This is a genomic window from Undibacterium sp. WLHG33, from assembly GCF_049544815.1.
Taxonomy (GTDB): domain Bacteria; phylum Pseudomonadota; class Gammaproteobacteria; order Burkholderiales; family Burkholderiaceae_D; genus Undibacterium.
Map to the genome: position 1 here is coordinate 630,812 of NZ_CP186697.1, position 115,343 is coordinate 746,154.

The 115,343-nt window shown below is 49.9% G+C and carries 109 protein-coding genes, 1 tRNA gene and 1 pseudogene (2 of these 111 running past the window's edge); 55 read left to right on the forward strand and 56 right to left on the reverse strand.

Features of this window, described 5'->3' with window-relative positions; translation table 11 throughout:
* From ACOTSW_RS02880 to rfbB, 12 genes are all read right to left on the reverse strand, one after another.
* Positions 1–490 carry the 5' portion of a DMT family transporter gene (locus ACOTSW_RS02880; RefSeq protein ID WP_423680897.1) on the reverse strand. The gene continues 410 nt to the left of window position 1, outside the view, so only the first 490 of its 900 coding nucleotides appear in the window; its start codon is at positions 488–490; its stop codon lies off the left edge, out of view.
* 49 nt (positions 491–539) lie between these two features.
* Positions 540–1,529 carry a glycosyltransferase family 2 protein gene (locus ACOTSW_RS02885; RefSeq protein WP_423680899.1) on the reverse strand — a complete coding sequence of 330 codons (990 nt, stop codon included), beginning with the start codon at positions 1,527–1,529 and terminating at the stop codon, positions 540–542.
* A gap of 55 nt (positions 1,530–1,584) precedes the next feature.
* Positions 1,585–2,571 carry a lipopolysaccharide heptosyltransferase I gene (gene waaC / locus ACOTSW_RS02890; protein WP_423680900.1) on the reverse strand — a complete coding sequence of 329 codons (987 nt, stop codon included), beginning with the start codon at positions 2,569–2,571 and terminating at the stop codon, positions 1,585–1,587.
* A gap of 211 nt (positions 2,572–2,782) precedes the next feature.
* The gene (locus ACOTSW_RS02895; RefSeq protein WP_423680901.1) at positions 2,783–4,159 is read right to left on the reverse strand and encodes a phosphomannomutase/phosphoglucomutase; all 1,377 of its coding nucleotides are present in this window, start codon (positions 4,157–4,159) and stop codon (positions 2,783–2,785) included.
* A 97-nt stretch (positions 4,160–4,256) separates the two neighbouring features.
* On the reverse strand, positions 4,257–6,185 hold the full coding sequence (locus ACOTSW_RS02900) for a polysaccharide biosynthesis protein (protein WP_423682241.1): 1,929 nt from the start codon (positions 6,183–6,185) through the stop codon (positions 4,257–4,259).
* Between the two features lie 13 nt (positions 6,186–6,198).
* Positions 6,199–6,759 (reverse strand): sugar transferase, encoded by a 561-nt coding sequence (locus ACOTSW_RS02905; RefSeq protein ID WP_423682242.1) that lies wholly within the window; start codon positions 6,757–6,759, stop codon positions 6,199–6,201.
* A gap of 7 nt (positions 6,760–6,766) precedes the next feature.
* Positions 6,767–7,753: a UDP-glucose 4-epimerase family protein gene (locus tag ACOTSW_RS02910; RefSeq protein ID WP_423680902.1), complete on the reverse strand. Its 987-nt coding sequence runs from the start codon at positions 7,751–7,753 to the stop codon at positions 6,767–6,769.
* On the reverse strand, positions 7,719–8,504 hold the full coding sequence (locus ACOTSW_RS02915) for a hypothetical protein (protein ID WP_423680903.1): 786 nt from the start codon (positions 8,502–8,504) through the stop codon (positions 7,719–7,721). The genes ACOTSW_RS02910 and ACOTSW_RS02915 overlap by 35 nt, the downstream gene beginning before the upstream one ends.
* A 153-nt stretch (positions 8,505–8,657) precedes the next feature.
* Positions 8,658–9,563 (reverse strand): dTDP-4-dehydrorhamnose reductase, encoded by a 906-nt coding sequence (rfbD, locus tag ACOTSW_RS02920; RefSeq protein WP_423680905.1) that lies wholly within the window; start codon positions 9,561–9,563, stop codon positions 8,658–8,660.
* Complete coding sequence (gene rfbC / locus ACOTSW_RS02925) at positions 9,560–10,105, reverse strand: dTDP-4-dehydrorhamnose 3,5-epimerase (RefSeq protein ID WP_186884883.1); 546 nt, start codon at positions 10,103–10,105, stop codon at positions 9,560–9,562. Before rfbC ends, rfbD begins: the two co-directional genes overlap by 4 nt.
* A gap of 3 nt (positions 10,106–10,108) precedes the next feature.
* Positions 10,109–11,005, reverse strand: a complete 897-nt coding sequence (gene rfbA, locus ACOTSW_RS02930; RefSeq protein ID WP_423680906.1) for a glucose-1-phosphate thymidylyltransferase RfbA — start codon at positions 11,003–11,005, stop codon at positions 10,109–10,111.
* Positions 11,002–12,069 (reverse strand): dTDP-glucose 4,6-dehydratase, encoded by a 1,068-nt coding sequence (gene rfbB / locus ACOTSW_RS02935; RefSeq protein ID WP_423680907.1) that lies wholly within the window; start codon positions 12,067–12,069, stop codon positions 11,002–11,004. The genes rfbA and rfbB overlap by 4 nt, the downstream gene beginning before the upstream one ends.
* A gap of 338 nt (positions 12,070–12,407) precedes the next feature.
* Between rfbB and grpE the strand changes: the two genes are divergently transcribed.
* The 5 genes from grpE to can all read left to right on the forward strand — a co-directional run bounded on the left by grpE (position 12,408) and on the right by can (position 17,949).
* On the forward strand, positions 12,408–12,974 hold the full coding sequence (grpE, locus tag ACOTSW_RS02940) for a nucleotide exchange factor GrpE (RefSeq protein WP_423680908.1): 567 nt from the start codon (positions 12,408–12,410) through the stop codon (positions 12,972–12,974).
* A gap of 143 nt (positions 12,975–13,117) precedes the next feature.
* Entirely contained in the window at positions 13,118–15,052 is a 1,935-nt protein-coding gene (gene dnaK, locus ACOTSW_RS02945; protein WP_423680909.1) for a molecular chaperone DnaK, read from the forward strand.
* A gap of 97 nt (positions 15,053–15,149) precedes the next feature.
* Positions 15,150–16,268: a molecular chaperone DnaJ gene (dnaJ, locus tag ACOTSW_RS02950; protein WP_423680910.1), complete on the forward strand. Its 1,119-nt coding sequence runs from the start codon at positions 15,150–15,152 to the stop codon at positions 16,266–16,268.
* A gap of 287 nt (positions 16,269–16,555) precedes the next feature.
* Positions 16,556–17,164, forward strand: coding sequence for a chalcone isomerase family protein (locus tag ACOTSW_RS02955; protein WP_423680912.1), 609 nt, complete (start codon positions 16,556–16,558; stop codon positions 17,162–17,164).
* A 116-nt stretch (positions 17,165–17,280) separates the two neighbouring features.
* Positions 17,281–17,949 carry a carbonate dehydratase gene (gene can / locus ACOTSW_RS02960; protein ID WP_423680913.1) on the forward strand — a complete coding sequence of 223 codons (669 nt, stop codon included), beginning with the start codon at positions 17,281–17,283 and terminating at the stop codon, positions 17,947–17,949.
* A gap of 21 nt (positions 17,950–17,970) precedes the next feature.
* On the opposite strand, the gene ACOTSW_RS02965 is transcribed toward can, so the two are convergent.
* Positions 17,971–20,142 carry a virginiamycin B lyase family protein gene (locus ACOTSW_RS02965; protein WP_423682244.1) on the reverse strand — a complete coding sequence of 724 codons (2,172 nt, stop codon included), beginning with the start codon at positions 20,140–20,142 and terminating at the stop codon, positions 17,971–17,973.
* Between the two features lie 239 nt (positions 20,143–20,381).
* Between ACOTSW_RS02965 and ACOTSW_RS02970 the strand changes: the two genes are divergently transcribed.
* Entirely contained in the window at positions 20,382–20,624 is a 243-nt protein-coding gene (locus tag ACOTSW_RS02970) for a TIGR02450 family Trp-rich protein (RefSeq protein ID WP_423680914.1), read from the forward strand.
* Positions 20,603–21,352 (forward strand): SDR family NAD(P)-dependent oxidoreductase, encoded by a 750-nt coding sequence (locus ACOTSW_RS02975; RefSeq protein ID WP_423680915.1) that lies wholly within the window; start codon positions 20,603–20,605, stop codon positions 21,350–21,352. The genes ACOTSW_RS02970 and ACOTSW_RS02975 overlap by 22 nt, the downstream gene beginning before the upstream one ends.
* Before the next feature lie 20 nt (positions 21,353–21,372).
* On the opposite strand, the gene ACOTSW_RS02980 is transcribed toward ACOTSW_RS02975, so the two are convergent.
* The 9 genes from ACOTSW_RS02980 to ACOTSW_RS03020 all read right to left on the reverse strand — a co-directional run bounded on the left by ACOTSW_RS02980 (position 21,373) and on the right by ACOTSW_RS03020 (position 28,346).
* On the reverse strand, positions 21,373–22,032 hold the full coding sequence (locus ACOTSW_RS02980) for an ABC transporter ATP-binding protein (protein ID WP_423680916.1): 660 nt from the start codon (positions 22,030–22,032) through the stop codon (positions 21,373–21,375).
* Entirely contained in the window at positions 22,029–22,736 is a 708-nt protein-coding gene (locus tag ACOTSW_RS02985) for an ABC transporter permease (protein ID WP_423680917.1), read from the reverse strand. The genes ACOTSW_RS02980 and ACOTSW_RS02985 overlap by 4 nt, the downstream gene beginning before the upstream one ends.
* Positions 22,737–22,745: 9 nt before the next feature.
* A complete protein-coding gene (gene panB, locus ACOTSW_RS02990; RefSeq protein ID WP_423680918.1) occupies positions 22,746–23,558 on the reverse strand; it encodes a 3-methyl-2-oxobutanoate hydroxymethyltransferase in 813 nt (270 codons plus the stop codon).
* 63 nt (positions 23,559–23,621) lie between these two features.
* Positions 23,622–23,969: a DMT family protein gene (locus ACOTSW_RS02995; RefSeq protein WP_423680919.1), complete on the reverse strand. Its 348-nt coding sequence runs from the start codon at positions 23,967–23,969 to the stop codon at positions 23,622–23,624.
* An 82-nt stretch (positions 23,970–24,051) separates the two neighbouring features.
* Entirely contained in the window at positions 24,052–24,531 is a 480-nt protein-coding gene (gene folK, locus ACOTSW_RS03000) for a 2-amino-4-hydroxy-6-hydroxymethyldihydropteridine diphosphokinase (RefSeq protein ID WP_423680920.1), read from the reverse strand.
* Positions 24,531–25,898, reverse strand: coding sequence for a polynucleotide adenylyltransferase PcnB (pcnB, locus tag ACOTSW_RS03005; RefSeq protein ID WP_423680921.1), 1,368 nt, complete (start codon positions 25,896–25,898; stop codon positions 24,531–24,533). The genes folK and pcnB overlap by 1 nt, the downstream gene beginning before the upstream one ends.
* A complete protein-coding gene (locus ACOTSW_RS03010; RefSeq protein WP_423680922.1) occupies positions 25,895–26,572 on the reverse strand; it encodes an HAD family hydrolase in 678 nt (225 codons plus the stop codon). Before ACOTSW_RS03010 ends, pcnB begins: the two co-directional genes overlap by 4 nt.
* 17 nt (positions 26,573–26,589) lie before the next feature.
* Positions 26,590–27,264, reverse strand: a complete 675-nt coding sequence (hda, locus tag ACOTSW_RS03015) for a DnaA regulatory inactivator Hda (RefSeq protein WP_423680923.1) — start codon at positions 27,262–27,264, stop codon at positions 26,590–26,592.
* Positions 27,261–28,346 (reverse strand): AI-2E family transporter, encoded by a 1,086-nt coding sequence (locus tag ACOTSW_RS03020; protein WP_423682246.1) that lies wholly within the window; start codon positions 28,344–28,346, stop codon positions 27,261–27,263. Before ACOTSW_RS03020 ends, hda begins: the two co-directional genes overlap by 4 nt.
* Before the next feature lie 154 nt (positions 28,347–28,500).
* On the opposite strand from ACOTSW_RS03020, the gene purM reads away from it, so the two are divergent.
* The 4 genes from purM (at position 28,501) to ACOTSW_RS03040 (ending at position 32,255) form a co-directional block, all read left to right on the forward strand.
* Complete coding sequence (gene purM / locus ACOTSW_RS03025; protein WP_423680924.1) at positions 28,501–29,544, forward strand: phosphoribosylformylglycinamidine cyclo-ligase; 1,044 nt, start codon at positions 28,501–28,503, stop codon at positions 29,542–29,544.
* 259 nt (positions 29,545–29,803) lie between these two features.
* Positions 29,804–31,234, forward strand: a complete 1,431-nt coding sequence (locus ACOTSW_RS03030) for a S41 family peptidase (RefSeq protein WP_423680925.1) — start codon at positions 29,804–29,806, stop codon at positions 31,232–31,234.
* Positions 31,234–31,605 (forward strand): hypothetical protein, encoded by a 372-nt coding sequence (locus ACOTSW_RS03035; RefSeq protein WP_423680926.1) that lies wholly within the window; start codon positions 31,234–31,236, stop codon positions 31,603–31,605. The genes ACOTSW_RS03030 and ACOTSW_RS03035 overlap by 1 nt, the downstream gene beginning before the upstream one ends.
* Before the next feature lie 92 nt (positions 31,606–31,697).
* On the forward strand, positions 31,698–32,255 hold the full coding sequence (locus ACOTSW_RS03040; protein ID WP_423680927.1) for a DNA-3-methyladenine glycosylase I: 558 nt from the start codon (positions 31,698–31,700) through the stop codon (positions 32,253–32,255).
* A 30-nt stretch (positions 32,256–32,285) separates the two neighbouring features.
* Here ACOTSW_RS03040 and ACOTSW_RS03045 read toward each other — a convergent pair whose 3' ends face one another.
* The 9 genes from ACOTSW_RS03045 to ACOTSW_RS03085 form a co-directional block, all read right to left on the reverse strand.
* Positions 32,286–33,176 carry a peptidase gene (locus tag ACOTSW_RS03045; RefSeq protein WP_423680928.1) on the reverse strand — a complete coding sequence of 297 codons (891 nt, stop codon included), beginning with the start codon at positions 33,174–33,176 and terminating at the stop codon, positions 32,286–32,288.
* 72 nt (positions 33,177–33,248) lie between these two features.
* A complete protein-coding gene (locus tag ACOTSW_RS03050) occupies positions 33,249–34,055 on the reverse strand; it encodes a transglutaminase family protein (protein ID WP_423680929.1) in 807 nt (268 codons plus the stop codon).
* A 17-nt stretch (positions 34,056–34,072) separates the two neighbouring features.
* Entirely contained in the window at positions 34,073–35,023 is a 951-nt protein-coding gene (locus ACOTSW_RS03055) for an alpha-E domain-containing protein (RefSeq protein ID WP_186896491.1), read from the reverse strand.
* Between the two features lies 1 nt (position 35,024).
* A complete protein-coding gene (locus tag ACOTSW_RS03060) occupies positions 35,025–36,449 on the reverse strand; it encodes a circularly permuted type 2 ATP-grasp protein (protein ID WP_423680930.1) in 1,425 nt (474 codons plus the stop codon).
* 71 nt (positions 36,450–36,520) lie between these two features.
* Complete coding sequence (locus ACOTSW_RS03065) at positions 36,521–38,560, reverse strand: sodium:solute symporter family protein (RefSeq protein WP_423680931.1); 2,040 nt, start codon at positions 38,558–38,560, stop codon at positions 36,521–36,523.
* A gap of 4 nt (positions 38,561–38,564) precedes the next feature.
* The gene (locus tag ACOTSW_RS03070) at positions 38,565–38,873 is read right to left on the reverse strand and encodes a DUF4212 domain-containing protein (protein ID WP_423680932.1); all 309 of its coding nucleotides are present in this window, start codon (positions 38,871–38,873) and stop codon (positions 38,565–38,567) included.
* Positions 38,851–40,389: a sensor histidine kinase N-terminal domain-containing protein gene (locus ACOTSW_RS03075; protein ID WP_423680933.1), complete on the reverse strand. Its 1,539-nt coding sequence runs from the start codon at positions 40,387–40,389 to the stop codon at positions 38,851–38,853. The genes ACOTSW_RS03070 and ACOTSW_RS03075 overlap by 23 nt, the downstream gene beginning before the upstream one ends.
* Positions 40,389–41,099, reverse strand: a complete 711-nt coding sequence (locus tag ACOTSW_RS03080) for a response regulator (protein WP_423680934.1) — start codon at positions 41,097–41,099, stop codon at positions 40,389–40,391. The genes ACOTSW_RS03075 and ACOTSW_RS03080 overlap by 1 nt, the downstream gene beginning before the upstream one ends.
* 304 nt (positions 41,100–41,403) lie before the next feature.
* Positions 41,404–42,369 (reverse strand): sodium-dependent bicarbonate transport family permease, encoded by a 966-nt coding sequence (locus ACOTSW_RS03085; RefSeq protein ID WP_423680935.1) that lies wholly within the window; start codon positions 42,367–42,369, stop codon positions 41,404–41,406.
* A 91-nt stretch (positions 42,370–42,460) separates the two neighbouring features.
* On the opposite strand from ACOTSW_RS03085, the gene ACOTSW_RS03090 reads away from it, so the two are divergent.
* The 13 genes from ACOTSW_RS03090 to ACOTSW_RS03150 all read left to right on the forward strand — a co-directional run bounded on the left by ACOTSW_RS03090 (position 42,461) and on the right by ACOTSW_RS03150 (position 54,537).
* Positions 42,461–43,351 carry a LysR family transcriptional regulator gene (locus ACOTSW_RS03090; protein WP_423680936.1) on the forward strand — a complete coding sequence of 297 codons (891 nt, stop codon included), beginning with the start codon at positions 42,461–42,463 and terminating at the stop codon, positions 43,349–43,351.
* Between the two features lie 170 nt (positions 43,352–43,521).
* The gene (locus ACOTSW_RS03095; RefSeq protein WP_423680937.1) at positions 43,522–43,962 is read left to right on the forward strand and encodes a ProQ/FINO family protein; all 441 of its coding nucleotides are present in this window, start codon (positions 43,522–43,524) and stop codon (positions 43,960–43,962) included.
* Between the two features lie 502 nt (positions 43,963–44,464).
* Positions 44,465–45,508 carry a recombinase RecA gene (gene recA / locus ACOTSW_RS03100; RefSeq protein ID WP_423680938.1) on the forward strand — a complete coding sequence of 348 codons (1,044 nt, stop codon included), beginning with the start codon at positions 44,465–44,467 and terminating at the stop codon, positions 45,506–45,508.
* A gap of 85 nt (positions 45,509–45,593) precedes the next feature.
* Positions 45,594–46,046, forward strand: coding sequence for a recombination regulator RecX (recX, locus tag ACOTSW_RS03105; RefSeq protein WP_423680939.1), 453 nt, complete (start codon positions 45,594–45,596; stop codon positions 46,044–46,046).
* A 176-nt stretch (positions 46,047–46,222) separates the two neighbouring features.
* Positions 46,223–46,807: a DUF2889 domain-containing protein gene (locus ACOTSW_RS03110; RefSeq protein ID WP_423680940.1), complete on the forward strand. Its 585-nt coding sequence runs from the start codon at positions 46,223–46,225 to the stop codon at positions 46,805–46,807.
* A gap of 45 nt (positions 46,808–46,852) precedes the next feature.
* Positions 46,853–48,022, forward strand: coding sequence for an ADP-forming succinate--CoA ligase subunit beta (gene sucC, locus ACOTSW_RS03115; protein ID WP_423680941.1), 1,170 nt, complete (start codon positions 46,853–46,855; stop codon positions 48,020–48,022).
* An 18-nt stretch (positions 48,023–48,040) separates the two neighbouring features.
* A complete protein-coding gene (sucD, locus tag ACOTSW_RS03120) occupies positions 48,041–48,922 on the forward strand; it encodes a succinate--CoA ligase subunit alpha (RefSeq protein WP_423680942.1) in 882 nt (293 codons plus the stop codon).
* Between the two features lie 190 nt (positions 48,923–49,112).
* Positions 49,113–49,934, forward strand: coding sequence for a Stp1/IreP family PP2C-type Ser/Thr phosphatase (locus ACOTSW_RS03125; protein WP_423682247.1), 822 nt, complete (start codon positions 49,113–49,115; stop codon positions 49,932–49,934).
* A gap of 16 nt (positions 49,935–49,950) precedes the next feature.
* A complete protein-coding gene (locus tag ACOTSW_RS03130) occupies positions 49,951–50,541 on the forward strand; it encodes an FHA domain-containing protein (RefSeq protein ID WP_423680943.1) in 591 nt (196 codons plus the stop codon).
* A gap of 205 nt (positions 50,542–50,746) precedes the next feature.
* Positions 50,747–51,211, forward strand: a complete 465-nt coding sequence (locus tag ACOTSW_RS03135; protein ID WP_423680945.1) for a pilin — start codon at positions 50,747–50,749, stop codon at positions 51,209–51,211.
* Positions 51,212–51,288: 77 nt separating this feature from the next.
* Complete coding sequence (locus ACOTSW_RS03140) at positions 51,289–51,735, forward strand: pilin (RefSeq protein WP_423680946.1); 447 nt, start codon at positions 51,289–51,291, stop codon at positions 51,733–51,735.
* A gap of 206 nt (positions 51,736–51,941) precedes the next feature.
* The gene (gene tfpZ, locus ACOTSW_RS03145) at positions 51,942–52,703 is read left to right on the forward strand and encodes a TfpX/TfpZ family type IV pilin accessory protein (protein ID WP_423680947.1); all 762 of its coding nucleotides are present in this window, start codon (positions 51,942–51,944) and stop codon (positions 52,701–52,703) included.
* Between the two features lie 124 nt (positions 52,704–52,827).
* On the forward strand, positions 52,828–54,537 hold the full coding sequence (locus tag ACOTSW_RS03150) for a Wzy polymerase domain-containing protein (RefSeq protein WP_423680948.1): 1,710 nt from the start codon (positions 52,828–52,830) through the stop codon (positions 54,535–54,537).
* Between the two features lie 12 nt (positions 54,538–54,549).
* Here ACOTSW_RS03150 and moaC read toward each other — a convergent pair whose 3' ends face one another.
* Entirely contained in the window at positions 54,550–55,059 is a 510-nt protein-coding gene (moaC, locus tag ACOTSW_RS03155; RefSeq protein WP_423680949.1) for a cyclic pyranopterin monophosphate synthase MoaC, read from the reverse strand.
* An 81-nt stretch (positions 55,060–55,140) separates the two neighbouring features.
* Here moaC and ACOTSW_RS03160 point away from each other — a divergent pair, with 81 nt between their 5' ends.
* On the forward strand, positions 55,141–56,661 hold the full coding sequence (locus ACOTSW_RS03160; RefSeq protein WP_423680950.1) for a M48 family metalloprotease: 1,521 nt from the start codon (positions 55,141–55,143) through the stop codon (positions 56,659–56,661).
* Positions 56,662–56,674: 13 nt separating this feature from the next.
* On the opposite strand, the gene ACOTSW_RS03165 is transcribed toward ACOTSW_RS03160, so the two are convergent.
* Genes ACOTSW_RS03165 through ACOTSW_RS03180 form a run of 4 tightly spaced genes read right to left on the reverse strand, consistent with a single transcriptional unit; the run spans position 56,675 to position 58,918 of the window.
* Positions 56,675–57,298, reverse strand: coding sequence for a DUF2946 family protein (locus ACOTSW_RS03165; protein WP_423680951.1), 624 nt, complete (start codon positions 57,296–57,298; stop codon positions 56,675–56,677).
* The gene (locus ACOTSW_RS03170) at positions 57,291–58,253 is read right to left on the reverse strand and encodes a YheT family hydrolase (protein WP_423680952.1); all 963 of its coding nucleotides are present in this window, start codon (positions 58,251–58,253) and stop codon (positions 57,291–57,293) included. Before ACOTSW_RS03170 ends, ACOTSW_RS03165 begins: the two co-directional genes overlap by 8 nt.
* A gap of 19 nt (positions 58,254–58,272) precedes the next feature.
* Positions 58,273–58,704: a YybH family protein gene (locus ACOTSW_RS03175; RefSeq protein WP_423680953.1), complete on the reverse strand. Its 432-nt coding sequence runs from the start codon at positions 58,702–58,704 to the stop codon at positions 58,273–58,275.
* A gap of 13 nt (positions 58,705–58,717) precedes the next feature.
* On the reverse strand, positions 58,718–58,918 hold the full coding sequence (locus tag ACOTSW_RS03180; protein ID WP_423680954.1) for a zinc-finger domain-containing protein: 201 nt from the start codon (positions 58,916–58,918) through the stop codon (positions 58,718–58,720).
* A 126-nt stretch (positions 58,919–59,044) separates the two neighbouring features.
* Between ACOTSW_RS03180 and ACOTSW_RS03185 the strand changes: the two genes are divergently transcribed.
* The 9 genes from ACOTSW_RS03185 (at position 59,045) to ACOTSW_RS03225 (ending at position 68,174) form a co-directional block, all read left to right on the forward strand.
* A complete protein-coding gene (locus ACOTSW_RS03185; protein WP_423680955.1) occupies positions 59,045–59,773 on the forward strand; it encodes an AzlC family ABC transporter permease in 729 nt (242 codons plus the stop codon).
* Positions 59,770–60,093 (forward strand): AzlD domain-containing protein, encoded by a 324-nt coding sequence (locus tag ACOTSW_RS03190; protein WP_423680957.1) that lies wholly within the window; start codon positions 59,770–59,772, stop codon positions 60,091–60,093. Before ACOTSW_RS03185 ends, ACOTSW_RS03190 begins: the two co-directional genes overlap by 4 nt.
* A 192-nt stretch (positions 60,094–60,285) precedes the next feature.
* Positions 60,286–61,479, forward strand: coding sequence for a phosphoglycerate kinase (locus tag ACOTSW_RS03195; protein WP_423680958.1), 1,194 nt, complete (start codon positions 60,286–60,288; stop codon positions 61,477–61,479).
* Between the two features lie 72 nt (positions 61,480–61,551).
* A complete protein-coding gene (gene pyk, locus ACOTSW_RS03200; protein ID WP_423680959.1) occupies positions 61,552–62,985 on the forward strand; it encodes a pyruvate kinase in 1,434 nt (477 codons plus the stop codon).
* A gap of 43 nt (positions 62,986–63,028) precedes the next feature.
* Entirely contained in the window at positions 63,029–64,093 is a 1,065-nt protein-coding gene (fba, locus tag ACOTSW_RS03205; RefSeq protein ID WP_423680960.1) for a class II fructose-bisphosphate aldolase, read from the forward strand.
* Positions 64,094–64,181: 88 nt separating this feature from the next.
* A complete protein-coding gene (locus ACOTSW_RS03210; RefSeq protein ID WP_423680961.1) occupies positions 64,182–65,078 on the forward strand; it encodes a phosphoribosylaminoimidazolesuccinocarboxamide synthase in 897 nt (298 codons plus the stop codon).
* A 1-nt stretch (position 65,079) separates the two neighbouring features.
* Positions 65,080–65,577, forward strand: a complete 498-nt coding sequence (gene purE / locus ACOTSW_RS03215; protein ID WP_186896536.1) for a 5-(carboxyamino)imidazole ribonucleotide mutase — start codon at positions 65,080–65,082, stop codon at positions 65,575–65,577.
* Positions 65,578–65,922: 345 nt separating this feature from the next.
* Entirely contained in the window at positions 65,923–67,140 is a 1,218-nt protein-coding gene (locus ACOTSW_RS03220) for a 5-(carboxyamino)imidazole ribonucleotide synthase (protein ID WP_423680962.1), read from the forward strand.
* Positions 67,137–68,174, forward strand: a complete 1,038-nt coding sequence (locus ACOTSW_RS03225) for an L-threonylcarbamoyladenylate synthase (protein WP_423680964.1) — start codon at positions 67,137–67,139, stop codon at positions 68,172–68,174. The genes ACOTSW_RS03220 and ACOTSW_RS03225 overlap by 4 nt, the downstream gene beginning before the upstream one ends.
* 54 nt (positions 68,175–68,228) lie before the next feature.
* Here ACOTSW_RS03225 and ACOTSW_RS03230 read toward each other — a convergent pair whose 3' ends face one another.
* Positions 68,229–68,489: a SemiSWEET transporter gene (locus tag ACOTSW_RS03230; RefSeq protein ID WP_423680966.1), complete on the reverse strand. Its 261-nt coding sequence runs from the start codon at positions 68,487–68,489 to the stop codon at positions 68,229–68,231.
* 6 nt (positions 68,490–68,495) lie between these two features.
* A complete protein-coding gene (locus ACOTSW_RS03235; RefSeq protein ID WP_423680968.1) occupies positions 68,496–69,005 on the reverse strand; it encodes a flavin reductase family protein in 510 nt (169 codons plus the stop codon).
* A 290-nt stretch (positions 69,006–69,295) separates the two neighbouring features.
* Between ACOTSW_RS03235 and ACOTSW_RS03240 the strand changes: the two genes are divergently transcribed.
* From ACOTSW_RS03240 to lnt, 7 genes are all read left to right on the forward strand, one after another.
* Positions 69,296–69,679 (forward strand): hypothetical protein, encoded by a 384-nt coding sequence (locus tag ACOTSW_RS03240; RefSeq protein ID WP_423680969.1) that lies wholly within the window; start codon positions 69,296–69,298, stop codon positions 69,677–69,679.
* Between the two features lie 179 nt (positions 69,680–69,858).
* Positions 69,859–71,199, forward strand: coding sequence for a tRNA (N6-isopentenyl adenosine(37)-C2)-methylthiotransferase MiaB (gene miaB / locus ACOTSW_RS03245; protein WP_423680970.1), 1,341 nt, complete (start codon positions 69,859–69,861; stop codon positions 71,197–71,199).
* Positions 71,196–72,278, forward strand: coding sequence for a PhoH family protein (locus tag ACOTSW_RS03250; protein WP_423680972.1), 1,083 nt, complete (start codon positions 71,196–71,198; stop codon positions 72,276–72,278). Before miaB ends, ACOTSW_RS03250 begins: the two co-directional genes overlap by 4 nt.
* Positions 72,262–72,729, forward strand: a complete 468-nt coding sequence (ybeY, locus tag ACOTSW_RS03255) for an rRNA maturation RNase YbeY (RefSeq protein WP_423680973.1) — start codon at positions 72,262–72,264, stop codon at positions 72,727–72,729. The genes ACOTSW_RS03250 and ybeY overlap by 17 nt, the downstream gene beginning before the upstream one ends.
* An 8-nt stretch (positions 72,730–72,737) precedes the next feature.
* Positions 72,738–73,628, forward strand: coding sequence for an ion channel (locus tag ACOTSW_RS03260; protein ID WP_423680975.1), 891 nt, complete (start codon positions 72,738–72,740; stop codon positions 73,626–73,628).
* 173 nt (positions 73,629–73,801) lie between these two features.
* Complete coding sequence (locus ACOTSW_RS03265) at positions 73,802–74,680, forward strand: HlyC/CorC family transporter (RefSeq protein ID WP_423680977.1); 879 nt, start codon at positions 73,802–73,804, stop codon at positions 74,678–74,680.
* 7 nt (positions 74,681–74,687) lie between these two features.
* Complete coding sequence (gene lnt, locus ACOTSW_RS03270) at positions 74,688–76,283, forward strand: apolipoprotein N-acyltransferase (protein ID WP_423680978.1); 1,596 nt, start codon at positions 74,688–74,690, stop codon at positions 76,281–76,283.
* A 128-nt stretch (positions 76,284–76,411) separates the two neighbouring features.
* Here lnt and ACOTSW_RS03275 read toward each other — a convergent pair whose 3' ends face one another.
* Positions 76,412–76,783, reverse strand: coding sequence for a hypothetical protein (locus ACOTSW_RS03275; protein WP_423680980.1), 372 nt, complete (start codon positions 76,781–76,783; stop codon positions 76,412–76,414).
* A gap of 510 nt (positions 76,784–77,293) precedes the next feature.
* On the opposite strand from ACOTSW_RS03275, the gene ACOTSW_RS03280 reads away from it, so the two are divergent.
* From ACOTSW_RS03280 to ACOTSW_RS03310, 7 genes are all read left to right on the forward strand, one after another.
* Entirely contained in the window at positions 77,294–79,957 is a 2,664-nt protein-coding gene (locus ACOTSW_RS03280; protein WP_423680981.1) for a TonB-dependent receptor, read from the forward strand.
* A gap of 180 nt (positions 79,958–80,137) precedes the next feature.
* Positions 80,138–81,457 carry an MFS transporter gene (locus ACOTSW_RS03285; protein ID WP_423680982.1) on the forward strand — a complete coding sequence of 440 codons (1,320 nt, stop codon included), beginning with the start codon at positions 80,138–80,140 and terminating at the stop codon, positions 81,455–81,457.
* A gap of 119 nt (positions 81,458–81,576) precedes the next feature.
* On the forward strand, positions 81,577–83,337 hold the full coding sequence (locus ACOTSW_RS03290) for an alpha-amylase family glycosyl hydrolase (protein WP_423680983.1): 1,761 nt from the start codon (positions 81,577–81,579) through the stop codon (positions 83,335–83,337).
* The gene (locus ACOTSW_RS03295) at positions 83,334–85,775 is read left to right on the forward strand and encodes a TIM-barrel domain-containing protein (protein ID WP_423680984.1); all 2,442 of its coding nucleotides are present in this window, start codon (positions 83,334–83,336) and stop codon (positions 85,773–85,775) included. Before ACOTSW_RS03290 ends, ACOTSW_RS03295 begins: the two co-directional genes overlap by 4 nt.
* A 124-nt stretch (positions 85,776–85,899) precedes the next feature.
* Positions 85,900–87,783 (forward strand): glucokinase, encoded by a 1,884-nt coding sequence (locus ACOTSW_RS03300; protein ID WP_423680985.1) that lies wholly within the window; start codon positions 85,900–85,902, stop codon positions 87,781–87,783.
* A gap of 173 nt (positions 87,784–87,956) precedes the next feature.
* Complete coding sequence (locus ACOTSW_RS03305) at positions 87,957–88,847, forward strand: DUF6348 family protein (protein ID WP_423680986.1); 891 nt, start codon at positions 87,957–87,959, stop codon at positions 88,845–88,847.
* A 42-nt stretch (positions 88,848–88,889) separates the two neighbouring features.
* A complete protein-coding gene (locus tag ACOTSW_RS03310; RefSeq protein WP_423680987.1) occupies positions 88,890–89,246 on the forward strand; it encodes a hypothetical protein in 357 nt (118 codons plus the stop codon).
* Positions 89,247–89,478: 232 nt separating this feature from the next.
* Here ACOTSW_RS03310 and ACOTSW_RS03315 read toward each other — a convergent pair.
* The 5 genes and pseudogenes from ACOTSW_RS03315 to ACOTSW_RS03335 form a co-directional block, all read right to left on the reverse strand.
* Positions 89,479–89,592, reverse strand: a pseudogene (locus tag ACOTSW_RS03315) (biopolymer transporter ExbD); the annotation flags it as partial.
* Between the two features lie 100 nt (positions 89,593–89,692).
* On the reverse strand, positions 89,693–91,183 hold the full coding sequence (locus ACOTSW_RS03320) for a DNA primase family protein (protein ID WP_423680988.1): 1,491 nt from the start codon (positions 91,181–91,183) through the stop codon (positions 89,693–89,695).
* Positions 91,184–91,336: 153 nt separating this feature from the next.
* Positions 91,337–91,663: a hypothetical protein gene (locus tag ACOTSW_RS03325; protein WP_423680989.1), complete on the reverse strand. Its 327-nt coding sequence runs from the start codon at positions 91,661–91,663 to the stop codon at positions 91,337–91,339.
* 204 nt (positions 91,664–91,867) lie between these two features.
* Complete coding sequence (locus ACOTSW_RS03330) at positions 91,868–92,158, reverse strand: hypothetical protein (protein ID WP_423680990.1); 291 nt, start codon at positions 92,156–92,158, stop codon at positions 91,868–91,870.
* A 96-nt stretch (positions 92,159–92,254) separates the two neighbouring features.
* Positions 92,255–92,701: a hypothetical protein gene (locus ACOTSW_RS03335; RefSeq protein ID WP_423680991.1), complete on the reverse strand. Its 447-nt coding sequence runs from the start codon at positions 92,699–92,701 to the stop codon at positions 92,255–92,257.
* A 317-nt stretch (positions 92,702–93,018) separates the two neighbouring features.
* Here ACOTSW_RS03335 and ACOTSW_RS03340 point away from each other — a divergent pair, with 317 nt between their 5' ends.
* Positions 93,019–93,714, forward strand: coding sequence for a hypothetical protein (locus tag ACOTSW_RS03340; protein ID WP_423680992.1), 696 nt, complete (start codon positions 93,019–93,021; stop codon positions 93,712–93,714).
* A gap of 209 nt (positions 93,715–93,923) precedes the next feature.
* Here ACOTSW_RS03340 and ACOTSW_RS03345 read toward each other — a convergent pair whose 3' ends face one another.
* Both ACOTSW_RS03345 and ACOTSW_RS03350 read right to left on the reverse strand, forming a co-directional pair.
* Positions 93,924–95,096 (reverse strand): hypothetical protein, encoded by a 1,173-nt coding sequence (locus tag ACOTSW_RS03345; RefSeq protein WP_423680993.1) that lies wholly within the window; start codon positions 95,094–95,096, stop codon positions 93,924–93,926.
* Positions 95,097–95,281: 185 nt separating this feature from the next.
* Positions 95,282–95,770: a hypothetical protein gene (locus ACOTSW_RS03350; protein ID WP_423680994.1), complete on the reverse strand. Its 489-nt coding sequence runs from the start codon at positions 95,768–95,770 to the stop codon at positions 95,282–95,284.
* A gap of 49 nt (positions 95,771–95,819) precedes the next feature.
* Here ACOTSW_RS03350 and ACOTSW_RS03355 point away from each other — a divergent pair.
* The 3 genes from ACOTSW_RS03355 (at position 95,820) to ACOTSW_RS03365 (ending at position 98,959) form a co-directional block, all read left to right on the forward strand.
* Positions 95,820–95,894: transfer RNA gene (locus ACOTSW_RS03355), tRNA-Arg, on the forward strand.
* A 445-nt stretch (positions 95,895–96,339) separates the two neighbouring features.
* Entirely contained in the window at positions 96,340–98,256 is a 1,917-nt protein-coding gene (locus ACOTSW_RS03360; protein WP_423680995.1) for an ATP-binding cassette domain-containing protein, read from the forward strand.
* A 70-nt stretch (positions 98,257–98,326) separates the two neighbouring features.
* Positions 98,327–98,959 carry a hypothetical protein gene (locus ACOTSW_RS03365; protein WP_423680996.1) on the forward strand — a complete coding sequence of 211 codons (633 nt, stop codon included), beginning with the start codon at positions 98,327–98,329 and terminating at the stop codon, positions 98,957–98,959.
* A gap of 251 nt (positions 98,960–99,210) precedes the next feature.
* Here the strand turns inward: ACOTSW_RS03365 and murB are convergent, their stop codons facing one another.
* Entirely contained in the window at positions 99,211–100,239 is a 1,029-nt protein-coding gene (gene murB / locus ACOTSW_RS03370; RefSeq protein ID WP_423680997.1) for a UDP-N-acetylmuramate dehydrogenase, read from the reverse strand.
* Positions 100,240–100,326: 87 nt separating this feature from the next.
* On the opposite strand from murB, the gene ACOTSW_RS03375 reads away from it, so the two are divergent.
* Positions 100,327–100,818, forward strand: a complete 492-nt coding sequence (locus ACOTSW_RS03375) for a YajQ family cyclic di-GMP-binding protein (RefSeq protein ID WP_423680999.1) — start codon at positions 100,327–100,329, stop codon at positions 100,816–100,818.
* Positions 100,819–100,902: 84 nt separating this feature from the next.
* On the forward strand, positions 100,903–101,532 hold the full coding sequence (locus tag ACOTSW_RS03380; protein WP_423681000.1) for a retropepsin-like aspartic protease family protein: 630 nt from the start codon (positions 100,903–100,905) through the stop codon (positions 101,530–101,532).
* Positions 101,533–101,581: 49 nt separating this feature from the next.
* Here ACOTSW_RS03380 and aroG read toward each other — a convergent pair whose 3' ends face one another.
* Entirely contained in the window at positions 101,582–102,649 is a 1,068-nt protein-coding gene (gene aroG / locus ACOTSW_RS03385) for a 3-deoxy-7-phosphoheptulonate synthase AroG (RefSeq protein ID WP_423681001.1), read from the reverse strand.
* A gap of 68 nt (positions 102,650–102,717) precedes the next feature.
* Between aroG and ACOTSW_RS03390 the strand changes: the two genes are divergently transcribed.
* The gene (locus ACOTSW_RS03390; RefSeq protein ID WP_423681002.1) at positions 102,718–102,873 is read left to right on the forward strand and encodes a hypothetical protein; all 156 of its coding nucleotides are present in this window, start codon (positions 102,718–102,720) and stop codon (positions 102,871–102,873) included.
* 82 nt (positions 102,874–102,955) lie between these two features.
* Here ACOTSW_RS03390 and ACOTSW_RS03395 read toward each other — a convergent pair whose 3' ends face one another.
* The 8 genes from ACOTSW_RS03395 to bcsQ (ACOTSW_RS03430) all read right to left on the reverse strand — a co-directional run.
* Positions 102,956–103,375, reverse strand: a complete 420-nt coding sequence (locus ACOTSW_RS03395; protein WP_423681003.1) for a tetratricopeptide repeat protein — start codon at positions 103,373–103,375, stop codon at positions 102,956–102,958.
* A gap of 3 nt (positions 103,376–103,378) precedes the next feature.
* A complete protein-coding gene (locus tag ACOTSW_RS03400) occupies positions 103,379–107,791 on the reverse strand; it encodes a cellulose synthase subunit BcsC-related outer membrane protein (RefSeq protein WP_423681005.1) in 4,413 nt (1,470 codons plus the stop codon).
* Positions 107,792–107,949: 158 nt separating this feature from the next.
* Complete coding sequence (gene bcsB / locus ACOTSW_RS03405) at positions 107,950–110,325, reverse strand: cellulose biosynthesis cyclic di-GMP-binding regulatory protein BcsB (protein WP_423681007.1); 2,376 nt, start codon at positions 110,323–110,325, stop codon at positions 107,950–107,952.
* Between the two features lie 3 nt (positions 110,326–110,328).
* Positions 110,329–112,431, reverse strand: coding sequence for a UDP-forming cellulose synthase catalytic subunit (gene bcsA, locus ACOTSW_RS03410; protein WP_423681009.1), 2,103 nt, complete (start codon positions 112,429–112,431; stop codon positions 110,329–110,331).
* Between the two features lie 59 nt (positions 112,432–112,490).
* Positions 112,491–113,258 (reverse strand): cellulose biosynthesis protein BcsQ, encoded by a 768-nt coding sequence (bcsQ, locus tag ACOTSW_RS03415; RefSeq protein ID WP_423681011.1) that lies wholly within the window; start codon positions 113,256–113,258, stop codon positions 112,491–112,493.
* Complete coding sequence (bcsP, locus tag ACOTSW_RS03420) at positions 113,255–113,875, reverse strand: cellulose biosynthesis protein BcsP (protein WP_423681012.1); 621 nt, start codon at positions 113,873–113,875, stop codon at positions 113,255–113,257. Before bcsP ends, bcsQ (ACOTSW_RS03415) begins: the two co-directional genes overlap by 4 nt.
* A 47-nt stretch (positions 113,876–113,922) precedes the next feature.
* Positions 113,923–114,414: a cellulose biosynthesis protein BcsD gene (gene bcsD, locus ACOTSW_RS03425; protein WP_423681013.1), complete on the reverse strand. Its 492-nt coding sequence runs from the start codon at positions 114,412–114,414 to the stop codon at positions 113,923–113,925.
* Between the two features lie 478 nt (positions 114,415–114,892).
* On the reverse strand, positions 114,893–115,343 hold the 3' portion of the coding sequence (gene bcsQ, locus ACOTSW_RS03430; RefSeq protein ID WP_423681014.1) for a cellulose biosynthesis protein BcsQ. 317 nt of this gene lie beyond the right edge of the window; 451 of the gene's 768 nt are visible here — the last part of the coding sequence; its start codon lies off the right edge, out of view; it ends in the stop codon at positions 114,893–114,895.

Here is a 115,343-nt window from a genome sequence, read left to right on the forward strand (position 1 = left end):
CGAAACTGTCACCGATCAGCATGTCATGCATGGCGCGCGGGTTATTGCCAAACGCGCCGGAAAACGCAATGGCGACGCCACCAAAGGCCATCAATATGCCCAGCCATTGCCGCGCCTGCAGACGTTCTGCCGGAATCAGCCAGTGCAGGGCGAGCACCGTGAAGATGGGCGCGGTGTATAAGAACACCGACATATGTGAAGCCGTGGTGAAATTGAGTCCATACGAGACCGCCAGAAATTCGCCTGCGAACAGCAGACCCGCCAGCAAACCCGGGCGCAGATGCGGCCCCGTCAGCGCGAATGGAATTTTTCTGAGCGAAATTAAAGCGAGTACTAACACGGCGGCAATGCCTGAGCGCAAGCCGAGTTGTAGTGTGGAACTGATGGCATGCGCAGCCATTTTGACCGCCACTTGTTGTAAACCCCAGCACAGGCAGAGCAGTAACATCAGGCCGATGGCGTTGCCGTCGAGGCTCTTGCGGATAGTCATGTGGTAAAAAAGAAAATAATGCAGAAATCTGAAGAAGCAGGACTATACCCTAAGTCGCACGGCGGCTGAGTTTCTTGTTCAGCAAGCGCCAGATATGGCTGATACTGGCGACCCGCTGCGACTGTATTGCGCGGCGTTTGCGCCAGGTATCCGGCAAGCCGTACAAGGCGTCACGCTTGGCGCGAAGAATGACCTTGCCCTGACCAGCACCAACGAAATAGATGATCGTCAGCAGATTCAGTACCAGATGCAAAGGCAGGCAAAGCCAGAACAGGATGCCGGGCATGTTTTTCACGAAAGTCCAGACCAGATTGCGGTGGCCGTAATACACAGAGAAATCGCTGCGTTTACCTGTCAACGCCGAGCCGACATGATTGGCAACCGACTCCGGCACATACAAACAGCGATGACCGAGCAACTGGTAGCGAAAGCCGAGATCGATATCCTCGACATAGCAAAAATAATCTTCATCGAAACCACCAATCGCATCGAACACATCGCGTCGGTACAATCCGGCTGCCGCGCAGGTTGAGAAAATTTCCCGGCGTTCTAAAAATGATGGCTGCAATGGCTGCCCGTGCGCCTCACGCCAGACCAGCCCGCTGACGTGATACGCGTCACCGACGCCGTCGAGCAGGGTGCCTGTGTTGGCATCCATCAGGCGGCTGCCGAAGATCGCAAATTCCGGCTGCGCAACGGCTGCATCCACCAGGGCTTTGAGCCAGTCCGGTTCAGGAAACGCATCCGGATTCAGCAAAGCGATCCATTCGCTGTCGGGCGCTGCCAGTTTGACGGCGAGATTGTTACCCGCCGCAAACCCGAGATTGCTGCCTGCATGTATCACTTTGACCTGCGGAAACGCCTGTTCGATTGCATGACCGGAGCCATCGCTGCTGGCATTATCGACCACGATGATTTCATGCGGCTGATAGCTTTGCGCGCACAGATCGGTGACGCAGCGTTGCAGCAAAGCACCGCCATTCCAGTTGACGATGACGACGCTGACTTTGGGAGTAGGCGATGAGGGAGCGGCTTGCATGCGGTGATATTCTTTTCAGTTGAAATTGCCGGAGGTGCTGACAGCGGCTGCGTTGTTATAGTAACTGCTGTATTGCCTGTTCGACTTCAGCGACGGCGGGCGGTACGCCATTATCACCGAGGTTGATGATCTTCGGTGACCAGTTTCCTTCGGTTTTCCATTTTGGTGAAGCGCAGTAAATTTCTATGGTCGGCGTCTCGTAAGCGGCTGCGATATGCGTCAGGCCGGTATCGACACCGATCGCGAGTGCGGCGGATTGCGCCAGGATGGTGGCGTCTTGCATGGAGAGCGCCGGTAACACCGTCGCATTCGGCATTGCTGCCGCCATCGCTTCGGCTTCGGCTTTTTCGGCCGGGCTACCCCACGGCAGCAGGATCGGTAACTCGTATTGTCGCAAAAAGGTGGCAATTGCTATCCAGTTGTTCCGCGCCCATTTTTTTGCCGCACCGGCAGTGCCGTGGAAAAAGACCACGTAAGGTGTCGCCGGTTTCCAGCTGGTGTCGCCGGTTGGCACACGCAAACCGAAACTGGCTGGCGTGTCGACAACATAGCCAGCCGCAGCGGCCGCCACCAGGCGACCGCGCAAAACGGCATGCGTGCGCTTGTCAACCGGTACGCTGAGATCATGAAATAGGCGCGAAATACCTTCGTAGCCTGAGCCCTCAGTGCCATTCGCCAGACCGGCTTTTTTCCCGTTTGGCGTTTTGCGTGCCATGCCCATGATGAGGCCGGTTTTCAGCAATCCTTGTGTGTCGAGAATCAGATCGTAGGCATCCTGTCGCAACTGTCGGTAAAACCCAGCGATTTCTGCGCGGGTCGCGGCCGAGCGCAGACTCTTGCGCCAGCGCCGTAAGGCGAAAGGAATGATATGCCGCACACCGGGATGCAGACGCACCAGATTCACATAGGCTTCTTCCACTACCCAGTCGATTTGCGCACCGGGAAAATGGCGCAGCAGATCATCAACAACCGGCATGTTATGCAGCACATCGCCAAGGGAAGAAACACGGACCAGCAGAATTTTCACGGAATTGTCAGTCACAAAAACAGGGGCAGATTAAACAAAGAACAGCGTTGCCAGGTCTTGGAATTTGGCGCCTTTTTCATATACTCCCCCCCATTTTTAGCATTTCTACCTTGATGTCCTTATCAACATTGGGCTGTAGAAAATACTGAGGGGAGTATATTTGAGGCATGTTGGCGGTCTTTTTTCCCTTCACTGCTCATGCTCAGAGCAGTGAAGCGCAAGTGCTTTAAAACGGCAGCGCGGCGTCAGGTTTGACTGCGAGCACCGCCTGCTTCATCGCCGCCTGTATGCGCGCCAGCGCGGCTGGTGTTTCCGCTTCAAAACGCATCACGATCACCGGTGTCGTATTCGAAGAGCGTGCCAGACCGAAACCATCCGGATATTCAACCCGCAGACCATCAATCGTGATGATTTCATTGGAACCCGGGAAACTGGCATTCGCCTGCATTGCTGCGATGAGTGTGAAATTCTCGCCTTCCGCTAATTTCAGTTGCAGCTCTGGCGTTGACGCTGATTGTGGCAAATCATTCAGGGTTGCGGTCATGTCCTTAACGCGGCTCAGAATTTCCAGTAAACGCGCGCCTGCATACATGCCATCATCAAAACCATACCAGCGGTCTTTGAAGAAAATATGTCCGCTCATTTCGCCGCCGAGCGGTGAGCCGGTTTCACGCAATTTTGCTTTCACCAGCGAGTGCCCGGTTTTCCACATCAGCGGTACACCGCCGCGTGCTTTGACCCACGGTGCGATATGGCGCGTGCATTTCACGTCGTACAGAATCTGCGCGCCGGGATTGCGGGTCAGCACATCTTCGGCAAACAGCATCAGCTGGCGATCAGGGTAAATGATCTGACCGTCTTTCGTCACAACGCCGAGGCGGTCACCATCGCCATCAAAGGCCAGGCCGATTTCTGCATCGGTCGTTTGCAGGCAATGAATTAAATCCTGCAGATTTTCAGCGTGCGCAGGATCAGGATGATGATTCGGGAATGTGCCATCGACTTCGCAGAATAATTCGATCACTTCGCAACCCATGCCGCGATACAGATCGGCCGCAAACGCACCGGCTACACCATTGCCGCAATCAACCGCGATTTTGATCGGACGTGCCAGTTTAACGTCGCCGATAATGCGCTCAAGATAGGCCGCTCTGATATCGTGGGTACGGTAGCTGCCGCTGCCCTGAGCAAATTCTTTTTTCAGTATGGTCTGATACAGAGCCAGAATCGCATCGCCATAAATCGCTTCACCGGCGAGCACCATTTTGAAGCCGTTGTAATCCGGTGGATTATGGCTGCCGGTCACCATGATGCCAGATGTCGCACCCAGCACATTGGTGCCGAAATACACCATCGGTGTGACGACCACGCCGAGATCGATCACATCGACACCAGTGGATTGCAAACCTTTAGCGAGCGCGGTGATCAGATCGGGGCCGGACAGACGGCCATCGCGACCAATCACAACCGTTTTTTCACCCTTGGCAACGGCGGCACTACCGAAGGCCTGACCAATCAGGTAAGCAACATCGGCATCAAGCGTTTTACCAATAATGCCGCGGATATCGTACGCCTTGAAAATACTGGGAGAGAGTAGGGACATAACAACCTTGCTGATCAAAATGAGGTGATGATGGAATGATAAATACGGATTAAATAGAGATTAAATACCGAACCTGATACAGAAAATAAAGCATAACTTAATGCAGACCGTTGACACTGCTCACGTTGTCTGCGGCGGCATGAGATGCCTGCCAGATCAGATCTTCGATGCCGCATTGCGGCTGGTATTCTGCCACTGTTTTTAATAACAGGGCACGTATTTGTTCATAGTCAAATACGGTGCAGGCTTGCTCAAGCGCGGTCAGCGCCAGGCTTAATTGCTCCCAGGGAATTTCATTTTCCTGCGCCCGCATAATCAGCGGGTGGCTGGTGCCTTCAACGTTGTCGCCGATCAGCAGTTCTTCGTACAGTTTTTCACCGGGACGCAGGCCGACGTGCTGTATCTCTATCGTTCCCTGCGGCGTAGTTTCTGATTTCACTTCCAGCCCGCTCAGATGCACCATGCGGCGCGCCAGATCGATAATGCGCACCGGTTCACCCATATCAAGCACAAAGACATCGCCGCCTTCGCCCATGGCTCCTGCCTGCAATACCAGTTGCGCCGCTTCCGGAATGGTCATGAAATAGCGCGTGATGTCAGGATGCGTCAAAGTAATCGGGCCACCTGCCATGATCTGTTTGCGAAACAGCGGCACGACTGAGCCTGACGAGCCCAGCACATTACCAAAGCGCACCATACAAAAACGCGTGCTGTGCTGGCCATGCGAAAACGCCTGCAAAATTAATTCTGCGAGCCGTTTGCTGGTACCCATGACATTCGTAGGACGCACTGCTTTATCCGTGGAAATCAGCACGAAGTTAGCTACTTTCGCCTTGATCGCCGCTTGCGCCACCGCCAGCGTACCGAACACATTATTGCGTATGCCTTCGACCGGATTGTGTTCGACCAGCGGCACATGTTTGTAAGCCGCAGCGTGATACAGCGTATCAATGCGGCAGGCGGAAAAAATTCTGTCGAGCTTGGCAGTATCAAGCACCGTGCCGAGAAACGGCAGTATCTCGACATCAAGATGCAGCTGTGCGCGTAGCGACAGCAATTCATGCTCGATTGCATATAAAGCGTATTCGGACATTTCCAGTAACACCAGCTTTTTGGGACGCTGACGCAGAATCTGGCGGCACAGTTCTGAACCAATAGAGCCGCCTGCACCAGTGACCAACACATGTTTGCCGGTGATGCAGATACTCAGTAAGCGGTTGTCCGGTTCAACCTGATCTCGACCCAGCAAATCTTCGATTTCAACATCGCGCACATCCTGCACCCGCAGTTCGCCGTTAACCAGACTTTGTATGGAAGGCGTAACTTTAATTTTCAGCTTCAGATGTTCGAGCTGATTCAATATCTGTTTTTGCCGGGTTTTACTGGCCGAGGGTATCGCCAGCAGAATCTGCTTGATACCGAGTTTACCGACCAGCGTATCAATTTCTGCCGGGCTGTAAATCTGTATACCAGCGATCGTTGAGCGATGTTTTTTTTCGTTGTCATCAATAAACGCGACGCAGATATGTTCACCGCCAGCCCGCAATGCCGTAGCGAGTTGCGCCCCGGCTTTTCCTGCGCCGTAAATGCAGACATGAATCACGTTGTCTGCCATATCGGCGCGCAGAAACCAGCTGCGCGCAAGAAAGCGGCTGGCACTCAGATAGAGGATAGAACCGGCCCAGAAAAAGCCGAAGATCGCGCGCGAAATCGGCATGATATGCAGCATCACGCCGATGAAGGCCAGCAGCAGAACGGATGTGCTGGCTCCGATAAAGATCACGCTGATAATTTTCTGATCAATAAAACGAATGACGGCACGATACAGACCGATACGGATAAAAATCGGTACAGAGACAAAAGGAATAGAACAGATCAGCCAGAAATAATGCCGGAACAACTCGGCGTTAAAGCCATCGTAACGCAACCATATCGCCAGGATGAAGATCAGCGGCAGACACAGCGCATCAAGCGCAGCGGCCATGATTTGCTTCTGCAGGCGGGGGAGATGGAGTAATGTTTGCAGCATGAGCGTAGTCCTAATGCGTGATGCCGTCGCGACGTAAAACCTTGAAAAAAGTCATCAGCAGTATGCGCATATCCAGTAGAAATGACTGCTGTTGCAGGTAATAGGCGTCGAGCTCCACTTTCACCGGAATCGGTAGTTCGTCGCGACCGTTTACCTGCGCCCAGCCGGTTAAACCGGGTGGAATGGTGTGGACGTTTTTTTCAGTACGTAAGGCAATCAGATCATGCTGATTGTACAGCGCCGGGCGCGGGCCAACGAAACTCATATCGCCGTTCAGGATACTCCACAGTTGCGGCAGCTCATCCAGACTTGATTTTCTGAGAAACGAACCTATCGGCGTCAGATACTGATCCGGGTTACTCAACAAGTGCGTGGCAACTGCGGGCGTGTCTATGCGCATGCTGCGGAATTTCGGCATCTTGAAAATGACATTATTCTTGCCAACACGATCCGACCAGTAAACGGCAGGGCCGCGCGAAGTCAGCTTCACGCACAAGGCGGTGATCAGTATGGGCAACAGCAATATGAGTGTGGCACATACAGCGAGCAGCAGGTCAAAGCAACGTTTCAACATAGTGTTATGGTAATTGTGTCACGGTAGCGGCCAGTCCCTGTTCCACAGTGTAGGGCGGAGTCCAGCCTAGTAATGTTTTCGCCTTGGTGATATCGACTTGCAATGATAAGCACAGGCGATCAGCAACAGATTTTTTTCCTGCCAGCATCGCCGCCAGCGTGAGTAAAGATGGTGGACACGGTAGCAAGCGTGATGGCACCTGCAAGGCTTTGGCGCACGCCTGCAATAATTCAGCGGTCGATAAATCCTGATCGTCGGAGACCAGAAAAATTTCTTGCCCTGCATGCGGGTGATGCAGACAGGTATCGATCAGACTGATCAGATTGCCGAGATAAACAAAGCTGCGTTTGTTTCTGGTGCTGGCCAGCGGCAGCGGTATACCTTTTTTAACCCAGCGCAGCATGCTTAAAAAATTCGCTTTCACACCTGGCCCATAGATCAGCGGTGGCCGGATGATCGTTACTGCCATACCGGTTTGCTCACCCAGCTGCAACAGGGCAATTTCTGCTTCACACTTCGATATGCCATACGGGTCTTCGGCAAGAGATGCATCTTTTTCGCTGAACGGTTTTCCCGGTTGCGTCAGCTCGCCGTTGACTTTGACGGAACTGATAAAAATAAACTGCCGCACACCCGCTGCCGCCGCTTGTCTGGCCAGCGCCAGTGTGGCGTCAACGTTGACGCGACGGAACAAGGCCAGCGGATCAGCCGCGGACTCATGCATCACATGCACACGGGCAGCGCAATGTATGACTGCGTCAACCTCATGCAAATGAACAGTCCAGTCGACATCTGGTGTCAGCTGCGGAACCAGCGGATTTTCCATCAGCGGTGATTGATAGCTGAGTGGCTGACGGCTTGGGCAAATCAGTGGGCGATTTTGTGAAAGAAAATATCTGGCGACCGCTTGCCCGACAAATCCGCTTGCACCAGTGATGAAGATGCGCTGCCCCATATCAGCGTGCACCACTTGTTCGACGTGGATAGACAAAATATTTGCGCGATAAAAACTTCAGGAAACTGCGGATAAACCAATTCGCGTGGGGCGACAACAGACTGCGGTTTTTATGTGCCGCAAAATGGATTGCCTGCAGTTGCGGGTAATAACGCACACCTTTTCCCAACATCAGATATGAACGATAGCAAAGATCGACGTCTTCAAAATACATAAAATAGCGATCATCGAAGCCCTGCAGCGCTTCGTAATGGCGCGCATCGAACGCTAAAAATGCACCTGAAGCCCAGTCTGCATGAAACGGCGCTGTGATTTTCTCTTTATCGTAGGCTTGTGTCAGCGAGCGTACGACGGCCATACGCAATGGCGACAGAAAATCCGGAAACAAACGGATATTCGCATCAGTCCTGAGGTGATTTGCATCTTTAAACAAATTCAGGGTTGCCAGCGGAAACTGATCACGCTGCATTTCTTCAACCAGTTGTCTGAGCGTATCCGGTGTGATGGAAATATCCGGATTCATGACGACGAATATGTCATCAGTGCGGAAACCGACACTGTTTTGTATTTGCCGGAACAGAAAATTATTGTTCGCACCGAAGCCCAGTCCTGCAGAGGCATCGGTATAAGAAACGCCGTGCTGGTGGCAGTAGTCTTTTAATTTTGCAGATGGCAGATTATCTTTGAGCCACAGATGGATATCGTCATGCTGGCCAAGTAATCCGCCCAGCCGGGTTGAGATCAGCAGATCTTCATGTCCATGACTGATGATGGCAACATGAATCATAAGTGAACGATTCCATTCATATTTGTATGTGTGAATATGCTTGCGGCATCTGCGTTACTGTGCAGTCACGACGCGCGGCGTATGCGAATACTGTTTTTGTACTCAGAGTAACAGCCTTCGCTTTGCCCGCGATGAACTATTCCTTACCAGTATCTATGCCAGACTATCCGCCAACGCCGTTTGCCACGATGGCAGCGTCAATCCGAAAGTACGGCTGATTTTATCTGTGTTCAGACAGGAATTGACCGGTCTGGTTGCTGGTGTCGGGTATTCGCTGGCTGGAATTCCATGCACAACGGGTGCTGGCTTGTTCAGCAAACCACGGTTAGCCGCCTGACGCAGAATTTCTTCGGTAAAGCCACACCAGCTGGTGTGCCCGGTGGTTGTCAGATTGTATAAGCCCTGATATTGCGACCACCATAGTGCGCTATCCGGTGCGGCCAGTAGTTGCGCCAGAATCTGACAAGTGGCATCGCTGATCGCTTTTGCTGATGTGGGCGCGCCCCACTGATCGTTGACGATACGCAGTTCGTCGCGTTCATTTGCCAGTCGTAGCATCGTCAGCAGGAAATTTTTGCCGAAGCGCGAATAAACCCAGCTGGTGCGGAAAATCAGGTGGCGGCAGCCACTGGCGATAATGGCTTGCTCTCCTGCCAGTTTCGTTGCGCCATAGACATTCAGCGGATGGGTGGCTTCTGTTTCTGTATAACTTTTTAAACCGGCGTTGGCATCGCGCAGACTGCCGTCAAAGACGTAATCTGTCGAATAGTGAATCAGACCAATATGGTGCTTTTTTGCTGCCGCAGCAAAGGCCGCGGGCGCTGTCACATTGATCGCTTCTGCTAATTCAGTTTCTGACTCTGCTTTATCGACTGCGGTATAGGCAGCTGGATTGATAATCAGATCTGGCTGTATTGCATCAACATACGCAGTAATCGCTGCCGCATCGCTTAAATCAAGCTGGCTGCGATCAGGGGCGATCACTTCATGCTGCGCACTAAGTTGCTGCTGTAAAGTATGGCCCAGCTGTCCCGTGACGCCGGTCAATAAAATTTTCATTCAAATACCTCAGCATCAGCGAGCAGTTTTCCTTGCTGATCTTTAGCAGACATCACCGGTTCGCCCTGGATCGGCCATTCAATACCAATTGCAGGATCATTCCATTGCAATGAGCGTTCGTATTCCGGCGCCCAGTAATCCGTGGTTTTATAAAGGAATTCCGCTTTATCGCTGAGCACAACAAAGCCATGTGCAAAGCCAGGCGGGATCCAGAGCTGACGCTGATTTTCTGCGGACAGAACGACACCGGTCCACTGACCGAAGCGTGGTGAGCTCTTGCGGATATCAACAGCCACATCAAACACTTCGCCGGTCACGACGCGCACCAGTTTTCCCTGCGCCTGTTTGATCTGATAGTGCAGACCGCGCAGGATATTTTTTGCGGAGAGTGAATGGTTGTCCTGGACAAATTCCACATCGACACCGGTCAGTTCAGCAAATTTTTTTGCATTGAAGCTCTCGAAGAAAAAACCACGTTCGTCACCGAATACTTTCGGTTCTATGATCATCACTTCCGGCAGATTGGTAGGAATAGCTTTCATGGTTTAAAACGTCTTTTTCTCTAAGAGTTGCAACAGATAACGGCCATACTCATTTTTCTTCAACGGCTGCGCCAGAGTTTCGAGCTGCGCGGCGCTGATGTAGTTGCGGCGGAAGGCGATTTCTTCAGGGCAGGCGACTTTCAAGCCCTGGCGCTTTTCTATCGTCGCAACAAACTGACCTGCTTCCAGCAAGGATTCGTGGGTGCCGGTATCGAGCCATGCCATGCCCCGCCCCATCAGTTCCACGTTGAGTTCACCTTGTTTCAGATAAACGTTATTGACATCGGTAATTTCAAGTTCACCACGCGGCGATGGTTTGATATTGGCGGCGATGTCACAGACTTGCTGATCATAAAAATACAGGCCGGTTACAGCGTAATTCGACTTCGGCTTTGCTGGTTTTTCCTCGATACTGAGTGCTTGTTTATTAGCATCAAAATCGACTACACCATAACGTTCAGGATCATGTACATGGTAAGCAAACACGGTTGCACCCTGATTTCTGGCATCGGCACTACGTAATTGCGGTTCGAAATCGTGACCGTAATAGATGTTGTCGCCCAGAATCAGCGCAGAAGGTGAATTGCCGATAAATTCTTTACCGATAATGAATGCCTGCGCCAGGCCATCAGGTGATGGTTGCACTGCATATTGCAGATTAATACCCCATTGTGAGCCGTCGCCAAGCAACTCAGAAAAACGCGGCGTATCTTGCGGTGTCGAGATAATCAGAATGTCACGGATACCCGCCAGCATCAGCGATGTCAGCGGGTAATAAATCATTGGTTTGTCGTATACCGGCAGCAATTGTTTGGAGATTGCCTGTGTGACCGGGTAAAGGCGTGTACCGGAACCGCCGGCCAGAATAATGCCTTTGCGGGTACTGGATGTAAAACTCATGCTTGTTCCTTGTTACTGTATTGCAGATCAACCCATTTCATGTAATCGCCGGATTGTACCTGCGCGACCCATGCATCATTGGCGAGATACCATTCCACTGTTTTGCGCAGGCCAGTCGTGAACGTTTCAGCTGGTTTCCAGCCAAGTTCACGTTCGATTTTGCGCGCATCAATAGCGTAGTGGCGATCATGACCCGGGCGGTCAGTGATGTGTTTGATCTGATCGCGGTAACTGCCTTGTGCTTTAGGTTGTAATTCATCCAGTAAATCGCAAATGGTATGAACGACGCTGAGATTGGTCTGCTCGTTCCAGCCGCCGACGTTGTAGGTTTCGCCCAGGCGTCCATCTTCGAGGACGCGGCGGATTGCCGCACAATGATCTGTCACAAACAGCCAGTCGCGCACTTGCTGACCGTCGCCATACACCGGTAAGTCTTTACCTACGCGGGCGTTGGTAATAATCAGCGGAATCAATTTTTCCGGGAAATGATAAGGGCCATAGTTATTCGAGCAGTTCGTCGTTAAGACTGGCATGCCGTAAGTATGGTGATAAGCCCTAACCAGATGATCGGATGCTGCTTTTGATGCGGAATACGGGCTGTTCGGCGCGTAAGCGGTTGTTTCGCTGAATGGCGGATCTTCGGGTCCCAGCGTTCCGTAGACTTCATCGGTTGATACATGCAGGAACCGGAAGTCCTTTTTTTCCTGAGCTTCGAGTGAATTCCAGTAAGCCCGCGCAGCTTCTAACAGGCTGAACGTGCCATTAACATTGGTCGTCACGAAGGCCGCCGGACCGTGAATTGATCGATCCACATGGCTTTCTGCCGCAAAATGCACGATCGCACGTGGCTTATGCTCTGCAAACAAGGCTGCCAGTTTGTCGCCGTCGCAGATGTCACCCTGAACAAAAATATGCCGGTTATCGTGACGTAAGCTTGTAAGATTGTTTAGATTGCCAGCATAAGTCAGTTTGTCATAATTGAGCACTGCCTCATCAGATTGTGCCAGCCAACTTAATACAAAATTAGCGCCGATAAATCCAGCGCCGCCTGTGACGAAAATCATAACTAACCCCTGTCTGAACCGCTTATTTAATACCCAACCCGCGATTTTACTTGAGATAAGGCAGGAGTCGTTCTATTTTGTGATGATTTAATGCTGTAAGTTTGGTAACAATTATTTGTTTTGTGTTTTTTTGATAATTATTGTGTGGCGTTTTTTGGGGCTTGGTATAGACATTGTCGGCTTTGTTTGACCAGCCAGCTGACATTGACTTTTTGATCTTTTCTATACCATGAGCAATTGTGACAGGTGATGGAGGAATCACCGCGCCAGCTATCCCTTGAAATATTCAGAATCACCCTGATATACAAATGTAATGTGTATTTGAATGGAGAAACAGGATGCAAGAACAAGAAAACCAACAGGCTGATAACGTGAATGAGGCGGCGCCAGCAGCTGAGCCCGCTGCGGCGACAGACGCTGCGGTGGAGCAACAAATTGATCCGGCGAACGAAGCTGCTGCGAAAATTGCTGAGTTAGAGGCCCGGATTGCTGAATTGCAGGATGCTTTCATGCGCGCGAAAGCCGAAGGTGAAAATATCCGTCGCCGTGCTCAGGAAGATATTGCCAAAGCGCATAAATTTGCGATTGAAGGTTTTGCAGAAGTGATGGTTCCAGTCAAAGACAGTCTGGAAATGGCCTTGAAAGTGGAGACGCCATCGATAGACTCTTTAAAAGAAGGCGTGGAAATTACTCTGAAACAATTAAATTCTGCATTCGAGAAAAATCGCTTGCTGGAAGTGAATCCGGCGCAGTCAGAAAAACTTGACCCAACCAGGCATCAGGCAGTTTCCATGGTTCCGGCAGAGCAGGATGCCAATACAATCGTCACTGTATTGCAAAAAGGTTACATGATTGCAGACCGTTTGCTGCGCCCGGCCCTGGTGACTGTGGCACAAGGAAAGTGAGAAAAACGTAAAAAAAACCGTAAAAAACGCTTGAAATGCGGTTTTTTTACCTTATATCCGGAACAGACGAGTTGGTTTTGCTGCTGAATTGAGACCGACTCACCAACATTGACAAATAAAATCTACATTCTAAGGGAAGCATCATGGGAAAAATGATTGGTATTGATTTGGGTACAACCAACTCTTGCGTTGCGATCATGGAAGGCGGTCAGCCAAAAGTGATTGAAAATGCAGAAGGTGCGCGCACGACACCATCGATTATCGCTTATCAGGAAGACGGTGAAATTCTGGTCGGTGCCTCTGCAAAACGCCAGGCAGTGACAAATCCGAAAAACACTCTGTTTGCGGTCAAGCGCCTGATCGGTCGTAAATTTGACGAAAAAGAAGTGCAAAAAGATATCAGCCTGATGCCTTATACGATTTCTAAGGCAGATAACGGCGATGCATGGGTTTCTGTTCGCGACAAGCGTCTGGCGCCACCACAGATTTCTGCTGAAGTCCTGCGCAAAATGAAAAAAACTGCTGAGGATTACCTCGGTGAAGAAGTGACTGAAGCTGTCATTACTGTTCCTGCTTATTTCAATGACGCGCAACGTCAGGCAACGAAAGATGCTGGCCGTATTGCTGGTCTGGACGTCAAACGCATCATCAATGAACCAACTGCAGCGGCATTGGCGTTTGGTCTCGATAAAAAAGAAAAAGGCGATCGTAAGATTGCAGTGTATGACCTCGGTGGTGGTACTTTCGACGTTTCTATTATCGAAATCGCTGACGTTGATGGCGAGATGCAGTTCGAAGTATTGTCGACGAACGGTGATACTTTCCTCGGTGGTGAGGATTTCGATCAACGCATCATTGACTACATCATTACTGAGTTTAAAGCGATCAACGGTCTGGATTTGTCTAAAGATCCTATCGCGTTGCAACGTATTAAAGCGTCTGCGGAACGTGCGAAAATTGAGTTGTCCAGCTCGCAGCAGACTGAAATTAACGAGCCATACATTGCGATGGCCAACGGCGCACCGGTGCATCTGAACCTGAAAATCACCCGTGCCAAACTGGAAGCGCTGGTCGAAGAACTGGTCAAGAAAACCATAGAACCTTGCCGTCTGGCGATTAAAGATGCCGGCGTCAAAGTATCTGACATCGATGACATCATTCTGGTTGGCGGTATGACCCGTATGCCTAAGGTTCAGGAACTGGTTAAAGAATTCTTCGGTAAAGAACCACGTAAAGACGTGAATCCGGATGAAGCTGTGGCAGTCGGTGCAGCAATTCAGGGCTCAGTATTGTCCGGTGATCGTAAAGATCTGTTGTTGCTGGACGTGACACCATTGTCTCTGGGTATCGAAACCCTGGGCGGTGTGATGACGAAGATGATACAGAAAAACACGACGATCCCGACTAAGTTCAGTCAGGTGTTTTCGACCGCTGATGATAACCAGCCAGCAGTGACGATCAAAGTGTTCCAGGGTGAACGCGAGATTGCTGCCGGTAATAAAGCTCTGGGTGAATTCAATCTGGAAGGTATTCCACCGGCAGCACGTGGCACACCACAAATTGAAGTCACATTTGATATCGATGCGAACGGTATTTTGCATGTCGCAGCGAAAGATAAAGCAACCGGTAAAGAAAACAAGATCACCATCAAGGCTAACTCTGGTCTGACTGAAGAAGAAATTCAGAAAATGGTGAAAGACGCAGAACTGAATGCGGAAGAAGACAAGAAAGTCAAAGAACTGGCTGAGTCCCGCAATCAGGGTGATGCATTGGTTCACTCGACCAAAAAAGCTCTGGCTGAACACGGTGACAAACTGGAAGCAGGTGAGAAAGAAAAAATCGAAGCTGCAATCAAAGAGTTGGAAGATGTGTTGAAAACCGGTGACAAAGTTGAGATCGATACCAAGCTTGGTGCTTTGACGACTGCAGCTCAGAAACTGGGCGAAAAAGTCTATGCTGATATGCAGGCACAGCAGGCCGCAGCAGGTGCAGCGGGTGGTACTGCGGACGCTGATGCAAAAGCGAAAGATGACGATGTTGTCGATGCTGACTTCAAAGAAGTAAAAGACAATAAGTAATCCCTAGTCTGACGGGCTTGCCCGTCATCACTCGCCGGGTGGCTCGCGCTTGCGTTGCTGGCCCGGCGTTTGCGCTTAATACAGAGGTTAACAAGAGATGGCGAAGCGTGATTTTTATGAAATTCTCGGCGTCGGTAAAAACGCTTCAGAAGACGAAATTAAAAAGGCTTATCGCAAGCTGGCGATGAAGTATCATCCGGATCGTAATCCGGACAACAAGTCTGCCGAAGAGAAATTCAAAGAAGCCAAAGAGGCTTATGAGATGCTTTCCGACAGCCAGAAACGGGATGCCTACGACCGTTACGGTCATGCCGGTGTTGATCCGAATATGGGTGGCGGCGGTGGCGGCGGTGCAGGCGGTTTTGCGGATGCGTTCGGCGATATTTTCGGTGATATTTTCGGCGGTGGTCGTCGTAGCGCGGGTCCTCAGGTGTATCGCGGTGCTGATTTGCGATACAACCTTGAAATCACACTCGAGCAGGCTGCTAACGGGTTTGATACAACGATACGCGTACCTAGCTGGGATGAGTGCGATACTTGCCACGGCTCGGGTGCAAAACCCGGTACGTCACCGGTAACGTGTACTACTTGTGGCGGCCATGGTCAGGTACGGATGCAGCAAGGTTTGTTCAGTATTCAGCAAGCCTGTCCTAAATGTCATGGCACCGGAAAAATGATTCCGGATCCATGTACTGCCTGTTCGGGTGTTGGTCGCATCAAACGCAATAAAACGCTGGAAGTCAAGATTCCTGCAGGGATAGACGATGGCATGCGTATCCGTTCATCGGGTAACGGTGAACCTGGCGTCAACGGCGGACCTCCGGGTGATTTGTATGTGGAAATACACATCAAGCAGCATCCTGTATTCCAGCGTGAGGGCGATGACCTGCATTGCGAGATTCCGATTTCCTTCGTGAAAGCGGCTCTCGGTGGTGAGATTGAAGTGCCGACACTAAGCGGTAAAGCCTCATTCACCATCCCTGAAGGTACGCAGTCAGGCAAAACTTTCCGTTTGCGCAGCAAAGGTGTGAAAGGCGTGCGTTCAGGATATGCAGGAGATTTGTTCTGCCACGTGGTGATCGAAACACCGGTCAAGCTGACGGAAAAACAAAAGCAATTGCTGAGAGATTTTGAGCAACTGACGGTGGAGGGCGGTGCAAAACACAGCCCTCAGAGCAAAACCTGGATGGACAAAGTAAAAAAATTCTTTGAGTAATACAAGAAAAAAGCCCCGTTGATGTTGAATGGGGCTTTTTTTATACCAGTGGTTCACTGATGCGGGAAGCAGTATTTTCATCAAAGCATCAGCAGGCATCATACGAATAATCTGACTGGTAAATTAGAGAGCAGACTCCAGAATCAGCATGGGCGAATCTTGCGGGAATCGGTTAAGCTAAAGAGCCAGCACAAGAACTACGTTATAAGTAGTGGCAACCGGATTTATCTGCATTATCTGCAAGCCTGATAAGTCTGGAAAAATGAAATTATCAACAGGAGACAAAAATGCGTTGGAATCAATATAAATGTTGGTTGGTAGGGCTGGGTCTGACTTTCCTCAGTACAGCAAATGCGGGCACCGTCGATATTGCAGGTGCCAAGTTTGATGAAACAGTACACGTGGCAGATACCGATCTGAAGCTCAATGGAGCAGGTATCCGTTATAAAGCGATTTTTAAAGTCTACGCCGCCGGCCTTTATCTCAAAGATAAGAAAAACACGGTATCAGAAGTACTTGCTTCGCAAGGCCCGCGCCGGGTTACGATCGTGATGCTGCGCGACCTCAGTAACGAGGATTTCGGTCGCGGTTTTATGCAAGGTATCCAGCAAAATACAGACAAGGCAGAAAAAGCAAAACTGACTATGCAGTTTCTTCGTTTTGGTGAGTTGTTTGCTTCCGTTCCAGAATTGAAAAAAGGGGACGTGATGGTTAACGACTGGATTCCGGGTGTTGGAACGGTAGTCTATTTAAACGGCAAAAAAATGGGTGAACCATATCCGGATCTCGCGTTTTACAACGCCTTGCTGCGTATATGGCTGGGTGAGAAGCCTGTTGACAGCGGTTTGAAGAAAGCCATGCTGGCAGAGCATGACGACAGAAGTACCTACCGTTAATTCGCTTTCATCAAGGTTTTAAAAAGCCGTACCTGCATGGGTACGGCTTTTCTATTTCTGCAATCTGCGCACATAAAGGTTAGAATCACGCCTGTTTTTACTCTCAGGGCAGGACGATGACGGAAGAAAAGCGTACCGAATTAACGCCGGAACAGTTATTTGAAAATAATCGTCTGTGGGCGCAGGCCATTTCCAGCCGGGATGCTGATTTCTTTAAAAAACTCGCGGCCCAGCAAAATCCTGAATATTTGTGGATAGGCTGTTCGGACAGCCGCGTACCGGCTAATGAGTTGTTGGGTTTGTTGCCAGGTGAGTTATTTGTCCACAGAAATATTGCCAACGTTGTCGTCCATTCAGATCTGAATTGCCTTTCCGTACTGCAGTTTGCGGTCGATATTCTGGGCGTCAAACATATTATCATCTGTGGTCATTATGGTTGTTCAGGTGTACATGCGGCGATGACCGGACGGCGTGTTGGTCTTGCCGATAACTGGCTGCGTCACGTGCAGGATGTGCATCAGAAGCATGAGCGCTATCTTGGCGAGACACTGAATACAAAACAGCGCGCAGATCGTCTGTGTGAACTCAACGTGATTGAGCAAGTTGTTAATCTGTGCCAGACCACCGTGATTCAGGATGCGTGGGAACGCGGGCAGACACTGACTGTGCATGGCTGGATCTATGGCATTCAGGATGGCTTACTGAACCCGCTGGGAATGGCGGTCAGTTCGCCGGAGATGCTCGCCACACAGTTTGCGGCGAGCCTGACGCGTTATCAGGACTAAATCACCCTATTTTTTATCCTTTTATTTAACTCTGACGGCCAGGTCGCGTCCAGATCTGGCCACGTTACCAGCATAGTCCGTAGCAAAAATCCGCAGAATATAATCACCGGCCGCCAGTTTATCTAAAGGCAGATGAGCATTTCTGGCGTAGCCGTCACGCACCAGATTGCTGGCTTGATACAAAAAGCTGGTTTTTGCGTTGCCATGCACGGTAATGCCGCTGCCTTCGGCATAGGCGATTTTCACAGACGAGCGATCGGGCGGCAACTGATTAAATTCTATCGTCATCACGGCGTTCTCATAACCTGCGACGGCTTTGCCATCCGCATGCAGAAGCTGATAACCTATCTTGTATAAGCCCAGGCGTCTGCGCGACAGATTGTCATCGCTCTGGTCATAGGCATCGACAAGCAGATTCAATGGCGGGCTCTGGCGTGGGATGATGAGGCGATTATCCTGTTTTCGTTTCAGTGGTTTGCCCTGATCATCGGTGATTTGTATCGACTCAATCACCGGTTCTGTCGCGTCCTTGAAGCCAGGAAACGGTAGTGCCAGAGGATTGATTTCGCCGCTGCCAAGGCTGTAATTCAGATGCACATGGTACATGCGGTTGATGCTGCCTAAAGCATCGCCGGTTTTAAATTTGGTTCCTCGGGGAATTCTGACAGCGCTCGGTTTTCCCTGCATATCGTAGAGGATCTGAAAGCGGCGCGTATCAAGCAGCGCGTCGTCGCGATCGCGTCCTGCTTTCATGTGGATATAAGAAAAATGATCGATATTGATTCCCTCATTCAGCGTGCCATATCCCCACGCAGTGACAGGATGACGCACTTTTTCGTCTGCAACGGCATACACGGTCGCCCCCAAGTTGCCTTGTATATCCAGCCCGCTGTGAAAATGATCGCGGGCGTCACCGTCTTTTTTACCACGCACTTCCCCCATCGTGCCGACCACTTCATGTGCTGACTGAAATGGTTTGATCGGCCACGGAAAAGTTTTACCGGCAAACATCGTTTGCAGGTTCAGGTTGGCGACTGGAAATCTGGTTTGCTCGGGCGTTGCTGGTTGTTCTGAGGTCAGCCGGTAAAGCGCTGTTGTCGCCGAGTCTGCGACCATGACATCGCCAGTCGCTGTCACCAGCAAGCCGGTCGGCGAAGATAGCCGTAAGATTTTTTCGTCGCCGGCAACGAAGTCAACATCGATGCCAGTAAGGCCTTTGAGTTCGCCTTCGGGTGTGAGGTGCAAAATTCTGCCTTCGCCGTTTTCGCCGATATAAACATGGTCATCATGTGTGACAGCCAGCCCGACCGGACGTCGCATCAGCGCATCTTTATCATTGTCGGCGGATTGCTGCAGCGTGCTGACCGTGCCCGTGGCAGTCAGCTTGCGAATCGCGTTATTGCGGGTATCGGCAATGATCAGATCATTATGTGAATTGAGTGCAATGCCGGACGGCGTATCGAATAAGGCATCGCCGGCGGCACCATCCATAAAGCCATTCCGTTTGCCGCCAGCGATGGTGCTGACTTTGCCGTCAGACGATATACGACGGATTTTATCGTTATAAGTATCAGCCACATAGACGTTGCCATCGGCATCGACGGCAACGGCCAGAGGCGCATTCAGTTGCGCTGAAGTGCTGTCGCCATCACGATCACCCGCTTGCCCGTTGCCAGCTAAAGTTGTGACTTGTCCCTGCGCAGAGATTTTGCGTATCGCATGATTGCCGGTGTCGGCGACATACAGATTACCCTGTTTGTCGATGGCGATACCCGATGGTGTATTGAACGTCGCCTGCGTACGTTCGCCATCGGTGAAACCCTCTTTGCCCCCGGCATAGACGCTGACCTGACCATCGGGGGCGATACGGCGTATCACATTGTTGTCTGCTGCATCAGTGACATACAGATTGCCTGTTTTATCCTGTACCACGCCGAAAGGATCAGCAAAGCGTGCCTGCAATGCTGCGCCGTCACGCATCCCCGCGGTACCGTCCCCGGCAAAACGTAAGACATGCGGATGCCAGTTAAGGGGCGTAGGCTGAAGTGATTTTTTACCCAGTTTTTTGCCTATGTTCGCCATTAGGCCATCACTGTATTGATCGCCGGAGAATGGTGAAAAAAAGTAAGCACCGCTGCCGAGCAGCAGAGTAATAACCAGCGTTGCCACCAGTGCTGGTTTAGAAAAATGCATTGCCACCTGAGATTCCAATATAGGGATAAGAGTGACGCAGCTTAGCGTATTTAGTGCCGGATCACCAGTGATCCGGCACGGTCAGCAGCAGATGAAAAATCATGCCAGAATGCGGTCTGGTCTTGTGACTGGCGCATACGCAACACCTGCATGCACACTGGCTTATGGCAGTTTTTCAAGCCAGCAGGCGCATCTTATCCCATGTGTATAAAATGAAGACCTCATCAAGGCGAAATGAGATGAAGACAATGAAAATCAGCCTGCAAGCGAAAAAGCTTTTACTCTCGAAATGGACGGCAGTGCAGGTCGTCAACAAACAAAAACATTTTATTGTCAGCAAGGTGATTCCTCCTGAGCCAGACGCGCCGTCTGATGCCTTGCCGGAGATGGTTGAAATCGAAGCTGTGTACAGTAAAGCAGTGCGTCAGATTCCCTGGCGCGAATTACAGGATGGGCGTTTATGGAAACGGGGCTGGGTATGACGCGGGAACGGACTCAGGCTGAGCATCAACATCTGGATTCTTTTCCTCACAACTTTCGTGTGCTGGTCGTTGGTGCGAGCGGTGGTATCGGTGCTGCTATGGGTGAGATACTCCATCAACTGCGCCCCGATGCGAAGGTCGAAGGCTTGCACCGGCATTCCGAGCCAAAGATTGATTTTACTGATGAGAACAGTATTGCCCGCGCAGCACAGGCATTAACGCAGCATGCGCCTTTTCATCTGATCATCAATGCTGCCGGTATCCTGCACACGGCAGATTTTATGCCGGAGAAAAAACTCAACGATCTGCATTACGCACAACTGCGCACGACATTTGAAGTCAATACATTTGGTCCCGCTATGCTGCTGCGCTACTTTGCGCCTTTGCTGGACCGTCAGCGCGGCGTGATGGCGATGTTGTCGGCGAAGGTCGGCAGCATAGAAGATAATCGCTTAGGCGGCTGGTATAGTTACCGCGCTTCCAAGGCCGCGCTGAATATGCTGATCAAGACTGCGGCGATAGAACTCAGGCGCACACAGCCAAACGCCGTTTTGCTGGCGCTGCATCCGGGGACTGTCAGTTCCTCTTTATCGCAACCCTTCCGTGGCGCGACAAAAGGGCGACCCGCAACAGAGGCAGCGTATGATCTTTTGCAGGTGATTAATCGTAAAACGCCGGAGGATTCCGGAAGGTTTTATACCTATGCCGATGAGAAACTGCCGTGGTGAATCTTATGTCAGCACAGCATTTATGCGCCCGCGGTGCGGTGTTCAAGTTTGCCATCGCGTAATTTCAGGCGCTGCATATCGGGCAGGGCGATCAGCTCACGGTCATGACAAACCACGACCACGCTGCTGCCAGCCTGCGTCAGTGTCGGGATCAGGGCGATCACCTGTTCACGTGCTTCACCATCCAGATTGGCGGTTGGCTCGTCGAGCAACAGCAGACGTGGCTCCAGCACTTTGACGCGTGCCAGCGCCACTCTTTGTTTCTCTCCGCCGGATAAATAACGCGCGTCGTGATCGCTCAGATGCAGGATGCCTGCCCAGCACATCGCCAGCGCGACCTGTTTTTCGATATTTTCTGCTTTTCTTAAACGCAGACCGTAGGCGATGTTTTCGGCGACCGTACCGGAAAACATCACAGGATGCTGATGTACATAGACGATATCGTTACGCAGTTCACGCGGATAAGGTGAGAAGGTCGTGACCTTGTCGAGATATCTGACTTCGTCTGTCTGCGCTGATTCCAGTCCGGACAAGATGCGTAGCAGCGTGCTTTTGCCGCTGCCATTCATGCCCGTCAGTACGTAGGCGTGCGATTGTTCTATGTTCAGTTCGGCGATATCGAGCAGGCGGCGCGGCCCGAACGATTTGCGCAAGCCGCGTACGTGTAACAGAGTGCTCATTGTAGTTGCTCCGCATTCCGGGTATCGCCTTGCAACAGCATCAGCGCGGCATTCATGATTAATGCAACCGTGATCAGCACCATGCCGAGCGCAATGCCCTGTGCAAATTCACCTTTACTGGTTTCGAGGGCGATGGCAGTTGTGATGGTACGCGTTTCACCGGCGATATTGCCACCGACCATCATGGCGCAGCCGACTTCCGATAAGACCCGCCCGAATCCGTTGATCAGCGCCGCCATCACACCGAAACGTACTTCATGCAACACCGTCCACATCACCTGGCGACGATTCGCACCCAGCGTGATCGCGGTTTCGGCCAGACGCGGGTCGGCCGATTGCACCGCGCTCAGAGTGAATGCGGTCAGGACTGGAAACGCAATGATGGCCTGACCGGCAATGATGCCGGTCTGGGTGAATAGCCAGTGCCATGAACCGAGCAAGCCCTGACGGCTTAACAGCAGATACAGCAATAAGCCAATCAGCACCGTCGGCAGCGACAGGGCGGCCTGCACCAGCCAGATCGCGATACGTCGCCCGGGAAACGCATGACTCGCAATGATATAGCCGAGCAGCAGCGCGGGCGGCGTCGCACAGGCTAAGCCTGCGAGCGAGGTTTTAACGGAGACCCAGACAATATTCCACAGCGTTTCATCACCGCTGAACAGCAGAACAAACGCATCATGTATCGCGATGCTGATATTCATCGACGCCAATCAGAAACAGTGTTCCGGACCGGGGAAAGACTGATCTTTCACCGCCGTGACGTACGCCGTGACTGCCGCATCAATACTGGTCTGCCCGTCCATGAAATTTTTCACGAAGCGCGCTTTACGACCCGGAAACACGCCGAGTAAATCATGCATGACCAGTACCTGACCGGAACAATCAGGACCCGCACCGATACCGATGGTCGGAATCGTCAATGCATCGGTAACTTCTTTGCCGAGTGCGGCAGGAATCGCTTCCAGTACCAGGAGGGTGGCGCCGGCAGTCTGCACCGCGAGCGCCTCTGCCTTAAGTAAATCGGCAGCCGCAGTGGTTTTGCCTTGGACTTTATAACCGCCGAGCTGATGCACCGATTGCGGTGTCAGCCCCAGATGCGCGCAGACCGGAATCGAGCGCTCAGTCAGAAATTTGATGACCGGCAGCAACCAGGTGCCGCCTTCGATTTTCACCATCTGCGCACCCGCCTGTATCAGCGGTACCGCATTGTTATAGGCCGCTTCCGGCGTTGCGTAGCTGCCGAATGGCATGTCGGCGACGATCAGCGCTTTCTGATTGCCGCGTGCGACTGAGGCAGTGTGATAGGCAATGTCAGCAATCGTCACTGGCAGGGTCGATTGGTGTCCCTGACAGACCATGCCTAGCGAATCGCCGATCAGTAATATTTCGACGCCGCATCTGTCCATCAATGACGCAAAGCTGGCATCGTAACAAGTCAGCATCGTGATTTTGTCGCCTTGCTCACGCATCGTCATTAAGCCGGGAATGCTGACTGCTTTACGGTCTTGCAAATATTCCGCCATGTGTTTCTCCAAAAGTAAGGCTGTCATGGGTGATCACTGACAGCATCATCAGGCGTTTGTATCCTAGTTCCTGAAAATAAAATAAACAGCGCCGACCAGACATAAGCCGGCCCAGACGTAATCGAGTTTAAACGGCTGCCCCATATAAAACATCGCAAACGGCACGAATACGATCAGCGTCAGCGCTTCCTGCAAAATTTTGAGTTGTGCCAGACTGTACTGAGTGTAACCGATACGATTCGCCGGCACCTGCAGCAGGTATTCAAACAGCGCAATGCTCCAGCTGACCAGCGCGGCGATCCACCAGGTTTTGCTCGATAAATTCTTCAGATGACCGTACCAGGCGATGGTCATGAACACATTCGACATGATCAGGAGGCCGGTTGTTTGTACGATAACTGGTATTTGCATGGGAGTATCCCGTAAAAACGGCTTAATGTCCTTGATTTTAAAGGGACTTAAAAAATACTTGGGGGAGTATATTTAAGCTGATTCAGCTCGCAGGCAGCCTGAAAATCGCCTGCTGCGCCACGCCAGAGACAAACGTCTGCGCCAGCCCCTGACCGGGGATATCGATTTCCGGTGCGATTTCCAGCAGCGGCAACAGTACAAACGCGCGTTCTGTCATGCGCGGATGCGGCACACTCAGTTGCTCGGTGGCGATCTGCTGATCCGCATATAACAATAAATCCAGATCCAGCGTGCGCGGCGCATTCCGGTAAGGCCGCTCACGACCAAATGCCTGCTCGATGCCCTGCAAGGCCAGCAATAAATCGCTGGCGCTAAGGCTGGTGGTGACGGCCGCTACCGCGTTCACGTAATCGTCACCGCTGGAATCAATCGGCGCGCTGCTGTACAGCGACGAGGCGCGTTGCAACTGCGTTGCCGGAATCCGGCCAAGGCGGGCGATGGCTTGCCGCACCGTATCCTGTGCATCGCCCAGATTCGCACCGATACCGATGTAAGCCCGCATCATTCCTGCGCTGCCGCCTTACGTGGCGCACGGCGCCGCGGTTTGCGTTTTTTTGCCGCACTGGTACCCGCCGGGGCTTTGGGTTTGCTGTTAATCAGGCGTTCACGTTCTTCCGCATCGCCATTGATGAAGGCTGTCCACCATTCGCCGATCTCAGCATCGATCTCGCCCGAGGCGCAACGCAGCAACAGGAAATCGTAGGCCGCACGCATGCGCTGATGTTCAAGCATTTTGTATGGTGTTTTGCCAACCCGTTTTTCGAAGCGAGGCTGCATCGCCCAGATGTCACGCATATCGGCGCCAATTTTGCGTTGAATCGCGAGCGCATCTGTTTGCGTATTCAGCACATCATCGGCTGCCAGATGTAGTGCCGGAATCGGGAATTCGCCGGCAGCTTTGTAGGCTTCCCATTTTTCCAGCACCTGATGCCACAACAGCGAGGCGAACAGGAAGCTCGGAGAAACACGTTTGCCCTGTTGTATGCGTTCATCGGTATTCGCCAGTGCCAGTGTGATGAATTTCTCACCCATAGGCTGTTCCAGCACCACGTCCAGCAAAGGCATCAGACCGTGATGCAGGCCTTCTTTGCGCAGCGCCTGCAGACACGCCATGGCATGGCCGCTGGTGAGCAATTTCAGCATTTCATCAAACACCCGTGCAGCGGGTACGTTATTGATCAGCGGTGCCATCACCGCGATCGGCGCCTGCGTTGCCGGATCGATCGTGAATTGCAGTTTTGCCGCAAACCGCACTACGCGCAGCATGCGCACCGGGTCTTCGCGGTAACGCGTCTCGGGTACGCCAATGATACGCAGGACTTTTTTCCGGATATCTTTAACGCCACCATGGTAATCAAGCACTGTTTGCGAAGCCGGATCGTAGTACATCGCATTGATGGTGAAATCGCGTCGCGCGGCATCTTCATGCTGTTCGCCAAAGGTATTGTCGCGCAGCACGCGCCCATGTTCGTCTTTGGGTGCCGCGTCATTTGATGGGCCGCGGAACGTGGTGACTTCGAGCAGATCCTGTCCGAACATCACGTGCACGATCTGAAAACGGCGACCGATGATAAACGCTCGACGGAACAGGCGTTTGACTTGTTCTGGCGTGGCGTTGGTGGCGATGTCGAAATCTTTTGGTTTTACACCGGTCAGCAGATCACGGACCGCACCGCCAACGATGAATGCTTTGAAACCATTGTCTTGCAGGGTCTGCGTCACGCGAATCGCATTTGCCGATACCAGTTGCGGATTGATGCCGTGCTCTTTTGCGCTCAGCACGGTCGGTTTGCGATTGCTGACGGCAGCTGCAGCAGCTTCCGGGGCGCTTTTTACGCCGAGTATTTTGCGAATAAATTTCTTAATCATTGTTTGTCGAACAGCTGGATTTGAGGCCATCCTTTTGCCAGCGCATGTGCGCTTAATTTTGCATTCGGATTGGTGGCGACGGGATGCGTCACAACCTCGAGTAAAGGAATATCGTTGTGGGAGTCACTGTAAAAATGGCTGCTGCCAAAGTCGCTGAGTTGTTTTTCCTGTTTGGCCAGCCAGTCCTGTACATGGATGACTTTACCGGCGCCCGAAGTCGGCACACCCACCAGTTTACCAGTGATATTGCCGGCAGCATCGAGCTCAGGCTCGGCCGCCAGCAAATGTGGTACGCCCAGCGCCTGTGCAATCGGGGCAGTGACAAAGCGATTGGTCGCCGTGATAATCGCGATCAGGTCTTCCTGATCCTGATGTTTTTTGAGTAAATCAAACGCTGCCGGTAACAAGGCCGGCTGTATGACTTCGTGCATAAACTGCTGATGCAGCTCGTCAATTTTCTTGCGTGGAAACTGCGCCAGCGTACCGAGCGCAAATTCCAGATACTCCACCGGATCAAGCGTGCCGGCCTGATATTGGGCAAAAAAATCAGCATTCCGTTTGGCAAACGCATTTGCATCAACGGCGCCGACACGGCATAAAAACTGTCCCCATTCATAATCGGAATCGATAGGAATCAGGGTATGGTCAAGATCAAATAAAGCGATATTAGGCATGCGGTTGTATTCCGGATTCAGGGCTGTTGTTGCAGCATCAGTTCACGCAGTAGCGGCAGGGTAATCGGACGCTTGGTGACCAGCGAATAATGATCGAGCTGATCCAGCATCGCCGTTAATGAACTCATGTCGCGCCGGTAGTGCGTGATCAGATAGGGTAACACGCCTGCCGATAACTGGATGCCGCGTGCCTGCGCTGCGCGTTCCAGAGCATCGATCTTATCCTCGTCGGTCAGTTCATGTAGCTGATAAATCAGGCCCCAGCCAAAACGGGTGCGCAAATCATCGCGCACATTCAATATCATTGGCGGATGGTTCCCTGCCGCGACCAGAAACCCGCCATGTGCCCGGGCTTCATTAAACAGATTGAAGGCCGCAATCTGGTTCATTGGCGATAATTGTTCGCAGTCATCAAGCAAGTACAGGCTGACTTCATCGCTGAAATCAAATGCTTCTTCTGGTGCATTGGCGGGGATGTAGCGGGAATCCGGATGATCTGCGAGGGCGTGCAGCAGATGAGTTTTGCCCGCACCGGCTTCACCCCAGATATAAACGGAACGCTCGCCGTACTGACTTGCAATGCGCTGAGAGAATAAGCCCAGCAGCTGAGCCAGCTCGGCATTTTGTCCGACCACAAAGGTAGCAAGAGATGGCAGTTTCTGCGCATCCAGATCGAGTAAAAGTTGCCTCATGGCTGACGATAAAAAGGACTGTTCAGGTAAGAACTGCGTATATGTTTGACGGCAACCGAGATAATTGCTGACGCTGGTAACGCAACCAGAATACCGATAAAACCAAATAACTGACCAAACGCCATCAGGGCAAAAATCACTGTCAGCGGATGCAGACCGATGCGTTCACCGACCAGACGTGGCGTCAGTATGAATGATTCAAAAAATTGTCCGAAGCCATAAATGATGCCGACGTAAATCAGGCCGCTCAGATCATTAAATTGTAAGACTGCACCGATCAGTGCCAGCGCCAGTCCTATGCCGTAGCCGAGATAAGGAATAAACACCAGAAAGCCGGTAATGATGCCAACGGGCAGCGCCAGATCGAAACGGGCGATGCTCAGTGCGATTGCATAATATGCAGCGAGTACGATCATGACCAGAATCTGCCCGCGCAAATACTGGGCAAGAATATCGTCCACCTCATTCACGGCATTGTTCGCCCCATGCACCCAGCGACGCGGAATGAAATGCGCAATCCGGTGGATCAGTGCATGCCAGTCCAGCAACAGATAAAACAGTACAATCGGGATCAGTAACAGATTCGCCAGCAGACCGAGCAGGGCAGTACCGCCGACGCGGATAGAAGACAGCACGGCCTTGCCTATAACGTCGCCGCTGCCTGCCATTTGTTCGGTTAGTAAGGTTTTAATCCCGGTGCTGTCGAGACGGATACTGAATCCATAATGTGCCAGCAGCGGTGATATGACCTGATCGAATTTATCAAAAAAACGCGGTATCTGTTCCTGTAACTGCGGCGCTTCTTTTTGCAGGATAGGCACGATAATCAATACCATTGCCAGCGCGGCAGCGATGACAAAAATGATCACCAGTGTTGCGGAGACGGCACGCGGCAGACGCAGATTTTTGTATTTCAGCGCACACAGCTTATCAACCCAGGGGTTGAGTACATACGCGAGGATAGCGGCGACGATGAATGGCATTAACACCGGTCCCAGCAACGACAGCAATAGCAAGAACGCTGCACCGACGATGATCCAGAGTAGAGATTGCTTTTGTTCCGGCGAAAAAGAAAATGGCATTTTCAGATGGCGTGCTTGCAAATAAGTTGTCGGCTTATTACGTGTTGCCCAAATATAGGTCAATACGCAGTCATTTTGTTAAAATAGCGGTTTTGCCGGAGTTTTCTGGCAATTTTCCTATTTTACCGCCTCAAGCCCCCTACTGACGAATATCATGAGCACTTCTACCCCTGTTTCTCTCTCTTACGCCGACGCCGGTGTCGATATGGTTGCTGGCGACGCGTTGGTCGATGCGATCAAGCCTTTTGCAAAACGTACGATGCGTGAAGGCGTCATGGCCGGTATCGGTGGTTTTGGCGCGATGTTTGAAGTCAGCAAAAAATTCAAGGAGCCTGTGCTGGTCTCTGGTACTGATGGCGTCGGTACCAAGCTGAAACTGGCATTTCATCTGAATAAGCATGATACGGTCGGTATCGATCTGGTCGCGATGAGCGTTAACGATATTCTGGTGCAGGGTGCTGAGCCTTTGTTCTTCCTCGATTATTTCGCCTGCGGCAAACTCGATGTGGCGGCAGCCACGGACGTGATCAAAGGCGTGGCTTTCGGTTGCGAGCAAGCTGGCTGCGCGCTGATCGGTGGTGAAACAGCTGAAATGCCTTCCATGTATCCGGATGGTGAATACGATCTGGCAGGTTTTGCGGTCGGCGCGGTAGAAAAATCTAAAATCATCGATGGCAGCAAAATTCAGCCGGGTGATGTGATTCTGGGTCTGGCTTCTTCCGGTATTCATTCAAACGGTTTTTCTCTGGTGCGCAAAATCATTGAAGTTGCCAAACCTGACCTGAATGCCGATTTCCACGGACGCAGTCTGGGGGACGCACTGATGGCACCGACACGTATTTACGTCAAACCTTTGCTGGCGCTGATGGAAGCGCTGGAGGTCAAAGGCATGGCGCACATTACCGGCGGTGGTCTGGTTGAAAACGTGCCGCGCGTGCTGGGTGACAAACTGACTGCGGTACTGCATAAAGATGCGTGGACTCAGCCTCCATTATTTACATGGCTGCAACAACACGGCGGTGTGGCAGATGCAGAAATGCACCGTGTATTCAACTGTGGTATCGGCATGGTGGTGATAGTGTCTGCTGCAAATGCAGATGCAGCGATGGCACAACTGAGCGCTGCTGGTGAAACGGTGTATCGCATCGGTGAAATCCGTGCCCGCGAAGGCAATGAACATCCGACTATTGTCGTGTAATAGCAGAACTGACCTGAAACTATCCCGGTGGAGTGCTTGCTCCTGACAGCACTTACCGGGATCATATTTCAGTCATGTATCAAAAGAGCACAATCAGCAAAATCATTTTCATACCCGAGATATCCGTACTCTGATCTGGTGAACCGGATAATTAACTTGCTCATTGTTAATTAATTAATTTACAATTTATTTACTGTTGTTCGGTGCAGAATCTGATCTTGGATTTTGTAAAAGACCACTTAAATGTAAATTGACTAAAATGAGAAAAATAATTTCACTGAGTTTGTTGAGTATTCTTGCTGCATGTGGTGGCGGAGGCGGTAGTAGTGGTGACAGTGTCACTTTACCACCGGGTAATTCCGCTTTGCCTCCATCCTCCTCGCTGGCAAATCTTTGTGCCAATCCCCGCGCGAACACCAGCGATCGTCAGGGGACCATCGAGAACGAAAAATCTTATTTACGTTCATTTATCGACGAAACTTATCTCTGGTACGCCGATATACCTTCCAATATCGTTGCTGCAAATTATGCGACGCCGCAACTCTACTTTGACGTACTGAAAACGAATGCCAAAACCAGTTCCGGCGCAAGTGTCGATCAGTTTCACTGGTCGCAGACAACCGAATCCTGGAATACGTCATCATCAGGTATTGCGCAGGATTACGGCATCAAATGGATGGCGAAAGTGACTGCGAATGCGCGTATTTTTCTTGCAGCTGATGTTGCACCCGGTTCACCTGCAGCACTGGCAGGAATCAAACGTGGCGATGTGATCACTTCGATTGATGGCTCTCCAGTTACCGAAGCGACCACAGCAGGTGTTGCTGCGCTCAGTGAAATTCTCTCGCCGACCAAAGTGATGGCGCATAAACTAGGATTCAATGGTGCTGCCGAGATCAGCCTGACCCCCGCGACCTATTCGACATCAACTGTACAGAATGTGAAAACCATTCCAACCGCTACCGGTACGGTTGGCTATTTCGTATTTGATACGCATATCGCTAAATCTGAAGCCGAACTGATTGCCGCCATCAAGCAATTGAAAGCGGCCAACGTCACGGATCTGGTGATTGATCTGCGCTACAACGGTGGCGGTTTGTTGTATGTTGCGAGTCAGCTGGCATATATGATCGCCGGACCGGCAACGACCAACGGACTGATATTTGAAAAGCTGACATACAACGACAAACTCACTGCAAAGAATACGGTATATCCTTTTTATCCGGTCACAACGACGAACGAGCAACTTCCTTATCTGGGTTTAAAACATGTCACTTTGCTGGTGACACGTAATACTGCTTCCGCCAGCGAATCCATTATTAATGGTTTGCGCGGAGTGGATGTTGCGGTTGATCTGATCGGTGACCAGACACGCGGTAAACCTTACGGTTTCGTTCCTCAGGATAATTGCTCTTACACCTATTTCGCGATTCAGTTTAAAGGCGTGAATCAAAAAGGATTTGGTGATTATGCGGATGGTTTTTCACCAACCTGTAAAGCATCTGACGATGTCACACATCTGCGCGGCGATACCAATGAAACGATGCTGAAAACGGCGCTGTCTTACCGTCAGACGCGTTTGTGTCCGGCTAATTCTGCCGGTGCCATCGTGCCTGGTGCCGAGTCCGAATATCAAGTGATACGTCCGGCAAGTCAGGAAATGCGTATTCTCACGACAATGCCGCACTGATGAGATATCCGCTTACTTTTGCCGTCAGTATTCTGATGCTGTCGGCATGTCAGTTCACTGCTGCTTCTCCGGATAAAGCAGCAGTGTTGCTGATATCGGACGCCGAAACGACGCAGGAATTACGGACTGTGATCGGCAGCATGAGCGGTTTTTCTGATGTCACTTTATCTGCCTCTGACTTCATGCAAAGCAGCGAAGTGACCATCGAGCGCAGGCACCAGACAAACCAGCAGGGTGAGCTGATACAAGGGCGCGATCTGGAAATGCCGCATCGCTTCAGGCTGGAGACCAACGGCACACAATGCTGGCTGTTTCATCTGAATTCAGGACAGCGTCGCTTACTGAGCAAAACGCGGTGTCAGGCTAAATAAATCAGGCAGTATCTTTGCCTATGACGATGTATTTGCAAAGAACGCCGGGGAGTAGCGCAGGGAATATCTGCTTACAGAGAGGAAAATGAAAAATGACTGTCAAACGCTGTTCCTGGGCTAATTCTGCTAACCCCTTATATATCGCTTACCACGATGAGGAGTGGGGGCGGCCGTGTCATGATGAAAACCGCTTGTTTGAAATGCTCAATCTGGAAGGAGCGCAGGCTGGATTAAGCTGGGAAACTATCCTGAACAAACGCGCGAGTTACCGCATCGCTTTTGACGACTGGGATGCGAAAAAAATCGCGCAGTACGATGCCGGGAAGGTCGCTGAATTACTGGCTAATCCAGGCATCGTGCGTAATCGTTTAAAAGTCGCGGCGACCATTAGTAACGCCAAAGCGTATCTGCGACTATGCGAGGAAGCAGGTAGTCTGGACGCCTATCTTTGGGCGTATGTCGATGGCAAACCAATACTGAACCACGGAGAGCGCATAGTAACGACACCGTTATCTGATCGTATTTCCCAAGACCTGCGTCAGCGCGGGTTTAAGTTTGTCGGTTCAACGATAATCTATGCGTATATGCAGGCGATAGGCATGGTGCAGGATCATGCCGCTGACTGCGACTGGCACCAGCCTGCGGTCTGAACACGGTCATTTCACCAAGAAATCAGCTTATCAGTGCTGATGCCGATTAACAGATTGTTCTGCAAAGGATTGCAGGCTTGACGTCCCAGCAATTGCCGGACTCATATCCGGATGCATCACCATCACCGGTTTGCAATGAACATTGTTTGCAGATGCCGTTGAATGATGACCGTTCAAGGTATCGGATGCAGCGTTGATATCCCAGACCGGCGCTTCTATTCCTTCAAAAACGGCTTTTAATTGCTGGCCCCAGCTATTTCTGATCATCTGAAAATACTGATTTTTTTCATCAATGGTGACGAAGCGTGATACGGCCAGATGATGATTCTCATAGACCAACAGATCCAAGGGCAGACCGACGGAGATATTAGAGCGCAGTGTGGAATCCATAGAAATCAACGCACATTTTGCCGCATCGTCAAGGCTGGTTGCCGTATTGATGACGCGATCGAGAATAGGTTTGCCGTATTTGGCTTCGCCTATCTGAAAGTAGGTATTTTCGTTATGTGCCTCAATAAAGTTACCTGCTGAGTAAATCTGAAACAGGCGGCAACGTTCGCCTTTGATTTGTCCGCCAAACATCAGGCTGACATTAAAGTCGATGCCGAATTCAGATAAGGCTTTGGCATCACGCTGATGTACGACGCGCACGGCTTCGCCAAGAATACGGGCAGCATCGTACATGCTTTGAACATTCCAGATGGTGTTGCCATTTGCGTCCTGATAATCGGACAGTAATTCCCGTATGGACTGTGAAATCGAAAGATTACCCGCTGTCATCAGGACCATCATGCGTTCACCGGTTTTTTCAAAGACCGACATTTTTCTGAATGTGCCAACCTGATCGACACCGGCATTCGTGCGGGAATCAGAGAGAAAAACCAGCCCGGCATCGAGGCGTATGCCTACACAGTAAGTCATATTAAATCGTGAGTAGAGTATGTATAAGTCAGGATTTTACCTCAGGCCATCATTGAACTGTCATGCAACACGCTATTGCGGCGTCACCTGTACGCTGACTGTTAATGTTTCAATACCACCGCCGCGCCGTATGCCGCGAACCGGAGCTGCTGTATCGTAATCACGACCGATAGCAAGGCGGCAATAAGAGTCCGTCATCAGTCTGACGTGGGTCACATCGATGCTGATCCAGCCGTGATAATCATGGTCTTGCGCCCAGACATCCACCCATGCGTGGCTTTCAGCGTGATCGCTGGATTCCGGATCGATATATCCTGAGACATAGCGGGCAGGTACGCCCATGACATGACAGCAAGCGAGAAATAAATGAGCATGATCCTGACACACGCCTCGTCCCATTAACAAGGCATCGTTGGCTGTAGTGGTAACGACAGTGCTGCCGGTCTGATAGGCAACCGCATTCCTTATCTGCTCTGCAAGATAAAGGAGCTCACGGCTGGAGGCTGACTGCTCCCGAGGTAAAGAGCGTTTCGCAAACGCCTGAATTTCCGCACTGCTTTCCGTGAGCTGGGTGGGAATGGTGAATATTAATGGCGACCATGGTTCGGCGTCGGAAATACGTCCGGCATCTGGGCTTCTGACATTGACGATGCCCGATGCCAGTATATTGACCTCCAGATGTGGTTCAGTAATGGTCAATGTATGAGATTGATTGCCATAGGCATCTGTGTATGCATGTCGATGTCCGGCAGCGACAATGCTCCACTGCGCTATATGCTGATGCAACTCCGTACGTGGCGTCAGATGCAATTGCTGTATCGTATATGACGATGGCGCGGAGTAGATATATTTGGTCTGATGCCGGATATGGAGTTGCATAATGAACGTTGGTGCTTTCAGGCAGCCAGAGGTACTAAAAAATCACGACTGATGCGATTCCCTAATTCAAAAATGCGCTCCAGAAATTCCGTCAGCGTGTTGTGTAGTCCGGCGTTCAGAATGTCTTCAATGGTGGCAAATTTTAATTCCGCATGTAGCTTTCCGGCGAAACGCTCGGTGTCTGCTGAGACATCATTGCTGACCACCGCGAGGTTGGCAACGACTTCATCCATGCATGCGAGTAAAGACCGCGGCATATTGCCCCGTAACATGAGTAATTCTGCCACGCGTTCCGGTGTGATGACGTCGCGATACACCTTGCGATAGATCTCGAATCCGGAAACGGAATGCAGCAATGCTGCCCAGTAATAAAAATCCTTTTGTATGCTTTCCTTCGGCTGTCCCTTAGCTTTCGTGCCGTGGAATTTCACATCCAGAATACGCGCAGTATTGTCCGCCCGCTCCAGAAATGTTCCGAGGCGTATGAAGTGAACCGCTTCATCTTTTAACATCGTTCCCAGCGTCACACCACGCGATAAATGTGAGCGGTATTTCACCCATTCAAAGAACTGGCTGGGGTCTTGTTCGACGATGCCGCTCGCGAGTTTTTCCTGCATCGATAACCAGGTTGCATTCTGGGTTTCCCATACTTCGGTTGTCAGCGTGCCGCGCACCGCACGTGCATTTTCTCTGGCCTCTTTTAAACAGGATGCAATCGAGGATGGATTCATCGGGTCACGTACCATGAAATCGAGCACATCTTTTTTGGTCAGGATGCCGTAGTGAAAATCAAACGACGATTGCAACTCCGAAATGCCCAGCATGGCACGCCAGCCATTTTCTGCATGTTCTGCTGATTGCGGCAACATGGATGTCTGCACATTCACATCCAGCATACGGGCGGTGTTTTCAGCACGTTCTGTATAGCGTGCCATCCAGAATAAATGATCTGCAGTTCTGCTTAGCATGTCAGTTCTCCAATACCCAGGTATCTTTGGTACCGCCACCCTGTGACGAGTTGACGACTAATGAACCTTCTTCCAGCGCTACCCGGGTCAGTCCGCCCGGTGCCATCGATATCGTCTTGCCAGACAATACAAAAGGACGCAAATCAATATGGCGCGGCGCAATGCCACTATCAACGAAGGTAGGGCAGGATGACAGGGCTAGTGTTGGCTGTGCAATGTAGCCTTCTGGTTTTGCCATCAGGCGCTGACGGAAATCTTCAATTTGTTGTTTGCTGGAGGCGGGGCCAACCAGCATCCCATAGCCACCTGCACCATGTACTTCTTTAACAACCAGTTCAGGAAGATGGGCGAGGGTATAAGCAAGATCATCCGGTTTGCGACACTGATACGTCGGCACATTATTCAGTATCGGTTGCTCAGACAGATAAAATCTGATCATATCGGTGACATAAGGGTAGATCGATTTATCATCTGCAACTCCGGTACCGATCGCGTTGGCAAGGGTCACACGTCCGGCACGATAGACGGACAACAGACCGGGAACGCCGAGTGATGAATCCGGACGAAATGCAAGAGGATCGAGAAAGTCATCATCGACCCTGCGATAAATTACATCGACACGTTTTGGTCCACGCGTGGTGCGCATATAGACGGTGTTATCGTCAACAAACAAGTCTTTGCCCTCAACCAGTTCGACCCCCATTTGCTGTGCCAGAAATGCGTGCTCGAAATAGGCAGAGTTATACATACCGGGAGTCATGACAACGACGGTGGGATTATCGATTCCCATTGGAGCTACCGAACGCAAATTATCCAGCAACATATCAGGGTAATGATCTACCGGCGCAATCTTGTTTTTGGCGAACAATTCAGGAAATAGCCGCATCATCATTTTGCGATCTTCCAGCATATAGGAGACACCGGACGGTACGCGCAGATTGTCTTCCAATACGTAAAATTCACCTTGCCCTGCACGAACGATATCGACGCCGGCGATATGTGCATAAATATCAGAGGCAACCGATACGCCCTGCATCTCCGGGCGATACTGCGCATTTTTATAGATCTGTTCCGGTGGAATAATTCCGGCTTTGATGATGTTCTGATCGTGATAAACGTCATGAATAAACATATTCAGCGCCTTCACACGCTGCACCAGTCCGGTTTCCAATAACGCCCATTCCTTCGCCGGAATAATACGGGGAATGATGTCAAAAGGAATCAGGCGTTCCGTGCCTGCGTCGTCGCCATAGACCGCGAAAGTAATACCGACGCGACGAAAACTGAGATCGGCTTCGGCGCGTTTGCGTTGCAGACGTTCCGGCGATTGTTTGGCTAACCAGTGATGGAATTCGCGATAATGCTCGCGCGTCGAATCTGCTGCGCCGGCGGCTTCTGCCGTCATTTCATTGAAGAATTTTGCCATGTCCCGTTCCACGATGACTGAGTCAGCTTAGCTATATCAAGAAGCGTGCCAAGCAAACCCGGTCGCGTGAATCAGGGCGCGCGGATATAGTCGATCAGTTCGACAGTGTGCTGATCCGGCGCCGGTGTCATCAGACTGATGGCGACCATAGCCACAAAGCCAGCAGGAACACCGAATACACCAGCTGAGATAGGTGCAATATGCCACCACTGATTGTCGGGACTGCCACCAAACAAAGGATGGGTGAATACCATATAGAAAACGCAGATAAAGAAACCGGTGATGATGCCGGCAATAGCTCCCTGCCGGTTCGCGCGCTTCCAGAATATGCCCAATATCAGTGCAGGAAACAGCGTTGACGCGCCAACAGAAAATGCTGCACCAACAAGCGACAAAATATCAGCAGGTTTTAGTGAGGCAACATAAGCGGCGACCAGCGCAACGACGAGCAGCAGTAATTTTGATATGGTCACCCGCTTTTGTGTGGATGCTGTTGGATCAATAATTTTGTAATAGATATCGTGCGACAAAGAGTTTGAAATAGTCAGCAGCAATCCGTCTGCCGTTGACAGTGCTGCTGCCAGTCCGCCAGCGGCGACCAGACCGGAAACTACGTAAGGTAAGCCTGCAATTTCCGGCGTGGCGAGAACAATAATGTCGCCATCAAGTACGATTTCTGCAAGTTGTACGATGCCGTCCTTATTGATATCGGTGATGCTGACCAGCGGATTGAGTTTATCGATGTTTGCCCAATACGTAACCCACGAAGGTAACTTAGAGAATTCGCTGCCGACCAGCGAGTTATAGATATCGTACTTAACGAGTATCGCCAGCGACGGAATCGTGATGTACAGCAGCATAATGAAAAACAAAGACCAGAATACGGAGTCTCTGCTTTCTGTGACTGAGGGCGTAGTGTAATAGCGTGTCAGCACGTGGGGTAGGGCGGCGGTGCCCATCATCAGGCACAATACCAGCGCCATGAAGTTATTCCGTTTGATATCGGATTCAGCCTTGTCTTTGGCCGCATAAGGTGTGTATTGTGCAAAGCCGGATCTGGATTTTTGCAGATAGGAATTGCGTGCTTCAGCCCAACTGTTTCTTGCATCGGCAGGTGATGCCGAGTAGCTTGCCAGAGCCCGGCTGGCGGTCTTGATAGCGATTAATGAGCCATTTCCTGCCTTCAGTTCGTCCAGATTCTTCTGTAGTTCCGCGCGTCCTGATTCCCATGATTCCGGTAGTTGCTGAATTTTCTTGTCATATTCATCCGCACGTAATTTATAAATATTCCTGACTTCTTTTTCCTTCGCACTGTTATCGAACTGTGCTTCTTTTTTTGCCAGTTCAGGCAGAAATGCACCGTAGGATATTTGCGGAAAAGGATTATCGGTATGCTTGGCAGACAGCCACGCAACCGGAATCATGAACGCGATCACGATGATGATGTATTGCGACACCTGCGTCCATGTAACCGCACGCATGCCGCCCAGAAATGAACAAACCAATATGCTGGCCAGCCCGAGGAAAATACCGACCGAAAAATCCACCCCGGTAAAACGCGAGGTGATCAGACCGACACCATAAATCTGTGCAACCACATAGATAAAGGAAATGAATACGGTCGCGAGTACCGCCAGAATGCGTACCATATTGGTATTTGGCTTACCGGCAAATCGCGTTCCCAGAAAGTCTGCAATCGTATATTGGCCAAACTTTCTGATATACGGGGCAATCAGCATCGCAACGAGACAAAATCCGCCGGTCCAGCCTATGATGTAAGCCAGCCCCTCAAAGCCCTGCAAATACAGTCCTCCGGCAAGACTCAGAAAACTGGCAGCAGACATCCAGTCAGCAGCGGTCGCCATGCCATTAAATACCGCCGGCACCCGTCTTCCGGCGACATAGTATTCGGCAATATCCGAGGTTCTGCTGACCAGTCCTATGCCCGCATAAATGACGATGGTCGCGAACATAAACAGATAGCCTATCCAGACCCGAGGCACACCCTCTTTTTCCAGTATCGTCAGGACGATCAGAAAAATAAAAAAAAGTAAGGTGTACCAAAGATAGTACGAGGTTAATCTCTGAGTAAAACGTTTTTGTTGAGACATGTACTTATCCGTCTTTATCGTCTTGTCGGGAGCGTTGTATCCAGCGCATGCCTATCGAGTAAATCGCGAGTATCAGAACGTAACTCAGCGTCAGCCCCTGTGCTGCCAGATAAAACGACAGCGGCCAGTCAAAGAAATGCCATTCGGATAGTTCCCGCGCAAAAAAAAGACTGAAAAAACTGAGCAATCCCCAGCATAACAACAGCGCCGTCGTCAGTCTTTTGGTGCCTCGCCAGTAATGACGTGGCGCAGACTTTTTTTCCGGTGTTGGTGTCGATGGTGTCTTCATTTCACGCTTCGCCAATGAATTCATCAAAGGGATTTAATCGGAACGAAATACGGAAAACGGTACCGGGGAATTGTGGGTCCTGCGGGTACGGATTATCGAGAATTTCTATCTGCGCGCCATGTTGCTGTGCGATTTCCCTGACGATGGCAAGGCCAAGTCCACTACCTTGCACATTACTACCGAGGATACGATAGAAACGTTCAAACACATGTTCACGTTCAGCGACCGGAATACCGGGGCCGTTGTCTTCCACTTCGATGATCGCCAGCGCCAGCTGTTCATTCATGCTGACTTTAACAGTGATGCTGTGTTCTGCCGGAGTATACCGGATTGCGTTATCGATCAGATTGCTCAGCATTTCCCGTAGCATCAGGGGATTGGCAAATATGATGATGGGGAAATCGGGTTGTTCAAAACCCAGATCAATTTTTTTTGCGAATGAAGCCTGTATCCAGTCCCGCACGACATTCATCGCCAGTTCATTCAAGTTCACTTGCTCCAGCGGTCGCGTAGCCGGAGTCAGGTTTTCTGCCCGAGCCAGTGTCAGTAATTGATTGATGAGACGGGTCGCGGCTTCTGAGCTGGTCGATAACTGTAACAGTGAGCGCCGGATTTCTTCATGATCGGTTTGTCGTAAAGCTAATTCAGATTGCATACGCATCCCGGCCAGCGGTGTTTTCATCTGGTGCGCAGCATCCGCGATGAAGCGTTTTTGTATGTCTATCGTTTGTGCCAGACGCGCCAGCATGTCATTTAAAGAGTTGACCAGTGGCGTAATTTCTTCCGGAACCTGGCGCGAATCGATAGGACTGAGATCATCCGGCCGACGCGCACGTATGCGTTGCTGCAATTCGGCCAGTGGCGATAAACCGCGGCTCAGCGCGAACCAGACCAGCGCCAGTGCGATCGGCAGAATAATAAATTGCGGCAGTACCACGCCCTTGATAATTTCATTTGCCAGAACGGCACGCTTTTCCAGCGTTTCCGCGACTTGTATCATGATCTGCGACGATTCCGGCGTTGCGTTTTTTTTTGTCGGTGGCGACAGGTCAATATAACTGTACGCAATACGGTAATCGATACCGCGCAGACTCAGATTTCTGAACTGAATATTACCGGCAGCAGGGCGTTCTTCATCGGTAGGCGCAGGAATATCCTGATCGCCATCGATCAGATCCCCCTTGGCATTTTTTATCTGAAAATGAATATTATCGAGATCATCGGCCCGCAAAATATCGCGTGCCGGTTTGGATAATTGGGTAATCGCCTGACCATCAAATTCTTTGACCTGTTGCGCGAGTACCAGTACCTTGTCTTCCAGTGCCCGATCGAAAGGCTGGTTTGCGATTGACTTTGCGACCAGATAAGTGATGGCGATACTCATAGGCCACAGCAGCAATAATGGCGCGAGCATCCAGTCAAGAATCTCACCAAATAAAGAGCGCTGGATCTTTTCTTCCGGCTGCTGCAATAGCATATTTTCTGACGCAGATGGCGCAGAAGTCGATGATGCATCAGCGATGCCGCTGTCCTTACTCATTACTGTCCGGTATCTGTATTGGCCGGTTTGGCAGCAGGCGCGACAAAGAATTTTTCAAGGCAGTAGCCCAACCCTCTGACCGTCGCAATTCTGACGCCATCGACTTCGATTTTTTTACGCAGGCGATGCACATACACTTCGATTGCATTGTTACTGACTTCTTCGCCCCATTCGCAAAGGTGATCGACCAGTTGTTCTTTCGAGACCAAGCGTCCGGTTCTTTGCAATAACACTTCCAGCAGGCCGAGTTCGCGTGCGGACAAATCCAGCATCTGTTCATGAATATATGCAATTCTGCCGACCTGATCGTAACTGAGCGGCCCGTGTTTGATCACGGTGGGGCCACCACCTGCTCCGCGGCGCGTCAGGGCTCTGACACGCGCTTCGAGTTCGGACAAAGCGAATGGTTTTGCCATGTAATCATCAGCACCTAAATCCAGACCTTTCACACGCTGTTCTACCGAGTCGGCTGCAGTCAGGATCAGTACAGGCAGATGTGAGTTGCGGGCGCGCAAACGGCGCAGCACTTCCAGTCCGCTCATTTTGGGCAGGCCGAGATCCAGAATCAATAAATCGAAGTCCTGAGTGGATAATGCTGAATCTGCTTCTTGCCCGTTACTGACGCAGTCGGTCGCATATCCTGATTGCCGCAGCGAGCGGGTCAGCCCATCCGCCAGAACGCTGTCGTCTTCTGCCAATAAAATACGCATAATGAATATTCCAAACCAAGTTGACTCTGCTGGGAAACAGATAAACGCAATCTGTATAGCTGACTTTATCCATTGTCCGCAATGCGATTTCCAGCAATTAATATTAGCTCAACTTTAGCGCAATTTAGGTCTGTGTAGATTTAATGGCGCAATAAATTTCTAAACTGTTTGAATTTGCGTGCGACCTCTCAAAACCGACGCCGAATGTGATAGGTTCCTGCAGCATTAGTCTAAGAAAGGCGCGCTCATTGCCCGATATGTATTGACTTCTGTTGTCCGAAATATTCTTTCCGTTGTTTGTTCTTTAACCGAGAACAAATCTTGCCACGCTCATATAAGTTGGAATGCCAAGCAAGATATTCAGCGGAAAAGTGATACCAAGAGACATGCCAAGATAGAGCGAAGGTGATGCCTCTGGAATTGCGTAACGCAGCACAGCCGGAACCGCGATGTACGAGGCACTTGCAGCCAGTACCATCAATAAGCCTGCGTCACCAGATGGAATATGCAGCAGCATACAGAGAATTAAAGCAATAGTGGCATGACAAATCGGGGCGAGTACCGCGTAGCTGATAACCAATGGCGAATTGCCTTTGAGGTTACCGAAGCTTTTTGCAGTCATCAGCCCCATATCCAGCAGAAAAAATGCAAGCATGCCTTTAAATAAGTCACCGGAAAATGGCTGCATTGCAGTCTTACCGGCATCGCCGGAGATGATACCCACCAGCATTGCGCCTAACAGCAATAGTTGCGCGCCATCCGTCAGAGATTCATGTAAAACGCTTTTAATGGACGATAGCGCTCCTGTCTGATTTGCGGTTTGCCTCTGCCTGATCGTATTTGACAGAATCACAGCAAAAATAATTGCCGGTGATTCCATTAAGGCCATCGCCGCCGCCATGTGGCCGCCATATTCAAGATGCCTGCTTTCCAGATACTGTACGGCCGTAATGAAAGTCACTGCGCTGACGGATCCGTATGTGGCGGCGATGGCGGTAGCGTCGAGTTTAGGAACTAGCCGTTTCAGGAAAAAATATCCTAGAGCCGGGGTCAGCAGTGCCAGAAAAACAGCGCATCCCAGACTACTGATGATTTGTAAATTTAATCCGGAATGATTCAGTGCAAAGCCGCCTTTTAAACCCAGTGCCATTAACAGGTACAGCGATAAAAATCGGGAGATGTGTGTAGGAATAGTCAGATTAGATTTGATAAGACCGGCAAAGATGCCGAAGATGAAAAATAAAATAGCTGGATCGCGCAAACTGGACATAAATTTCCCCTAAAAATTCTGGCGTCATACTACCCAGACTAAATCATCAGGTAAAATCAATTTTTATGTTAATAATCATCAGTAATAATCTATGAATGTGACTTTTCGCCAATTACGCTTGTTTGCCGAACTAGCAGAGCAGTTGAGTATCAGCGCGGTTGCGCGCAACTTTCATGTGACGCAGCCGACGGTATCGATGCAGATGCGCGAGCTGACCGACGAAATTGGCTTACCGTTATATGAAGTCATTGGTAAAAAAATTTTCCTCACCCAGGCTGGGGAAGAACTGGCAAAAACTGCGCGGGCGGTAGCGGATGAATGGGCTTCTTTCGGCCAGCGTATCGATAGTCTGAAAGGATATCAGCGAGGTCGTTTGCGGGTGGCTGTGGTGAGTACGGCAAAATATTTTATTCCCCGGTTATTAGGAAAATTTTGTCGTGACTTTCCTGAAATCGATATTGCACTGGAAGTGCAGAACCGCGATGGTGTTTTGCAACGATTACGCGATAACAGCGACGACATCTACATCATGTCTGCCCCACCGAAAGATATTGATGTTGTGCAGCAGGTCTTTTTGCCCAATCCCCTTGTTGTGATTGCGCCTTTGTCGCATCCTCTGGTCAACCGGAAACGGATCCCTCTGGAAAAACTAAGCAAAGAACGATTTATTCTGCGGGAGAGCGGATCAGGGACGAGGCTCGCTTGTGATCAACATTTTGCCGCGCAGGGATTTACGCCTGTCGTTCGACTTGAATTAGGAAGTAATGAGGCGATCAAGCAAGCAGTGGCGGGAGAAATGGGGCTGGCGATTTTATCCACACACGCCCTGGGTGAACATTTAGTTGATCAATCGCTTACAGTGCTGGATGTCAGTAGTTTTCCGGTACATTCCAGCTGGTATATTGTTTACCTGAAAGGGAAAAGGCTATCGCCTGTTGCGACTTCGTTTCTTGAATATCTGCAGGCACATACGCATCAATAATTTGATTTTTGTACAGATTCATATACTTTTCCCCTTTTTCAGACTGCGTATAGCATTGAGCCGTAACTCAAACGGCAGCGTTTTGCTGTGATGACCGGCTGAGTATTTGAGGGTATCTGTCTGGCTGCTATGTTATGCTTTGTCCCTTTGAAATTAAGTTTCCTAAATTCATGAATACCAAAAGCAAGTCTATTCCCGTTTCTGAAGCGCAAGCCCTGTTGAGTACCTTAAAAGAGACATTCCCGGTGTTTCTCAATAATGAGCCGCTTGCGATAGGCATAGATAAGCAAATCCTTGCCAGATTGCCCGAAACTCCGCGTAAGGTTTTACGGATGGTACTTGCTTATCATACGAAATCAACGCGTTACCTGCAAAAGACCATCAAAGCGACAACCCGCTTTGATCTCGATGGCAATCCTGCAGAGCCTTTGGAAGAAATGCATAAAGCGCATGCAGAAGAAATGCTGAAAGAACGTGCTAAGAAAAATGCTGAGCGTTCGCAGGCGGAGGCAAAACTCAAACGTCAGCAGCAGGCGGCGGCAGAGGAGGCCGAAAAACTGCAGAAGAGAGCCGAAAAAATAAACCAGCTTGCGCAGAAATTTGCGAAATAACTGATTTTTGCATTGGCGGTATCCAAGGGGGCAACAGCGTTAGCTTTGCCTCCTTTTTTTATGTCGTCGGGAGTGCGCTATTACTATCGTCCTAAGTCACATTGATGCAAATGGTACCTTCGGGTTTTAGTGTCGATATTCAATTAAAGCTGAATTACATGTTTATGAAAATCAGCGATTTATATTTGGGATGAATAATGAATTCTGAACAAATGAATCAGTTAACTTTGAATTTTCTGGTAGCTGGAAAATACGCCTCTTTGATTCCCGTAATCGGGTGCGGTTTCCAGTGACCTTAAAAGTTCAGAGTTAGCTAAACAAAATTCAGAGTTAAGTGAATTTCGATAATTTCGACGGACATTGAGCATGCTGTTAATAATATGCGCAAAAAATAAAAATCGTGCTTGCATAAATCACTGTTTTTTTATACAGTACTGTTAAACGTAGTTACTGATAGTGACTATTTATTTTTCCACCCGTTGCTTATTGAATGAAAGATTCTATGGACGATAAGAAACCTGACAACAGCTCAGAAAAGAGCAAGGCGCTCGCGGCAGCATTGGCGCAAATCGAGAAGCAATTTGGTAAAGGATCGGTCATGCGCATGGCCGATGGTGCTGCGGTGGAAGAGGTGCAGGTTGTGTCCACTGGCTCACTCGGTCTGGATATTGCCTTAGGTGTTGGCGGCTTACCACGGGGACGTGTGGTTGAGATTTATGGTCCTGAATCTTCAGGTAAAACCACGCTGACTCTGCAGGCGATAGCTGAGATGCAAAAAATTGGTGGTACTTGCGCATTTATCGATGCTGAGCACGCTTTAGATGTCGGTTACGCCCAAAAGCTGGGCGTGAACGTCAATGATCTGCTGATTTCTCAGCCCGATACTGGTGAGCAAGCATTGGAAATTACAGATGCATTAGTGCGTTCGGGTAGTGTTGACCTGGTGGTTATTGACTCGGTTGCTGCCTTGACGCCGCGTGCTGAAATTGAGGGCGACATGGGCGATTCTTTACCTGGCTTGCAGGCCCGTCTGATGTCTCAGGCTTTGCGTAAGCTGACTGGCAGTATTAAGCGGACAAATACGCTGGTCATTTTCATTAACCAGATTCGTATGAAGATTGGTGTGATGTTCGGTAGCCCTGAGACAACGACCGGTGGTAATGCATTGAAATTTTACGCGTCAGTGCGTCTGGATATACGCCGCACAGGCTCCATTAAAGCCGGCGATGAAGTCATTGGTAACGAAACAAAGGTCAAAGTCGTCAAAAATAAAGTTGCGCCTCCATTCAAAGAAGCACATTTTGATATCTTGTATGGCGAAGGAACTTCCCGAGAAGGGGAGATTCTTGATTTGGGCGCGGACGCTAAAATTATTGAAAAAGCTGGCGCGTGGTACAGCTACAATGGCGAACGTATTGGTCAGGGTAAAGATAATGCGCGTAATTTCCTGAAAGAGCGTCCGGATCTTGCGCATGAAATTGAAAACAAGGTGCGTGAACATCTCGGCGTCCCTTTATTGCCAGCGATTAATGCGGACGCGAGCTAAGGATACGTTCAGGTTATTTTAAGGACATAACAATCAGCCGATAATTCTTTCTTCAAGGATTATCGGCTTTTGTTTTGTGTAAATAATGATGCAGAAATTAAGTCTTAAAGGGCGGGCACTCAGGTATTTATCCATGCGTGAACACAGCCGTGTCGAATTATTCAGAAAATTATCTTCTTACGCGGAAGATGGGGATGACGTCGATGCAATTCTCGATTGGCTGGAAGTCAATAACTTTCTTTCGGCAGAACGATTCTCTGATTCGTTGATTAACCGGCGTTCAGGTCGCTTTGGTAATCATCGTATTTTGGCTGAGTTGCAAAGTCACAACGTTAATGCGCTTGAAATGTCCCGAATTAAGTCCGAATTAGCTGAGTCTGAAGTGAGTCGGGCCATCGAGGTGTTGCATCGAAAATTTCCCCGTCCGCCTGCAGATCAGAATGAGCGTGTCAAGCAAAGCAGGTTTTTGCAACAGAGAGGTTTTTCCGGCAGATCAGTTCAAATCGCTATGAAGGCGGAACGCCCAGATAATGATTAGTAAGGTAAATCTTTGTTTTCAACGCGCAAAAAAAAATGAGCCGGAATATGAGTTGGGTAATTAGCTGTGCTAGAATCCGCAGGTTTTTTGCAGCGCCGCAGGAGCGGCTGCTACCGTAGAAGCTGCGGTAGCGACACGCAATTGTGGCTTTTTATAAAGTAAGCCGCTAACAAGGCATGATGCCCTCATCCAATCCTGAAATACACCGTACGTTGAAGCATACACGTGCGATTTCCATATCTGCGTTCGCCAGGAACGATGGATTGTGGGATATCGACGCGCACATTACGGATCATAAAACCCGTGATATTACGCTCGCTTCTGGCATCAGGCCAGAGGGGATGGCTTTGCATGATCTCCATTTGCGAGTGACTATCGACTTACAGTTAAATATCGTTGATGTGCTGGCTCGTTCTGCGGCTGTTCCTTATCCCGGATATTGCGAGGCGATAGAGGCTGATTATAAAAAGCTGATTGGTCTCAATCTGATGAAACAATTTCGTCAGGGAGTTAAAGAGCGTATGTCGGGTGTTAACGGTTGCTCTCATCTGACAGAGCTTGCTTTTGTTCTTCCAACTGCTGCTATCCAGGCTTTTGCTGGTGATGTCATTGATACCCGTGATGGCGCCAGCAGCTCAACTGAATCTCAACAACCATTCCAGCTTGACCGATGCCATGCTTTGCGTCTGGATGGCCCGGCTGTTGTTCAGTATTACCCGCGTTGGGCAAAATCTGCGCCCAATGCAAAATCACCCAGCTAGTTTGTTTTTTAATTATTTATACCTCAGTGTCTGAAGGGAAGTTGTATGAAAATTCATGAGTATCAGGGTAAAGAAATCCTCCGCAAATTCGGAGTGACCGTACCACGCGGTATCCCATGCATGTCCGTTGAAGAAGCCGTTAAAGCGGCTGAAACTCTGGGTGGGCCAGTCTGGGTAGTCAAGGCACAAATCCACGCAGGTGGCCGCGGTAAAGGTGGTGGCGTAAAAGTCGCAAAATCTCTGGAGCAAGTACGTGAATACGCTGATGCGATCATGGGCATGCAGCTGGTGACTCACCAGACTGGTCCTGAAGGCCAGAAAGTTCGTCGCTTGCTGATCGAAGAAGGTGCTGACATCAAAAAAGAACTGTACGTCAGTATGGTGACTGATCGCGTAAGTCAGCGCGTGGTTCTGATGGCATCAAGCGAAGGTGGTATGGATATTGAAGAGGTCGCAGAGAAGCATCCAGAACTGATTCACAGCATCGCGATTGATCCGACCAATGGTCTGCAAGACGCTGAAGCCGACGACATTTCCCGTAAAATCGGTGTACCTGAGGGCTCTATTGAAGACGCCCGCGTTCAGTTAAAAGGCTTGTACAAAGCTTTCATGGAGACAGATTGCTCTCTGGCGGAAATCAATCCTTTGATTCTGACTGGTTCCGGTAAAGTGATCGCGCTGGATGCTAAGTTTAACTTCGACGCTAACTCCTTGTTCCGTCAGCCAGAAATCGTTGCTTACCGCGATCTGGATGAAGAAGATCCGGCCGAAATCGAAGCGTCCAAATTTGACCTTGCCTATATCTCCCTCGACGGTAACATCGGTTGTCTGGTGAATGGTGCTGGTCTGGCGATGGCAACCATGGATACGATCAAACTGTTCGGTGGTGAGCCAGCTAACTTCCTTGACGTAGGTGGTGGTGCAACAGCAGAAAAAGTCACTGAAGCATTCAAGATTATGTTGAAAAATCCTGGTCTGAAAGCGATTCTGGTTAATATCTTCGGCGGTATTATGCGCTGCGACGTGATCGCAGAAGGTGTGATTACTGCGTCTAAAGCTGTTTCCCTGCAAGTACCTCTGGTCGTACGCATGAAGGGTACAAATGAAGACATCGGCAAGAAAATGCTGGCTGACTCAGGTCTGCCTATCATTTCTGCTGACACGATGGAAGAAGCAGCACAGAAGGTTGTTGCCGCTGCTGCAGCTCACGCTTAATTATTGCAAGGAATCACTATGTCCATCCTGATTAATAAAGACACTAAAGTTATTACCCAAGGGATCACTGGTAAAACTGGCCAGTTTCATACACGTATGTGCCGCGATTACGCGAATGGCAAAAACTGCTTCGTTGCAGGTGTAAATCCTAAAAAAGCTGGTGAAGATTTTGAAGGTATTCCAATTTTCGCAAATGTCTCTGAAGCGAAAGCAGCAACGGGCGCAACCGTTTCTGTGATCTATGTTCCTCCAGCTGGTGCAGCGGCTGCGATCTGGGAAGCGGTTGAAGCGGATCTCGATCTGGCGATCTGTATCACAGAAGGTATTCCTGTTCGCGACATGATGATGTTGAAAGACCGCATGGCAAAAGCCGGCAGCAAAACAAAATTGCTTGGCCCTAACTGCCCAGGCTTGATCACACCTGACGAAATCAAAATCGGTATTATGCCAGGCCACATTCACCGTAAAGGTCGTATTGGCGTGGTTTCCCGCTCTGGTACACTGACTTATGAAGCGGTCGGTCAGTTGACAGCGCTGGGCTTGGGGCAGTCTTCCGCCGTTGGTATCGGTGGTGATCCTATCAATGGTCTGAAACATATCGATATCATGAAGATGTTCAATGATGATCCTGATACAGATGCAGTGATCATGATTGGTGAAATCGGTGGTCCGGACGAAGCGAATGCCGCATATTGGATTAAAGACAATATGAAGAAGCCGGTAGTTGGCTTTATCGCGGGTGTAACCGCGCCTCCGGGTAAGCGTATGGGTCACGCTGGTGCCTTGATTTCCGGCGGTGCTGATACAGCACAAGCAAAATTGGATATCATGGAATCTTGCGGTATCAAGACAACGAAGAATCCATCTGAGATGGCGCGCTTGTTGAAAGCGATGCTGTAAAAAGGATTTTATTCATCCCCAAAAAAACCGCGATTTTCGCGGTTTTTTTTCGTGCGTATACTTTGCTTTTGAGTACAGACAGTGCAAACTCAATACCTTAATGTTAAGCTTCGCGGTGATAGGTAATATTAAATAAACTAATCGTTCTGGTTTCCAGCCAGAGTCAGCAATCAATGAGTGCTATTTGTCGATGCCACATCAGTATGTACTAGAATTTGCTGCCCTGTCAGATGTCGGACGGGTACGGAAGCATAACGAAGACGCCATCGTTGTCTGTGCGGATTACGGTTGCGCGGTGCTTGCTGACGGTATGGGAGGGTATCAGGCGGGAGAAGTCGCCAGCGCTATGACAACGCAAGTCGTTGCTGACTATCTCTGCGAAAAACTGGATTCTGCCTGGTATTCAAAGTTGGGTTTTCAGTCAATTCATGTATCGCGCTGGATGTCAGACGCTATTGTTCTGGCAAACCGCCAGGTCGTGCAGACTTCACGGGAAAATCCAGAATGTTTTGGTATGGGGACAACAGTCGTTGCAGCGTGCTGCATTCAGGATAAGATTTTGTTCGCACACGTCGGCGATTCCAGGGCATATCGTTATCGTCACCATGTGTTGACAAGAATGACGGAGGATCACTCCGTTCTTCAGGATCAGATCAATGCTGGCTTAATTACAGAAGCCCAGGCACGTTTTTCATCAATCAAAAATTTGATTACGCGAGCCGTAGGTATTCAGGACAACATCGAAATTGACCTGAGTGTTCATCAGTCAGAAGATTCTGATATTTATATGCTTTGCTCTGACGGATTGACAGACTTGCTTGATGATCACCAGATTCACGCAATGTTACAGCGATATGCAGATGATTTATCTGTCTGCTGCAGAGCATTGGTTGATTCTGCAAACATCGAGGGTGGTTTCGATAACATATCGGTTGTTTTGTTCAGGTTAAAGGCGGTACATAGTCCGTCCTGGATTCAAAAGCTGTTATTCCGGCAATCTTTGGAAAATTGAATAAGTGAGAGGATGTATGGCGAAGATCATCGTCACCTTTAATGGGTTGGTGCAGCAAGAAGTCAGTATAAACAAATCCCGTATTACGATAGGTCGACGCGTCGGGAACGATATAGTTATCGATCACCTGACAGTCAGTGGTCAACATGCAGCGATTGATACTACACCGAATGGTTCTTTTGTTCTTGACCTGGGTAGTACCAATGGCACTCTGGTTAATAATCAGCCAGTCAAGAAGCATCTACTTCAGCACGATGATGTTATCGATATTGGCAAGTACAAACTGCGCTTTCAGGTAGAAAAGAGCGCTCAGGTCACGCCAGTCTCTTCCGCGGTTTCAGGGCAGCAGGCTCCGGCTAAGATAAAAGTGCTCAACGGCGCCAATGCTGGTAAAGAGCTGTTGCTGACAAAAGCCGTGACGACGGTTGGTAGTCCGGGGGCGCAAGTCATCGCCATCGCAAGACAAGCTGACCGGTATATTGTCCGGCATGTAGAAGGAAAAGAATTTCCAAAGGTGAATGGGCTATTACTGTCAGACCAGCCTCATGTGCTGCAGCAGGGGGACGTGATTGATATCAGTGGCACACATATGCAATTTGATATTTAGTTGTCATAAAAATAAATTGCTCGTGTTTTTAGTTTAATTAATTGACAAAAAATGTCATGCATTGACATTTGGCGTCACTTTTTTAGATGTATTTGACTCATATCAACAGGAATTGCCTTGTGTGACTTAATGTTAAATAGCTGGCACACAGTTTGCTGTGAGAAATCGCAGGGTCTTTTTTTTAATTGTTATCCGGAGAACTAATATGAAATCTATGAAATTGGTTAAAAAAGTACAACAAGGTTTTACTTTGATCGAATTGATGATCGTTGTCGCGATTATCGGTATTCTGGCTGCAGTGGCGTTGCCTGCATACAATGATTACACAACACGCGCTCAGGTTTCTGAGGCAGTTGAGTTGCTTGGCGGTTTGAAGTCACCGTTGTCCGCTTATGGTTACGAAAATAATGCTTGGCCTACTTCGTTGGTTGCTGCTAATCCAACTGCAACACAAATCGTTGCAACATTGACAGGTAAGTATTCTGCTGTGACAGCAACAGTTGACGGTACATTCCCAACAGGTACTACTGTTGCGACAATGTCAGCTGGTCAGGCTAAAGACAAGCTGGTTAAATTCAAAACTACGGATGGTGGTCAGACTTGGAGTTGTACAAGTGCCGGTGCTGGTACTACTGTTGACATCAAGTGGTTGCCACAAGCATGTAAGTAATTTGTGTTTTGCTGTCTGATGAAAGGTGCTGTTTTCGGCACCTTTTTTTTCGAGTTGTTTCTTGCCGAGAGATTGCCATGTATAAACAGCGGTTTCAAAGAGGTTTTACCCTGATCGAACTGATGATTGTGGTTGCAATTATCGGTATTTTGGCCGCAATAGCATTACCTTCATACCTGGATTACACGACGAGGGCTCAGGTCGCGGAAGCTGTCGAGTTGATCGGGGGAGTGAAGGGGCCGATCGCCGTTTATGGGTATGAAAATAAAGAATGGCCGGGTTTAGTGGAAAAAGATCCAGATGCAAAACAGATTAATGTTGCTCTGGTTGGTAAGTACTCAAAAATTAATAGCTCAGTACAGGGTACTTATCCAGAAGGAAGTATCACCTCTGTAATGACCTATGGTCAGGCAGAAACTAAGAAATTGGTATTTAAAACCCCGGATGGTGGAAAAATCTGGGATTGCAGCGCCAGCGCTGGTACTGATATCGAATTGAAGTGGCTGCCTCAGGCATGTAAATAAGCTACTGTTGATGAAGCCTGATTTTTGTTGTGTCTGAACTCAATTTTTGTCTGTCTGAGATACTCAGCATTGAGGTGGATTAGTTTACAATCCATATCAGAGAAAGACCATTGCTGCGCAATGATCGTCATCGTTGTATTTTCTTAATCTTGTAACCAAAGGCATTCACACTGAGTGCTTTTTTTTTGTTTATTGGCAGCTTGATTATGTCTGGATTAGTTTTCCGCTTACGTGCATCAGGGTTGCATTTACTGGTATCCGCCATCATTGCCACTATGGTCGCTGGAACTATTTTATTTTTGTGGTATCCCGGTCAATACGCAGATATCTGTGGAGGGATGCAGCTGATATGGATAGTGATTTCTGTCGATATTGTTTTGGGGCCATTACTGACATTCGTGGCGTTTGATCAAAAGAAGAAAAAAGCAGAGTTGTTACGTGATATTCTTGTGATCAGTATTTTGCAGGTGTCAGGCCTGACCTACGGCGCTCACGTGGTCTATATCGCACGCCCGGTTGCGATGGTCTTTGAAGGTTCGCAGTTTCGTGTCGTGACGGCGAATGATGTTGATATCAATGAGTTGCCTCAGGCACGTGCGGATATGCGCAGTCTGTCTCTGACAGGGCCTGTATTATTGGGTGTCCGCGATTATAAAGATGCAGTCGAAAAATCTGATGCTGCTTTCCGCGCTTTTTCGGGCTATGACATTGGTACCAGACCTTCTTTTTGGCAACCTTATGCTGACTCTCAGACCAAGGTTTTGAGCGTTGCCAGAACCCTTGATACCTTAATTAAAAAATATCCGGAAAGTAAGCTCGAAATAGAGCGTCAACTGAACAAGACTGGTCATACAATTGCTAATGCAAAATTTTTACCAGTATTAAGCCGTGGTACCGATTGGTTGGTCGTCATTGATAGCAGCACAGCGAAGCCTTTGTTTTTCTTGAAGAAAGACGGCTTTTTCTGATTCTCACATTTGTGAAGTAGTTAATTTTTCTTTCAAAGGCCGGGGCTCGTTAGGTCGCATCGCATTTATAGATGCGGCAGACTTCATGTCTGGCTGAAACTGAAGCCTGGTTCCAGGGACGCTAATGTCAAATAAAAATAATATTAATTATGCGATTCTCGGGATGAGTATCGCTTTTTCTTACCTGTTGCCAATTCATATACATCCTTTACGCACGTTTTATCAGGATGCCATTGTCATTCTTGGCCTGTTGTTGACCATATTCAGTTTATCTTTGAATGAGCAACTGAAGCTGCGTTTCAGTGGACTATGCCTGATCAGCACGGGCATTGTAGTCGCTATTTTTTGCCAGTTTTTTTTCGGGAATTCGCAGGATATTGAAGACTTGTTGATTCCTTCTTTGTATTTGCTTTTACTTCCTTTTGCTTATTCTGTCGGAGCTTCTTTATCTGCAGAAAGAGAACTGGCGGAAAAATTATGCTTCGCGTTTGCTTATGCTTACCTTATCGCAGGATTGCTCTCCGTTGCGATGCAGATTGTACAAGTGACTGGTTTGCATATCGACACGCTGGTGATGTTCATCCCTAAAGCGGTCTTTTTCCCCCGTCCGTACGCGAATGTCGCGCAGCCTAATCAGTTGGCGCTCATGCTCTGTTTTGCGCTTGCATCGACATGGTTCTTGTATAGCAGAATGAAAATAAGCAAGGGATTGGCTGTCGCAGGCACTGGCGTACTGATCATTGGCTTAGTGTTGACGCAATCGAGAATTGGCTGGATCATTCTGCCGCTGTTTTGTTTCTATATCTGGAAGACGCAGATTGCAGAAAACGGTCAACAGATACCTAAGGTGATTTTAATATTATTGCCAGTGGTCTATTTTCTGATGGTGTTTAGCTTGTCTTTCATCATCAGTCATTTCGGTTTCTCAGGTGGCTCAGTAGCGGAGCATGTCGGCGGCAGATCCGAGCGCATGGGTTTATGGAGGCAAGCCTGGTCAATGGCGGCTCATCATCCTTGGTCTGGTGTTGGCTGGAGTGGCTTTGGTCCGGCACAGGTGAGTATTGCGGCAGATTTTCCGTCGTCCACTTATGCTGAGCATGCGCATAACATTGTGCTGAATTTTGCTGCGGAATTAGGCTGGCCTTTGACGGTGTTGGTTTTTGTCGGTCTGGCCTGGTGGTTTTATCGCGCTGGTCTGCAACCGGTAAAGACGTCAGCGAGACAGTTTGCTGTTCTGTGTCTGATTGGGGTGTTTGTTCACAGTCTGGTTGAGTTTCCTCTATGGTATGGATACGTGTTGTTCCCGACGGCGATATTGATGGGCATGTTACATCAGATGCGCTGGCCGGAAGGGGGCGTTATGCTTCCGAAAGCACTGATTACTCCGGTTGTGGCGTTGGCAGTCTTTTTCATGGGAGCCGTCACCTGGGATTATCAGCGCGTGGTGAAAGGATTTAACGTTCTGCGATGGGAACAGTCAGGTACCAAGGTCGATTTGCATGCGTTGGAACAGCCTGAGTTCACTCTCTTTCCACAGTTTTTCGCTTATTTTAAGTTAATGAAGACAGAGCCAGCAGAAGGTATGTCCGCAGAGACAATCGCCTATGCAGAGCATTGGACTCCTCGTTTCGGCTTTGTGCATATCTTAAATAAAATGGCTGAGATTTATGTCCTGAATGGTTCTCCCAAAAAAGCAGAACGGATGATGCAAACCTTGCAGCGCTTACATCCAGATCTTTATCCCGAATATTTTGATTATTGGAAAGCAAAAGGCAATATTGATGTGCGATATCGCGATGTTTTTGTGAATATGCCAAGGCGCGATGCGCCGTGAGCATCGCGACTCTTATACCGGTTGGTCTGCCAGACTCACCCAATCGCCTGACTTTCCACCGTGTTTTTCAAGTACACGGACGTCGCTGATCACCATGCCACGATCCACTGCCTTGCACATATCATAAATCGTCAGTAAGCCGATTTGCGTGGCGGTGAGCGCTTCCATTTCAACGCCGGTTTTTCCTAAGGTTTCGACCTGAACAATACATTCAACCGAAGATGTTTTTTCTGCAATGTTAAAATCGACGTTGACACGGGTCAGCGCCAGTGGATGGCATAGTGGGATCAGGTCGCTGGTTCGTTTTGCTGCCATAATTGCCGCAATACGTGCGATCCCGAGTACATCGCCTTTTTTGGCAGACCCTTGCTGAATAATGGCGAGCGTCTCTGGTTTCATTCGTATATTCCCTGCCGCGATGGCAATACGATGCGTGTCTTTTTTTTCTGCGACGTCGACCATATGTGCCTGACCTGTTTGGTTAAAATGTGTCAGACCGGAATTCGGGGCTTCAGTAGTCATATTTAGGGTGAAAAGTTGAAGATATTCGGAGTGTTTCCATCAGCGGGTCATGATAGCACCGCAGAATCAAAAAAGAACCTCATGAAGAAAAAGCTGTTCTCTTACGGCTTGCTGGCTTTCGTTGCATTATCGCCGGTTCCGTTCGCATCACCAGCAGCAGAGGCGCAAAATTTACCTACTTTGGGTGACACTTCCCGTGAGGAATTATCGCCACTCATGGAGCGCAAATTAGGTGAACAAATCATGAACAGTGTCCGGCGTGATCCGGATTTCATGGAAGATGGGCCTGTTTCTGATTATCTGAACCGGTTAGGCAATAAGATGCTGGAAGCGCGTCCTGATGCGAGGGGGGAGACGACCTATGATTTTGAGTTTTTCGCGGTACGTGATCCGGTGTTAAATGCATTTGCATTTCCGGGTGGTTTTATCGGCTTTCACTCCGGCTTGATTTTGGCCGCGCAATCGGAGTCCGAACTGGCATCAGTTATGGGGCATGAAATCGGACATGTCGCACAACGCCACATCGCCCGCATGCTCACGAGTCAGAAATTTGACTCTTTTATTCCGCTGGCCGCTCTGGCGCTGGCCGTGCTTGCTGCGCGCACCAGTCCTGATGCGGCGATGGCTGTAGCCATGGGGGGGCAGGGGCTGGCAATACAGCGTCAACTCAATTTCAGTCGTGAAGCAGAGCGTGAGGCAGACCGGGTTGGTTTTCAGATTTTAAATGACAGTGGTTTTGATACGGCAGGCATGGTCAGTTTTTTTGGCCGCTTACAAGCTTCGATGCGTAACTACACCGATAATGCCCCGGCCTATTTGCGCAGCCATCCTTTAACCAGCGAGCGTATCGCCGATATACAGGCGAGAATGCTCGATCAGCGCTACCGACAGCGCGCCGACAGTCTGGAGTTCTATCTGACCAAGGCACGCATACGTGTGCTGCAGGATCCGACCATACAAGGTCTGATGGATGCCAAAGTATTTTTCGATACGCAAATCAGATCTGAGAAAGAAGAGGACAAAATTGCTGGTGCTTACGGACTTGCATTTGCTGCTTTTAAACAGATGGATTTTGTGAAGGCCAGAGTTTTACTGGAACAAGCGCGGACCCGGCTGGAAAAATCGCACGCGAACAAAAATACATTAAATACCGGCAGCATGTTCCCCAGTCTGGAGATCGATATTCTGTTGGGAAGCAAACAGTTTGAACAGGCGGCAGCGACTGCAGAAAAGGCAATACAGCAGTTACCGTTGTCGCGTGGGCTGGTGTACCAATATGTTGAGGCATTGTTATCTGCCAAGAAATATGAGACCGCCGGAACCTACCTGAGGGATCAGCTGGTGATGTACCGGCAGGATGCGAAACTTCAGAATTTGCTGGCCAAAGTATACGCCGCTCAGGGAAAACAAGCCCTGCAACATATCGCTCTGGCCGAAGCCTATGCGATTCAGGGCAGTTGGTCGGCAGCGATACAGCAACTTGATATCGCCAGAAATGAGAAGGATGCGCAATACTACGAATTATCAGTGATTGATGCGCGCGAACGGGAATGGAAAGAGCAGCACAAAGAAGAGTTGGCTGAAGAACGCAAGCGCAAATAGGTGCGTAAAGCGATCATGCAGATGGATGGTCAGCTGCAGGATAGGATTTGAAACCCAGCGTCAGCATTAAGTCTGCGAGTTCATTCTTTGCGACAGGAATCGCGTAGTCGCTTTTTCCTTGATAATGCCACATAAGTTGTGGGTTGCTATTGCTCTGGTTTGTCTGCTCCAGCCATTCCATGAACTCGTCATCATTCAGCAGCCGCTTGTTTTCATACAAATAACCGCTCACCTCTGCGAGGTCACGGTCGTCTAATTGCGCCAGTATCGTATTCGACCGGAGGATCAGATTTCCTTCTGAATTAAAAAATGCAGCATCTGGCAGCGGCAGCGTATCTCCCGTGTGCAGCGTGAAGCCGGTCGCGGATGTACGGGCAATATACGGGGTTGCTGCCAGATCTACATACACTTTCTGCGGGCCATTCTGGAAATACCACTGACCTTTGTCATCGTGCTGATAATTACGGTTAATAAAATTTAACAAGCTGGGGTGGCGGATGATGTCGCCCTGCAGATTGAGTGCCTGGCAGCGTGCGTCACGCATACGCCAGTTACCGCGTGCATCGAGTGCCAGCCAGCCATAACAAGCCGGAACATTAGGCCATTTTGCGATGGCTGCTTTGACGATGTCATCCATGTGTTGCCTGGTCAAAAAAGTGAAGGATTTTCTGTGGCAGCCAGTCAAGCTGACCGGGGATATTTCCGCTCACGAAGCCTACGTGGCCACCATGCTCAGGATAGTCGAGCTGCACACATTTTGCTGCAGTCAGCGGCAGGTACCGTCCGGGAAGAAAAGGATCATTTTTTGCGTTCAGCACCAGCGTGGGAATCGTAATGTCGTTCAGCACGTGTTTTGCACTGGCGCGATACCAATAATCGTCAGTATCCAGATAACCATGTAAAGGGGCGGTAACGACATTATCAAATTCGTATAAATTTTTTGCTTCAAGTAAGCGATTTCGATCAAACAATCCCGGAAATTGCTCCAGCTTGAGCATACATTTCGGCTTCAATGTTTTTAAAAACATACGGGTGTACAGCATGTTGATGCCGCTTGATAATGAAGCGCCGCCTTGTGCCAGATCTAATGGTGCAGAAACGGCACAGGCAGCATCTACGATTGCTGCCTGTTGCTGCGATTCGCCGATCCAGCGCAATAAGGCATTACCGCCCAGCGATACGCCGGCAGCAAAAAACTGCGCTGCTCCATTGGTTGCCGAATGTTGTGCATGCAGGCGGCGAATGATCCAGTCAAGCTCTTCAGCATCGCCAGAATGGTAAAAGCGTGGCGCCTGATTCAGCTCACCTGAACAGCCGCGGAAATGCGGAATTGCTCCTGACCAGCCGCGTGCCTGAATAGCCGCCATCAATGCGCGGGCATAGTGGCTGTCGCTCGATCCTTCGAGTCCGTGAAACAATACAACGAAAGCTTGTCCCGGTTTTCCATCAACAAAATCAACGTCGATGAAATCCTGGTCTGGTGTTTGCCAGCGTTCCCGGCGGAAGCTCACCGCTGGCTTGCGGATGCATGTGGCGGGATAAATTGTTTGCAAATGACCACCGGGTAGCCAGGCAGGAGCCAGATATTTCATCGCAATAGGTCAATCAGTTTCAATGCAGAACACTGGCTTTAAATAAATCCAGTGGTGCTTTGCCTGCAGCAACCGACGCATGATGCATAGTGATGCGCCAGCCGTGCGGAGTTTTAAGATAGACATTGGTCGCCAGAATATGGATGTCCGGCATGTTGTCACTGGTCTTGTCTGTTTTCTCAATCACGCTGTGCACAGCGGTCATCACGTTATGCGTAGCATGCAGTTGCGTGGTATGAAGCTGCACACTGCCTCGTTCAAAAATAGCTTCGAAAGAAGCACGTATTGCAGCATGTCCTATCAGGCGCGGCGCACCGGGATGGATGCAGACGATTTCTTCGTCGTCAGCCCATAGCGCCATCAGTGCATCGAGGTCGGCGCGGGCGAGGGCAGCATAAAATGCCGCTTCTGCTTCCTCCGGGGTGCCGTTAAATTGCTTTTTGGCTGGCATAGACGTGAGTCAATCAATGTCCTTTGACGACGGTACCCGGCGCTAACTTATATTGGGTGCCGCAGTAGGAGCAGGTAGCCGAGCCGCCGTGGGATAAGTCCAGGAAAACACGGGGATGCGAAGACCAGAGCGGCATAGCAGGATTCGGGCAGTAGGCTGGCAAATCTTTGGCTTGCAGCTCGACAACGTTATTCGCGGTGGTAGATGTGGTCATGATGATTCCATAAAGTTAAAACGGCAGATAAGAATTTTAACGGATTCCGGTAGCTTACTGTCGCCTGATCAGCGTGCTTTTTGATTCAACGGTAAAATCGCGGACTTTTCTATTGCAAAAAATCTCATGTCATTTGAATCTGATCAAGCCGCTACCAGGGCAGCGCTGAAAGTGGGCGCGCCCACCTGGTTCGGTGTCGGTGCATGGGGGCTGGTGGTCGGTGTCGCGATGATTAAGGCGGGACTGACCGTGCCGCAGGCTCTGGGAATGACGCTGATTGTCTTCGCTGGTTCGGCACAGCTGTCGTCTTTGCCACTGATAGCGGCACACGCGCCGCTATGGGTTATTTTCCTGACAGCCCTGGTCGTCAATCTGCGCTTTGTGATTTTTTCCGCGATATTAGCCCCGCATTTCTCACATCTGCCGTGGCGTACCCGCGCCTGGCTAGGGTATTTATCCGGTGATTTTTCCGTTACTTTGTTCATACAGCGTTTTCCTGAATTTGCCGATGCAAAAGGAAAGCTTGCTTATCTGAAGGGACTTATTTTTCCCAACTGGACTGCGTGGCAGCTTGGTTCGGTGATCGGCGTTCTGCTCGGCAGTCAGGTACCGGCAAGCTGGGGACTGGGCTTCGCGGGCACACTGGCGATACTCTGCATCATGCTGCCGCTGACGATGAACCGCGCCGCAGCGGCAGGGGTGCTGGTGGCCGGTGTCGTGGCAATACTCGCATTTGGTATGCCATACAAGCTGGGGCTTTTACTCGCAGTGGTGATTGGCATGGGAATAGCAATGTTGGTCGAAGAATGGAGTGAATCACGTCGTGACCGACAAAATGGAGAAGGCAAGCAATGAGCGCCCTTGATATCTGGCTGGTTATTTTCTTATTGTTTCTGGCAACCTTTATCGCCAGAAGCAGTTTCTGGCTGGCAGGAAACCGAGTTCAATTACCCAAGCGCGTACAGGAAGCCCTGCGCTACGCACCTGCCTGTGCGCTGGCGGCGATCATCGTGCCGGATTTGCTACTGACCGAGGCGCAGGTGGACGTCGGCTGGCATAATCCGCGTCTGATCGCCGGAGTGTTCGCCACAGCCTTCTTTCTGATCCGCAAAGATATGCTGCAAACCATTATTTTTGGCATGCTGGTATTCACGCTGGCACGGCTTTATCTCTGAATTTGTGCATACATCACTGGTATGCATGCAATTCACCCTGAAAACGCTGTGGCAGGCGCTGGGGCTTTGGTAAAATAGCGGTTTATTCCGCGTCAGCAACAATACGGATGGTCAACAGTGAAGGACTACATTTCTCGCCGTTGGCTGCGCTGGCCGGCAGACTGCTTTTTAACTTTGCCCCCATAGACTACGATGCAATTCAACCGACTCAGCGATCTGATCGCCGCTAATCAGCTTCAAGGCAAACGTGTTTTTATCCGTGCCGATCTTAATGTGCCACAAGACGATAACGGGCATATCACTGAAGATACGCGTATCCGCGCTTCTGTGCCTGCCATAGAACAGGCGTTGAAAGCCGGTGCAGCTGTCATGGTGACATCCCATCTCGGGCGCCCGACCGAAGGTGAATTCAAACCGGAAGACACACTGGCACCCGTTGCCGTGCGCTTGTCGGAACTGCTGGGCGTGCCTGTGACGCTGAAGCAAAACTGGTTAGACGGGGTTGAGGTTGCTCCTGGCCAGGTGGTATTACTGGAAAACTGCCGCGTCAATAAAGGCGAAAAGAAAAATGACGATGCGCTGGCGCAGAAAATGGCAGCGTTGTGCGATGTCTATGTGAACGATGCATTCGGTACTGCTCACCGCGCCGAAGCAACAACGCATGGCATTGCAAAATTTGCGCCGATTGCCTGTGCTGGTCCTTTGTTGTCAGCAGAGTTAGATGCGTTGGGTAAAGCGCTGGGTCATCCGGCACGCCCGCTTGTTGCGATCGTGGCAGGCTCCAAAGTATCGAGTAAGCTGACTATCCTCAAATCGCTCGCAGATAAAGTTGATAACCTGATCGTCGGCGGCGGTATTGCAAATACTTTTATGCTGGCTTCTGGTCTGAAAATCGGTAAATCTCTGGCGGAAGCTGATCTGGTCGAAGAAGCCAAAGCCATCATCGATATGATGGCGAAACGTGGCGCTTCCGTTCCTATTCCTACCGATGTAGTGTGTGCAAAAGAATTCTCACCGACCGCAGCGGCGACGGTAAAAGCCGTTGCTGATGTCGCCGATGATGACATGATTCTGGATATCGGCCCTGCGACTGCAGCCTTGCTGGCTGAGCAGATTAAAAAGTCCGGAACCATCGTCTGGAACGGCCCGGTCGGCGTATTTGAATTCGATCAGTTCGGCAACGGTACTAAGGTATTAGCGCAGGCCATTGCGGATTCAGCCGGGTTCTCGATTGCCGGCGGTGGAGATACACTGGCAGCCATTGCAAAATACGACATAGCAGATCACGTTGGTTATATTTCTACCGGTGGTGGTGCGTTCCTTGAGTTTTTGGAAGGCAAGACTTTACCAGCGGTTGAAATACTGCTGCAACGTGCCGCGAAATAAGTAATGTCTTTGCTGTTGACGTTGATCGTCATTTAAGCTTCATCTTATAAAAAATAGAGTTCAGGAGACCAGATGCTGCGTGCAACCAAGATAGTCGCTACGATAGGCCCCGCGTCTAATGATGTGGCGACTCTCAGACGCATGATCAAGGCAGGCGTGAATGTTGTGCGCCTGAATTTTTCTCATGGTAAGGCGCAGGATCATATTGACCGGGCTGCGATGGTGCGTCAGGCTGCGGCTGAATGTGGCTGTGAAGTTGCGATCATGGCTGATCTGCAGGGGCCTAAAATCCGTATCGGCAAGTTTGAAAACACGCGTATTGAGCTTGCCGAAGGCGACCGGTTCATACTGGATGCCGACTGCAGCCTTGGCAATCAGGAGCGTGTCGGCCTGGACTACAAAGCCTTGCCGCGCGACGTCCGCGCGGGTGATATTTTGCTGCTCAACGACGGCCTGATCGTGCTGCAGGTGGAACGGATTGCTGGTAACGAGATTCATACCATCGTGAAGATTGGTGGTGAGCTGTCGAACAACAAAGGAATCAATCGTCAGGGCGGCGGTCTGACTGCACCTGCGCTGACGGTGAAAGACATGGAAGACATCAAGACAGCGATGTCCTTTCAAGCCGATTACGTCGCCGTTTCCTTTCCTAAAAATGCGACAGATATGGAAATGGCGCGGCATTTATCGAACATCGCTGGCGAAGCCTATAATCATAAGCCGATGATGATCGCCAAGATTGAGCGTTCAGAGGCGATCCCGTTGTTGCAGGAAATTCTCGATGCATCCGATGGCATCATGGTCGCGCGCGGTGATCTGGCGGTCGAAGTCGGTAATGCCGCTGTGCCTGCGCTGCAAAAACGCATGATCAAGATGGCGCGCGCGTCAAATAAGCTGGCGATTACCGCGACCCAGATGATGGAATCCATGATCGTGAATGCGGTACCGACGCGTGCAGAAGTGTCCGACGTCGCTAATGCGGTACTGGACGGTACGGATGCCGTGATGGCATCGGCCGAAACGGCTTCAGGTAAATATCCGGTCGAGACGGTGGAAGCCATGTCGGCCATTTGTCTCGATGCCGAGAAATTTCAGGAATCTAAGCTCGATTCTGATTTTATGAATCTGGCGTTTACCCGTATCGATCAGTCGATTGCATATGGCGCATTATTTACCGCGCATCATCTTGGAGTGAAAGCGATTGTTGCGCTGACGGAGTCGGGTTCGACAGCTTTGTGGATGAGCCGTCACAGCATTAACGTACCCTTGTTTGCGCTGACACCGAGTGTGGCCACTCAGCGCAAAGTCGCGCTGTATCGTAATGTCAGCACGTTCAATTCGCCGTACTCGACTGATCGCGATGTCGTGCTGAAAGCAGCGGAAGCGGTCTTACTGAAAAAAGGTTTTGTCAGTCAGGGCGATAAGATCGTCGTGACTTGGGGCGAACCTATGGGACAGGTTGGTGGCACGAACGCAATGAAAATAGTGAAAGTCGGCGACAACTGAGTTTGTCAGGTTAAATTTTTTAATAGTACTTCTGGAGTTAATTATGCCTCTCGTATCCATGCGTCAATTGCTGGACCACGCCGCCGAAAACGGCTACGGTTTGCCTGCGTTCAACGTCAATAATCTGGAACAAGTCACCGCGATTATGGAAGCCGCCAATGAAGTCGGTGCGCCGGTGATCATGCAAGCTTCTGCCGGTGCCCGTAAGTATGCCGGTGAAGCATTCCTGCGCCACCTGATCGAAGCTGCGGTTGAAGCGTATCCGCATATTCCTGTGGTCATGCATCAGGATCACGGACAATCGCCAGCTGTGTGTATGGCGGCAATTAAATCCGGCTTCACTTCTGTGATGATGGATGGCTCGCTGATGGAAGATGGTAAGTCAGTTGCCAGCTACGAATACAACGTGGAAGTGTCGCGCGAAGTGGTGAAATTTTCTCACTCTATCGGTGTGACTGTCGAAGCAGAACTCGGCGTGCTCGGTTCACTCGAAACCATGATGGGCGACAAGGAAGATGGTCATGGTGCTGATGGCAAAATGACGCGTGAACAATTGCTGACAGACGTACAGCAGGCCGCTGATTTCGTGAAACAAACTCAATGTGATGCACTCGCGATTGCGATTGGTACATCACACGGCGCGTATAAATTCTCGCGCAAGCCAACCGGCGATATTCTGGCGATAGACCGCATCAAAGAAATCCACGCCCGCATTCCTAACACTCATCTGGTGATGCACGGTTCGTCTTCCGTACCACAAGAATTGCTCGAAGAAATCCGTCAGTTTGGCGGCGACATGAAAGAGACCTATGGCGTGCCAGTGGAAGAAATCGTTATCGGCATCCAGAACGGCGTGCGCAAAATTAATATCGATACCGACATTCGTCTGGCGATGACAGGTGCGATTCGTCGTTACATGTTTGAAAATCCGGGCAAATTTGATCCGCGTGATTACCTGAAACCAGCACGCGAAGCCGCTAAACTCGTGTGTAAAGCGCGTTATCTGGCCTTTGGTTGTGAAGGTCAGGCGGCGAAGATCAAGCCTATGCCTCTCGAAAAAGTTGCAGAGCAATACAAAAAAGGCGCGCTGGCGCAAATCGTCAACTAAGCTGATGTCACATCTCAGGGCGCAGAGTATGCGCCCTGCGCATTTTTGCTGAATCAAAATTGTTGCACCGTGAGGTGCTGAAAAAATCATGACTACCCAAATTCATTCCACTCTTCATTCGCTGCCATTATTAGGTCGTGGCAAAGTTCGTGATAACTACGCTGTCGGCGACGATAAATTGCTGATCGTTACCAGTGATCGTTTATCGGCATTCGATGTCATCATGAATGAGCCAATTCCGGATAAAGGCCGCGTTCTGAATCAGATGGCGAATTTCTGGTTTAAAAAACTGGGACATATCGTGCCGAATCATCTGACCGGTATTGCGCCTGAGAGTGTGGTGGCTGCCGATGAAGTAGAACAGGTTCGCGGTCGCTCGGTCGTCGCTAAACGCCTGAAACCAATCATGGTGGAAGCCGTGGTACGTGGTTATATCATTGGTTCCGGCTGGAAGGATTATCAGGAAACCGGCGCAATTTGCGGTATTACTTTGCCGGCGGGTCTGCCACAGGCAGCCAAGCTGCCAGCGCCGATTTTTACGCCCGCGGCGAAAGCGGAAATGGGCGAGCATGATGAGAACATCAGTTTTGCCAAAACCGAAGAACTGATCGGTAAAGAACTGGCGGCAAAAATCCGCGATATCAGTATTCAGCTTTACACTGAAGCGGCAGATTATGCAGCAACGCGCGGCATTATTATTGCCGATACCAAGTTTGAATTCGGTCTGGATGACAATGGTGTTCTGCATCTGATGGACGAAGTGCTGACAGCGGATTCCTCTCGTTTCTGGCCTGCAGATTCGTACGCGACTGGTATTTCGCCACCATCGTTTGATAAGCAATTTGTACGCGATTATCTGGAAACCATTACCAGCTGGAATAAAACCGCACCGGCACCGGCATTACCGGAAGAAGTGATCCAGAAGACTGCAGCGAAATACCGTGAAGCGCTGGAGCGTCTGACTGGTGAGACTTTGAAGGCATAACATGACGCAAGTGAATAAAGCAGTGGTGGGCGTCGTGATGGGCTCCTCTTCCGATTGGGATGTGATGCAAAACGCCGTCGCGATATTAAAGGAATTCGGTATTCCGTTTGAGGCGCAGGTGGTATCTGCACACCGCATGCCGGATGAAATGTTCCGTTATGCGGAGACAGCGCGCGAACGTGGTATCCGCGCCATCATCGCGGGCGCTGGCGGCGCGGCGCATTTGCCAGGCATGATTGCAGCAAAAACCATCGTGCCGGTATTTGGTGTGCCTGTACCATCCAAATACCTGCGTGGCGAAGATTCGTTACTGTCGATCGTGCAGATGCCAAAAGGCATACCGGTCGCGACATTTGCGATCGGCGAAGCAGGTGCGGCGAATGCGGCGCTGGCAGCCGTCGCGATGCTGGCGACAACCGATGAGGCATTAGCACAAAAGCTGATCGATTTTCGCGTTAAACAAACCCAGGTTGCCCGCGACATGGTGTTGCCGGTCTGAGGATGCTGTCAGGCGTTGACATTGCTCATCGCCTGCGTTGCTGCGAGGGAGATGTGATAAGACATCATTGCTCTTGTGTGACGTTCCGGCGTGATTTTGTGCCGGATGTTTACTGAGCAGGTTGACGCCGGGTACTGAAGTTATTTTAAGTCTCCTGAACCTGGTTGTTCCTGTCAGTGATCATCAGGTGTTTTATATACTCCGGGGGAGTATTTATATTCCCCCTTTGTTTTTGCTGACGTTAGCAGCTTTTTTGTATTTTAAGGGGGGAGTATATGTACTTCTCCTCTTTATTCCCGTAATCGTTGGCGATGCCCGGGCATCGCGTCACTTTCATCAGACATCATGAATATCGACAAACAAGTACGTCCGCGGCAAGCTCTGTTACCAAATACAGATAAAAGCTGCCTCGGCATTATGGGTGGTGGTCAGCTGGGACGCATGTTTGCGCATGCAGCACAGGCCATGGGTTACAAGGTTGCCGTGCTGGAACCGGAAGCTGGTTGCCCTGCCGCACAAGTCGCCGAACATCACGTGCAGGCAGATTACGATAGTGCCGACGGTTTGCAGGCATTGCTGGCGCTGACGAAACATATTTCGACTGAATTCGAAAACGTCCCTGCTGACAGTATGAGAGAACTGGCGCATGGCGGTTTCGTTTCCCCTTCCGGCGATTGCGTGTCGATTGCACAGGACAGGCTGATAGAAAAGCGTTTCTTTACCCGTTGCAGTCTGCGTACCGGTATTTTCCCGACGCCGCACTGGGGTATTTCGCACCGGGAAGATGTCGATAGTGCCAAAGAAGATTTATTGCCCGGTATTTTAAAAACCGTACGGCTCGGTTATGACGGTAAAGGGCAGGCACGTGTCCGTAACCGCGAAGAACTGGCTGCAGCGTTTGTCAGCATGCGTGGTCAGGCCTGTGTGCTCGAAAAAATGCTGCCACTGGCTTATGAAATTTCCGTGCTGGTCGCACGTGGCGTGGATGGTCAGGCCGTGGTTTATCCTATCGCTGAAAATGTGCATCGCGACGGCATTCTGTTCACGACGCTGGCGCCGAGTCCGAGCGTATCTGCCGAAGTCGCCGATGCTGCGCAAAAAGCCGCACTGACGATCATCGAAGAACTTGGTTACGTCGGCGTGCTGTGCATAGAATTTTTTGTGCTGACGGATGGCAGTCTGGTGGTCAACGAAATGGCACCACGTCCGCATAACAGTGGTCATTACACCATTGATGCCTGTAATACCAGCCAGTTTGAACAGCAGGTACGTGCTCTTGCGCAGTTACCGCTGGGCGATGTGCGTCAGCATTCACCCGCAGCGATGCTGAATATTCTCGGCGACGTCTGGTTCAGCGGCAGCAGCGACACGCCACGTGAACCTGCCTGGGATCAGATACTGGCGATACCGGGTGCGCATCTTCATTTGTACGGCAAAGCGGAAGCACGGCGCGGGCGTAAGATGGGACATGTCACTTTTGTTGCGTCGACGATGGCCGAAGCAAAAGCGGCACTGCATCAGGCATGCGGTATTTTAGGTCTGGCAGCACCGGAGCAGGCATGAGTGTAGTGGCATCAACACCGGACGCAATTGCCGCCGCTGCACTGGCACTGGAGGCTGGCCGTCTGGTCGCATTTCCGACTGAAACCGTCTATGGCCTCGGGGCCGATGCTGAAAACCCTGCCGCAGTCGCTGATATTTATAAGGCCAAGGGACGTCCATCGGATCATCCTGTGATCGTGCATGTTGCTCCCGGTGCCGATATCCGTTATTGGGCAAAAGATATTCCGCAAGAAGCGGATCAACTGATTGCCGCATTCTGGCCGGGACCGCTGACGCTGATTTTAAAGCGCGCTGAGCATATTCCCGATGCCGTTTCCGGTGGACAGGATACGGTAGGTATACGCTGTCCTTCGCATCCGGTGGCGCAACAATTATTACTTGCTTTTAAAAACGGTAAAGGCGGCGTTGCTGCTCCTTCGGCAAACAAGTTTGGTCATGTCAGCCCGACGCTGGCGCAGCATGTGACCGAGGAATTTACGCAGGAAATTTTACCGGGTGGCCTGATTGCTGCCGTGCTTGACGGTGGTCAGAGTGAGGTAGGGATTGAATCGACGATCCTTGATCTTAGCCGTCTGGCGACACATGGCCCGGTATTGCTGCGCCCCGGACAGATCAGCAGCGCTCAGTTAGCGGAGGTGCTCGGTGTCACGCCAGCCAGCCCAGATGCCGCTGCACCGCGTGCTTCCGGCACACTTGATGCACATTACGCGCCGCAAACGCCAGTGGTACAGGTGGCTGCAGCTGAGCTCGATGACGTTGCTGTGCAATTGCGGGCCAGAGAAAAAACGATCGCCTTGCTCAGTTATCAACCACATGCGGGAATCGTCGCGCTGGCTGAGCGTCAGCTACCGGCTGATGCCGCTGGTTACGCCCATGACTTGTATGCTGGCTTGCGCGAGCTCGATCATGCGCAGGCGGATCTGATTCTGGTGGAAGCTGTACCGCAGGATAAGGCATGGCAGGGCGTGAATGACCGCTTACGGCGGGCAGCATTCGATTCGCGGGATGTTTTGCAAAAGATTCTGCACGCCTGATCTGATTACATCGGTAGCGATACTCAGTCAGTGTGCTCAGTATTGTTGCGATGTTTATTTATAGATGATTTTCATCGCCAGGATAAACATCGCCAGCGTCAGCGTCACCGCGTTCGCAATAATGATGGGCCAGGCGTGTAACAGTATGCCGTAGATCATCCACATGAGTACGCCGCATACCATGATGATGTACATGCCTGTGGACACGCCTTCGGCACGTTTGTGTCGCCAGGTCAGCCAGGCTTGCGGCACAAATGCCCCGGTGGTCAGGCAGGCGGCGATATAACCGATCACGTCGGATGTGATTGTCAACATGGCGGCTTATTCAGAATCAGCGTGGATAAACTGGCCACCGTGGAAAATCAGCGGCGCTTGTTGGGTGAATTCGCAATGTTCAACTTCGCCAACAAAAATGACATGATCCCCTTCGGGATAGCGGCTGCGGTTATGACATTCAAACCAGGCCGAGGCACCTTTCAGTATAGGATGGCCGGTACGTGACAGGGTGTATTCGACCCCCTCGAACCTGTCGGTTTTGCGACTGGCAAACTGCTCTGCCAGCCAGGCTTGCTGAGCGGACAGCACGTTAACAACATAGTGTGAATTACCGCTGAAGACTGGCATGCTGCTGGCAGCATTAGCCAGGCTCCATAAAACCAGTGGCGGTTCGAGTGACACGGAGTTGAACGAACTGGCGGTAAGACCGAGGAACTGCCCGTTTGCCAGCCTAGTGGTTATAACGGTCACACCGGTTGCAAACTGAGACAGAGCGTGGCGGAAGTGGCGGGTATCAAAATCACGTTTTTCGGCGCGGGGAGAGCGGGTATGCATCAGTCATCCATCAATTTTTGCGACATTATCCCAGATTTTGCGGTGACCGTTGATCTGTGGCAGGTATTCCCTCTAAGGGCTGACGACTGTGGTAAACTTGCGCCCTTGTCAGAATCTGGATTCATACTTTAAGTAATTGATTCCTTTGAATTTTTTTATTTTATTTCAGGACTTGCTCAAAACTGTCGCTGCGGTGTGATCGAGACTGATCGTGCTGTGACGGCCTGAGTTTTCAAGCTTTGCCGGAACGATAGTGTTTCCGTTTCTTACCTTTGAATGAAGTGATAAATATGTTACTGACTACAATTTGCCAACGCCTTAGTTTATTGCTGGCCTTGTTAGGTCTGACATGCTCAGTCTTTGCGCAAGGCGTGACACAGCGTCAGTTCCCGCCTAACGCCTTGCGTGGTGTGCTCGATATGTCCTCGTATCCTGATGTGCGCATGGATGACAAACCGCGTCATCTCGCTCCGTCCAGCCGCATTTACAATACGGATAATCTGATCGTGCTGGCAGCCACCCTGGATGCGCCGAAAATTATCGTGAATTACACAGAGAATTCTTTCGGTGATATTGATAAGGTGTGGATACTGACCTCGGATGAAATGCCGAAACAATTACCTAAGCCAGAAGTCTGGGCACCGATACCGTTTAAAAATCCGGAAATTAAGTAAGTTTCCGCCAGTTGTTTTATTGCGGTCGGCCGATGCACGGATAATCTGAGTCTGAGAGTTGTATTCCTGCTGAGCGAATGTCCTGCGAATGTTGTGCCTTTACGCATACGTCCTGAGTCCGGCAATTACCCGCTGCGATGCCTGCTTTCAGAATGCGGGCTGTTTTACAGAAAAGAATGATGCAAAAAAAAGTATTTATTAAAACCTTTGGCTGCCAGATGAATGAGTATGACTCAGACAAAATGGCCGACGTGTTGAATGCCGCCGATGGTATGGTGAAAACCGATACCCCTGACGACGCTGACGTGATTCTGCTTAATACCTGCAGCGTGCGGGAAAAAGCGTCCGAGAAAGTGTTTTCGGATCTGGGGCGTCTGCGTGAACTCAAGCGTAAAAGACCTGAGCTGCTGATCGGTGTTGGCGGTTGTGTCGCCTCGCAGGAAGGCGATGCGATCATCAAGCGGGCGCCTTATGTGGACGTGGTATTCGGTCCGCAAACTCTGCACCGGCTGCCGCAACTTATTGATGCACGCCGCGTGTCCGGCCGCTCGCAGGTCGATATCAGTTTTCCGGAAATTGAAAAATTTGATCACATGCCACCGGCGAAGGTGGAAGGCGCCACGGCCTACGTTTCTATTATGGAAGGCTGCAGCAAATATTGCAGTTACTGCGTGGTTCCTTATACCCGCGGTGAAGAAGTATCGCGCCGCTTTGAAGATGTGCTGGCGGAAGTTGCTGGTCTGGCTGAACAGGGCGTCAAAGAAATTACCCTGCTGGGGCAGAACGTGAATGCCTACCGTGGCGTGATGGAAGACGGCGAGATTGCTGACTTTGCTTTGCTGATTGAATATATAGCGGAATTTCCGCAGATAGAACGGATTCGTTTCGTGACCAGCCATCCGAAAGAATTCACACAAAGACTCATCGATTGCTATGCAAAAGTACCGAAGCTGGTGAATCACTTATACCTCCCTGCGCAACACGGATCAGACCGTATTTTGTCGGCAATGAAACGTGGTTATACCGCAATCGAATACAAATCTGTACTGCGTCGCCTGAAGCAGGTGCGTCCTGAAATGTCAGTCTCGTCTGATTTTATCGTCGGTTTCCCCGGTGAGACAGATGAAGATTTCAATGCCCTGATGAAGCTGATTGATGATGTCGGTTTCGATAACAGCTTCAGTTTTATTTTCAGCCCGCGCCCGGGTACGCCTGCCGCTAATCTGGCCGATGATACGCCAGCGGAACTGAAATTACGCCGCTTGCAGACCTTGCAGGCGGTGATCGATGCGAACACCAAGAAATACAGCAACGCGATGATAGGGACGGTGCAACGCATTCTGGTTGACGGGCCTTCGGTCAAAGATCCGAATGAGTTACAAGGCCGTACTGAAAATAATCGCGTGGTGAATTTTGCCGGCGGCAAAGAATTGATAGGGACACTGGTGAATACGCGCATTACCGAATCCTATAATTACTCTTTGCGTGGTGAATTGCTTGACGAGACTGTGACTGCATGATGGCAAAAACTCCGGTGCCCGTTTCTCATTTTATTCCGCAACCGCTGGATAACACGCGCCTCGCTCATTTATGTGGTCCACTGGATGAAAATTTGCGTCAGATTTCAGCCGCGCTGGATGTGACAATTTTTCGTCGCGGCGAAAAATTCATTATCAGCGGACACAACGCTGAACGGGCGCTGGAATTACTGGAGCAGTTCTATTTGCTGGCAAAAAAGCCGGTGTCGGTGGATGAAGTGCAATTGGCTTTAGTCGAGCAGACTGCGCATCAGAATCAGAAAATGCCACCGCTTGCGGCAGTCGAAGATTTTACTGAAGAAGCAAGCGCGGGGGAGCTGGAAAGTCCGGTACTGAAAACCCGCCGCAGTGATTTACGCGGCAGAACACCGCATCAGACTCAGTATCTGCGAGCAGTGGTCGAACACGACATTACATTCGGTATTGGCCCTGCCGGTACAGGTAAGACCTATCTCGCAGTTGCTTGTGCCGTTGATGCGCTGGAACGGGATGCCGTCAAACGGATTATCCTGACACGCCCTGCTGTTGAGGCTGGTGAGCGTCTGGGATTTTTACCGGGTGATCTGGCGCAAAAGGTTGATCCGTATCTGCGTCCTTTGTATGACGCCTTATACGATTTATTAGGGTTTGACCGGACGCAGAAAATGTTTGAGAAGCAGGTGATAGAAATTGCACCGCTGGCTTATATGCGTGGACGCACTTTGAATCACGCCTTCATCATTCTCGACGAGGCACAGAACACCACGCCGGAACAAATGAAAATGTTTCTGACACGTATAGGCTTCGGCAGCAAGGCAGTTGTGACCGGTGACGCGACGCAGGTCGATTTACAGCGTGGTCAGAAAAGTGGCCTGATCGACGCGTGCCACGTGCTGAAAGATGTGCGCGGGATCGCCTTCACACAGTTCACCAGCGCCGATGTGGTTCGCCATCCTCTGGTCGGACGCATTGTTGATGCCTATGAAACGGCGAGTGCCGGAACCACTGCCCAGAACGCGGCACTGGGTTTATTAAAAAATACGACTCAATTCAGCTCCAATCATCATGGCAGAAAAAAATAACGCTAAACATAAACTGAACTTGTCGGTTCAATATGCAGACCCGCGCTTGCAAGAAATGTTGCCGCGCCCTTTGTTGCGTAAAACGGTACAGGCCGCCTTATATTTTCCGGCTGAACTGACCTTAAGATTTGTCGATGCTGAGGAAGGGCAGGTATTGAACCGTGATTACCGCGGTAAAGATTATGCGACTAATGTGCTGACGTTCGCTTATACCGAAGATGAAGATGCAGAAGTCACGCAGGCTGATATTATTTTATGCACCGACGTGCTGCAGAGAGAAGCGAGCGAACAGAAAAAATCCGTTGTCGAACATGCTCAGCACCTGATCGTTCATGGTGTCTTGCATGCACAAGGGTATGATCACGAAACGGATGAAGAAGCGGAAGAGATGGAAGCACTTGAGATCGAGATCCTTGCGGGTCTGGGTCTGGCCAATCCCTATCTGGACTGAGCTTTCGTATGAAAATACCACGCACTCACCAGCATCGTGGTCGCCGTATCAATATGGGGGGGCGCGATGTAGTTGCATTTGGCCTCGACAGACATTATCTGCAGGATATTTATTTTTATGCGATGACATCAAGCTGGGGCATGTTCTTTTTTGCCGCAGCGGTGGTCTATCTGATTTTCAATATGGTGTTTGCCGGTTTGTATGCAATCGGTGACCATCCGGTTGCAAATCTGACGCCGGATAATTTTCTCGGATATTTTTTCTTCAGCGTAGAGACGCTGGCAACGGTCGGCTACGGCAATATGCATCCGCAAACGGTGTACGCGCACGTGATTTCGACGGTGGAAATATTCATCGGTATGGCCAGTGTCGCGTTGACGACGGGTGTGATGTTTGCACGCTTCTCGCGTCCGCGTTCGAATATTATTTTCGCCGATCATCCCGTTTGCCACATGGTTGACGGGCGGCGTTTGCTGATGATACGGCTGGCAAATGCCCGTATGAATATCATCAGTGAAGCATCGGCCAAACTGCGTCTGGTCAAAAATCACACCTCGCCCGAGGCAGGCAGTTTCCGTAAAATTCTTGATCTGAAACTTGAACGTGACCATCATCCTATATTCAGTCTGGGGTGGACGGTGATACATGTGATCGACGAATCGAGTCCTTTGTACGGTTATACCAAAGAACAGTTGAATGAACTCAACGCAGCATTGGTGCTGAGTATTGAGGGGCTGGATGAAATGACAAATCAGAGTCAGCGGGCGCGTCATTATTATCCGTGCTCATCGATACGCTGGAATCATCGCTACGTCGATATTTTGAAGTTTCAAGGCGATACGGCGCATTTACATTATGCAAAATTTCATGAATCCGAGAATCTGGATGACCTGAGCTGAAGTATTGTCTGGCGGCTGACGCATGACAAGAAATCAAGCAAGTGTCGTTTTGCGGGTAATGCCGGCCGCCGCCATCTTTTTGTGAAATAAAAATGTGAGCGTCTTAACAAAATTTGGGAATCACGCATATTTGTTGTATTCTGTAGGATTGAAACAACGGCGTCATGCCTCCTATGCAAGAGCACTCTAGTAAGGTCAGATCACCTGACCTTAAACCCCACAGGTCATTGTTTGAACGATTGACCGCATTCATATCCCCAGAACCTGAAAATCGCGCTGAACTGTTAGAAGTTCTGACCGATGCACAAGAGCGCAATCTCATCGATGCCGATGCGCTGGCCATGATAGAAGGCGTATTTCAGGTCTCCGATCTCTCCGCCCGTGACATCATGGTACCGCGCGCCCAAATGGACGTTGTCGATATTTCCCGGCCTCTGGAAGAGTGGATGCCGGAGGTGCTGCGTACCGCACATTCACGTTTCCCCGCTATTGACGGTGATCCTGATAAAGTGGTCGGGATTCTGCTGGCGAAAGATTTATTGCGGTATTACGCCGAAGAAGTGTTCGATATCCGGGATATGCTGCGCCCTGTAATTTACATACCCGAGTCGAAGAGGCTGAATGTCTTGTTACGGGATTTTCGTGCCAACCATAACCATATGGCCATGGTGGTCGACGAGTACGGTGGCATCGCAGGTGTGATTACGATTGAAGATGTGCTGGAACAGATCGTTGGTGACATTGACGATGAATACGACTTCGATGAAGAAGAAGACAATATTCTGGCGCTGGAAAATAAAGGCAATGGCAAACGCTGGCGTATCAAAGGTCTGACTGAGCTGGAACAGTTCAACAGCGTTCTTGGCGTACATATGCCGGGGAATGAACTTGAAAGCATCAGTGACTTCCTTATCCGTCATCTTGGGCAGGTGCCGCACAAAGGTGACGAGTTTGAAATCGGCGGACTGCATTTTGAGGTCTTACGTGCTGATGCGGTTGAGGTACAGATTGTACAAGTTGAGCAGCGACCGGCAAATGCGTTGAAAGAATGAGGCTGGTTTGCTGAAACGATTGTCACCTGCTGTTTTGCTTTCGGCTTTGTCTTTCGGTCCGGCGCTGCTCGTCATGGCGGTGGCCGGAGTGGTAACCGTAACTGCCTTTGCCCCTTTCGGTTTATGGCCGCTGCAATTGCTCAGCATGGCCGTGTTCGTCGTGCTGTTGCTAGGGCCGCGGCAACAGGCGTTTTCTGTCCTCCAGTCTGCGGCACTGGGATGGGTGTTTAGTTTTTTCAGTCTCTTCACAGCGACCAGTTGGCTGCTGGTAGCAATGACGCGTTATGGCGGCATGCCTGTTTTTCTTGCCGTCATTGCTCTGGCCTTGCTGGCATTCTATCTCGCCTTGTTTGCCGGACTGTGTGCCGCGGCTCTCGCCTGGATACGGCAGCGCTGGCGGGTTCCGGCAGAAGTCTGTGCCTTACTGATATTCCCACCTTTATGGCTGCTGAACGAATGGCTGCGCGGTTGTTTGTTCACTGGTTTTCCGTGGGCGATCACCGGTTACGCACACACATCCAGTCCTCTGGCAGGGTATGCGCCCGTTATCGGCGTACTCGGTCTGTGCTGGCTCGTTGCATTCTGCGCAGGTGCATTGGGGCTGATGATCTGCTCAGACAGTAAGCGCCTGCGTCTGCCGGTTCTGGCTGCGGTGGTGTTGTTGTTTGGCGGAGGTCATTATCTGCACAAGATCACGTGGACTCAGCCGCAGGGACAAGCTCTGACCATCAGTCTGATACAGGGAAATGTTGAGCAGGATAAAAAGTTCGATCAGGCACATCTGTATGATTCTCTGCGCCTCTACCATGATCTGATCACGCGATCCAAAGCGGATCTGGTCGTCACACCGGAGACGGCATTGCCGATGTTGTCATCGCAGTTGCCGCCGGATTATCTGCCCGCCATCAATACCTTTGCGCAAAAAAATCAGAGTGCGGTTCTGATAGGATTGGCGGTTCACGATGGTGGTAGTCGTTATGCAAACAGTGTTTTAGGTTTTTCCCCCCGGCATGAGCAACAAGCCTATCGCTACGACAAACATCATCTGGTGCCTTTCGGTGAATTTATTCCGTTTGGTTTCCGCTGGTTTGTCGATCTTATGCATATTCCTCTGGGCGACTTTACCAAGGGGGATGCGATTCAGGTACCGATGCAAGTGCGCGATCAATTTGTATTGCCGAATATCTGTTATGAAGATTTGTTCGGGGATGAGATCGCTGCGCAACTGGCATCACAGAACCGCGCAGGTAAAGCGGTTGCCAGCCTGTTGCTGAACGTCTCGAATATGGCCTGGTATGGTGATTCTATCGCGATACCTCAGCATTTACAGTTCTCAGTGATGCGCGTTCTGGAAACGGGGCGTCCGATGCTGAGAGCGACAAATACCGGTGCGACTGCCGTGATTGACGTTGGTGGCCGGCTTGTTAATCAGCTTCCGTATCTGCAGCAGGGAATTCTGCAAGCCAAAGTGCAGGGGCGGCAAGGTATGACACCCTACGCACTTTGGGGTAATACGTCCGTGATGTTGCTCGTACTGTGCAGCCTGTTACTTGCAGCTTATTTGTCCCGCAGGTCTGCGGGTTCCCGTCAGGGCGAGTCCTGAAAGCTTGTCGGGAATATCGGTGGTGTTCAAATAAAAATGCCGCTCTGTCGTTAAGGCAGGCGGCATTTTTATTTCAGTAATCTGATGTGGCGCAGAGGTATCAGCGCGATATCGCAGTTCGCGGTAGTTCAGGCTTTCTGGTTGTTGGCTTCGATATCGGCCAGACATTCCATACCGCGCTGACTGATTTCATGTTGTCCGGAGTCTGGATTGATTTGTATGTGCCCTTTTTTCTCAAGAAATGTGGCGACAGGCGCAGACAAGTTGGTCCCGTTATCGTTCGCAATCGAACGCAGACCATCGATACATTGTTTAATGAACAGAACCTGACGGCCGTTTTCAGTCAGTTCCAGGCTGCCGTCTTTACGGTACGCGACCAGTTTGATGCCGGTCAGACGTTTCGTATTTCTGCCTATGCAGGCATTGGGTTTCACGTGTTTAGGCAGTTTGCTGATTTGTTCCAGCGCATCGTATTCATCAATACTTAATTTGTGATTCATTGTGACTTTCATTTTGGGATGGCCGCTGAGGCTGAACTGTCCGCGGCGATATTTACTGCAATCATGACAGATACCCGCAGGTCAGCACCGATCAGCGATTCCGGTCTGGCGCAGATATTTTCGACTGCGAATATATCATAGCGGCGCCCGTTTTCCGGCTTTTGCGCCCGGATCTGGATATCCGGGATGTCCCGGTGGAAGCAGGACAGAATGAGTGATGCGCGTATGAATCGGAGTAATGACTTTGCCAGATGACTGGATAAAACCCTGAAAGTAGTTGAACTACATTTCCAGCTTACTGTTTGTGGACGAAATGCAACGAGGTTATACCCCGTTCTCCCTAGTATTTCTGGGTGTTTTGATTAGTTAAGTAGTTTTTTGTAGTCTCCGTTTGACAGATAATCTAGTTTTAGTACAAAATTGTTTTCGGAACTGAGGGTTCTGAGTGCACTTTGAAGAAAAGTATCACTCTTGAGGTGATGATCAAATATAAGAGCGAGGGGACATTACATGAAGCACGCTATGCAGAAGCGCGAGCAGGGGCAGGAATTTGCGCGCCCGGGTTTTAAGTTGAGTCCTGTTGCGGCAGGTTGTGCAGTACTGGTTCTGAGTCTGACCGGTATTGCACATGCGCAGCAGGTTGCAGAAAATACTGTTGTTGTCACAGGTATCCGTAAGGGTATCGAAGATGCGATCAGTGTGAAAAAAAATTCCAATTCCATTGTCGAAGCGATTTCTGCTGAAGATATCGGTAAATTGCCTGATACCAGTATTGCCGAATCAATTGCGCGCTTACCAGGTCTGTCTGCACAAAGGGTCAATGGTCAGGCACAACAAATCAGTATTCGCGGTACTTCCGGCGACTTGTCCACCGTCACACTGAATGGTCGTGAACAGGCCAGTACGAGTGCCAGTCGTGTGGTTGAATATGACCAGTATCCTTCGGAACTGATCAACGGCGTGACTGTATACAAAACGGCGGACTCATCTCTGGTTGGACAAGGTCTGTCTGGCACGGTTGATTTGCAGACTGTTAAGCCGCTGGCATTCGGCGGACGCACTATTTCCCTCAATGCGCGCGGCGAGAAAAATTCTCTCGGCAGCGAAAGTCCTGGCGCACCAAGTACAGGTAACCGTTTCAGTGCATCTTATATTGATCAGTTTGCGAATCGCACCATCGGTCTGGCGGTTGGTATCGCGCACAGCGATAAACCTAACGTCAACAATTTCTTTGAAACCTGGAACTGGGTCGAGGGTAATAACGGCGTTCCGGCTGGCGTTAAAGCACCACAGGGTATCAAAGGTCTGGCGATCACTGGTAATTCCAAGCGCGATGGCGTGATCGGCGTACTCGAATGGCGGCCATCAAAAAATTTCACATCCACGCTCGACACTTATTATTCCAAGTTATCGCAAAACGAAATTCGCCGCGGTGTTGAAGTCCCGTTGGAAAGCTGGTCCGGCGCGAATTTTTCGAATCTGAATATTGTTAACGGGCTTGCTGTTGGTGGTACGATCAATGCCAGCCCTGTGATCCGGAATAACTGGTTCACCAAAGAGAGCGACATCAAAGCATTTGGCTGGAATAATAAATTCACTGTTGATCAATGGACTGCCGTCGCGGATTTTAGTCACTCATCGGCGAACATTCATGAAAAACTCATAGAGATCAACTCTGGCCGCAGCGCAGGTAATATCTCCTACAATTATCTGAACGGTCGTGACATTCCCAGCATTACTTTTGCAGACAGTCTCTCCGATCCTTCCGCGATCAGCATAGGCGGTAAATTTGGTGACGGTTATGTGAACGTTCCGTCGCTGAGTGATAAGCTCAATTCGATACGCTTCAGTCTGAAACGTGATTTTACCGATGGATTTATCTCCAGTGCAGAAGCTGGTATCAATTACTCCAAACGTGAAAAGACGAAAGAACATCTGGAAACCGGTTTCGATAAAATCGGCGCAGGCACGTTTTCTTCCAGTGTTTTGTACAATCCTCAGGATCTCAGCTTCATTGGTTTGCCAAGCACGCTGAGCTGGGATATTCCCGGTGTTCTGGCGTCTAATTTTGGCCCTTACAAAGCCGTTGTTCTGAATCCATGGGGTGCGACGAAAAACTGGTCTCTGACCGAAAAAGTCACGACCGGTTATGCAAAACTGAATCTGGAAACGATGGTGTCGAATATTCCGCTGACCGGTAATATCGGTGCGCAGATCGTGCGTACTGACCAGTCGTCAACATCGAACGCGCTGTTGTCCTGGCCTATCGCGGCTCTCGTACCGATTACCGACGGAAAAACTTATACCGATGTATTACCGAGTCTGAATCTCGCAGCTAATTTACCTGGCGATCAGGTGCTCCGCTTTGGTATCGGTAAATCGATTGCCCGCGCTAAATTGGATGAATTAAATGCAGCGCGTGAAGTTGGCTTGTCTAACGGTAAAACAGGAACACCAAGCGGTAACGGCGGTAATGCGCAGCTTGATCCTTGGAAAGCGGATTATATCGATCTCTCTTACGAAAAATATTTCGGTAAGAAAGCGTATGTTTCTGCAGCGATATTCCATAAAAACCTGAAATCATATATTTACAAGCAAACAACGCCTTATGATTTCTCGGCCATGAATATCGCCGGTGCGACGACCAACATCGGTACATTTACTCAGCCTGTCAATGGTCAGGGCGGCAAACTCGAAGGTCTGGAGCTGGCCGCATCTCTGCCGCTGGATTTGCTGACGCCGGTATTGGATGGCTTCGGTCTGACAGCGAATCTTTCGTTGACGAACAGTGCTATTTCCATCAAAGACAGCCGCTTCGGTAGCCAGAACATTCCTTTACCTGGTCTCTCCAAGAGCGTTGCCAATGTCACGGCTTACTATGAAAAGAACGGCTACTCAGCACGTATCAGTCAGCGTCGCCGCAGCGATTTCGTTGGTGAAATCGGTGGTCCTGGAGGACAGAACGAGCTGACATTTGTGAAAGCGGATAATGTCGTCGATCTGCAACTCGGCTACGATATTTCGAGCGGATTCGCGAAAGGTGCTTCCTTGCTGTTCCAGGTGAATAACCTGACCGATACTGCGTTCCAGACCTATTCCGGTTCTCCTGATCGTCCACGCGGCTACCAGAAGTATGGTCGCCAGATGTTTGTCGGTATCAATTATAAAATGTGATTGATCCTGGATCAGCACAGTAGTGAATCAGACCCTTCTCTGGCCTACACCGGAGAAGGGTTTTTTCAGATGAAGAAGCCTGCTTTGATCATCTGAAAACAACCAAGCATAAAATGTGAAGGCGCTGAGCTGGTGGCACCAGAGCTCAACCGGCCTGACATATAATACGGGGACACCAAGATGCCTAGTTTGACCAATAAACCACATCTGTCTTTCTGGCAGCTGTGGAATATGAGTTTCGGATTTTTCGGGATACAGTTCGGGTTTGCATTACAGAACGCCAATACCAGCCGTATATTTTCCACTCTGGGTGCAAGTCCGGATGATCTGCCTTTATTCTGGCTGGCAGCGCCGGTCACCGGCCTGCTGGTACAGCCAGTAATCGGCTATCTCAGCGATAACACCTGGCATCCGCAGTGGGGACGGCGCCGCCCATTCTTTTTTATCGGCTCAATTCTCGCTTCGCTGGCCTTGTTCCTGATGCCGAATTCGTCTGCGTTATGGATGGCGGTCCTGGTACTGTGGCTGATGGATGCCGCAATCAATGTGTCGATGGAGCCTTTCCGCGCGTTTGTTGGCGACAAGCTGAATCCTGAACAGCAGACCGCTGGCTTTGCCATGCAGACTTTTTTCATCGGTTGTGGCGCGGTCATTGCCTCTTTATTGCCGACTCTGTTTTCAGATGTATTCGGTTTCAGTAATGTATCGCCGCATGGTGCGATTCCGGATACGGTTCGTTATTCATTTTATGCCGGTGGAGCTATCTATTTTCTGGCGGTGATGTGGACGGTCTTTCTCAGCCACGAATTGCCACCCGCTGATATACAGGCATTTGAGGCGGAACGTCATCAGAGGGCCGGTGTCGTTCACGCCATGCTGGAGATCTTTGCCGGCTTCCGCCAGATGCCACAGACCATGGTGCAACTGGCGATCGTCCAATTTTTCACATGGATAGCTTTATTTGCGATGTGGATCTACACCACGTCCGCAGTGGCCGATAAGGTATTTGGTACGACAGATTCTCATTCTGCTGTTTTCCAGGATGCCGGAAATTGGGTCGGCACCATGTTCGCTGTCTACAATGCTGTGTCGGCGCTGGCGGCATTCTTGCTGCCGGTTTTCGCTCGCCTGACCAGCAAAAAAACGGTGCATCTGATTTGTCTTGTGCTTGGTGGTCTGGGCTTGATGAGTATGTTCCTGATTACGCAAAAAGAATGGCTGCTCTTGCCTATGATAGGTGTAGGTATTGCGTGGGCAAGTATCCTGACTATGCCGTATTCGATACTTGCCGCCGCATTACCTGCCGAAAAGATGGGATATTACATGGGCGTGTTTAATTTCTTTATCGTGATTCCACAAATTGTCAGTGGCTTGTTGCTGGGATACGTGACCAGAACATTTTTTCACGGGCACACCATACAAACCCTGGTGCTTGGCGGTGCCTGCATGATACTGGCCGGTGTGCTGACGCTGATTGTCAAAGATGCGTCGCACAGATAAACCGCGACGCTGCTGCTGATTTGCAATCAGGTTGCGATGTCTCCGATCTCCTCCGGCGCAACCTGATACTTTTCTTTCTTTTCTGTCCCGATTCCGCCTTTACCGGTAAGAGCTTCGCCATGAAAACATCTCTCCAGTTTTTTATTCCTTTGTTGTTCCTGAGTTTCAGCAGCTTAGCCGCATCGCCTTCGGTTATCACACAGAGTGATGGCAATCAAACTTCTCAGAACGAAAAAAACAGCGGTATCGGCAGACGCCATGCAAGCAGCCATCAATCGCCTTTGCAGCCTTTGTTTACCTGGGATAACGCGACGATCTATTTTTTGCTGACTGATCGTTTTTATAATGCGAATCCAGCGAACGATCTTGCTTACGGCAGAAAAAAAGACGCAGCACCATTGCGTGGCTATATGGGCGGTGATCTGGCCGGTATTACAGCGAAAGTAAAAGAAGGCTATTTTAATCGGCTCGGTGTGGATGCGATCTGGCTGACACCGCCAGTTGAACAGATACATGGTGCAACCGATGAAGGCAGTGGCAAATCATACGGTTTTCATGGTTACTGGGCGCGCGATTTCACCAGCGTTGATGCCAATCTCGGTACTGAGACCGATATGCGCGAACTGGTCGATACCGCGCATGCACATGGCATACGCATCTTGCTGGATATCGTCATGAATCACGTCGGCCCGCAGACTGAGCAAGATACTGCTTGGCCAGACAGCTGGGTGCGCCATACACCAGTCTGTACTTACAAGGATGTGGCCAGTACCGTCAGTTGCACGCTGGTGCAAGGTTTGCCGGATATCCGTACCGACAGTAATGAGTCGACGCCGTTACCGCCATTTCTGATCGATAAATGGAAAGCCGAAGGCCGTTATGCCAAAGAAATCGGCGAGCTTGATCAATTTTTTCAACGTACCGGCTATCCGCGTGCGCCAAAGTATTATCTGATGAAATGGCATACCGACTGGATACGGAAATACGGTGTTGACGGCTTTCGCGCCGATACCGTCAAGCACGTTGAGCCGGGAGTCTGGAAAGAACTGAAGCAACTCGCCAGCAGTGCTTATGAGGAGTGGAAAACCGCGAATCCGCTGAAGAAGGTTGGAGACACGCCTTTTTTTATGACCGCAGAAGTTTATGGTTATTCGATCACTGAAGGCCAGAAGTTCACGATGGATGGTGGCAGCCAGATTAATTTTTACCAAAACGGTTTTGATAATCTGATTAATTTTGGCTTCAAGTCTGATGCGAAGAAAGACCGTGAGCAGCTCTTCAGCACGTATTCAGCGCGACTGCACGGCGATCTGCGAGGTTACTCGGTTCTCAATTACATCAGCTCTCACGATGACAGTACACCTTTCGATCTGCAACGGCAGCAACCTTTTGAGGCGGCGACGCGGCTCTTGCTGAGTCCGGGCGCAGCGCAGATTTATTATGGCGACGAAACCGCGCGTGATATCGATATGAAAGAAGCGCAGGGCGATGCCAGACTGCGTTCCTTCATGAACTGGGACGCGCTGAAAGCCAATGCGATGCAACAGGATTACCGGATTGCCGATGTACTCGCACACTGGCAAAAACTCGCGTCATTCAGAAGGCTGCATCCTGCCATCGGTGCAGGAATACATCAGAAAATCAATGATCGTCCTTATACATTCAAGCGCACGTACGACGACCACGGGCGGCACGATAAGGTAGTGGTGGCCTTAGATTTACCTGCACATCAGGATAATCCGATTTCAGTTGCCGGCATATTTTCCGATGGTCAGCGATTACGTGACCATTATTCAGGAAAGACTGCAATCGTCATTAACGGCCGCGTGACTTTTGCGAGCCAGTTTCCGATTGCTCTGATTGCACAGGATGCACCATGAAACAGAAAACCCATTTCAAACGCATCTCATGCATGGCAACGCTGGCGCTGTTGATGCAGTTTTGTGTGACTGATCTTGCCGCCCAAAATTTCAACCGCAGCATACAGCGTGTTTCTGTCCAGCCTGCCTATCTCGAAGTGGTAACGAATGATGGCCGCTATCTATTTAAGCCGTACACAAAAAATATTATCGAGACGAGTTTTATCCCAGCGGGTGAACAATTTCAGCAAACTTCGCATGCGGTGGTGTTGAAGCCGGAAAAAATCAAGGCACAGCTTCGTACTGATGCCCAGCATCTCAGCTATATCGCCGGCAACATGGCAGTTCATATCAATCGTGCGCCATTCCAGATCAGTTATACCTACAAAAATAAAGCCCTGATTGCAGAACATCAGGGTTATCAGCAATTGGCACAGGGGCGAAGTCTGGACTTCTGCCTGGATCGGGACGAGGCTTTATATGGCGCAGGTGCCCGCGCCCTTGGCATGAACCGGCGCGGCTATCGCTTACCTTTGTATAACAAGGCACATTACGGTTACGAAGAACATTCAGAGCAAATGAATTTTGCTATGCCCCTGGTTTTTTCTTCCAAAATGTACGGCATACATTTTGATAATCCGACGACAGGATTTCTTGATCTCGATAGTAAAAAAAATAATCTGCTTGCCTATGAAAGCCTGAGCGGACGTCAGACTTATCAGGTGATTGCGGGCGATAGCTGGGAAGACATCGTTTCTGCATACACGCAGCTGACGGGCCGGCAGCCGTTACCACCGCGCTGGGCTTTTGGTAATTTCGCCAGCCGCTTTGGTTATCATTCAGAATCCGAGGCACGTTCAGTGCTGGCAAAATATCAGGAAGAAAAAATTCCTGTCGATGCGATTATTTTTGACCTGTACTGGTTCGGTAAAGAGATCAAAGGAACCATGGGCAATCTTGCGTTTGATCGCGATAATTTCCCGCAACCCAAAAAAATGATTGCCGACTTTGCGCAACAAGGCGTCAAAACCATACTGATTACGGAACCGTTTATCCTGACCAGTTCGGCCAGATGGAAAGAAGCCGTTGCAGAAAATATTCTGGCGAAAGATAAGAATGGCCAGCCTTATACCTATGACTTTTATTTTGGTCACACCGGCCTGATTGATCTGTTCGATAAGCACGCGCAGCATTGGTTCTGGAATATCTATAAAAACCTGAAAGCCGAAGGTGTCGCCGGATGGTGGGGTGATCTGGGCGAACCTGAAGTGCATCCTTCCGGTCTGCAGCATCAAACCGGCTCGGCAGATCAGGTCCACAATATTTACGGGCATCAATGGGCGAAACTGATTGCGGAAGGCTACCGCAAAGACTATCCGCAAGAACGGCCTTTCATTCTGATGCGCGCGGGTTATTCCGGCTCGCAGCGTTTCGGCATGATTCCGTGGTCGGGCGACGTGAACCGGACCTGGGGTGGTTTGCGTTCGCAACCCGAAATTGCGCTGCAAATGGGTATGCAGGGTATGGCATACATGCATTCTGATCTTGGCGGTTTTGCCGGTGCCAATCTGGATGACGAGCTATATACACGCTGGTTGCAATATGGTGTATTTCAACCGGTATTCCGTCCGCATGCACAGGAGGAAGTTGCCTCAGAACCGGTGTTGCGTGAGCCTGCGACGCGGGCGCTTGCCAAAGCGGCTATCGAGTTACGTTACCGCCTGCTGCCGTACAACTATACGCTGGCATTTGAGAATAATCAGCATGGCTGGCCACTGATGCGTCCGCTGTTTTTTGCCGAACCAATGAATCCGGCGCTTAGCGCGGCGTCCGACAGTTATCTGTGGGGACATGATTTACTGGTGCATCCGGTGCTGAACGCAGGTCAGAGAAAAGCCGATATTTACTTTCCCGCGAGCAGTAACTGGTTTGATTTTTATACGGGACAGGCTTATGCAGCAGGCAACCGCCAGAGCATCGATATTGTTCGTGAACATATCCCGGTTTTTGTTCGTGGCGGTGCTTTCATTCCGATGGCAAAGCCTATGCAAAATACCCGGGAATATTCAACCCGGGCCTTTGATTTACATTACTATCACGACCCCGCCGTTCCTGCTTCTCAGGGGCAGTTGTACGACGATGACGGAATGACGGCGAACGCATTTGAACAAGGCGCATACACGCAGATCAAATTTCGCAGTGCTTACCGTCAACTCAGGCAAGATGTTCAAGGTGAACTGGTTCTGACGATGAACGCCGTGTATGGTAAAAAAAGCGCCGCCATCGACAGGCACGTGCAGATCGTCATCCACAATATCGCTGCGGCACCGAAAAACATACTGCTGCAAAATCGGCCGGTCGCGTTCAGCTGGGATCAGGCTAGCAGTGAAGTGCGGCTCGATATGCCGTGGAAGGCTGGTAAGGCAGTGAAATTAGTGCTTCAAATGAGCGGCGGATGAGGTCACAATATGCAGCAAGTGATATAGGCTGTGGTAAATTGCATATCGTTTTGTCGCCCCATAAAGCATGGCGAAGACAGTATCTTGGTGTGATCAAATTCCGGAAATGAATTCAATAAAAAACATGGCAGAACACACGTTGGCAGGACCTGCATACGCAGAACACGCAGAACATCATAGCGCCGGGTTTTCCGGTGGCCCACGTTTACTGGCGGACATCGGCGCGACCCATGCCCGCTTTACTCTGGAAACGGCACCCGGAATTTTTTCTGCAGTGCGAGTATTGAAATGTGATGATTACAGCGGCATCGTGCCCTTGATCCGTGCTTACCTGCATGATCATCAGGGAAGCCGTATTCAACATGCAGCGTTTGCGATTGCCAATCCGATTGACGGCGATGATGTCCGCATGACGAACCGTGACTGGGCTTTTTCTATTGAAGCGGTGCGGCGCGAATTCGGTTTATATACCTTGCTGATCGTGAACGACTTTACGGCGCTGGCGATGTCTTTGCCCGGCTTGCAGGCAAGCGATGTGATGCAGGTCGGCGGTGGTACTGCTGTCGAAAAATCCGTGATCGGTGTACTTGGCCCGGGCACTGGTCTGGGAGTTTCCGGACTGATACCGACCTCTGACGGTTTCGTTACTCTCGGCTCCGAAGGTGGGCATGTCAACTTCGCGCCTTGCGATGAACGTGAATATGCGATTTTGCAATTTGCCTGGAAAGAATGGCCGCACGTCTCAACTGAACGTCTGATTTCCGGCCCCGGCTTAGAGCTGATCTATCGTGCTCTGGCAACGCGGCATCAGCAGCAGGTGCGCGCCTTATCGGCGCAGGAAATCATGCATGCAGCCTTACATGAAGCCGAGCCACTCAGCCTTGAGACTCTCGAGTGTTTTTGCGCGATGCTGGGAAGTTTCGCTGCGAATCTGGCGGTGACGCTGGGTGCTTTTGGAGGTATTTATATCGGCGGCGGCATCGTGCCGCTGATGGGAGAAAAGTTCGCCACTTCGCCATTCCGTAGCCGTTTCGAGGCGAAAGGACGCTTCAGCAGCTATCTGGCGCAAATACCAACGTATGTGATTACCACACCGAATCCGGCTTTTTACGGCGTTTCAGCGATCTTGTCTGAGCATCTGCGCGGGCGCAGCGGTGACAGTTCTTTGCTGGACCGCATCCAACAGATACAACTGCAGCTGAGCCCGGCAGAGCGTCGCGTTGCGGCGCTGATACTGGAAAATCCGCGTACCGTATTGAATGAAGCCATTGCCGAAATATCGCGTCTGGCCGATGTCAGTCAGCCGACGGTGATTCGCTTTTGCCGCTCGCTGGGCTTCACCGGCCTCGCCGATTTTAAGCTGAAATTTGCCAGCAGTCTGACCGGAACCATTCCGGTACGTCACAGCCAGGTCAGGCGCAATGACAGTACCCACGATCTGAGTGCCAAAGTGATCGATAACACCGTGTCGGCGATTTTGAATTTCCGAGATCAGTTGGAAGTACACGCGATAGATCAGGCGATCGCTTTATTGCGCAAGGCAAAGAAGGTCGAATTTTATGCGATGGGTAATTCCCGCGCGGTCGCGCTTGACGGGCAGCACAAGTTTTTCCGCTTCCGTATTCCGACTGCGAATTACGGCGATGCGCATTTGTTTATGATGGCGGCTGAATTACTCAATCCCGGTGATGTCGTGATTGTAGTGTCCAATTCCGGTAAATTGCCGGAACTGCTGAATGCGGTGGACGTTGCAAGAAATGCCGGCGCCGATGTGATTGCGATTGCACCGCATCAGTCGCCGTTAGCAAAAAAAGCCAGCGTCTGCCTGGCGGTGAATCACACCGAAGACAACGTCGCTTTTCTGTCTATGATTTCACGCATCTTGCAATTGTTGCTGATCGATATTCTGGCCGTCGGCTTATCAGTGGATGCACCGCACAGCGCAGACTCCCGTGAGAAAGAAGCGGCACGTCTGAGCCATCTGCTGATTTCACATCTGGATAGCTGATCTGACGAACTGCCGCGCTGGTTTTACGGCAGCGAGGCAGCCAGGCTCAGCCGGTTCTGGTGTGATGCAGTGTAAGAATTTATTGCACTGCTGCTCAGCGGTGACGTAAAAAAGTACAATGCTGGTTTAGTGTGACCTGCAATCGCGCTTCATCTGCCTTCTGATCCTACTTTATGTCGCTGCTTCAATCTCTCAAAACCCTCAAAAATAAGTTCAGCTCTGGCTCGCCTGCGGTAGCCTCTGTCACGTCGTCAGTGCAGACGCCGCAGATGCAGAGCGACCCGCTGTTGATGGAAGTGCTGGCTGCTGCACTCAGCGATGCCGGAATCGCATTTGAACGTTTAGCATCGTGCATACAACTGCCGGAAGGGCTGGTGCTGGCCGTACAACCGGTGACCACGAATGTGATTGGTGAAGGGCGGGTTCGTACCTGCACACGCATACACGCGTGGCATCCACAGTATTTTTCACAAGGAATCTCTGAATATCAGCACGCGCTTGGTCCTGACGAGGCTGCCGCCATCGCGGAGGGCTTTGCGCAATGGGTCAAAATGGATCTGGTGGTTTTGCTCGATGCGACGCGTGATGTGCCACGAGATTGCACCGTGATAGAAATGAAAGTGGCTAATGGTACAGAAACGACTGAAGGGGATGAATTTGCCGGACTGGCGCGGTTTCGTCAGGTGATTTTAGGACCGGTCGCGCATCTGGCGACGAACCCGCCACCGAAGAAAAAAGAAGCGCATCCGTTTTGCCCTTGTTGTTTGTTCACCGAGAGCATGGACGCATTTCACGCTGTCTTGCAGACGGATCAGTTTCTTGGTGTGCGCTTGTTCGCATCGCGTGATCAGCTCGGTGTGGCGGCTGCGGATTGCCGCGTCAATGGCGAGGATTTTCCGGCAGCATTGCCAGCCTTGACGGCTTATGTAGAAAAATGGCCGCAGCGCGGGCTGGAATTCCGCAAGCAATACGTGGCGATCCGTACCGTGAGCCGGGCAGCGGGAGTCGCTGATGAGGCAGGCAATATGCCGGTGTCGCAGCGTGGTGCCGATATCTCTGTGTGATTGCGTGCTGATGATGCGACGGAGTGTAGAGAGGGAAATGAGATGAACCTGTTAACGACATTGTTAACGAAACTGGCAGCGTTACTGATTGCTGCGCTGATGACGGGCATGCTTGTGCTGGCTCCTTCGTTTCTGGTCAGTTATGCGCTGCCTTTCGTGGATGTCTGGTTTTTTGCGCAATCAGAAGAGCATCAGCAATGGATATTGCTGGGTGTGAAATGGGTGGCACCAGCGATTGCTTTGCTCTGCCTGTTGTTTTTATTGATTGCACTGGCACTCAAAATGTTGCGCCGGAAAGAACTCAGACAGCCTGAATCTGCCGGCATTCATCCGCTGGCAGGTGGTGTAGCTGATGCTGCGAGAGACCTTCCCGATACTACGGACAAAGAAATACATTGAGATCTGCAAAGACTTTTGCAGTCACCTGAATTTCATATACTCCCCCCTGTTTTTGAGAAATCACCCTTCATGTCCTTATGAAATAAAGACGTTTTAAGATACTGGGGGGGAGTATATTTATTGCTCTGCAGTCTATCTGCAAGCTATCAGCGGCAGAAAGCAAAAAAGGCAGGGATTCCCTGCCTTTTTTTGTGCAGCATTGTGCTGCTGTATGACTCAGCGTTGAGACGGTTTACTTCAAGAACTGCTCATTGCCGACCATACCGATCTTGGTCACACCAAGACGCTGTGCCGAAGCCATCACCGCCGCCACCGATTTGTACGGCACCACCGCATTCGGACGCACACAATTGGCGTATGGCCTTAAATCGTTTTATGATTGAGTTTGGTGATCGCATTCAAAAATACGATCACTGACTTGTTCCGTGGCATTTACACAGAAATTCTTACAGGCTCTCAATTTCGTTTTTTTCAAGTGCGACTTGTTCCGCCAAGTCTTCTTTACTAAACACCCCGGTCGTCAAATTGACACAGCGAACACGTTTTTTATCTGCACCTTTTCCCATCGTCAAGCGAGTTTCTTTAATATTAGGGAACTCGCTATGCAGTCGAGAAAAGAACTGAGGAACAGCACAAGCCTGAAAACCGTTTTCACGACAAAATTCTTTATAGTTCTCGTACAAAATAGCTTTGTCGTTATAAGGTTGGTCAGAATGTGAATAGCTCACCCCGTTTGACTCAACCCAGTTGCTTACATTATTTGATTCAATTTTTGCAGAGCGAACCGCTTGTTTTGAGGCTTCAGGAATTGTGAATTTTCCGTCTCGCTCCAACTTTTGCAAACCTGCCAAAGCCCAATCCAAAACAATATGCAATTCGGACTGAATAATTTTCTGATCGAGATCAAGAACGATTTTGTCACCGGTAAAAGTCTGGTTCCATTCCACCACATGTAGTCGTCGCCAGAACGCATCGGACTGGTCGGTCAATGCAGGTAAATGATTGGCGCAAATAATGAACTTAGCGATATTCTGATAGCTCAATACATCCTTAAATTTTCGGTTAATGGAAGTCGTGCCACCAGAGATTAAGGATTTCAAAACCTGCTGATCAATCTTTCCTTTTGGCGTCTCGTCACAAACAACTAGGGTCGCACCGATAAGATTGGACAAATTAAATCCTTCCAATTTATCCAACTGCATAGCAACGGCTTTCTCGTGAAGTGCCATCACAATATTAAGCATGGTGCTCTTGCCATTGCTGCCTTTTGCGCCAATCCATAGGTGTCCAGTTTGGTGCTTAACATGAGAGCATAGTGTATAGCCGACATAGGTCTGCACCAATTCACGCACCGCAGGATCAGGCAAAGAGGATTCAATAAACTTGGCAAATAATGACTGACTTGGAACAGGTGCTGGCACGTATTCACCAAGTGGTGCTGTCGTCTTCACTGGGACACAATGGGTAATGCCAATATGTCGCTCTGGGCGGGTCAATGAAACAGAAAAATCATTATTAAACTTAAACCAGCCACCATGCACAGGAACGACCGTACCGATTGGTTTTTGTGGCAATGGATTTGCAAGTAACAAAGCCGTTTTCACACAGCTTTCGGCAGTTCCCGCATTGGCTCGCTGTGGAATATTTTTTCCCAACCACAAAAGTGCATGGCGGGAATTATCGGACTCTGTTTGCAATTTCCAAAAGCTGGAATTCCAGCAGTAAATCAATCCATCTTTCTTGGCAACAGCAGAATCGCTCTCCATCATTTTTGCATACTGGAATTCGGCTGCAATTTTTGTTTTGCTCGTTCCAACAGGTGGGTTCTGCCCTGCCGTCGGTGTCATGTTAGTTTGGATATTCGTGGTTCCCACGGTGACAGGTGCATCACCAAATGGGTCTAAACTTCCTTCATTCAAATCGTCTTTTGTATTCATAATCTTTTCCATTGTTTTGAGTTTTTGTTTTCCATGGATACGGTGGAACTTCAAAGCCTGCACCCGCAGACCTGAACCGTTGTGTCACCATGAACCCTGCGGCAACAGGGTTCTACACATAGGTGCGTCGCTGTGATTGTGAGTGGATCGCTATTAGTGGAAATTCGCTAAACAGCCAGAGTCGTCTTTGAAGTGCAACTTCACAGAAAAGTCATTTCCCGATTGATTGCACTGGATGGACTGAATATCTGTAACGGAATAGCCCTTATGGGCAATATCAATAATCAAGGCAAACATAATGCCCATTGCTTCGCCAGTCATGTGTTCATATAACCCCTCGGTCAAATTTGTCCAAAGTGATAGGCTGATTGGTGAAAGGTTTTTATCCAAAACAATGCCTGCTGCGTCAGCGATATCTTTGATTGTTTGAATACCTGAAATGGCTGAACGGACCGGGTGTTTTTTGTGTTTGATAGACATAATTTTTCCTTTAAAAATAGTGGATTGTTTTGTTTTTGTTTTTCCATATCTCAGGTTTGATTTTGAGATTTTGGATTGCCGCTACTCCCGGCAAAGTCGCTCTATTTTTTGGAAATTTCGTCGCTGTATTTTTGTTGCGGATTTCTGCAACTACTAACCCACTTTTATTGTTACCTGTCGTGGGTTAATTATTTCTATGCTGTTTTACACCTGTGCATAGACGGTGGTGATTGCTGGGTCGTTTCTGACATAACCTTGCCTTGGCTTGGCAAAATGCTGTTCAGGAATGATAGTGACAGCTTGGATTTTTCTGATATCCAATAGCTTCCAGCCTACTTCGTCAGTACAGCTTGTCCCACCTATTTGATAGCCTCGGACAAATTCTTGTCCTGCTGAATTTGCGCCATAAACATGGGCTTCAATAATTCTTGGTAGTCCCTTGTAACAGACCATCAAAGTCTGTTTATTTTTTATCGCTTCTTTGATTACTTGCATACGATTTCCTTTCGTTTAAATGTTGATTTACTTCTCCTTGTGCTACAAAACTACCTTGTTAAGCGATGAATCTGTATCGCTGAATGTACTGCTTAATCAGTTGTATAGTGCTTCGTAATAGGCATTGCCAAAATTTTCAAAGCGATCTGTTTGCCCGTCATACGGAAGGTCGGTATCACCTGATTTCATACGTTTTTCTGCTTCGCAAAATGTTTCAAAACGAGCGATATAGGGTGCGTAGCGACTTCTAGGCTCATAATTTTCCTTAAACCACTCTATCGCCAATTCTTCGTTGAAGGCACTTAAAATGACCTCGTTGAACTCTCCCATATCCCAGTAACCAATCACATATTTCCTTAACTGCCCAAAGTCCTTTTCGCATTCATATTTGAAGGTTGGGCAGCCGTTTTTCGTGAATTCGTCTTCGGTTACGGTGTTGTAATGGTCGTTCCATTCGTCTTCGGTCAACCTACAAGTCTTAATGAATTCAAATGCACTAAGCCAGAGATCAAAATCAAAGTCATCATTGTTTTCAGTGTTCATATATTTCTCCTCGTCGTTAAAAAGTAGAGTCATGATATCCCGTTGTTTGCTTAATTCACATGGTACGTTTTTCAAAACGTGCGACTCGTTTTCTCTCTCTTCTTACTCAAGAATTGTTGGGCATATTAATGGAGCCATACAGAAATTGAATCGGCATGTTTTGCAAAACGTGCGTCTCGGTCATCCTCTTTTATTATCAAAATTCGCCGCGAAGCGAAGCGTACCAAATCGTGCGAAAAATTGAGTCCGCATGTTTTGCAAAACGTGCGCCCCTGTTATAGTTTCGCAAAAATGTATCGATCAGAAAAAAGGCAAGCATGGTAAAGACAAGCTCAAAGGTTGGCGGAAAATTGGTAGGGGTCAAAAGGTTGAAAGTGGATACTTGGTTCGCAGCGGTTATGCAGGCAAGTCAACAAACTAAAATTGAACCGCTCGTCGAATTTCTGTCAATAAACGGACTCAATACGAATCGTGATAAGTGGGATCGCTGCAAAAACTCTGAGGCTGTCCCGTTGGCGAGTTTTGTTTTGGAGGTAGATAAGGTCTTACCCGGCACAGCAAGTATTCTTATGGCTGGTGTGGATAAGCTACCACTGTGGAAGGTGTTGGATAAAGACGAGAGTGTTTGCAAGCGAACAGTATCCAGCTTGCTAGCTGATGCGAGGCTATATCAATCTGGAAAAAGCGTGGCGCAAAAATGCCACTCGCTACTTGAATATATGGTTGAGTTTCAGTTTGGCGATACTTGGTCGTGTTCACATCGTGACTTGGATAAGTTAGTGGCTAGCCCTACCCAAAATGAGATTGCAAAAAGCTGTAAGGCCAAAAATTTGGATAGGCGCACTATGCTAGCAATTGTCGCCCTATGGATTCTTGCTCAATCAGGAAGAGACCAAAAGGCAATCAATTACACGGACTATTTTTTGCTGGGAATTTTGGAGCAGCCGTTGACCGAGCGATTTGGCAAGCCGATTGCTGATTTTGTCCTTGATATGTACCGTGAGGCAGGATAGATTTATACACTTTGTCCATTTTCTCGGACTGAGATATGGATTTCCATTCAGACTAACTTGAATAAGTAAAGAGTCTTTAAGTAAATTCACACGAGCCAGCGGATGACTTATCTACTCTGTTCCTTGCGGCGCGTTTATTCAGATGAGGACATGACGAACCAACTATGTCTCTTCCGAAAAGAACATCGCTTTATTTCCCTAGCTATCGTTTAGGACTCTTCTTTCGCTCTTGCCGCCTCCAATTTTGTAGCAAAAAACATAAGAGCATATGCAATGTCATCACACAATATATGGAACTTCTCGACAAAATTAGTTGCTGAATTTAGCGGCTTCACGATAGCATGATCAGCTTTAATGCGGTACCCCTTCACCTCATCAATGATGATCGTAGCCTTTGGCTCGATCCCTGCTTTTGCTTCAAGTAATTGGAGCTGCTGGAACGCGCTCAATGCTCTTTTGGAACTATGGAGGAACTCATCTTCCTTTGTATTAAAATCTTCGACCAAAATTTTTCTAATAGTGGGTGCTACCAGGCTATCTGTACCAATAATTTTAAAGAGCTCACTACACGCATCAAAAAACGACTTCTCCGTGTTCTCGACTGGGACCCTCAAATGCGGATTGTCTGTGTGCCTGAACAAGACAAGTTTATCCAAACTACGATTTACATATTTCACTGCTTCTACAAAGTTTTCCAACGGATTTTCATATTCTACAAAAGCACCATCAAAAGTTCTTCGCATAAACTTGGAATAGTTCTGATCAAGGCTAGCAACCTCTGGATTAGAGATTTCAAAACCATGCCAAAAACGCTGCTGTGCATCATCAAGACTAGCGAGATCTTTAAATGGAACTAAGACCGCACTTCTTCCATTTGCGAGCTGACGCCGCCCAAACCTAACATAAATATGTGTTGACTCATCGGCTGTATTAGAGCGAATCGATCCACCTGAGAGAGAATCTTCAACATCGTAGAACTCTGGTCTATCAAGATATTTTGTAAGCACTTCTTCGGAGAAGTATACCAGCGCATATTGATGTGATCCTTTATGGAGTCGTTCAACATAAACAGGTAGTCCAAGCCGTGCGAGATCCGATTTGTAGAAATAATCAGTCAGAATTTCGGGGCTGGGAAAAATGACATGGGCTATCGTCGCTTTCTCTGCAATTTTCAGTCCGGCTTTCCCGATCTTCACGATGAAGAGTTCTACATTTTTGTTCAATTGGCATTTACCTGTAACCTCTAAGGCAATCATTGCTTTCATCACTTTGCTATTGGACGATCCAACAAATTTCGCTATATCAATACTGGTAGTGCCAGCATGCGTTTTGTTCCATTGCTCTACGGCGCAATCAAGTACCTTTTGATCTAGGGTCTTCACCATGTTTTTTAATTTTCAGTCGTTATACTTCATCAAATGTTTTACTTAGGTGATCGCGCAAGCTAAATGCTGTAATTGAAAGAATTAATCACTTTCTATAACCTCGGTACTAACGGACATTTGTCGGACTATGCCCCTTTGTATAGTTACAGTCTGTTCGTTTCATCTATAGTTACCGTCTTGGATCAGATTTTCCCATCACTTTCTTCACCGTCTTTGATAGTGCCTTTGGGTTTGAATTTTTCGCTAAATCTCTCAACCATTTCAGCAGAGTTTTGGTACTTCAAAATATTTTCCGCGAGATTTGTAATCTCTTCTGCCTGAGCAAATAGATTTCCAGCAAATGCCCTGAGCAAAAATAAGTGCGACAAATTCACACTGGAAGTTTGAGGGTTTACCTTCTTCGGCGCTGTTTTTTCTTTTTTGAGTTTAACCTCTGGCTCCGCAGTTTGCTGCACCGAGCCAGTCAACAAAAAATCAGCGATATGGAAAATGGAATAGTAAACATTGCGTCCAATGTTTTGATGTGGAATCGGGAACTTCTTTTCTTCCCTGAGTTTGCTTTGCTGTTTTGGTGAGATGGGGATTTCTTCCGCCAACTGCTTGGGGGTCATCACAAGTTTGCCATTGGTCTTACCTTTGAGATGTTCAATTAGTTGGTTCTGAATTTCCATTCTCTCTCACTCATAAAACTGCTGAAAAGGTTATAATGATGGGCTTGGGGTCGCCATCGCACAATGGATAGTGCAATCCCCTCCTAAGGGATAGATGCAGGTTCGATTCCTGCTGGCGATACCATTTCATATCTAGCCAAACATCCGCAGCAAATTCCATTCGCAATACTTGTTATTTTAATCGTCAATGATATGTCTTGGCGAATTTCACTCGTCCAAACAAAATAGATTAAATTTTTTGGGACAAATTTGGGACAAAATGGGACACGAAATCAGGGGAAACGACGGGACTTAAACGGATTTAAATGCTTGAATTTATTCAGTTTTTTATTTTTTCAAGCGTAGAATAGTTCGCTTAGGAGGCATACGTTCTATCCATTGAACTACGGCGAGACACGGTGCGAACAACGCCGGGCGCTGTTCAGCAAGCCCGCCATCTTACCTGAGCAGCCCCTAACAATCAATCAAGGCCACATCAAGATCGCTAAGCGCCGTGCTGCCTGTCGTACAATACGGGTTTTCTCCAATGTAGTCCGGCATGATCTGCCGTACTGATCTCACAGGTATTTATGGCAGTTATCTCATTAAGCGATGCCCAACTGGCATTCGGTCACGTTGCTCTGCTCGATCATGCAGAGTTTTCTCTTGAAACCGGCGAGCGCGTCGGTCTGATCGGCCGTAACGGCACCGGCAAATCTTCTTTGCTGAAAATTATCGCCCGCACTTCAAAAATCGACGATGGTCTGCTGGTGCAGCAACAAGGTCTGAAAATCGCGTATGTGGAGCAGGAACCGCAATTTGATCAGAACATCAGTGTGTTTGACGCGGTGGCTTCGGGCCTCGGTGAATTACCTGCGCTGTTGCAGGAGTATGAAAGCCTGACCGGCCAGTTCGGAGGCGACAACGATGATGCGCTGATGGAGCGTATGCATGACATTCAGGTTAAGCTGGATGCGGCCGATGCCTGGAGTCTTGGCAATAAAGTCGAAACCACGCTGGATAAACTCAACCTCAGCAAAGACGCCATCATGGGCACCTTATCGGGCGGGATGAAAAAGCGCGTGGCGCTGGCCTGTGCGCTGGTCAGTGCGCCGGATGTATTGTTGCTCGATGAACCGACCAACCATCTGGATTTTTCCTCGATTCAATGGCTGGAAGGATTGCTGAAAGATTTCAAAGGCAGCGTGCTGTTCATCACACATGACCGTAGTTTCCTCGATAATGTGGCGACGCGCATTGTTGAACTCGATCGCGGCAAGCTGACCTCGTATCCCGGCAATTTCACCACCTATCAGACCCGCAAAGCAGAACAACTCGAAATCGAGGAAATCGAAAACGCCAAGTTTGATAAATTTCTGGCGCAGGAAGAAATCTGGATACGCAAAGGTGTGAAAGCCCGCCGCGTGCGTGATGAAGGCCGTGTCAAACGTCTGGAACAATTGCGTCTGGCACGCAGCGCACGACGCGAATTGCAAGGTCAGGTCAGACTTGATGTCACTACCGGCGAGCGTTCCGGCAAGATCGTGGCGGAACTGGAAAACGTCAGCAAATCCTTTGGCGACAAGGTGATCGTCAAAAATTTCTCCAGCATTATTCTGCGCGGCGATAAGATCGGTCTGATTGGTCAGAATGGCGCCGGTAAAACCACTTTGCTGAAACTGATACTCGGTGAGGAGACACCGGATAGCGGCACCATCAAGCAAGGCAGCAAATTGCAGATCGCGTATTTCGATCAGATGCGTGCGCAGTTAAACGATGACATGAGTCTGGCTGACACGATTTCGCCGGGCAGTGATTTCGTTGAAATTAACGGCCAGCGCAAACATGTGATGTCGTATCTGGGCGATTTTCTGTTTGCGCCTGAGCGGGCCCGTTCACCTGTCAAATCTTTGTCCGGCGGCGAACGCAACCGCCTGTTGCTGGCGCGCCTGTTCGCCAAACCGGCGAATGTCTTAGTGCTCGATGAACCGACGAATGATCTCGATATCGACACGCTGGAATTACTCGAAGAATTGCTCGAAGAATATACCGGCACCGTGTTCCTGGTCAGCCATGACCGGACTTTCCTCGACAACGTGGTCACGCAAGTTATCGCATCCGAAGGTGCTGGCCAGTGGCGCGAATATATCGGCGGTTACAGCGACTGGGAACGGTACAGCAATTCCGTCGCTAAATCTGCGGTGAAAGCCGACAGCAAACCCGCTGCCAATGTCACCACGACAGCACCAACGGCGACAGCCCCTGTCGCTGCAAAAGCAAAAAAACTCAGCTACAAAGAGCAGCGCGAACTGGAAGAATTGCCCAAGCTGATTGCGCAACTGGAAGCAGAACAAGCTGCGATTACCGCGAAACTTGCCGATGCTGACTTGTATAAAAATGGCCCGGACGAAGCGAATAAACTGAATGCGCGCTTTGCCGAGATCGATGAAGAACTGCTGACCGCGCTGGATAAATGGGAAGCTATCGAGGCCAGAAGCAAAGGCTGAATCCAATCGCAGTAAAACAAAGAGAGGTGCACAGACGGCACCTCTCTGCATTTGGACGACAGGAGTCACTATGAAGACACGATGCAATCTTTTCTCAGCATCAACCGTGCTCGGCAGCTTACTGCTGGTTCTCAGTATGACGACAGGTGCGCAGGCGCAAACCCTGTACCGCTGCGGCAATTCATATCAGGACAAACCCTGCGACAAAGGCCAGAAAGAGCAGATCTTAGGCAAGCTCGCCACCACAGACAATACAAATAAACCGGTGGTCGATGCATCGTGCCGCTTGCGTGGGGAAGACGCTAAAAAAATTATCTGGATGCGTGAAGCCGGTGCGACGCAGGAACGCGTTTTGTCTGAAGCCGGCACCGAAGAGCGCAAGAAACTGATTAATGAAATTTATGCACAACGTGGCAATGCTGCGGATGTGCGGGCTGCGGTTGAAAAAGAATGCATGGATGAAAAACAGCGTGCAATGAATGCCGCAAAGCCAGCAGCACCAGCCACGCCAGCGACACCAACATCAGCCTCGGCACCTGCTGCCAACGAAAAAGCTGCACCTGCAAGTGCCCCCGACAATGGTGAAGCAGCGCGTAAAAAAGCGATGTGCGATAAGGTGCGTGAAGCACTGGCGAGTCTGCGTCAGGGCGGTAATGCCGGCAATGCGGACAAAGATTTGAAAGGCATGGGTTGCGATCGCTGAACCGTGTCAGCACTTGAGACTTTGCTGTCCGCAAGGTTTTGAACTTGCCCGATAGTGCCCAAATACGGCCAAAGACACGCCCACATGCCTTAAATATACTCCCCCCAGTATATTTTGAAGCCCTTTATTTATAATGAGATAAAGGCGATTTTATTAAAAAAGAGGGGGAGTATCTGTATTGACAGAAAAAAACCGGCGCATACGTCAGAGCGCCAGCCAGCACAATCTGCAGAGAAATAATCAGACAAAAATCAGACAAACACCGGTTCAATTTCCAGCGTGACCGCAAACTTCGCCAGCACATCCGCCTGCACCGCCTGCGCCAGCGCGCGCACTTCTGTGCCACTCGCACCGCCGCGATTCACCAGCACAAGTGCCTGTTTTTCATAAACACCGGCACGTCCCAGATTTTTTCCTTTCCAGCCGCAACGCTCTATCAGCCAGCCGGCCGCCAGTTTGTACTCGCCAGATGCCTGCGGATAACTGACCAGATCAGGATAGTTCAGCAATAGCGCATCACGCTGTGCCGCGCTCACCAGCGGATTTTTGAAAAAACTGCCGGCATTCCCGATGACCTGCGGATCGGGTAATTTCGCCTGACGTATCGCGATAACCGCATCGCTGATTGCACGTGGTGAAGGGACACTGATCGCTTGCAATTGCAGATACCGGGCAACATCGGCATAGCCGATTTTTGGCTGCCATTGTTTGGGCAACGCAAACTGCACGCTGGTGATTGCCACGCGGTCTTTCAGCGCATGTTTGAAAATACTGTCGCGGTAAGCGAAGTGGCACGCCGCCTTATCCAGCGCCAGCGTCTCGCCGCTTGCAAAATCAAAGGCTTCGAGTTGAAACAAGGCGTCCTGCACTTCCATGCCATATGCGCCGATATTCTGTATCGGTGCCGCGCCGACTGTGCCGGGAATCAGGGATAAATTTTCCAGTCCGCCCAGCCCCAGCGCCAGCGTCCATTGCACGAACGCATGCCAGTTTTCACCGGCCTGCGCCTGCACATAAACAAACTCTGCGTCTTCACCGACGATGGATTTTCCCAGCAAATCCATCTTTAATACCAGCGCATCGACCTGGTCCGACAACACCAGATTACTGCCGCCACCCAAGATCAGACGCGGCATGGCAGCGAGTGCAGGATCGGCGCGCAGCGCACGTAACTGATCGACGTCGGTAATGGATAAGAAGTAATTCGCCTGCGCCGCAATGCCAAAAGTATTGTACGGTTGCAGCGAAACGTCGCGGGAAAAAGAAAGATTCGTCGTCATAGAGTGCAAATTATAGCTGCTGCGCTTTGTGACAGCCGCGCTTTTGATAAAATGGCACACGTTTATTTATTTCACCAAGGAAGCACCATGCCCTCATTTGATACCGTCTCTGAAGCAAATATGGAAGAAGTGAAGAATGCGGTCACGCAATCGAACAAAGTCATCACCAATCGCTTCGACATGAAAGGCACCAGCGCCAAAATCGAACTCAAAGACAAAGAGCGCGAAGTCGTGATTTTTGGCGATACAGAATTTCATCTGGATCAGATCATTACCGAGCTGACACAAACCATGGGGAAACGTAAAGTGGATGTACGTTTCCTGGATTTCGGCAAAGTCGAAAAAATCGGCGGCGACAAAGTAAAACAAGTCATCAAGGTCAAAAATGGCATTGAGACTGAAGACGCGAAAAAAATCGTTAAAGTGCTGAAAGAAAGCAAAATGAAAGTGCAAGCCAGCATACAAGGCGACGCGGTGCGCGTTCAGGGTGCCAAGCGTGATGATCTGCAGGCAGCGATGGCCTTGCTGCGTAAGGAAATCAAAGATCTGCCTCTGGAATTCAATAATTTCCGTGACTGATTTCTGAAGCGGATATCACAGACAATGCAAATATTGCGCGATATCCGCGTTCTTCAGCATGCCGTACAGATACCGAAAGTCACTATGAAACGCTTTGCCCTGCTGCCACTTTTCCTGTGTTCACTGCCATCGTTTGCAACGGATGTCGGCGTCGTCGGTTTATTCCCGGGCAAGGCGATACTGGTTGTCGATGGCGCACCGCCTAAGGCTTATGCGGTAGGCAGCGCGCTGAGCAGCGACACCAAGCTGGTTGATGCAGATAGTGAATCCGCCACCATCGTCAGCAATGGCAAACGCTACGTGCTGGTGATGGGACAAACTGTACACCGCTCGGCTGCCAGCAGCGGTAACAGCGTGGTGCTGAAAGCCGGCGACCGCGGGCATTTTATGGCACCCGCCGTGATCAACGGCGTCAGTGTAAATATGATGGTCGATACCGGCGCCAGCCTGATTGCCTTGCCCGCTGCCGATGCTACGCGTATCGGCCTGAATTACAAAGCGGGGCGTATGGGACGTGCCAATACCGCCGGTGGCGTCGTCAATACTTATCTGATTAAGCTCGATACCATCAAAATCGGCGACATTGAATTACATCAGGTGGACGCGTCCGTCATCGAAGCGGGCCTGACGGTACCCTTGCTGGGCATGTCGTTTCTGAACCGCATGGAAATGCGCCGCGAAGGCGATCAGATGACCCTGAGCAAACGTTTCTGATCAGGATCATCCGCATAGGCCCCACGTACAGACGCCAATAATGTAACGCTTACGCTGATTGTGCCTCGACCACACGACGCTGTCTGACCGCTGCCGCCAGACCTTCCAATACCTTGACGCTGGAATCCCAGTCGATACAACCATCGGTCACAGACTGACCATACACCAACTCTTGTCCCGGCACCAGATCCTGACGTCCGGCTACCAGATGTGACTCAACCATCACACCAACAATACGCGTGTCACCAGCAGCAATCTGGGCGCTGATATCCGCGCAGACCGGAATCTGGTTTGCCGGATTTTTCGAGCTGTTCGCATGGGATGCATCGATCATCAGACGCGCCGCCAGACCGGCTTTCGCGATGTCCTTGCAGGCAGCATCGACGCTAGCTGCGTCATAGTTCGGTGTTTTTCCGCCGCGCAGGATGATGTGGCAATCTTCATTACCATTGGTCGCCACAATCGCGGAATGTCCGCCTTTTGTCACTGATAAAAAATGATGCGACTGCGAGGATGCCTTGATCGCATCGACCGCAATTTTGACGTTGCCATCGGTACCGTTTTTAAAGCCGACTGGACAAGACAAGCCGGACGCCAGCTCGCGATGGACCTGCGATTCTGTGGTACGGGCACCAATGGCACCCCAGCTGATCAGGTCAGCAATATACTGCGGGCTGATCACATCGAGAAACTCCGTACCTGCAGGCAAGCCAAGTTCATTGATATTCAGCAGCAATTCACGCGCAATACGCAGGCCATCATTGATGCGGAAGCTGTTATCCATGTACGGATCATTAATCAAGCCCTTCCAGCCGACGGTGGTGCGCGGTTTTTCGAAATACACGCGCATAATAATTTCTAACTGACCAGCAAAACGCGTGCGCTGTTCCGCCAGGCGACGTGCATATTCCATGGCCGCTTTGGTGTCATGAATCGAGCAGGGACCAATCACCACCATCAGACGATCATCTTTACCGTGCAGAATATTGTGCAAGGCGGTGCGCGCGTGCGCTGCGGTTTCAGAGGCTTTCACAGAACAGGCAAACTCACGAATCAAATGTGAAGGTGGAACCAGTTCTTTCATTTCGCGTATGCGTAAATCGTCGGTACGGTGCATGTTCTCTCCTGTGTCTTTCAAGTATAAATAAGTGCAAATGGCTGAATTCGTGGCAAAAAAAAACCGCCATGACTGGCGGTTTTTTCAGAAATCTGGTTGAGCTTTTTTTCTTTGTGCGCTTACCTTCTTCCTACCGCCTGAGGCTTGGAATAGCTAAAGTAAAAAAAGAAAAAGAAGTAAGCAAGTTTCATAAATTAGGCGTTTGGCTTGAATCGCTATATTAAATTTTGATAAAACTTAAAAAGTTCAGCATTGATATTGCATCAAAAATCAGCAATTGGCAAGCCAAATCCCCTTATTTCGTATTTATTTTTTCCAGAGCGCTGGCGGTTCCGGCGGAATATCGCCTTCGGGATATACATTCACGATGGGTTTGCTCTGCTCTTTCAGTTTCACTTGCGGTACGTTGCGCGCCATCCACTGCCGCATATTCGTCAGATTGGTCGCAATATCACGGCGTTCAGGATTGAGTCTGACCGCGCGCTCCAGCAAATTCAGTGCGTTTTCATAATCGCCCTGCGCTGCCAAAGATACCGCCTGATTGTTCAATGCAGACGCATCAAATGGATTCACTTTCGCTGCTTCCGCAAATTTTTTACTCGCGGCAGCCGCATCCCCTTCCGCCAGATGAACCCGCCCCTCTGACTGTAAATCTGCAGCATTTACAAAGCTTGTTAACAGCAGCGCTGCCGATGTGACGATCAGTGTCTTCATGATAGTTTTCATCGGTCAATTTCCCAGATAGTAAGGCTTAGGAGCAATCGGCGGAAAGGCGACCTGACCTCGCCGCGGCTCAAAGGTATAACGGATATACAGCATGCCGCTGGCATCGGTAAAATCGCCCGAGTTATCGGCAGAGAATCGGCCGCCCAGTGTGAAATGCGGCGACAGCAAATACTCTAAGGCGCCGGAAATTTTGTACTGCAATCCGGTATGCGATTGCCCCGCATAGCTGCTGGCAATATTCAACGCTGGATTCGCCGCCGCAAATAACTCAAGCTCGGTCTGATCTGCACTGATCAAAGGGTAATACGGTGTCGCATCTTCACGGAAATGCTGAACACCGACCGATGCACCGGCCTGATATGACAATTTGCCATAACGTCCGCTGATCTCGAGCGGTACATTCAGCGCGACATACGATTGCGGGCTGAAATACCCGCCGTGACCGTAAGTAAAATAACGCAGATTCTTTTTATAGAAACTTGAATTCAAACCCAGCCCGGTTGTCACTGTGGTGTCTTTGGTTCGGTAAGCACGCCAGTAAATACCTGCACCCGCATCAACCTGCGTGTTTTTGACGACGTTTTTACCATTGATGCCATACAAGCCCAGCGCGCCGTACACGCCGCCATCCTCGCCATCGTAGGACGCATCGAGACGCAAGCCATTTCTGGTGACGCCGCCCCAGTTCAGCCCGTACAGGCTGTCTTTTGCGCCTGCATACGACAAATAACTATCCGTCACTGACCGACGGGACAATTCAGCACTAAAATTAAGACCATCCGACTGTGTGCTCCAGCGCAGTCCGCCGACAACATTCTGGATAGGGAAGTTCAGCGGGCTGGAGCCAACATCAAGCTTCACACCCGCCAGTTCGTAACTCATATTCAGCGCGACACCTTTCGCCACTTGCTCGATGGAAGACGCATCCGATAAGCCACGTGTTCTGGCTTGTGTTGAAAAAGCGACTTTGGCGAATTTTGCCTGTTCATTGAGTATGGCATTACGCCCGAACTGGCCTGCGATATTTGCATCATTCAGTTGCAAGGTACCGGCATCAATCACGACCGGAATCACCTTCAAGCCAAACTGACCATAACCCAGGGTCGTGATATGTGCTTCTATCGGTGTTTCCAGATCTTTTAACTGAGATAAACCACTTTGACCGCTGCGTGCTCTGGCGGAAAACCCGGCGGTGACTTCGGAGCGGTTCAACTCATTCAGAGCATCAATCTCTTTGATCAGTGCCGCCTCTTCCGGGCTGACAGACGAAGTTGACGTGACTGAATTTGCTTTGCGCCCAGTCACAGACGTCAATGGCGCTGCATTTTTCACCTCGGCTCCGCTGGCAGCATATCCGCTCACAACAGGAGTTGCTGGCACCGGATTGTTGCGCGATACCGTTGGAGTCGGAGATGGAGCTACTGATACTGCTGGTGTTGCTGGTGTTGCTGGTGTTGCTGGTGGTGCGCTCGGCACATTCAGCAATACCGGTGCAGACGCTGGTTTGCTGACGACGTTGCTACTTGCAGCCATTCCTGAATTAACCGCGGCGGCAGGTACAGTCGGAGTGACAGGTGTCGCCTTTATCATGGCCGCACTCGCTGGTGCAGCGGCAACGGCTGCGACCGGTGCCACTGCGGCCGACGTTGTGGCAGAGGAATTTGCCGCAGGCAACTTCGCTGCCGGCGACGCGACAGCAGCATATTGCGGACCAAGTTGCGGCACTTCCTTCAACACCGGCGGTGTGCGCGGAGCGGCTGTAACCACTGTTGGCTGCACAGCAACTTGCGCCGCTGCCGGAACAGCATCTGCCTTACGTTCGGCAAAAGGATTGACTTTGAAATTGTTGAGATTGTTGGCAACAGAACCCGGCGTGACCAGACGCAAACCATCAACACCGGCACCTGACAATGGTCGCTGCGCCTGCTCCAGTGCCAGAGCTTTTTTGAAGTAACCCAGCGCCTTGCTATTGTGTCCCTGCGCGCGCGCGACATTACCCGCCAGCGCTATAAAGCGTGGATTCTCCGGCTGCATGCGCATTAATTTCTCAAGATAATTTTCGGCGCCGCTGAAATCTTTGATTTGTATTGCCGCAAAGACCAGTCCTTGTAAGACCTCTGGATTATCCGGATCGGTTTCCAGTACCTTGGTGTACAACTCTTTTGCCGGTTCAGTATCACCGGCAGACGAATAAATGCGCGCTAATGTCAGCAGCAATAAATTATCGTCCGGCGTCTCGATCAGATAAGGCTGGATATAAGCGTAAGCAGCGGCGTAGTCTTTCGCCTCTCTGGCGCGCTCGGAGTAGCGCATGGACAAAGCCTTTTGCAATTGCCTGAAGGATTTTACTTCGTCCTCCTGCAATTTCGGCATCGCTGCCACTTTACGCATCACGGCTTCGAGCTCTGCTTCCTGATTCGCCTGCATCAGGGTGCTGGCATATTGCAATAACAAACTGGCAGAAGGCTGCTGCGTATTTTGTACTGCCTGGCGTATCATGGCAAAACCGCGTTCGGTATCGCCTAACTTGATGTACAAAGCAGCGAGGGTGCCGATATACTCACTATCCGTTCCTGCAGCTGCTTCAATCTGTGTCAGGATATCCCTGACCTGATCGACATAACCACGTTTGTTCAGAAGATCAATCCGGTCAAGCTGGACGCGTATCCATAATTGCTTTTGCAACGCAAACATTTCTGGTTTGCGTGCGTTGGCTGGCACACGTTCTAGCGTTTGCAAACCCTCCCACCACAGTTGCTGCATCTGACTGAGCAAGGCACTGACGTACAACGCCTCCGCATCGGGCTTTTCAACATTCGTGAGCGCATCTAACAGTGCCTGCGCCTGCGGTGCCATGTCCCGTTTCAGATAAATTTTCGCCAGCGACATCCTTAACCAGGCATCTTCCGGTTTGATCAGTACCGCGTCTTCCAACACCCTTTGCGCACCGATGATATCGCCAGCCGATTCAAGTTGCTTCGCCTGCACTGCCATTTGCTCAGACTTCAGATTTGCGACGATCGCCAGATGACGAGGTAATAAATATTCGCCTAGTGCCTCAAGATCGCTGAGCCGCTTCTGCAAAACATAAATGCCAATCAGTCCGTCCAGCGCGCGCATTTCTTTTTTATCGGCGTTGAAAACACGTTTAAAGTTTTCTTCTGCGCCGGCCATATCATTCTCAGCCTGCAATGCTTCGGCAAGTTGCAAAATACCTGAGGGCTCGGTACCGTTAATCTCAATGGCTTTGCGCAATAAGGCGATTCCTTTTGCGCTGTCCGCATCCTCAAACGCCGTGCGCGCATCTTCGATCAATGCCCAGTAATTGGCACCATCAAATGCCTGTTTCCAATTCGATTTCGCTTTGGCGGATGAGAGATCCAAAGCTTTTTGCAGGAACTTACGCGCCTCAATAAATTCTTCCTGGCGCATTTTGACCAGCCCCATACCGCCATATCCGACCGGATCTTTAGGGTGAGACTTAATCAGTGCCTGAAATTCTTTCTCAGCGGTCGGCACATCGTTGGCATCCAGCGCTTTAAACCCGAGCGCCGATCCTTTTGCCAGAGGACTTTCAGGCTTGGGCTTGTTGACAGGACGGCGCTCTTCCGACGCATTACTTCTGGCCGGACGATTCACGCTGGCGAGTTTGTCCTGTATGGTTTTATCCTGGGGATGTTTTTCCAGATAGCTGCGGAAATATTTACTGTTGCTGCTTTGCAGTCCCATCCAGGTCAATGCCTGACGCCACGCCTCTTCCGCCTGTTTAGATACTTCGGCTTTGTTACTCAGATTTTCCAGTAACGCGAGTCCCTCTGGCCTGCTGGTCTCACGATAAGTCAGCACCTGCGCATATGCCAATGCATATTTATGATTGGAAGGATTTTCTTTCGTCAGCTTTTCAAGGCCTCGCTTTGCCTCGGCATAACCAGTTTTTGTCCCTGCCAGCACCTGATAATATTCAAACGCCGCATCACCTTTCAGTCGGGATGCATCGCCAAGCTGGCGATAACTCTCGGCTGCAGCTTCGGTATCGCCTTGCTGCGCCAGTCGTCTGGCATTTTCAAGCTGAGATTTACCACCGCCAGTACCAAGACTGATTGCTTTTTCAACTAACCGGATCTGCGCACTGCCTGCCTTGATTTCTATCAGTTTATTGAGGTGACTTTTTGCAAGCTCAGCATTGCCACTGTGGGCATCAAATATGCCTAAGGCAACCAAAGCCTCAATATTGTTCGCATCGACTTTCAGCACCTTGCGCCAGGCATCCGCCGCATTATCGTCGCGACCGCGCTGTTCCCAAAAGTGTGCCTGTTCAATTAATTTCTGGGTCAGAGGAGAGTTCGCAAAAGCCGTGCTGCATTCGACACACATCGCTAAAAGCGCCAACACCATCGCTTTTCTTTTGAAAACCATTACCATCCCCTATTCAACACTTAGATGAAGCGATCTCTGCCTCAGCTTACGATTGTGAAATCCGCTTTAAAAACTGACGATAAATTATAAACAGGCAGACCACATTCATGTGGTCTGCCTGCGTGAAATGACTGTTTTATTCAGTTATTTTTGATGTATCAATGTTGGTCTTTCGGCTCGTTCGCCTTCAGGCGCTGTGCTGCCTTTCTCCGTAAATAGCGGAACAGTAAAGCTGCAGCAATCAGTGAAGCCAGCATCAGGAACACAATCAGCACGACCGGTTTCGTTGACAGATTCCACTTCAGCCAGGTCCAGAACGGCAGATGACCGGAGTAATAAGTGTTACCAACCAGTGCGTTGACGACCCTGTCGCCTTTAATCAATACCAGATCGCCCTGGAATTGGCTGCGAAGATCGGCTTTGTTCAGACCATCGGTGACATCCAGCAGGCCACGGGGGCTGCCAGACGTCACGACAACAACACTGTGACCACTGGATAATGGCGATTCAAACTGCATGACGGTACCGAATGCACTGCCGGTACTGGCTAACATTTCACCGGATTTACGCTCGAGTTCATCCAGATCTTTGCCAGCCCAGCGTGCCAGAACACGTAAAAACCCCGTAGGTAATTGCAAACGGTTCCCTGTCTCATCGATGGTCAGCGGCATATATTTTGACCATTGTTTCAGGAGAGGTTGATTACCGTTAGTCGCAATAACGAGCAGATCTTTATTACTGTGTTTCTCAACATCGCTGCCGTAGATCAGGCTGTTGTTGGTGACCGGATAGCCGGTTGACTCTCCCATACGCCCCATCAGATTGAAAAAGACTTCCAGCTCCTGATTACTGGCGCGCTCAGGAAGAATAACCGCCGATTCGGACAAATCTGCAAATTTTGTGAACGGGAACCCGGCGTTCGCAACATAGGCGAGATTAGGGTAAGTCGCATAGTGAGGCATGTGAGAAAAATCGATAGTCGAATCCGGATCTATCGTGGAACGTACGTTATCCAGATACACGTCTTTACACGCGCCTTGCTTAGGATAATCGTAGAAGAAATGAAATTGCAGCTGATTTTCTGCACCGATTCTGAACGTCGGCACCTGAATTTCTTCCTGAGCATAACGCAAGCCCGACTTAAAGAACAGCATCACGGATTCTTTGATTTTGCCTTTTTCAGGTTCTGCACCGGACAAAGATAAGGCGCGGACAAATCCGTCATTGATACCGATATTCAGCGTGGATTTGTCAATAGTTGGTCGGGGTGTGAAACGATAGCGCAGATCCATAGGTACGCCCTCGGTCTGCCAGGTGAACAGATCCGGTGCTACCCGCATGTTAATCCTGATCAGATCCGGCGTCAGACCATTTACCTGCAGGCTCTGCAGCGGGGTCAGCTCACCGAATTTCACAGGCCGGGAAGTAGGTAGCCATTTAGGAGCATCATAGGCTTTGCGGATCGCCGGTTCTTTAAAGTTACGGATGATTGCCGTCTGCCCGGCGAGCGCGGTCTGCCCCAGCGTCAGGGCCTGAACTGCGATCTTCAACTCAGCGTTATCGCGCCCTAACACCAGCAATAATTTTGTTTTCGGGTTCTGTGGATTAGGCACGACCATCAAAGTCGGACCGCTGATCACGGGTAGCTGCACACCGGCCGGCGCTTCCTTGGTCGTAGCGAACACGATCGCATGCGATTTAGGCATGCCATCTGCAACCGGGAAACGGGCTCCACGATAGGAGGCCAGATGACCGAACCAGGAAGCCACGACACCGGCATTGCGCAGCAATTCCAGTGATGCGCCACCAGGCAGCACAAAAGGCAATTCCAGCAATTTGGAATCACGTTTATCAAAAAACGGACCTGGTAACAGCGCCAGATCATTCGCCAGATCTATCGTGCTGACGGTCAGTTCCAGCTGCGTCGTATTACTGATTTTCGCCCACAAACTGGAATGATAAGGGTCTTCGCAATCTCTGGTGTAATGTCCTATCAGCTTGAAACTGAGCTGATTAAAATCGGCGAAATAACGTGGATCGATATTGTCTTCACGAACGATGCCTTTGGGATTATCTTTCGGTAAAGGAACAACACTGACCAGCTCATTGTTAACTGAGATTTTGATATGCGACAAATCCGGCAGCAACGCAGGTGAATACGCAATACCATAACGTATTTTCGCCGCAGTGATCACTTCGTCACTGCGGACAGTGAAAGGAAACGTACGCTCGCCCTCAACACCGCGTAATTCGATATTGGATCCCTGCCCCATTTGCTTAAGGCTGATGGTATACACTTTCTGGCCTGGTGCTGCTGTTGAAACGGCGACCGGGGCGTCGCTGGCGGCAATTTTTTCTGTCTCTTCTGTCTGCGCTTCGGAAGATTTGCGCTTCGATTTTGCAAAAACATCGTCGTGCGCAGTCACACTCATGCCAAATGCAATCGCCAGCGCAAGTGTGGTGTTGACCGTTTTTTTCCAGGGCAATGTTGATTTCATGTTTTTCACAATGTTCGCTTCAGTAAGTGTAGTCATGTGCTAAGCGCTTTTTTTTCCGAAATACTGTTTCAACCCGGCTCCAAACTGAATAAAGCCGCGCAGGCTGTGATAGGCAATTTCTTTCAGACCATTCAGAGGATGATCGAGATCACGTTCTTCAGACCAGTTCAACCAGACATCGGCCCTGCCAATGGTGCAACTGATCAGATCCATCTGCTGCTGCAAATTCAGATTCAGGAACTGCAGACTCAGCAAGTTCTCTTTTGAGAAAATGACTTTCGCCGGAAATAAACATTCCCCGTTCGTGCCATACAGCGAAATCATCGCCTCTTCGCCTTTCTCTAATTTGAAGCCTTCAGGTATGCGAAGCGACATTCCACCCATAGAAAAATCTTCAGTCTGACAGACGAAGGAATGTCCATTGTGTAAGCGCAGTGTCGCATTCAGTACGGCACGCACCCGATGAGAGCGCCGCACCTGCTTGGACTCGGTTGCTACAGCAAGTGTCGCACCGAGAATAATCAGATTGTAAATTGTCCACAGCATGTTCAGCAAAACCGTATCCAGCTCATAACTGTTCCACCAGATCGCTCGTCCGATACCAATAATAAAACCTAAAATATTCAGCGCCAGCATGACCAGATAGGGTTTGGAAATAACCCAGTCAAAGTGCTCCTCTTCAACCAGACCGCCCTTCGCGGTCACGTTGAACTTCCCTAATTTGGGATTAATCAGAGCAACCATTGTTGGACGGAAAATATACCAGGCCAGGGTGGCTTCATACACCTCGGCCCAGAACGAATGCCGATGTGCTCCCTGAATACGGGAGTTCGTCAGGTTGGCGTGCAGCAAATGCGGCAACGAGTAAGCCGCAATCGCAATCGCCGACGCCTTGATGATATGTACTTCAAAAAACAAATATGAAATCGGCGCCAGCAGAAAAACCATGCGTGGCAAGCCGTAAAAGAAATGCAGCATCGCATTGCTGTAACAAAGTCGCTGACCGAAAGTCAGGCCTTTGCCTAACAGAGGATTATCCACCCTGAAAATCTGCGCCATGCCACGCGCCCAGCGTATGCGCTGCCCGACGTGTGCCGATAAACTCTCAGTCGCCAGCCCTGCCGCCTGTGGCAATGCCAGATAAGCGGTGTTATATCCGAGCCGCTGCATTTTCAATGCAGTGTGTGCATCTTCGGTCACGGTTTCGACGGCAATCCCACCAATTTCTTCCAGATAGGTTCGCCGCAGAATTGCGCAAGAACCACAAAAGAAGGTAGCGTTCCACAAATCATTTCCATCCTGAATCAGGCCGTAAAAAAGCTCACCTTCATTCGGCACATGCCTGAACGTATGCAGATTTCTCTCAAATGGGTCAGGGGATAAAAAATGGTGGGGTGTCTGTACCATCGCCAATTTTGGATCAACCAGAAACCACCCCATCGTATATTGCAGAAATGAACGGGTAGGCATGTGGTCGCAGTCAAAAATGGCGACAAACTCACCATTTGTCCGTTTCAGCGCAGCATTGATGTTGCCTGCTTTCGCATGATTATTATCGGCACGCGTGAAGCACTGGACGCCGACGGTCCGGGCAAATTCGGCAAATTCAGGGCGCCGTCCGTCATCCAGAATGATGATATTCAGTTTATCTTTGGGCCAGTCTATGCCCATTGCTGCCATAACGGTCGGTTTAACCACCGCCAGATCTTCGTTATAAGTCGGGATGAACAGATCAACAACCGGCCAAGTCGATGTATCTGCCGGTAAGACGGCAGGTTTGCGTCTGAGCGGCCATGCAGTTTGCAGATATCCGAGCAATAACACCAGCCACGCATAAATTTCCGCAAGGATCAATACCAGAGCGAAAAATAAATCGACCAGATTTTCGGTATCGATTGTGTAGTTGACCCGCCAGTAAATATATCGGCTCGTTGCGCTGACGGAGAACATCACCATGATCAGAGAAATCAGCGTTCCCGTGTAACGGCGCAAATACATCGCGGTAGAAAATATCACCACCGAGAAAAAAGTCTGATACGGCAGTTCCATGGGCATACTGATCGAGACCCAGAAAAGCACGGCAGCAACGATCAGCGCTGAAACCCGGGACAACTTGGAATTCCAGCCAGGCCAGTTGACCATCAATCGCCCAAACTCATTGAGCCGGCCGTATAAATATCGCGAATTCAGTATCGAGCGCATCAATCAACCAGTCCGAAATTTTCTTGCAGCCATACAGCAAGTTGCTGCACATCGTGTGTGGCGGAACTGTGTTGTGCATAGTAAGAAACGGGAGTCTGGCATGCCAGCGCTTCACTGACAGCCTCATCCTTGTGTATCGTGGAAGGAACAAACTTACCACCTAAGGTCGAGCGCAGCATACCGTGAACATCACGACACAATTGCCTGGACGCATCCATCTGATTCAACACGTAGCAGTAACCAAGAAAATCCTTCCTTCCGGCTGTGTAATATTGAATCAAAGATTCGATTGAGGGCACCGTCGAATAGGACGCGGCGTCAGGCTTGAGTACAACCAGACCGATATGTGCAACGCTCAGCACTTGCTGCAGATAAATGCTTGGCCCTGGCGGAGTATCAATTAAAACGACCGTTGCCGGGTCCAGCGATAAATCACGCAGATGCAAATACAACCAGTCCGGATTACTACGGACTGTATCTTCAAAAACTTCCCGCTGATCTTCCTCAACGGTACCGTATGGTAAGAAGTCAACGCCATAAGTGCTTTCATAAAGCACATGCGTCCAGCGGTCATCTCTCAGACTGCGCATGGCAATTCCTGCTACATCATCGTAAGGCATACCGAAATGTAGCCTCAGCGCATTTTGCGGATCCAGATCGAGCACCACCACCTTGGCGCCCATACGGGCAAGCGCTGAAGCAAGATTTGCTGTCACCGTTGTCTTTCCCACGCCTCCCTTCGGAGAAATAACAGCTACCACTCTCATGATTTGAAGATTTTTTTGAAAAAAGAATTTACTGGAGATTCGGTAGTTTTCGCCGGTTCAGGCTGAGCGGCAAGGCGCTTAAACACCGCTGAAAGCGGTTGATGCTTATCGGTATGTACAGGCAGGGCGACACCATTATTCTGAGACTCAGCTTGCACAGCCGTCGTGCTCACCACACTTGCCTTAGGAGTACGGAACAAACTATTCATTTCATTTTTTAACGGCTCTTCCTGTTTGGAGAGCACCATTTTTTGCTGGGGTCCTGACTGGAAAATGCCTGGCGATGCAAACGTAGCCATTGCCGGAGACGTCGTTTCCTTTTTCTTTACTGAAGGATGACCAGACTCAGGTATATCCGCACTGCTACTCCGGTTAAACAAGGGCTTACGATGAACATCAGGAACCGCCTCCTGTTTCAGGGATGGTGTCATACGTTGCACCTCAGAAAACTCTTCATTGTCCGCCGAAGCATGATCTGGAATTGCATGAACCCAGACATCACGTAAAAGCGGCCAGCGTTTTTTCGCCTGCTCGCTTTCAACTTCGCGGCTTATCTCTTGGTACGCTGTCGCTGGTTGCCCAAACTTTTGAAAAAGATTTTTAACGTCATCATCCATAATCTTCACAGCCCTTTTCAATTTCTTAGTGCGTCATCATCCGACAATCAACGACGTGTGAAATATGTCGGTTCATCGGGCTGCTTCTTTAATTCGTAAACAAACAACTGGCCATCTTCCAGAGCATCTCCGCGCTGCGTTAAGCAGAGCGATTTATCCATGCCGAGATTGTCAAACAACTGTGCATAGACGCCCTCAAGCAAGGCTGGAGACCATGTCAGCGCGTCCGCTCCAAACGCTACTTTGACAGGCGAGGCATGATGTTCCACGATCAGGCTTTCTGGCTGCTCAATCAGTTCCATCCAGCCCCAGTTGGTTTGCGACCAGTAAGAATTAATGCCGTCTTCAAGGGCTTGCAAACTAGTGCCGTCAAGTGCAGGAAAGGCAGCAGCCATCGTCCGTCCCATCTGATACATAAACGCCCGGAGATCCGGAACGTCACCTTTTGAGGCAAACTCAGCAGAGAACGCGGCAAGAAACGCTTTCCATTGAATCGCACACTGCTGAGATTCGTAATACTGCACATTTTTATTCAACATACTTGGGTACTTCCATTCATTGTTTCGCTGACTTTCCAGCCCCTGATCTCTGGAACAAAACCTAGTTTTTCGTCTAAAACTGTAACACCCGCCGAAAGTAATCGTCCAGCAAAACACCGTAAAAGAATGTCAACAATTCATAACTGGACAGAGATCAACTTCAGTACAGACGCTGTTTTGAAAAATAAGTTTCTTATTAAAAACATTACTTCGCGCTAGATCAGAATTTATCAAAAGTAAATTCTCATTTCATCTACTTACAATTACCCGTTATTTAAACACGGTGCCTGAGAAAAAACATTATCACATTGGAAATTAATTGCTTTTTATTTTCCAATAGCACAACTGTATAAGGCAACCCGGTGTCTTTAGCGGTAAGGAAGTGATATTTCCAGGGAATTTGCCAGGAGACTATGCAAAAACCACGCCGGCAAAAAAACGGTGGCAGAACAGAATGAGGAGGTGATTTATTCTTCGCTCAGTGAGCTTGAGGAACCCGTGCAAGCAACCAGTCAACGACGGACTGTATTTTCTTTGTGGCCTGATTATCCGGACGATAATGCAGGAGCGGACATTCGTATGCCAATGCCTCTTCGACTTCTGCATCTTCAGGGATCACATAAGGCACCATACGCTCAGCCAGTTGCGACGCGAATAAGGCAGACACGTCCTGTGCCAGTTGCCGCTTCGCAGACTGATTAATCACATAAGCCGAACCTTTCAACCGCGAAATGGGTGGCCGGTAAGCAGTGATCAGTTCTTCCATTTCAGGCAGGGTGGAATAAGAGGCAGCGTCCGCCAGCACCACTACCAGCACGTAATCTGCTGCATGAATTGCCTGCTTCATGTAAACCGAGGGTCCGGGTGGAGTGTCGATTAAGACAATCGCATTTTCCGGCAAATTCGCTTTTTCCAACTTCAAGCGCAGC

Excerpts from the sequence above, each read along its gene's own strand:
- ACOTSW_RS02885 (WP_423680899.1), bottom strand. The coding sequence starts at position 1,529 with ATGCAAGCCGCTCCCTCATCGCCTACTCCCAAAGTCAGCGTCGTCATC.
- ACOTSW_RS02895 (WP_423680901.1), bottom strand. The coding sequence starts at position 4,159 with ATGTCCCTACTCTCTCCCAGTATTTTCAAGGCGTACGATATCCGCGGC.
- ACOTSW_RS02915 (WP_423680903.1), bottom strand. The coding sequence starts at position 8,504 with ATGATTCATGTTGCCATCATCAGTCATGGACATGAAGATCTGCTGATC.
- rfbD (WP_423680905.1), bottom strand. The coding sequence starts at position 9,563 with ATGAAAATTTTATTGACCGGCGTCACGGGACAGCTGGGCCATACTTTA.
- rfbC (WP_186884883.1), bottom strand. The coding sequence starts at position 10,105 with ATGAAAGCTATTCCTACCAATCTGCCGGAAGTGATGATCATAGAACCG.
- rfbA (WP_423680906.1), bottom strand. The coding sequence starts at position 11,005 with ATGAGTTTTACATCCAGTACCCGCAAAGGCATTATTCTGGCCGGCGGT.
- rfbB (WP_423680907.1), bottom strand. The coding sequence starts at position 12,069 with ATGATTTTCGTCACAGGCGGCGCTGGATTTATCGGCGCTAATTTTGTA.
- grpE (WP_423680908.1), top strand. The coding sequence starts at position 12,408 with ATGCAAGAACAAGAAAACCAACAGGCTGATAACGTGAATGAGGCGGCG.
- dnaK (WP_423680909.1), top strand. The coding sequence starts at position 13,118 with ATGGGAAAAATGATTGGTATTGATTTGGGTACAACCAACTCTTGCGTT.
- dnaJ (WP_423680910.1), top strand. The coding sequence starts at position 15,150 with ATGGCGAAGCGTGATTTTTATGAAATTCTCGGCGTCGGTAAAAACGCT.
- ACOTSW_RS02955 (WP_423680912.1), top strand. The coding sequence starts at position 16,556 with ATGCGTTGGAATCAATATAAATGTTGGTTGGTAGGGCTGGGTCTGACT.
- can (WP_423680913.1), top strand. The coding sequence starts at position 17,281 with ATGACGGAAGAAAAGCGTACCGAATTAACGCCGGAACAGTTATTTGAA.
- ACOTSW_RS02965 (WP_423682244.1), bottom strand. The coding sequence starts at position 20,142 with ATGCATTTTTCTAAACCAGCACTGGTGGCAACGCTGGTTATTACTCTG.
- ACOTSW_RS02970 (WP_423680914.1), top strand. The coding sequence starts at position 20,382 with ATGAAGACAATGAAAATCAGCCTGCAAGCGAAAAAGCTTTTACTCTCG.
- ACOTSW_RS02975 (WP_423680915.1), top strand. The coding sequence starts at position 20,603 with ATGGAAACGGGGCTGGGTATGACGCGGGAACGGACTCAGGCTGAGCAT.
- ACOTSW_RS02980 (WP_423680916.1), bottom strand. The coding sequence starts at position 22,032 with ATGAGCACTCTGTTACACGTACGCGGCTTGCGCAAATCGTTCGGGCCG.
- ACOTSW_RS02985 (WP_423680917.1), bottom strand. The coding sequence starts at position 22,736 with ATGAATATCAGCATCGCGATACATGATGCGTTTGTTCTGCTGTTCAGC.
- panB (WP_423680918.1), bottom strand. The coding sequence starts at position 23,558 with ATGGCGGAATATTTGCAAGACCGTAAAGCAGTCAGCATTCCCGGCTTA.
- ACOTSW_RS02995 (WP_423680919.1), bottom strand. The coding sequence starts at position 23,969 with ATGCAAATACCAGTTATCGTACAAACAACCGGCCTCCTGATCATGTCG.
- folK (WP_423680920.1), bottom strand. The coding sequence starts at position 24,531 with ATGCGGGCTTACATCGGTATCGGTGCGAATCTGGGCGATGCACAGGAT.
- pcnB (WP_423680921.1), bottom strand. The coding sequence starts at position 25,898 with ATGATTAAGAAATTTATTCGCAAAATACTCGGCGTAAAAAGCGCCCCG.
- ACOTSW_RS03010 (WP_423680922.1), bottom strand. The coding sequence starts at position 26,572 with ATGCCTAATATCGCTTTATTTGATCTTGACCATACCCTGATTCCTATC.
- hda (WP_423680923.1), bottom strand. The coding sequence starts at position 27,264 with ATGAGGCAACTTTTACTCGATCTGGATGCGCAGAAACTGCCATCTCTT.
- ACOTSW_RS03020 (WP_423682246.1), bottom strand. The coding sequence starts at position 28,346 with ATGCCATTTTCTTTTTCGCCGGAACAAAAGCAATCTCTACTCTGGATC.
- purM (WP_423680924.1), top strand. The coding sequence starts at position 28,501 with ATGAGCACTTCTACCCCTGTTTCTCTCTCTTACGCCGACGCCGGTGTC.
- ACOTSW_RS03030 (WP_423680925.1), top strand. The coding sequence starts at position 29,804 with ATGAGAAAAATAATTTCACTGAGTTTGTTGAGTATTCTTGCTGCATGT.
- ACOTSW_RS03035 (WP_423680926.1), top strand. The coding sequence starts at position 31,234 with ATGAGATATCCGCTTACTTTTGCCGTCAGTATTCTGATGCTGTCGGCA.
- ACOTSW_RS03040 (WP_423680927.1), top strand. The coding sequence starts at position 31,698 with ATGACTGTCAAACGCTGTTCCTGGGCTAATTCTGCTAACCCCTTATAT.
- ACOTSW_RS03045 (WP_423680928.1), bottom strand. The coding sequence starts at position 33,176 with ATGACTTACTGTGTAGGCATACGCCTCGATGCCGGGCTGGTTTTTCTC.
- ACOTSW_RS03050 (WP_423680929.1), bottom strand. The coding sequence starts at position 34,055 with ATGCAACTCCATATCCGGCATCAGACCAAATATATCTACTCCGCGCCA.
- ACOTSW_RS03055 (WP_186896491.1), bottom strand. The coding sequence starts at position 35,023 with ATGCTAAGCAGAACTGCAGATCATTTATTCTGGATGGCACGCTATACA.
- ACOTSW_RS03060 (WP_423680930.1), bottom strand. The coding sequence starts at position 36,449 with ATGGCAAAATTCTTCAATGAAATGACGGCAGAAGCCGCCGGCGCAGCA.
- ACOTSW_RS03065 (WP_423680931.1), bottom strand. The coding sequence starts at position 38,560 with ATGTCTCAACAAAAACGTTTTACTCAGAGATTAACCTCGTACTATCTT.
- ACOTSW_RS03070 (WP_423680932.1), bottom strand. The coding sequence starts at position 38,873 with ATGAATTCATTGGCGAAGCGTGAAATGAAGACACCATCGACACCAACA.
- ACOTSW_RS03075 (WP_423680933.1), bottom strand. The coding sequence starts at position 40,389 with ATGAGTAAGGACAGCGGCATCGCTGATGCATCATCGACTTCTGCGCCA.
- ACOTSW_RS03080 (WP_423680934.1), bottom strand. The coding sequence starts at position 41,099 with ATGCGTATTTTATTGGCAGAAGACGACAGCGTTCTGGCGGATGGGCTG.
- ACOTSW_RS03085 (WP_423680935.1), bottom strand. The coding sequence starts at position 42,369 with ATGTCCAGTTTGCGCGATCCAGCTATTTTATTTTTCATCTTCGGCATC.
- ACOTSW_RS03090 (WP_423680936.1), top strand. The coding sequence starts at position 42,461 with ATGAATGTGACTTTTCGCCAATTACGCTTGTTTGCCGAACTAGCAGAG.
- ACOTSW_RS03095 (WP_423680937.1), top strand. The coding sequence starts at position 43,522 with ATGAATACCAAAAGCAAGTCTATTCCCGTTTCTGAAGCGCAAGCCCTG.
- recA (WP_423680938.1), top strand. The coding sequence starts at position 44,465 with ATGGACGATAAGAAACCTGACAACAGCTCAGAAAAGAGCAAGGCGCTC.
- recX (WP_423680939.1), top strand. The coding sequence starts at position 45,594 with ATGATGCAGAAATTAAGTCTTAAAGGGCGGGCACTCAGGTATTTATCC.
- ACOTSW_RS03110 (WP_423680940.1), top strand. The coding sequence starts at position 46,223 with ATGATGCCCTCATCCAATCCTGAAATACACCGTACGTTGAAGCATACA.
- sucC (WP_423680941.1), top strand. The coding sequence starts at position 46,853 with ATGAAAATTCATGAGTATCAGGGTAAAGAAATCCTCCGCAAATTCGGA.
- sucD (WP_423680942.1), top strand. The coding sequence starts at position 48,041 with ATGTCCATCCTGATTAATAAAGACACTAAAGTTATTACCCAAGGGATC.
- ACOTSW_RS03125 (WP_423682247.1), top strand. The coding sequence starts at position 49,113 with ATGCCACATCAGTATGTACTAGAATTTGCTGCCCTGTCAGATGTCGGA.
- ACOTSW_RS03130 (WP_423680943.1), top strand. The coding sequence starts at position 49,951 with ATGGCGAAGATCATCGTCACCTTTAATGGGTTGGTGCAGCAAGAAGTC.
- ACOTSW_RS03135 (WP_423680945.1), top strand. The coding sequence starts at position 50,747 with ATGAAATCTATGAAATTGGTTAAAAAAGTACAACAAGGTTTTACTTTG.
- ACOTSW_RS03140 (WP_423680946.1), top strand. The coding sequence starts at position 51,289 with ATGTATAAACAGCGGTTTCAAAGAGGTTTTACCCTGATCGAACTGATG.
- tfpZ (WP_423680947.1), top strand. The coding sequence starts at position 51,942 with ATGTCTGGATTAGTTTTCCGCTTACGTGCATCAGGGTTGCATTTACTG.
- ACOTSW_RS03150 (WP_423680948.1), top strand. The coding sequence starts at position 52,828 with ATGTCAAATAAAAATAATATTAATTATGCGATTCTCGGGATGAGTATC.
- moaC (WP_423680949.1), bottom strand. The coding sequence starts at position 55,059 with ATGACTACTGAAGCCCCGAATTCCGGTCTGACACATTTTAACCAAACA.
- ACOTSW_RS03160 (WP_423680950.1), top strand. The coding sequence starts at position 55,141 with ATGAAGAAAAAGCTGTTCTCTTACGGCTTGCTGGCTTTCGTTGCATTA.
- ACOTSW_RS03165 (WP_423680951.1), bottom strand. The coding sequence starts at position 57,298 with ATGGATGACATCGTCAAAGCAGCCATCGCAAAATGGCCTAATGTTCCG.
- ACOTSW_RS03170 (WP_423680952.1), bottom strand. The coding sequence starts at position 58,253 with ATGAAATATCTGGCTCCTGCCTGGCTACCCGGTGGTCATTTGCAAACA.
- ACOTSW_RS03175 (WP_423680953.1), bottom strand. The coding sequence starts at position 58,704 with ATGCCAGCCAAAAAGCAATTTAACGGCACCCCGGAGGAAGCAGAAGCG.
- ACOTSW_RS03180 (WP_423680954.1), bottom strand. The coding sequence starts at position 58,918 with ATGACCACATCTACCACCGCGAATAACGTTGTCGAGCTGCAAGCCAAA.
- ACOTSW_RS03185 (WP_423680955.1), top strand. The coding sequence starts at position 59,045 with ATGTCATTTGAATCTGATCAAGCCGCTACCAGGGCAGCGCTGAAAGTG.
- ACOTSW_RS03190 (WP_423680957.1), top strand. The coding sequence starts at position 59,770 with ATGAGCGCCCTTGATATCTGGCTGGTTATTTTCTTATTGTTTCTGGCA.
- ACOTSW_RS03195 (WP_423680958.1), top strand. The coding sequence starts at position 60,286 with ATGCAATTCAACCGACTCAGCGATCTGATCGCCGCTAATCAGCTTCAA.
- pyk (WP_423680959.1), top strand. The coding sequence starts at position 61,552 with ATGCTGCGTGCAACCAAGATAGTCGCTACGATAGGCCCCGCGTCTAAT.
- fba (WP_423680960.1), top strand. The coding sequence starts at position 63,029 with ATGCCTCTCGTATCCATGCGTCAATTGCTGGACCACGCCGCCGAAAAC.
- ACOTSW_RS03210 (WP_423680961.1), top strand. The coding sequence starts at position 64,182 with ATGACTACCCAAATTCATTCCACTCTTCATTCGCTGCCATTATTAGGT.
- purE (WP_186896536.1), top strand. The coding sequence starts at position 65,080 with ATGACGCAAGTGAATAAAGCAGTGGTGGGCGTCGTGATGGGCTCCTCT.
- ACOTSW_RS03220 (WP_423680962.1), top strand. The coding sequence starts at position 65,923 with ATGAATATCGACAAACAAGTACGTCCGCGGCAAGCTCTGTTACCAAAT.
- ACOTSW_RS03225 (WP_423680964.1), top strand. The coding sequence starts at position 67,137 with ATGAGTGTAGTGGCATCAACACCGGACGCAATTGCCGCCGCTGCACTG.
- ACOTSW_RS03230 (WP_423680966.1), bottom strand. The coding sequence starts at position 68,489 with ATGTTGACAATCACATCCGACGTGATCGGTTATATCGCCGCCTGCCTG.
- ACOTSW_RS03235 (WP_423680968.1), bottom strand. The coding sequence starts at position 69,005 with ATGCATACCCGCTCTCCCCGCGCCGAAAAACGTGATTTTGATACCCGC.
- ACOTSW_RS03240 (WP_423680969.1), top strand. The coding sequence starts at position 69,296 with ATGTTACTGACTACAATTTGCCAACGCCTTAGTTTATTGCTGGCCTTG.
- miaB (WP_423680970.1), top strand. The coding sequence starts at position 69,859 with ATGCAAAAAAAAGTATTTATTAAAACCTTTGGCTGCCAGATGAATGAG.
- ACOTSW_RS03250 (WP_423680972.1), top strand. The coding sequence starts at position 71,196 with ATGATGGCAAAAACTCCGGTGCCCGTTTCTCATTTTATTCCGCAACCG.
- ybeY (WP_423680973.1), top strand. The coding sequence starts at position 72,262 with ATGGCAGAAAAAAATAACGCTAAACATAAACTGAACTTGTCGGTTCAA.
- ACOTSW_RS03260 (WP_423680975.1), top strand. The coding sequence starts at position 72,738 with ATGAAAATACCACGCACTCACCAGCATCGTGGTCGCCGTATCAATATG.
- ACOTSW_RS03265 (WP_423680977.1), top strand. The coding sequence starts at position 73,802 with ATGCAAGAGCACTCTAGTAAGGTCAGATCACCTGACCTTAAACCCCAC.
- ACOTSW_RS03275 (WP_423680980.1), bottom strand. The coding sequence starts at position 76,783 with ATGAATCACAAATTAAGTATTGATGAATACGATGCGCTGGAACAAATC.
- ACOTSW_RS03280 (WP_423680981.1), top strand. The coding sequence starts at position 77,294 with ATGAAGCACGCTATGCAGAAGCGCGAGCAGGGGCAGGAATTTGCGCGC.
- ACOTSW_RS03285 (WP_423680982.1), top strand. The coding sequence starts at position 80,138 with ATGCCTAGTTTGACCAATAAACCACATCTGTCTTTCTGGCAGCTGTGG.
- ACOTSW_RS03290 (WP_423680983.1), top strand. The coding sequence starts at position 81,577 with ATGAAAACATCTCTCCAGTTTTTTATTCCTTTGTTGTTCCTGAGTTTC.
- ACOTSW_RS03295 (WP_423680984.1), top strand. The coding sequence starts at position 83,334 with ATGAAACAGAAAACCCATTTCAAACGCATCTCATGCATGGCAACGCTG.
- ACOTSW_RS03300 (WP_423680985.1), top strand. The coding sequence starts at position 85,900 with ATGGCAGAACACACGTTGGCAGGACCTGCATACGCAGAACACGCAGAA.
- ACOTSW_RS03305 (WP_423680986.1), top strand. The coding sequence starts at position 87,957 with ATGTCGCTGCTTCAATCTCTCAAAACCCTCAAAAATAAGTTCAGCTCT.
- ACOTSW_RS03310 (WP_423680987.1), top strand. The coding sequence starts at position 88,890 with ATGAACCTGTTAACGACATTGTTAACGAAACTGGCAGCGTTACTGATT.
- ACOTSW_RS03320 (WP_423680988.1), bottom strand. The coding sequence starts at position 91,183 with ATGAATACAAAAGACGATTTGAATGAAGGAAGTTTAGACCCATTTGGT.
- ACOTSW_RS03325 (WP_423680989.1), bottom strand. The coding sequence starts at position 91,663 with ATGTCTATCAAACACAAAAAACACCCGGTCCGTTCAGCCATTTCAGGT.
- ACOTSW_RS03330 (WP_423680990.1), bottom strand. The coding sequence starts at position 92,158 with ATGCAAGTAATCAAAGAAGCGATAAAAAATAAACAGACTTTGATGGTC.
- ACOTSW_RS03335 (WP_423680991.1), bottom strand. The coding sequence starts at position 92,701 with ATGAACACTGAAAACAATGATGACTTTGATTTTGATCTCTGGCTTAGT.
- ACOTSW_RS03340 (WP_423680992.1), top strand. The coding sequence starts at position 93,019 with ATGGTAAAGACAAGCTCAAAGGTTGGCGGAAAATTGGTAGGGGTCAAA.
- ACOTSW_RS03350 (WP_423680994.1), bottom strand. The coding sequence starts at position 95,770 with ATGGAAATTCAGAACCAACTAATTGAACATCTCAAAGGTAAGACCAAT.
- ACOTSW_RS03360 (WP_423680995.1), top strand. The coding sequence starts at position 96,340 with ATGGCAGTTATCTCATTAAGCGATGCCCAACTGGCATTCGGTCACGTT.
- ACOTSW_RS03365 (WP_423680996.1), top strand. The coding sequence starts at position 98,327 with ATGAAGACACGATGCAATCTTTTCTCAGCATCAACCGTGCTCGGCAGC.
- murB (WP_423680997.1), bottom strand. The coding sequence starts at position 100,239 with ATGACGACGAATCTTTCTTTTTCCCGCGACGTTTCGCTGCAACCGTAC.
- ACOTSW_RS03375 (WP_423680999.1), top strand. The coding sequence starts at position 100,327 with ATGCCCTCATTTGATACCGTCTCTGAAGCAAATATGGAAGAAGTGAAG.
- ACOTSW_RS03380 (WP_423681000.1), top strand. The coding sequence starts at position 100,903 with ATGAAACGCTTTGCCCTGCTGCCACTTTTCCTGTGTTCACTGCCATCG.
- aroG (WP_423681001.1), bottom strand. The coding sequence starts at position 102,649 with ATGCACCGTACCGACGATTTACGCATACGCGAAATGAAAGAACTGGTT.
- ACOTSW_RS03390 (WP_423681002.1), top strand. The coding sequence starts at position 102,718 with ATGACTGGCGGTTTTTTCAGAAATCTGGTTGAGCTTTTTTTCTTTGTG.
- ACOTSW_RS03395 (WP_423681003.1), bottom strand. The coding sequence starts at position 103,375 with ATGAAAACTATCATGAAGACACTGATCGTCACATCGGCAGCGCTGCTG.
- ACOTSW_RS03400 (WP_423681005.1), bottom strand. The coding sequence starts at position 107,791 with ATGGTTTTCAAAAGAAAAGCGATGGTGTTGGCGCTTTTAGCGATGTGT.
- bcsB (WP_423681007.1), bottom strand. The coding sequence starts at position 110,325 with ATGACTACACTTACTGAAGCGAACATTGTGAAAAACATGAAATCAACA.
- bcsA (WP_423681009.1), bottom strand. The coding sequence starts at position 112,431 with ATGGTCAACTGGCCTGGCTGGAATTCCAAGTTGTCCCGGGTTTCAGCG.
- bcsQ (WP_423681011.1), bottom strand. The coding sequence starts at position 113,258 with ATGAGAGTGGTAGCTGTTATTTCTCCGAAGGGAGGCGTGGGAAAGACA.
- bcsP (WP_423681012.1), bottom strand. The coding sequence starts at position 113,875 with ATGGATGATGACGTTAAAAATCTTTTTCAAAAGTTTGGGCAACCAGCG.
- bcsD (WP_423681013.1), bottom strand. The coding sequence starts at position 114,414 with ATGTTGAATAAAAATGTGCAGTATTACGAATCTCAGCAGTGTGCGATT.